This window comes from Candidatus Flexicrinis affinis (genome assembly GCA_016716525.1).
Classification (GTDB): domain Bacteria; phylum Chloroflexota; class Anaerolineae; order Aggregatilineales; family Phototrophicaceae; genus Flexicrinis; species Flexicrinis affinis.
The window spans coordinates 230,685-346,027 of sequence record JADJWE010000001.1; the positions used below are offsets into that span (position 1 = coordinate 230,685).

The 115,343-nt window shown below is 62.7% G+C and carries 99 protein-coding genes and 2 pseudogenes (2 of these 101 cut by a window edge); 29 read left to right on the forward strand and 72 right to left on the reverse strand.

Features of this window, described 5'->3' with window-relative positions; genetic code table 11:
- The 3 genes and pseudogenes from IPM16_00915 to IPM16_00925 all read right to left on the reverse strand — a co-directional run.
- Nucleotides 1-1,441, reverse strand: a pseudogene (locus IPM16_00915) (molybdopterin-dependent oxidoreductase) (it extends 734 nt beyond the left edge of the window).
- Complete coding sequence (locus IPM16_00920) at nucleotides 1,434-1,754, reverse strand: hypothetical protein (protein MBK9121670.1); 321 nt, start codon at nucleotides 1,752-1,754, stop codon at nucleotides 1,434-1,436. The pseudogene IPM16_00915 and the gene IPM16_00920 overlap by 8 nt, the downstream one beginning before the upstream one ends.
- 32 nt (nucleotides 1,755-1,786) lie before the next feature.
- Nucleotides 1,787-2,422, reverse strand: a complete 636-nt coding sequence (locus IPM16_00925; protein ID MBK9121671.1) for a hypothetical protein — start codon at nucleotides 2,420-2,422, stop codon at nucleotides 1,787-1,789.
- Between the two features lie 327 nt (nucleotides 2,423-2,749).
- Between IPM16_00925 and IPM16_00930 the strand changes: the two genes are divergently transcribed.
- Nucleotides 2,750-3,352, forward strand: coding sequence for a molybdenum cofactor guanylyltransferase (locus tag IPM16_00930; GenBank protein ID MBK9121672.1), 603 nt, complete (start codon nucleotides 2,750-2,752; stop codon nucleotides 3,350-3,352).
- On the opposite strand, the pseudogene IPM16_00935 reads toward IPM16_00930, so the two are convergent.
- Nucleotides 3,315-3,819 (reverse strand): annotated as a pseudogene (locus IPM16_00935) (TraR/DksA C4-type zinc finger protein). The gene IPM16_00930 and the pseudogene IPM16_00935 sit on opposite strands and share 38 nt — an antisense overlap.
- 123 nt (nucleotides 3,820-3,942) lie before the next feature.
- Between IPM16_00935 and IPM16_00940 the strand changes: the two are divergent.
- Entirely contained in the window at nucleotides 3,943-4,974 is a 1,032-nt protein-coding gene (locus IPM16_00940; protein ID MBK9121673.1) for an alcohol dehydrogenase catalytic domain-containing protein, read from the forward strand.
- 12 nt (nucleotides 4,975-4,986) lie between these two features.
- Here the strand turns inward: IPM16_00940 and IPM16_00945 are convergent, their stop codons facing one another.
- The 20 genes from IPM16_00945 to IPM16_01040 all read right to left on the reverse strand — a co-directional run bounded on the left by IPM16_00945 (nucleotide 4,987) and on the right by IPM16_01040 (nucleotide 32,825).
- Nucleotides 4,987-8,163 carry an alpha-mannosidase gene (locus tag IPM16_00945; GenBank protein MBK9121674.1) on the reverse strand — a complete coding sequence of 1,059 codons (3,177 nt, stop codon included), beginning with the start codon at nucleotides 8,161-8,163 and terminating at the stop codon, nucleotides 4,987-4,989.
- A gap of 186 nt (nucleotides 8,164-8,349) precedes the next feature.
- Nucleotides 8,350-10,554, reverse strand: coding sequence for a hypothetical protein (locus IPM16_00950; GenBank protein ID MBK9121675.1), 2,205 nt, complete (start codon nucleotides 10,552-10,554; stop codon nucleotides 8,350-8,352).
- A gap of 6 nt (nucleotides 10,555-10,560) precedes the next feature.
- Nucleotides 10,561-11,442, reverse strand: coding sequence for an ABC transporter permease (locus tag IPM16_00955; protein ID MBK9121676.1), 882 nt, complete (start codon nucleotides 11,440-11,442; stop codon nucleotides 10,561-10,563).
- A gap of 42 nt (nucleotides 11,443-11,484) precedes the next feature.
- Nucleotides 11,485-12,432 carry an ABC transporter permease gene (locus tag IPM16_00960; GenBank protein ID MBK9121677.1) on the reverse strand — a complete coding sequence of 316 codons (948 nt, stop codon included), beginning with the start codon at nucleotides 12,430-12,432 and terminating at the stop codon, nucleotides 11,485-11,487.
- Nucleotides 12,433-12,536: 104 nt separating this feature from the next.
- Nucleotides 12,537-14,054 carry an ABC transporter substrate-binding protein gene (locus IPM16_00965; GenBank protein MBK9121678.1) on the reverse strand — a complete coding sequence of 506 codons (1,518 nt, stop codon included), beginning with the start codon at nucleotides 14,052-14,054 and terminating at the stop codon, nucleotides 12,537-12,539.
- A gap of 380 nt (nucleotides 14,055-14,434) precedes the next feature.
- A complete protein-coding gene (locus IPM16_00970) occupies nucleotides 14,435-16,441 on the reverse strand; it encodes a DUF5054 domain-containing protein (protein MBK9121679.1) in 2,007 nt (668 codons plus the stop codon).
- A gap of 12 nt (nucleotides 16,442-16,453) precedes the next feature.
- Nucleotides 16,454-17,848: a PHP domain-containing protein gene (locus IPM16_00975; GenBank protein MBK9121680.1), complete on the reverse strand. Its 1,395-nt coding sequence runs from the start codon at nucleotides 17,846-17,848 to the stop codon at nucleotides 16,454-16,456.
- Nucleotides 17,845-18,927 carry an ABC transporter ATP-binding protein gene (locus IPM16_00980; GenBank protein MBK9121681.1) on the reverse strand — a complete coding sequence of 361 codons (1,083 nt, stop codon included), beginning with the start codon at nucleotides 18,925-18,927 and terminating at the stop codon, nucleotides 17,845-17,847. Before IPM16_00980 ends, IPM16_00975 begins: the two co-directional genes overlap by 4 nt.
- Before the next feature lie 12 nt (nucleotides 18,928-18,939).
- Nucleotides 18,940-19,764 carry a carbohydrate ABC transporter permease gene (locus IPM16_00985; protein ID MBK9121682.1) on the reverse strand — a complete coding sequence of 275 codons (825 nt, stop codon included), beginning with the start codon at nucleotides 19,762-19,764 and terminating at the stop codon, nucleotides 18,940-18,942.
- Nucleotides 19,761-20,663, reverse strand: coding sequence for a sugar ABC transporter permease (locus tag IPM16_00990; GenBank protein MBK9121683.1), 903 nt, complete (start codon nucleotides 20,661-20,663; stop codon nucleotides 19,761-19,763). The genes IPM16_00985 and IPM16_00990 overlap by 4 nt, the downstream gene beginning before the upstream one ends.
- 104 nt (nucleotides 20,664-20,767) lie before the next feature.
- Nucleotides 20,768-22,129, reverse strand: coding sequence for an extracellular solute-binding protein (locus tag IPM16_00995; GenBank protein ID MBK9121684.1), 1,362 nt, complete (start codon nucleotides 22,127-22,129; stop codon nucleotides 20,768-20,770).
- A gap of 49 nt (nucleotides 22,130-22,178) precedes the next feature.
- Nucleotides 22,179-23,270 carry a GntR family transcriptional regulator gene (locus IPM16_01000; GenBank protein ID MBK9121685.1) on the reverse strand — a complete coding sequence of 364 codons (1,092 nt, stop codon included), beginning with the start codon at nucleotides 23,268-23,270 and terminating at the stop codon, nucleotides 22,179-22,181.
- A 160-nt stretch (nucleotides 23,271-23,430) separates the two neighbouring features.
- Complete coding sequence (locus tag IPM16_01005; protein MBK9121686.1) at nucleotides 23,431-24,555, reverse strand: Gfo/Idh/MocA family oxidoreductase; 1,125 nt, start codon at nucleotides 24,553-24,555, stop codon at nucleotides 23,431-23,433.
- Between the two features lie 101 nt (nucleotides 24,556-24,656).
- Nucleotides 24,657-26,090 carry a hypothetical protein gene (locus IPM16_01010; protein ID MBK9121687.1) on the reverse strand — a complete coding sequence of 478 codons (1,434 nt, stop codon included), beginning with the start codon at nucleotides 26,088-26,090 and terminating at the stop codon, nucleotides 24,657-24,659.
- Nucleotides 26,087-27,496 carry a glucuronate isomerase gene (gene uxaC / locus IPM16_01015; protein ID MBK9121688.1) on the reverse strand — a complete coding sequence of 470 codons (1,410 nt, stop codon included), beginning with the start codon at nucleotides 27,494-27,496 and terminating at the stop codon, nucleotides 26,087-26,089. The genes IPM16_01010 and uxaC overlap by 4 nt, the downstream gene beginning before the upstream one ends.
- Nucleotides 27,496-28,842, reverse strand: coding sequence for a Gfo/Idh/MocA family oxidoreductase (locus IPM16_01020; GenBank protein ID MBK9121689.1), 1,347 nt, complete (start codon nucleotides 28,840-28,842; stop codon nucleotides 27,496-27,498). The genes uxaC and IPM16_01020 overlap by 1 nt, the downstream gene beginning before the upstream one ends.
- A gap of 10 nt (nucleotides 28,843-28,852) precedes the next feature.
- Entirely contained in the window at nucleotides 28,853-29,521 is a 669-nt protein-coding gene (locus tag IPM16_01025) for a YesL family protein (protein ID MBK9121690.1), read from the reverse strand.
- Nucleotides 29,522-29,525: 4 nt separating this feature from the next.
- Entirely contained in the window at nucleotides 29,526-30,407 is an 882-nt protein-coding gene (locus tag IPM16_01030) for a carbohydrate ABC transporter permease (protein ID MBK9121691.1), read from the reverse strand.
- Between the two features lie 7 nt (nucleotides 30,408-30,414).
- Nucleotides 30,415-31,398: a sugar ABC transporter permease gene (locus IPM16_01035; protein ID MBK9121692.1), complete on the reverse strand. Its 984-nt coding sequence runs from the start codon at nucleotides 31,396-31,398 to the stop codon at nucleotides 30,415-30,417.
- Nucleotides 31,399-31,526: 128 nt separating this feature from the next.
- Nucleotides 31,527-32,825: an extracellular solute-binding protein gene (locus tag IPM16_01040; protein MBK9121693.1), complete on the reverse strand. Its 1,299-nt coding sequence runs from the start codon at nucleotides 32,823-32,825 to the stop codon at nucleotides 31,527-31,529.
- A 201-nt stretch (nucleotides 32,826-33,026) separates the two neighbouring features.
- On the opposite strand from IPM16_01040, the gene IPM16_01045 reads away from it, so the two are divergent.
- From IPM16_01045 to IPM16_01065, 5 genes are read left to right on the forward strand one after another with little or no spacing between them, the layout of a single operon-like run.
- Entirely contained in the window at nucleotides 33,027-34,088 is a 1,062-nt protein-coding gene (locus IPM16_01045) for a LacI family DNA-binding transcriptional regulator (protein ID MBK9121694.1), read from the forward strand.
- Entirely contained in the window at nucleotides 34,085-35,044 is a 960-nt protein-coding gene (locus IPM16_01050) for a dihydrodipicolinate synthase family protein (protein ID MBK9121695.1), read from the forward strand. The genes IPM16_01045 and IPM16_01050 overlap by 4 nt, the downstream gene beginning before the upstream one ends.
- Nucleotides 35,041-36,486, forward strand: a complete 1,446-nt coding sequence (locus IPM16_01055; protein MBK9121696.1) for an NADH:flavin oxidoreductase — start codon at nucleotides 35,041-35,043, stop codon at nucleotides 36,484-36,486. Before IPM16_01050 ends, IPM16_01055 begins: the two co-directional genes overlap by 4 nt.
- 39 nt (nucleotides 36,487-36,525) lie before the next feature.
- Complete coding sequence (locus IPM16_01060; protein ID MBK9121697.1) at nucleotides 36,526-37,614, forward strand: Gfo/Idh/MocA family oxidoreductase; 1,089 nt, start codon at nucleotides 36,526-36,528, stop codon at nucleotides 37,612-37,614.
- A gap of 47 nt (nucleotides 37,615-37,661) precedes the next feature.
- Entirely contained in the window at nucleotides 37,662-38,624 is a 963-nt protein-coding gene (locus IPM16_01065; protein MBK9121698.1) for a Gfo/Idh/MocA family oxidoreductase, read from the forward strand.
- 12 nt (nucleotides 38,625-38,636) lie between these two features.
- Here the strand turns inward: IPM16_01065 and IPM16_01070 are convergent, their stop codons facing one another.
- From IPM16_01070 to IPM16_01135, 14 genes are all read right to left on the reverse strand, one after another.
- A complete protein-coding gene (locus IPM16_01070) occupies nucleotides 38,637-39,404 on the reverse strand; it encodes a carbohydrate ABC transporter permease (GenBank protein ID MBK9121699.1) in 768 nt (255 codons plus the stop codon).
- Between the two features lie 131 nt (nucleotides 39,405-39,535).
- A complete protein-coding gene (locus IPM16_01075) occupies nucleotides 39,536-40,417 on the reverse strand; it encodes a sugar ABC transporter permease (GenBank protein MBK9121700.1) in 882 nt (293 codons plus the stop codon).
- 164 nt (nucleotides 40,418-40,581) lie between these two features.
- Nucleotides 40,582-41,979, reverse strand: a complete 1,398-nt coding sequence (locus IPM16_01080) for a sugar ABC transporter substrate-binding protein (protein MBK9121701.1) — start codon at nucleotides 41,977-41,979, stop codon at nucleotides 40,582-40,584.
- Between the two features lie 613 nt (nucleotides 41,980-42,592).
- The gene (locus tag IPM16_01085) at nucleotides 42,593-43,768 is read right to left on the reverse strand and encodes a hypothetical protein (protein ID MBK9121702.1); all 1,176 of its coding nucleotides are present in this window, start codon (nucleotides 43,766-43,768) and stop codon (nucleotides 42,593-42,595) included.
- A gap of 80 nt (nucleotides 43,769-43,848) precedes the next feature.
- Nucleotides 43,849-44,520, reverse strand: a complete 672-nt coding sequence (locus tag IPM16_01090) for a response regulator transcription factor (protein ID MBK9121703.1) — start codon at nucleotides 44,518-44,520, stop codon at nucleotides 43,849-43,851.
- A gap of 6 nt (nucleotides 44,521-44,526) precedes the next feature.
- The gene (locus IPM16_01095) at nucleotides 44,527-46,581 is read right to left on the reverse strand and encodes a hypothetical protein (GenBank protein ID MBK9121704.1); all 2,055 of its coding nucleotides are present in this window, start codon (nucleotides 46,579-46,581) and stop codon (nucleotides 44,527-44,529) included.
- A 135-nt stretch (nucleotides 46,582-46,716) separates the two neighbouring features.
- Nucleotides 46,717-47,730, reverse strand: coding sequence for a hypothetical protein (locus IPM16_01100; GenBank protein MBK9121705.1), 1,014 nt, complete (start codon nucleotides 47,728-47,730; stop codon nucleotides 46,717-46,719).
- The gene (locus IPM16_01105) at nucleotides 47,727-48,158 is read right to left on the reverse strand and encodes a hypothetical protein (GenBank protein MBK9121706.1); all 432 of its coding nucleotides are present in this window, start codon (nucleotides 48,156-48,158) and stop codon (nucleotides 47,727-47,729) included. Before IPM16_01105 ends, IPM16_01100 begins: the two co-directional genes overlap by 4 nt.
- Before the next feature lie 185 nt (nucleotides 48,159-48,343).
- On the reverse strand, nucleotides 48,344-49,561 hold the full coding sequence (locus IPM16_01110) for a glycoside hydrolase (GenBank protein ID MBK9121707.1): 1,218 nt from the start codon (nucleotides 49,559-49,561) through the stop codon (nucleotides 48,344-48,346).
- A gap of 79 nt (nucleotides 49,562-49,640) precedes the next feature.
- On the reverse strand, nucleotides 49,641-51,986 hold the full coding sequence (locus IPM16_01115) for a glycoside hydrolase family 3 C-terminal domain-containing protein (protein MBK9121708.1): 2,346 nt from the start codon (nucleotides 51,984-51,986) through the stop codon (nucleotides 49,641-49,643).
- A 12-nt stretch (nucleotides 51,987-51,998) separates the two neighbouring features.
- Nucleotides 51,999-52,871 carry a carbohydrate ABC transporter permease gene (locus IPM16_01120; GenBank protein ID MBK9121709.1) on the reverse strand — a complete coding sequence of 291 codons (873 nt, stop codon included), beginning with the start codon at nucleotides 52,869-52,871 and terminating at the stop codon, nucleotides 51,999-52,001.
- A 9-nt stretch (nucleotides 52,872-52,880) separates the two neighbouring features.
- Complete coding sequence (locus IPM16_01125) at nucleotides 52,881-53,840, reverse strand: sugar ABC transporter permease (protein ID MBK9121710.1); 960 nt, start codon at nucleotides 53,838-53,840, stop codon at nucleotides 52,881-52,883.
- Nucleotides 53,841-53,915: 75 nt separating this feature from the next.
- Nucleotides 53,916-55,208, reverse strand: coding sequence for an extracellular solute-binding protein (locus tag IPM16_01130; GenBank protein ID MBK9121711.1), 1,293 nt, complete (start codon nucleotides 55,206-55,208; stop codon nucleotides 53,916-53,918).
- A gap of 86 nt (nucleotides 55,209-55,294) precedes the next feature.
- Nucleotides 55,295-56,326: a LacI family DNA-binding transcriptional regulator gene (locus IPM16_01135; protein MBK9121712.1), complete on the reverse strand. Its 1,032-nt coding sequence runs from the start codon at nucleotides 56,324-56,326 to the stop codon at nucleotides 55,295-55,297.
- Nucleotides 56,327-56,546: 220 nt separating this feature from the next.
- On the opposite strand from IPM16_01135, the gene IPM16_01140 reads away from it, so the two are divergent.
- From IPM16_01140 to IPM16_01195, 12 genes are all read left to right on the forward strand, one after another.
- A complete protein-coding gene (locus IPM16_01140) occupies nucleotides 56,547-57,245 on the forward strand; it encodes a creatininase family protein (protein MBK9121713.1) in 699 nt (232 codons plus the stop codon).
- Between the two features lie 3 nt (nucleotides 57,246-57,248).
- The gene (locus IPM16_01145; protein MBK9121714.1) at nucleotides 57,249-58,004 is read left to right on the forward strand and encodes an SDR family oxidoreductase; all 756 of its coding nucleotides are present in this window, start codon (nucleotides 57,249-57,251) and stop codon (nucleotides 58,002-58,004) included.
- 208 nt (nucleotides 58,005-58,212) lie between these two features.
- Nucleotides 58,213-58,638, forward strand: a complete 426-nt coding sequence (locus IPM16_01150; protein MBK9121715.1) for a transcriptional repressor — start codon at nucleotides 58,213-58,215, stop codon at nucleotides 58,636-58,638.
- Nucleotides 58,639-58,647: 9 nt separating this feature from the next.
- Nucleotides 58,648-58,872, forward strand: coding sequence for a ferrous iron transport protein A (locus IPM16_01155; GenBank protein ID MBK9121716.1), 225 nt, complete (start codon nucleotides 58,648-58,650; stop codon nucleotides 58,870-58,872).
- 11 nt (nucleotides 58,873-58,883) lie between these two features.
- Nucleotides 58,884-59,150 (forward strand): ferrous iron transport protein A, encoded by a 267-nt coding sequence (locus tag IPM16_01160; GenBank protein MBK9121717.1) that lies wholly within the window; start codon nucleotides 58,884-58,886, stop codon nucleotides 59,148-59,150.
- A 1-nt stretch (nucleotide 59,151) separates the two neighbouring features.
- Nucleotides 59,152-61,392, forward strand: a complete 2,241-nt coding sequence (feoB, locus tag IPM16_01165) for a ferrous iron transport protein B (GenBank protein ID MBK9121718.1) — start codon at nucleotides 59,152-59,154, stop codon at nucleotides 61,390-61,392.
- A gap of 4 nt (nucleotides 61,393-61,396) precedes the next feature.
- The gene (locus IPM16_01170; GenBank protein MBK9121719.1) at nucleotides 61,397-61,699 is read left to right on the forward strand and encodes a hypothetical protein; all 303 of its coding nucleotides are present in this window, start codon (nucleotides 61,397-61,399) and stop codon (nucleotides 61,697-61,699) included.
- Between the two features lie 128 nt (nucleotides 61,700-61,827).
- A complete protein-coding gene (gene treZ / locus IPM16_01175; protein ID MBK9121720.1) occupies nucleotides 61,828-63,699 on the forward strand; it encodes a malto-oligosyltrehalose trehalohydrolase in 1,872 nt (623 codons plus the stop codon).
- A gap of 63 nt (nucleotides 63,700-63,762) precedes the next feature.
- Nucleotides 63,763-64,692 carry a substrate-binding domain-containing protein gene (locus IPM16_01180; protein ID MBK9121721.1) on the forward strand — a complete coding sequence of 310 codons (930 nt, stop codon included), beginning with the start codon at nucleotides 63,763-63,765 and terminating at the stop codon, nucleotides 64,690-64,692.
- A gap of 60 nt (nucleotides 64,693-64,752) precedes the next feature.
- Nucleotides 64,753-66,291: a sugar ABC transporter ATP-binding protein gene (locus IPM16_01185; GenBank protein ID MBK9121722.1), complete on the forward strand. Its 1,539-nt coding sequence runs from the start codon at nucleotides 64,753-64,755 to the stop codon at nucleotides 66,289-66,291.
- Nucleotides 66,281-67,285, forward strand: a complete 1,005-nt coding sequence (locus IPM16_01190; GenBank protein MBK9121723.1) for an ABC transporter permease — start codon at nucleotides 66,281-66,283, stop codon at nucleotides 67,283-67,285. The genes IPM16_01185 and IPM16_01190 overlap by 11 nt, the downstream gene beginning before the upstream one ends.
- A 19-nt stretch (nucleotides 67,286-67,304) precedes the next feature.
- Entirely contained in the window at nucleotides 67,305-68,768 is a 1,464-nt protein-coding gene (locus tag IPM16_01195) for a hypothetical protein (protein ID MBK9121724.1), read from the forward strand.
- 6 nt (nucleotides 68,769-68,774) lie between these two features.
- Here the strand turns inward: IPM16_01195 and IPM16_01200 are convergent, their stop codons facing one another.
- From IPM16_01200 to IPM16_01265, 14 genes are read right to left on the reverse strand one after another with little or no spacing between them, the layout of a single operon-like run.
- Nucleotides 68,775-70,310 carry a carboxypeptidase M32 gene (locus tag IPM16_01200; GenBank protein ID MBK9121725.1) on the reverse strand — a complete coding sequence of 512 codons (1,536 nt, stop codon included), beginning with the start codon at nucleotides 70,308-70,310 and terminating at the stop codon, nucleotides 68,775-68,777.
- A gap of 26 nt (nucleotides 70,311-70,336) precedes the next feature.
- Nucleotides 70,337-71,596 carry an MFS transporter gene (locus IPM16_01205; GenBank protein ID MBK9121726.1) on the reverse strand — a complete coding sequence of 420 codons (1,260 nt, stop codon included), beginning with the start codon at nucleotides 71,594-71,596 and terminating at the stop codon, nucleotides 70,337-70,339.
- Nucleotides 71,596-72,843, reverse strand: a complete 1,248-nt coding sequence (locus IPM16_01210) for an amidohydrolase family protein (protein MBK9121727.1) — start codon at nucleotides 72,841-72,843, stop codon at nucleotides 71,596-71,598. The genes IPM16_01205 and IPM16_01210 overlap by 1 nt, the downstream gene beginning before the upstream one ends.
- A 41-nt stretch (nucleotides 72,844-72,884) precedes the next feature.
- Nucleotides 72,885-74,036: an aminopeptidase P family protein gene (locus tag IPM16_01215; protein MBK9121728.1), complete on the reverse strand. Its 1,152-nt coding sequence runs from the start codon at nucleotides 74,034-74,036 to the stop codon at nucleotides 72,885-72,887.
- Nucleotides 74,033-75,742: a peptidase M14 gene (locus tag IPM16_01220; protein ID MBK9121729.1), complete on the reverse strand. Its 1,710-nt coding sequence runs from the start codon at nucleotides 75,740-75,742 to the stop codon at nucleotides 74,033-74,035. The genes IPM16_01215 and IPM16_01220 overlap by 4 nt, the downstream gene beginning before the upstream one ends.
- 2 nt (nucleotides 75,743-75,744) lie before the next feature.
- Entirely contained in the window at nucleotides 75,745-77,148 is a 1,404-nt protein-coding gene (locus IPM16_01225; protein ID MBK9121730.1) for an amidohydrolase family protein, read from the reverse strand.
- Nucleotides 77,145-78,308 (reverse strand): M20 family metallopeptidase, encoded by a 1,164-nt coding sequence (locus IPM16_01230; protein MBK9121731.1) that lies wholly within the window; start codon nucleotides 78,306-78,308, stop codon nucleotides 77,145-77,147. Before IPM16_01230 ends, IPM16_01225 begins: the two co-directional genes overlap by 4 nt.
- Nucleotides 78,309-78,318: 10 nt before the next feature.
- On the reverse strand, nucleotides 78,319-79,311 hold the full coding sequence (locus tag IPM16_01235; GenBank protein MBK9121732.1) for a succinylglutamate desuccinylase/aspartoacylase family protein: 993 nt from the start codon (nucleotides 79,309-79,311) through the stop codon (nucleotides 78,319-78,321).
- A gap of 34 nt (nucleotides 79,312-79,345) precedes the next feature.
- Complete coding sequence (locus IPM16_01240) at nucleotides 79,346-80,524, reverse strand: pyridoxal phosphate-dependent aminotransferase (GenBank protein MBK9121733.1); 1,179 nt, start codon at nucleotides 80,522-80,524, stop codon at nucleotides 79,346-79,348.
- Nucleotides 80,525-80,528: 4 nt separating this feature from the next.
- Nucleotides 80,529-81,245 carry a hypothetical protein gene (locus tag IPM16_01245; protein MBK9121734.1) on the reverse strand — a complete coding sequence of 239 codons (717 nt, stop codon included), beginning with the start codon at nucleotides 81,243-81,245 and terminating at the stop codon, nucleotides 80,529-80,531.
- Nucleotides 81,242-82,309, reverse strand: coding sequence for an Ldh family oxidoreductase (locus IPM16_01250; GenBank protein MBK9121735.1), 1,068 nt, complete (start codon nucleotides 82,307-82,309; stop codon nucleotides 81,242-81,244). The genes IPM16_01245 and IPM16_01250 overlap by 4 nt, the downstream gene beginning before the upstream one ends.
- A 2-nt stretch (nucleotides 82,310-82,311) precedes the next feature.
- Nucleotides 82,312-82,779: a VOC family protein gene (locus IPM16_01255; protein ID MBK9121736.1), complete on the reverse strand. Its 468-nt coding sequence runs from the start codon at nucleotides 82,777-82,779 to the stop codon at nucleotides 82,312-82,314.
- 9 nt (nucleotides 82,780-82,788) lie between these two features.
- The gene (locus IPM16_01260; protein MBK9121737.1) at nucleotides 82,789-83,679 is read right to left on the reverse strand and encodes a DUF4438 domain-containing protein; all 891 of its coding nucleotides are present in this window, start codon (nucleotides 83,677-83,679) and stop codon (nucleotides 82,789-82,791) included.
- A complete protein-coding gene (locus IPM16_01265) occupies nucleotides 83,676-84,551 on the reverse strand; it encodes a DUF4438 domain-containing protein (protein ID MBK9121738.1) in 876 nt (291 codons plus the stop codon). The genes IPM16_01260 and IPM16_01265 overlap by 4 nt, the downstream gene beginning before the upstream one ends.
- 152 nt (nucleotides 84,552-84,703) lie before the next feature.
- Here IPM16_01265 and IPM16_01270 point away from each other — a divergent pair, with 152 nt between their 5' ends.
- The 10 genes from IPM16_01270 to IPM16_01315 all read left to right on the forward strand — a co-directional run bounded on the left by IPM16_01270 (nucleotide 84,704) and on the right by IPM16_01315 (nucleotide 95,469).
- Nucleotides 84,704-85,381: a GntR family transcriptional regulator gene (locus IPM16_01270; protein MBK9121739.1), complete on the forward strand. Its 678-nt coding sequence runs from the start codon at nucleotides 84,704-84,706 to the stop codon at nucleotides 85,379-85,381.
- Entirely contained in the window at nucleotides 85,381-86,313 is a 933-nt protein-coding gene (locus IPM16_01275; GenBank protein MBK9121740.1) for an NAD(P)-dependent oxidoreductase, read from the forward strand. Before IPM16_01270 ends, IPM16_01275 begins: the two co-directional genes overlap by 1 nt.
- Entirely contained in the window at nucleotides 86,310-87,356 is a 1,047-nt protein-coding gene (locus IPM16_01280; protein MBK9121741.1) for a Gfo/Idh/MocA family oxidoreductase, read from the forward strand. Before IPM16_01275 ends, IPM16_01280 begins: the two co-directional genes overlap by 4 nt.
- 71 nt (nucleotides 87,357-87,427) lie before the next feature.
- Nucleotides 87,428-88,999, forward strand: coding sequence for an ABC transporter substrate-binding protein (locus tag IPM16_01285; GenBank protein ID MBK9121742.1), 1,572 nt, complete (start codon nucleotides 87,428-87,430; stop codon nucleotides 88,997-88,999).
- A 66-nt stretch (nucleotides 89,000-89,065) separates the two neighbouring features.
- Nucleotides 89,066-90,043: an ABC transporter permease gene (locus IPM16_01290; GenBank protein MBK9121743.1), complete on the forward strand. Its 978-nt coding sequence runs from the start codon at nucleotides 89,066-89,068 to the stop codon at nucleotides 90,041-90,043.
- Between the two features lie 8 nt (nucleotides 90,044-90,051).
- Complete coding sequence (locus tag IPM16_01295) at nucleotides 90,052-90,981, forward strand: ABC transporter permease (protein ID MBK9121744.1); 930 nt, start codon at nucleotides 90,052-90,054, stop codon at nucleotides 90,979-90,981.
- 40 nt (nucleotides 90,982-91,021) lie between these two features.
- Nucleotides 91,022-92,407: a hypothetical protein gene (locus IPM16_01300; protein MBK9121745.1), complete on the forward strand. Its 1,386-nt coding sequence runs from the start codon at nucleotides 91,022-91,024 to the stop codon at nucleotides 92,405-92,407.
- 20 nt (nucleotides 92,408-92,427) lie between these two features.
- On the forward strand, nucleotides 92,428-93,492 hold the full coding sequence (locus IPM16_01305) for a Gfo/Idh/MocA family oxidoreductase (protein MBK9121746.1): 1,065 nt from the start codon (nucleotides 92,428-92,430) through the stop codon (nucleotides 93,490-93,492).
- 47 nt (nucleotides 93,493-93,539) lie between these two features.
- On the forward strand, nucleotides 93,540-94,718 hold the full coding sequence (locus IPM16_01310) for an aminotransferase class I/II-fold pyridoxal phosphate-dependent enzyme (protein MBK9121747.1): 1,179 nt from the start codon (nucleotides 93,540-93,542) through the stop codon (nucleotides 94,716-94,718).
- A gap of 10 nt (nucleotides 94,719-94,728) precedes the next feature.
- Nucleotides 94,729-95,469 carry an SDR family oxidoreductase gene (locus IPM16_01315; GenBank protein MBK9121748.1) on the forward strand — a complete coding sequence of 247 codons (741 nt, stop codon included), beginning with the start codon at nucleotides 94,729-94,731 and terminating at the stop codon, nucleotides 95,467-95,469.
- Here the strand turns inward: IPM16_01315 and IPM16_01320 are convergent.
- The 20 genes from IPM16_01320 to IPM16_01415 form a co-directional block, all read right to left on the reverse strand.
- Complete coding sequence (locus tag IPM16_01320) at nucleotides 95,466-96,353, reverse strand: F0F1 ATP synthase subunit gamma (GenBank protein ID MBK9121749.1); 888 nt, start codon at nucleotides 96,351-96,353, stop codon at nucleotides 95,466-95,468. The genes IPM16_01315 and IPM16_01320 overlap by 4 nt on opposite strands.
- Nucleotides 96,354-96,469: 116 nt before the next feature.
- On the reverse strand, nucleotides 96,470-96,769 hold the full coding sequence (locus IPM16_01325) for a cyclic-di-AMP receptor (GenBank protein MBK9121750.1): 300 nt from the start codon (nucleotides 96,767-96,769) through the stop codon (nucleotides 96,470-96,472).
- The gene (locus IPM16_01330) at nucleotides 96,766-98,307 is read right to left on the reverse strand and encodes a F0F1 ATP synthase subunit alpha (GenBank protein MBK9121751.1); all 1,542 of its coding nucleotides are present in this window, start codon (nucleotides 98,305-98,307) and stop codon (nucleotides 96,766-96,768) included. Before IPM16_01330 ends, IPM16_01325 begins: the two co-directional genes overlap by 4 nt.
- Before the next feature lie 101 nt (nucleotides 98,308-98,408).
- Entirely contained in the window at nucleotides 98,409-99,194 is a 786-nt protein-coding gene (locus tag IPM16_01335) for a F0F1 ATP synthase subunit delta (protein MBK9121752.1), read from the reverse strand.
- Nucleotides 99,195-99,206: 12 nt separating this feature from the next.
- Nucleotides 99,207-99,482, reverse strand: a complete 276-nt coding sequence (atpE, locus tag IPM16_01340) for an ATP synthase F0 subunit C (GenBank protein MBK9121753.1) — start codon at nucleotides 99,480-99,482, stop codon at nucleotides 99,207-99,209.
- The gene (atpB, locus tag IPM16_01345) at nucleotides 99,475-100,149 is read right to left on the reverse strand and encodes a F0F1 ATP synthase subunit A (protein MBK9121754.1); all 675 of its coding nucleotides are present in this window, start codon (nucleotides 100,147-100,149) and stop codon (nucleotides 99,475-99,477) included. The genes atpE and atpB overlap by 8 nt, the downstream gene beginning before the upstream one ends.
- Nucleotides 100,118-100,429 carry a hypothetical protein gene (locus IPM16_01350; GenBank protein ID MBK9121755.1) on the reverse strand — a complete coding sequence of 104 codons (312 nt, stop codon included), beginning with the start codon at nucleotides 100,427-100,429 and terminating at the stop codon, nucleotides 100,118-100,120. Before IPM16_01350 ends, atpB begins: the two co-directional genes overlap by 32 nt.
- Nucleotides 100,426-100,698, reverse strand: coding sequence for an AtpZ/AtpI family protein (locus IPM16_01355; protein MBK9121756.1), 273 nt, complete (start codon nucleotides 100,696-100,698; stop codon nucleotides 100,426-100,428). Before IPM16_01355 ends, IPM16_01350 begins: the two co-directional genes overlap by 4 nt.
- Nucleotides 100,695-101,042, reverse strand: coding sequence for a hypothetical protein (locus tag IPM16_01360; protein MBK9121757.1), 348 nt, complete (start codon nucleotides 101,040-101,042; stop codon nucleotides 100,695-100,697). Before IPM16_01360 ends, IPM16_01355 begins: the two co-directional genes overlap by 4 nt.
- Nucleotides 101,035-102,447, reverse strand: a complete 1,413-nt coding sequence (locus tag IPM16_01365) for a F0F1 ATP synthase subunit beta (GenBank protein ID MBK9121758.1) — start codon at nucleotides 102,445-102,447, stop codon at nucleotides 101,035-101,037. The genes IPM16_01360 and IPM16_01365 overlap by 8 nt, the downstream gene beginning before the upstream one ends.
- 151 nt (nucleotides 102,448-102,598) lie before the next feature.
- Nucleotides 102,599-103,462: an SMP-30/gluconolactonase/LRE family protein gene (locus IPM16_01370; GenBank protein ID MBK9121759.1), complete on the reverse strand. Its 864-nt coding sequence runs from the start codon at nucleotides 103,460-103,462 to the stop codon at nucleotides 102,599-102,601.
- 38 nt (nucleotides 103,463-103,500) lie between these two features.
- Nucleotides 103,501-104,349, reverse strand: a complete 849-nt coding sequence (locus IPM16_01375; protein MBK9121760.1) for a carbohydrate ABC transporter permease — start codon at nucleotides 104,347-104,349, stop codon at nucleotides 103,501-103,503.
- On the reverse strand, nucleotides 104,346-105,422 hold the full coding sequence (locus tag IPM16_01380; protein ID MBK9121761.1) for a sugar ABC transporter permease: 1,077 nt from the start codon (nucleotides 105,420-105,422) through the stop codon (nucleotides 104,346-104,348). Before IPM16_01380 ends, IPM16_01375 begins: the two co-directional genes overlap by 4 nt.
- Before the next feature lie 142 nt (nucleotides 105,423-105,564).
- Nucleotides 105,565-106,797, reverse strand: a complete 1,233-nt coding sequence (locus IPM16_01385) for a carbohydrate ABC transporter substrate-binding protein (GenBank protein MBK9121762.1) — start codon at nucleotides 106,795-106,797, stop codon at nucleotides 105,565-105,567.
- Nucleotides 106,798-107,035: 238 nt separating this feature from the next.
- Nucleotides 107,036-108,346 carry a mandelate racemase/muconate lactonizing enzyme family protein gene (locus IPM16_01390; protein ID MBK9121763.1) on the reverse strand — a complete coding sequence of 437 codons (1,311 nt, stop codon included), beginning with the start codon at nucleotides 108,344-108,346 and terminating at the stop codon, nucleotides 107,036-107,038.
- 17 nt (nucleotides 108,347-108,363) lie between these two features.
- Nucleotides 108,364-109,350, reverse strand: a complete 987-nt coding sequence (locus IPM16_01395; GenBank protein MBK9121764.1) for a mannonate dehydratase — start codon at nucleotides 109,348-109,350, stop codon at nucleotides 108,364-108,366.
- Nucleotides 109,347-110,375, reverse strand: a complete 1,029-nt coding sequence (locus IPM16_01400; GenBank protein ID MBK9121765.1) for an NAD(P)-dependent oxidoreductase — start codon at nucleotides 110,373-110,375, stop codon at nucleotides 109,347-109,349. The genes IPM16_01395 and IPM16_01400 overlap by 4 nt, the downstream gene beginning before the upstream one ends.
- A 19-nt stretch (nucleotides 110,376-110,394) precedes the next feature.
- On the reverse strand, nucleotides 110,395-112,848 hold the full coding sequence (locus IPM16_01405; protein ID MBK9121766.1) for a glycoside hydrolase family 2 protein: 2,454 nt from the start codon (nucleotides 112,846-112,848) through the stop codon (nucleotides 110,395-110,397).
- A 106-nt stretch (nucleotides 112,849-112,954) separates the two neighbouring features.
- Nucleotides 112,955-113,554 (reverse strand): hypothetical protein, encoded by a 600-nt coding sequence (locus tag IPM16_01410; GenBank protein ID MBK9121767.1) that lies wholly within the window; start codon nucleotides 113,552-113,554, stop codon nucleotides 112,955-112,957.
- Nucleotides 113,555-113,688: 134 nt separating this feature from the next.
- A protein-coding gene (locus IPM16_01415) for a PD40 domain-containing protein (protein ID MBK9121768.1) crosses the window boundary here: on the reverse strand, nucleotides 113,689-115,343 show its end. 6,637 nt of this gene lie beyond the right edge of the window; 1,655 of the gene's 8,292 nt are visible here — the last part of the coding sequence; its start codon lies beyond the right edge, outside the window; it ends in the stop codon at nucleotides 113,689-113,691.

Here is a 115,343-nt window from a genome sequence, read left to right on the forward strand (position 1 = left end):
GTAGCGCTCGAGTACGACGACTCAGGCAGCACTACGTCGGAGTACCACGCCGTATCATTGAGCGAGATATCGACAGTCGCGATGAACTCCATGCGCGATATGGCTTCCAGCGTCTTGCCGCGATCCGGCAGCGACATCACCGGGTTCTGGCGCGAGACGAACCACCCGCGCGCCTGATATGGCTGTCCCGTCAAGATGTTGTCGCGCAGTTCCTGGAACACACCGATCTTGAGCGGTACGACCGGGTACTTGTACGGCACGCCGTCGAGCCGCAGCGCAGACATGCGCGGATACGGCGGCTGGGGTGGACGGCCAAGCGCGCCGCTGTGCTCGCCGCTGCTCGCCTTCATGTGCACATTCCAGTTCCCAACCAGCGCATTCAGGATAGAAATGGCGCGCTGAGTCTGGAACGAGTTGACGAAGTTCGACGTGCGCCATCCGTTGTGCGCCAGCGCATGCGGGGCCGCCGCCGCGAACTCACGGGCGATCCGGCGGATGGTTTCGGCAGGGATCTCCGTAATTGGCGCGGCCCATTCGGGTGTAAACGACTCGACCTCTGCCGCCAGTTCGCTGAAACCGATCGTGTGGTCGGCGACGAACTGCGCATCGTATGCGCCGTCCGCGATGATGCAATTGAGCACGGCGAGATGGAAGGCGAGATCGGTTCCCGGCTTGATCGGCAGCCATTCGGCGGCCTTCGCCGCCGTCTTGGTGAAGCGCGGGTCGAGGTACACGACCTTTGCCCCGCGCGCGATCGCATCGCTCAGTTCGCCGGTCTCCGAGGTCGACACCGCCTCGAACAAGTTGCGTCCTGTGAGCAGGATGTACTGCAGGTTCTCGTCGTAGATGCGCTCCGGCTCTTCCATGCCGTACGTCATCAGGTTGGCAACAATCATCGCGTTGAAGCACAGGCTGCGCTGCGTCCCGTAATTCGGCGAACAGATCCGTAGAGCAGATTTTCGAACTGCAGCTGGCTCAAGCTGTGGGTTGAGGAGAACACCATCGCCTCGGGGCCGTAGTTGCGCTTGATGTACAGCATGCGCTCGGCAACGAGGTCGAGCGCCTCGTCCCACGACGCTTCGCGGAACTGCCCTTCGCCGCGCTGGCCGGTACGGATCAACGGGGTCAGCACGCGGTCGGGGTCATAGGTCGTCATCACACCGGATTGACCGCGCACACACAGGTTACCGCGCGAATGCGGGTGATCGGGGTTGCCGTCCAACTTGACGACACGGCCGTTGCGTACCTTGGCGATCAGGCCGCAGCGCCACACGCACATCTCGCACATGCTGTGGACGAAGCCATTTCCCCGTGCATTGATCATGCCGGCCGCGCGAGCGGCCTGTGCGACGGCGGGTGGCAGCAGTTCGCCCACCGCAAGCGCGGCCGAACCGGTTGCGGCCAGCTTCAGGAACGTACGTCTCGACAGATGGCTATTCACGAGTCGGCTCCTCCGGTTGATCGGACGGGGTGCCGGAGTCGGGCGCGAGCGTGTCGATCAGATCGATTGCCTTGCGAGCCTTGCCCGGGTTGGCGAGGATGCCGGCCAACGATTTGCGGCTCGAAGCGTCGAGGTTGGTCAGTGCAGGCAGCAGTTCGACAACGTCTTCCGGGTATTCGCCGTCGGGCTTGACGAGGCGCGTGCGGCTCATGCGCTGACGCATCGTCCCAAACGCTAGCAGCGACCCACCGCCGACGACCGCGAGGCCGATCACCAACCCGGCGACAAAACTGTTTGAAGCTGCGGGAAGCACCTTGCACGATCTGCTCGTAGCGCTGCACGTAGTTAATCGCTTGCGTCGTCCACGATCAGTTGATTGACCGGAACGGGGCATTCCTCCTGCTCTTCGACGGCGGCGGGTGCGGCCGTAGGCGCAGGCGCTGCCGGTGCGGTGGTCGGTGCTGCGGTGGGCGCGGCAGCTTCTGAACCCCCGCCCCAGAATGCATCCGCGGATTCCGCGGTGGGTTGCGCTGCTTCATTGCCCCAAAACGAGTCCGCGCTGTCGTTTTCCGCGGCGGGCTGAGTGTCGGTGCCGCCGCCGGTGCTCGACGCGAGGATGGTGTTGTAAACGGCTGCGCGCGCCTCGAGGTCGGAGGCGTGGCACATCTGGCACGATGCGGCGACGTCTTCCATGGGCGGAACAAGCCCGGTATGGGCTTCTTCCTTGACCATCGACTGCTGGTTGCCCGCATGACAGATGTAGCAGAAGTCGCCAAACGCGTGCGACTCGTGCCAGCCAGTTCCATCCGCGTTGACCGGGTCTTGGCCTTGTGTCTCGTGGCAGGCCAAGCAGGATGAGGCTTGCGTGCCGCATTGGGCGCTGACGTAGAGCGACGGAGTCGCCGCCAGCAGGACGACACCGACGCATAGGCACATCAGCCCGATGGCGCCGGTCGCAACGCGAAATCGTTTGTAAACCATGAAGTGCATCTCCTAAAAAGCGAGATCAGTGAATGACGTTAGTGCATCTGATGCTCCGCTGCGCTTAGGGCGCCTGTGTGAGTCGCGACATGATTGCAGGGTATCGGACGCACTTCATCGTGTTGTTAAGTGGCGCGGGTCAAAGATCCGCCGCTTGTTTTCCCCGGCAACAAGCCACACCGCAAAGTATACGGAGGACACGCCGTCTCCATGAGTGCGGCATGTCACACGTCGCATGTGAACTGTGTCACAAACAAGGGCACGCGCGCGCTCAAGGCCGGTAGTTGCGTGCAAAATAGATACAGACGGCGCGAGAGGTAATCACGTGTGGCTTCGGTGACGATAGCGGTCTTGTGCGGCGGGCAGGCGCGGCGGATGGGCTTCGACAAGGGGTTGGCTGCGCTGCACGGCACGCCCATGATCCAGCATGTGTTGGACCGGATCCTGCCGTTGGGATACCCCGTCCTACTCGTCAGCAATGATACGACGGCCTACGGCGTGTTCGGCGTACCGGTCGTCGGCGATGTGTTGAGCCAGCGCGGGTCGCTGGTCGGCGTACACAGCGCGCTGACTCACAGCCAGACGCCGCACACGCTGTGCCTCGCGTGTGACATGCCGTTGGTGAACCCGGCGCTGCTCGGCTATCTGGTTGGCTTGACGAATACGGCCGAGCTCGTCATTCCACGGGTTGGGGGCTACCTCGAACCGCTGCACGCCGTGTACAGCCGACGCTGCCTGCCTGTGATCGAGTCGATGATCAAGCGCGGATCGATGCGAATCGGCGCTCTGGCGGAGCAGGTCGCGTCTCGTGTCGTCCATGAGGACGAATTGCGCCAATACGACCCCGAACTGCGATCGTTCGCCAACGCCAACACGCCTGCTGAACTTGATGCTATCGCACAGGAACTGGCGCGTGGTCCTCAACAATGATGTCGACGTAGGACTCACCGGCACAACTGCGGCACAGCGTTCGACCGTCCACGATGAGTTCGCGTTCGTTGAGAATCTCTTCGCCGCATGAGTCGCACGTCACGCGCACGCCGGGCCGGCTAATTGGGATGCACGTTCACGCGGTAGGCAAGTCCGGTTCGCGAGTCGACGAATGTCGCGGCGACCTTGCCAAAGTCCATCAACCGCATCGTGCGATGCCCCAGCCAGCATCCCGTCGCAACCGACACGCCATCGGCGAAACACCCGTCGGTTTCCACGAAGGTATACAGCCGCTTGTCGGACTGCGGCAGGTCGAGGTCGAGCAGGTGCGCGGCAAGCATCCCCATGCGAATACCCAGCACTTGCCGGGGGCACAGATGATTGTGCAGCGCGGTGGTCTGCTCAATGAGGGTGTCGAGGGTAGCGAGAAGCATCGCCTTGGCCTTGCTGTCAACGGACAACGACATGCCTCTCATTCTATGGGTCCTCGCATACCGGCAGAAAGTGACGATTGGCCCGGTTCGCCGTATCATCTGTCGTGAAATGGTTGCGGTTGCGCGCCGCCGTGACCAGTACCTGCAAGGAGACGCATGATGATTCACAAGACGATGCGGGCCGGATTCGTCAAAGCCCCATATCAGATCGAAGTCCGCGAGGTTGAGACGCCCACCGTGAAGGAGGACTGGGCGCTCATCAAGGTCGAGGCGTGCGGGCTGTGCGGCACCGATATGCACTTCGCCCGCACCGAAGCCAGAGCATGGCAGTCGTTCGGCCATGAGGTCGCGGGGATCGTCGCCGCGGCCGGACCGGGCGTGCACAACGTCAAGGAAGGCGATCGCGTCGTTCTCGAAAGCGGATCGTTCGACCCGTTCAGCGACCTGAGCCGCGACGGGCGCGTCGACCTCGACAACAGCGCGCCGAACATCTTCGTTCACGAGAAGACTGGCACGATGGGCTTTGCCGACTATGTACTGGCCCATAAACAGTCGCTCGTGAGCTATGACGGGCTATCGCCGGAGGTGGCCTGCCTGAGCGAACCGCTCGGTGTCGCGATCGATATGGTCTACGCGGCAGACATCCGGCTCGGCCATGAGGTGATGCTGGTTGGTCTAGGCGCTATCGGGCTGATGGCGATTCCCGTGGCGCGGATGCATGGCGCGGCGCGCCTGTATGCCGTGAATCGCTCGGGCGGACGGCGCGCCGAAGTCGCGCTGCAAGCCGGCGCACACGAGGTGCTGCTCACCGGGGATACGCCGTTTGACGCGCTGCAATTTCGCAAAGGCGGCGTCGACCGCGCGTTGGTGACCGCCGACCCGAAGCTGCTGCCAGCGGTGATGCAACACATGCGCTACGGCGGAGTCATCAGCTTCATCGGGATTAACTGGCCCGACGGCGACATCACGTTCAACGCCAACGACTTTCATTTTAAGAAGCTGCAACTGCGCGCTTCCCACGCCGCGCCAGCGCTGTACTTCCCGACCGCGCTGCAACTCCTGCGCGATCGGCACGTCGACGGCGAGCTGTTCATCTCGCATGTGCTGCCGCTTGACCAACTCGGCGAAGCGGTTCGGTTGATGCGCGACGAACGCGACACCGTCCTCAAGGTCGTCGTCAAGCCGTGATGCCGCGTGTGCCTACGCCGGAACCAGCCGCAGCGTGACGATCTGGTACGGTGTGATCGCGAACTGGACGCGACTGCCCTCCGGCGCAAGGCGTGTCTGGTCTTCTTCGAGCAGGTTACAGATCGCCGCTTCGGCAATCGTGAACCCGGCCGTGAGCGTGACGGTGCCGCGATTGCGCTGATTCTCGTACAGCCGCACGATCAACCCGTTTCCGTCCTCGGCCAGCTTGACCGTTTCGATGACGACGTTATCGGCATCGACCGACACCAACGGAGCAGTCGGCTGAGACCCCGCGCCGGATGACTCAACGCGGCGCACCAGCAGCGGCATGTTGAGGTCGTAGGCCTGCGGCACGACCTCGGCGCGCCAGTCCCCGGCATGCGGCAGTAGGCTGTAGGTCATCCGATGTTCGCCTTGGTCGGCGCTCGGGTCGGGTGACGTGGCGCTCTTCAGCAGCGTCAGCCGCATCACGTTGTGCAGGACGTCGTGCCCGTACTTGCAGTCGTTCAACAGCGCCACGCCGTAGTTGCCTTCGCTCAGGTCGATCCACTTGTGCGCGCAGCTTTCGAAGCGGGCGATGTCCCACGGCGTATTGCGATGCGTCGGACGCTGCACATTGCCCCATTGCACGTCGAACGTGGCGACCGGGCTGAGCACGTCGACCGGGAAGGCGACTTTGAGCAGCGTATGCTGCTCGTGCCAGTCGATCCACGTGTCGAAGTCGATGCGGCGGCTGTCGGCGCACAGATACACGGTCTGGACGATGGCGCTGCTGCGGTAGCGGCGCTTGATCTGCACGGCAGCGCGCAGCGGTCCGGTTTCGGAGATGGCGATGCTTTCCAACCCGTCGACCGGCTCGACGCGGTCCTCGTAGAAGATATCGACATCCCACGCGTCGAAATTGAGCGGGCGGTCCTCGAACGCCAGCAGCGCGTTGGCTTTTGCGCCGCTCGGGAGCACCTCACGATGGTTCTGCTTGTCGTATACGCGGCTGACCTCGCCTGTCGCGTCGATCTCGACGCGCAGCACGGCGTTTTCGAGCACGATCCGGTTGTGGTCCTGAACGGCGGTGGCGGCACGGCCGGCAAGCCCGTCGACCCGTCCCATGATCTCGACCAGCGGCATCACGCTGTACGGCTTGATGTCGGGAATCTCGATCAGTGTACCATCCGCGACCGCTTGCGTGGCGAGCGCGGTGCCATCCGGACCGGCAAGCGTGACGTCGGCGGCGAGCGAATCGGCCAGCAATCCGACCCGCCGCCCGCCAAACGACGTCGTATTGGCGACCAGCACGCTGGTCCCCGCCGGTACAGCCTGAGCCAATGCGCTGAGTGCCGACTCGCGCACGGACTTGCCCAAGTCGAAGATCTTCGCGTAGTCGACATCACTGTCGACGTAGACAGCATGGATCGACGAGCCAGGCAGGATGTCGTGGAACTGATTCAGGCACAGCACTTCCCACGCTTGCACCAACGATTCGCGCGGGTACGCGGCGCCGGTCGCAAGGGTCGCATACGCCGCGAGGAATTCGGCGTCATGCAGAAGCACCTCGCCTTTGCGGTTGTTGCGCTTGTTCCGGCTTTGACTGGTAAGCGTGCCACGGTGGTACTCGAGGTACAACTCGCCGTTCCAGACTGGCAGGCTGTCATCGACGGTTTGGTTCAGCCGGTCGAGGAAATCGCCGACAGTTCCGTGGCGCACGCGCGGCGCGCCGGCCAGCTCGCCCAAAAAGCCGATGTTCTCGATCATGTCGCGGGCCGGACCGCCGCCGCCGTCACCGAGGCCGAACGGCATCAGCAGCTCGTTCGTGAGTTCTTTCTGCCGGAACACGTCCCATGTCCCGAACACCTCAGCCGCGGTGACGACCCCGTTATAAGTCGTGGCGTGCGGCAGATCGCGTGATGTGCCCGGTGTGGTCAGGAAGTAGGTCAGGACGCGCGTGCCGTCCAGCCCTTGCCACCAGAACACCTGATGCGGCATGGGGTTGTACTGGTTCCAGCTCATCTTGTGGGTGACGAAGTACTCGAGGCCGGCCTGCTTGATAAGCTGCGGCAGCGCCCAACTGTAGCCGAACGTGTCCGGCAGCCACAACACCGGTGCGTCCACGTCGCCGAAATGCGTGCGGAAGTACGACCGGCCGAGCACGAACTGGCGCGCCAGCGACTCGGCGCCGATGGCGTTGCAGTCGGGCTCGACCCACGTGCCGCCCATGATCTCCCAGCGCCCTTCCGCCACACGCGCCTTGATCCGTTCGAACAGCTCCGGGTAGTGCAGTTCGGCGTAACGGTAGAGCTGCGGTTGGCTCTGCGAGAAGGTGTAGTTGGGGTATTGATCCATCAGGTGCAGCGCCGTGCTGAAGGTACGGCCCGTTTTCCGCACGGTCTGGCCGAGTGTCCACAACCACGCGACATCGATGTGGGCGTGACCGGTCGCCACCAGATCGACGTTCATCGGGCTGCCGGCCGTCGCGAGGCCCTTACGCAGCGCATCGAGGGCTGCGGGGACGCTGTCGTAAAACGCGTCGGTACCGAGCGGGTCGCGCGTGTCGAGCGTCACGAAGGCGTCGTCCAGCGCGTTGAGCAGCAGGCTGTGCACGGGGTCATTTTCGTGAAGCTGGCCCACGACCTCGAGGACGAGATAGGCGAGGGTATGCAGTTCGCGGGTCGGCAGGTCGATCTGGACGAGCGCGCACTCGCCCATGAACAGCCGGGTATAAGGCTCTTGTGCGTTGAGCGGGCCGATGCCGGTCCAGCCATGCAGTGCGACCCGATGCAGCGTGCCGTCGCGCAGCGTATTGGGCAGCGTATTGGGCAGCCGCACTTCTTCGTGTCCACGATCGCGCGCCGCAAGCGGCTTGCCATCGACGTACACCAGCGCCTCGGGATGCTCGAATTCGTGGGCATTGCCGATCGGCAGGTGCAGCGCAATCGGTGCACGTGCGTCCCAATCGCCCGGCACGCGGAACGAGGACCGCATGACGAAGTCGGTGCAGCGGGTGCCCCAGTGTGTGTTCGGCGCGATCACCTCCCAGCCCGAGTCGTCTTCGTCGATGGGAGGCGGCGCAAGCGGGCCATCAAGGGGCGTATAGCGAAACGGCGACAGCGGTTCACGTTTGCGATAGACCAGCGGAGCGATCAGCTCGATCCGCCGCGCGATTTTCTGCGCCGTCCAGTGCATTTTGTGGGTCATGCGTGTCGCTCCTCGCGTGGTCGTGTGGGTTTGTGTGTTGTTCGCAACGTCAGATGATACCGCCGCCGGTACGAGGACGCGACGACCATTTCGGGCTCGCGCCCCCGCCACAGTTTGCGCGTTAGGCGACGAACCGTGCATGCGGCAGTCGGAGTGAAGGGCCTTGACCACCGCCCGATCGATTGGTCATCGCCTGGGGTGGCGGAAGGCCAAGATCGTCAGCAGCGCAACCAGCAGATAGCACATCACGCCGATAATCAGCACGGCGCTGAACCCAGCGAGGATCGCTACCGCGACCGAACCGACCGTGCCGACTACGGTCATAACGCCATTGACGGCCCACGCCAGCGCCACCTGCCCGCGGCCGATTGCTCCACCAGCACGCAGACCAAGCGGAAACGGCATGCCCATCACCAGCCCAAGCGGCAGCAGTCCAATCACTACCGCCCCCACCCGGACGGCGACAGGAGTCGCGCGCAGACTGTCGCTCAGGGCGGGCCATACCACGATCCACAGCATCACGTAGGCCGCGACGGCCAACCCGATCCATACGACAGGCCGTTGAACCCACCGCCCCCCGATTAGACTCCCGATCCCTCCGCCGACGAGGAGCGTGGTCAGTACGGTTGTGATCGCCAGTGTCGGATGACCGAGAAACAGGCGTGTCTGCTGAATCAGTGCAATCTCGACGGCGATGAAGCCAACCCCCAGCGCGGCGAAATACAACGGTAGTCCGCGTGCGGATCGTGGCTGGAGTCGACGCTGACCGAACACCAGCGCCATTCCACCCACAACGACCACGCCGGCGAGAAGCCCGGACATGCGGGACAACTCGGATGGAAGGCCGCGGTCGAAGTGGAAGAAGAACGGGCGGTCGTCAGTCGGCGGCGAGATGTCCCGCGGCGAGCGCGCGATGATGGCATCAAAGGTTTCGGTGCCTGCTTCTACGGCATCCAGCGGCGGCTGGGCGAGTGCATCCGCCAAGTAAAGCGGGACGTAGCCCAGATCGCGCGCTAGTGCAGCCTGCACGGCCGAATCTGCGCGTGTAAATGCCGAACGCCGGACGAGCAGCAGCGGAATAGGCGGGTTGGCGCTCGGGTCAAGGAAGACGGCGGTGTGCCGGATGGCGTCGGCGTCGGAGAGTCCGTCTTCGCGCAGGGTCGCGAGGGCCGTTGAGAGCGCGCGAGTCAGCGTGATCTCGTCGTATAGCTTGAAAGCGATCACGCCGTCGTCCGTCAGGTGATCGAAGTAATCGTGAAACGCTTCGATCGTGTAGACCGTGTTCTCGGTGAGGGCATAGCCGTTCAGCTCGGCGGCAAGCGTGACCACCTGCGAAAGCGAGATCAAGTCGTACCGGCGATCCTCCCGGCGCAGCACGCTTCGTCCTTCGTCCACCAGCACGCGCACGCCGGGCGTGTCGTAGAGTCCGCCGTTGTAGGCGGCATTGTCCCGGACGAGCACGACGCTGGCCGGGTTGACTTCGACGGCGACGATGTCTTCTGCACCGCTGCGCAGCGCGAACCAGACGTCTAATCCGCCACCGGGGCCGATCGCCATTACGGAATGCGGGTTGGTAACGGCAAACGCGAAAAAGCCGATGTCGTTTCGCACGAGGTCGACATCGTCGCCCGCTGGCATCACCGAACCTGCCGCGCCGTCCACGTAGAGCTGCAGGGGAAGCGCGCCGGCAGGCCGGATGAGGTCAGTACGGGCAAATGAGTCCCACATGCTTTCAAGCGTGACCCCGCCGTTGGCGAGCGCGTCGGAAGCCGGCTTGTCCGTGGCAAGTGTCGCATAGTCGACGCGGAGCCACCCGAACGTGACGCTGCTGGCCAGCGCCGCAAATGCGATCAGGACTGCGCCTGTCTCAACAAGTGGTCGAGTGCCGCGTTGTGCATTGTAGCCGGCAACTGTCAGGACAAACGCCGCTGCCAGCGCGCCGTTGAGCGGGCCGATGGCATCCATGAGTGGGATTGCGGCTACTGCGCCAAGACCTGCGCCCAACAAGTCGGCAGTGTACAGCTGTGGGCTGTGTGCCGGATGGCTGGCGAACAGACTGATGAGCGCAAGCCCGATGAAGCCATAGGTCACGGTCGTTATTGCGACGAGCGCGGCCGTCAGCCCGGACGATGCACCGAGCGCGAACACCACTGTCGCGGTGGCTGCCGCCAGACCCGCGAGCGCCATCCACAATGGAACACGCGTTTCAACACGCAGCGCGGGCCACAGCGTGGCTGCCGCGGCGCCCAATCCGATACCGAGAACTGCCAGCGCGAGCGCGGTGAAAACGTATGGCGGATAGTAGACGGCGGAGAACAGTCGGGTGAGGCAGATCTCCAGCACTAGACCGCCACCGGACAGCAGTACGAGGCTCAAACGTCGCTGGGTCATATTGTCCTAGCGCCGCAGCCGGGGATCGAGCGCATCGCGCAGGCCATCTCCGAGGAAGTTGAAGCCCATCACGGTCAACATGATAGCAAGGCCCGGAAAGATGCCCATCCACGCCGACTGACGGAAGAAACTGCGGCCTTCTGACAACATGCGGCCCCAGCTCGCTTCGGGTGGCTGCGACCCCAGCCCAAAGAAGCTCAGTGCCGCTTCGGCAAGAATGGCGAAGGCGAGGCTGAGCGTCGTCTCGACTATGATCGGCGACAGCACGTTGGGCAGGATATGCGAAAACAGGATGCGCGACCGGCTTGCGCCCAACGCTTCGGCGGCGAGGATGAAGTCTTCGTTGCGCACGCCGAGTACTGCGCCGCGCGTAATGCGCGCGAAGATCGGGATATAGACGATGCCGATCGCGACCATCGCGTTTCCCACGCCGCGCCCCAGCGCCGCGAGAATTGCGATAGCGAGCAGAATCGCGGGGAACGAGTACAGAATATCCATCGACCGCATGATGATCTCGTCGGCCAAACGGCTGCTGTACCCGGCGATCAGGCCGAGGAACGACCCAATCGTAGCGGCAATTCCGACAGCGATGATGCCGACAACGACCGATACGCGGGCACCGTAGATAATGCGGCTGAACGTATCGCGACCGAAGTCGTCCGTGCCAAGGAAGTGCTTGGTCGAGGGCGGCGCAAAGCGTGCGCTGAAGTCCATCGTCTCAGGTGAGTAAGGCGCGATGGCCGGCCCGAAAATCGCCGTGACCATGACAATCGCCAAGATGATGGCGCCGAACACGGCAAGCCGATGGCGGATCAGCCGGCGATAGGCGTCGCGCCACAGGCTGGACGGACGCGGGCTGTCCATCTTGATGACGTCGCCGGTCTTCATTGGGGCGGAGGTTGGGGTCGTCACTGGAATCTCCGCTTCTGCTTACGCATACTCGATGCGCGGGTCGATCAAGAAATACAGCAGGTCGACCGCCAAGTTGACCGCCGCGACGAGCGCCGCCACCAGCAGCACGACGCCTTGCAACAGCGGGTAGTCGCGGTCAAGTACGGCATCCAGCGCGAGACGGCCCAACCCCGGCCAGCCAAACACGACCTCGACAATCACCACACCGCTGAACAGCACCGTAATTTGCAGGCCGATGATGGTGACGATGTTGACCAGCGCATTGGGCAGCGCGTGGCGGTTGATGACAACGCGCTCGCGCAAGCCTTTGGCGCGTGCGGTTTGGATGAAGTTGGCGTTCATGACATCCAGCATCGCACTTCGAATAAAGCGCGTGAGGATCGAGGCGCTCACGATGCCGTTGGTGACGGCGGGCAGGATGAGATGAGCGAGCCAATCGCCGAAGTCTCTGCTCATGGGTGTGTACCCATTGGGTGGCAGCCATCCCAGCGTCAGCGAGAACAGCAGCACCAGCAGGATTCCCATCCAGAACGACGGTACCGACACGCCGATTTGGCTGATGAACGACGCAATGACATCAACCCGGCTTCCGGGCTTGATTGCCGAAATAACGCCGACCGGGAACGCGATCGCCAGACCCAGCAGCAGCGACGCGCCGCCCAGCTCAAGCGTCGGCCCGAGGCGCTGGATGAGCTGTGGCCCGACGGCCTGCGACGTGATCAGGCTTGTGCCCATATCGCCTCGCATGACATTGAACAGCCAGCTCAAGTAGCGTTCCATGAACGGACGGTTCAAGCCAAGTCGTTCGCGGATGGCCTGCACACTCTCGTCGGTGGCATATGGGCCAAGCACGACGCGCGCCGGGTCGCCGGGGACGATCTGCACGATCATAAAGACGACGAACGTCACGCCCAAGATGACGATCAGCGCCAAGACTAACCGTTGAAGGATATAAGCGAAGTTCATGACAGAGTCCGGTTGAAGTGGATAGGGCGGTCAGGGGCACGGCGTGCCGCGCCCCTGACAAACGAACTATCGGATTGGCGCAGGACCAATCGAATGTTCTTCGGCTATTGATCCAGCCACGTGTTTAGCCAGAAATTGGCTCCATCGGGCCGCGTGACGTATCCCTGGACGTAGGACTTGTAGGCACGCGTGATGGAGTTGTTGTAGAAGTAGATGTACGGCGCTTCATCGACGAGGATCTTGTTCGCCTGCTCGTAGACGGCGTAGCGCTCGTCGAAGTCGCTCAGGGAACGGCCCTCGTCCACTAACGCGTCGAAATCCGGGTTGCTGTAGCCGGTGAAGTTGAACACCTCGCCCGTGCGATGCTGCAGGTAGTAGTAGTCGTTCGCGTCGGTCAGGCCGTTCCAACTGCAGATGTAGCCGTCATAGTTGCCGCTGCCTTCCAGCTCAAGCCACTCTGCCCACTCCGGCGCGTTGATGGTCGTGGTAATTCCGACCGCGGCGAGCTGCTGCTGCAGCACCTGAGCCTGACGAACGCTGTCCGGGTAGCTTGACGTGGGCAGCAGTTCCATCTCGAAGCCGTCGGGATAGCCGGCTTGCTCGAGCAGGCTGCGGGCCATATCGAGATCTTGCGTATAGGGTGCGTAATCGAAGTACCACGGGCTGCTCGGACCTGTCGGGCCTTGGACCGGCGTGCACAAACCGAACCAGCCGGCGTCGCACAACTGCTGCCGGTCGATGGCATACGCGATGGCCTGACGGACGAGCACGTCGTCAAGCGGTTCACGCAGGGTGTTGATGCCGATGTAGAAGTAGTTCAGGCCGGGCACCGAATCGACGGTGATATCCGCGCTGGCCTCGAGCGATTCGACACTCTGCGGGGCGAGGAACAGCAGCCAATCGACTTCGCCGCCGACCAATGCGGCTTCACGCGGGGCGTCCTCGGAGATGACCGTGATGTTCACCTCGTCGAGATGCGGCAGGCCTTCTTGCCAGTAATTGGGATTCTTGACCAGCGTCATGTTGGTGGTGCCTTGCACGTCGCCGATGATGAACGGACCGGTTCCAATCGGGACCACGATCTGGCCGTTTTCGCCGACGCTTTCATGCGCGACGACAGCTTGCGTGGACGCCGCCAACAAGTTCGGAAGAATCGCGTTCGGTGTCGAGGTTGTGACCGATACGGTGTAGTCGTCAATGACCGTCCACACGGCGTCGGCGCCACCAACCTGTGCGACACGGCCGGAGCCAGTCGCCGGATCGATGATGCGATCCATCGACCACTTGACGTCTTCGGCGGTCATGGCGCGACCATTGCTGAACGTGACATCTTGGCGCAGCGTAAACGTCCACGTCAGGCCGTCTTCAGACTGTACCCAAGATTCGGCCAACATCGGGCCAAGGCGCATACTGTCATCATAGGCGGTGAGGGGCTCGACCACGTTGTCGAGGATGCGCGCACTGGAAACCGTGCTAACGATGTGTGGATCCAATCCTGTCCACTCAGCGTCCCATGCTGCGCGCAGCGTACCCCCTGCTTGCGGGGCGGCATCTTGGGCAATCGCCTGTAGGGCGACCATCGCCACAAGAGCGATAATCAGGATAGTGCTAAGGCGTTTCATGGTAGGTATCTCCCTTTGGCTCACCGAAATTTCGCATCACGTGCGATGCGGCAACTCATGGTGTATGGCTCACCTCCTCAACGACTAACCCAAGATCAACGATCGATACGATGGCCCGTATACGATTGTCTTCAGCGGTGTTCCCGCAGCCCCGGCGGGCGATAGGGAAATCCCAGCAGGGACGCACTCTCGCGAAGCGTCGAACAACTTGCTGATCTTCCGAAACGGGAACATATCGACTTTTCGGCCGCACAGAGGAACAACGCAGAGTGCGTGCCACAACCGAGTGTAGCGCATATCGCAGTCGACGGCCAACCGACCGGTTAACTCCGGCGCTAGTCTGTGTGCTGTGCGTGCGACAATTACGTATGGCGGTGGTGCTACCCGCCCGGGGTATTCGATGCGGCGCGCAGCACGAACCGGAAGCGCGCGTCGTCTTCGAACCACATCGGGAAGTTGGTGCCCCACACGTTGTTATAGAGGTTGAAGTGCACGCCGCCGGCCATATCGGGCAGGCGGTTGTGAAAGTCGAGCAGCGCTGGACGCTCCGGAGCGACCAGCACCGCGTCCAGCGAGTCGATACGCGTCGTGACGCGCGGGCCGCGGTGCGTGACGGTCGTATCGAAGCCGTGGAGGGACCGGGCGCCGCCGCTGACGACGCGTGTCGGGTCGATCTCACCGCCCAACTTGTGAACCGCCCATGCGCCTTCACCGGCGTCGACCGGGATCACAGTCAACCAGAACGCTTCCGGCAGGCGGCATGCCGGCTTGTCGAACCACTGCACGTCGATCGCGACGGTTCCGTCGGGCTTGAACGCGTATTCGACCGTAAGCGCTGACGGTGCGCCGATCTGCCGGCTTTGTTCGGCAAATGACGCCTCGACAAGGACGCGTGTCGTGCCGGCGTCCTCGCGGGTCAGGATTCGCTCGGCATGTGGATGCCATCGCCCGTGCGCCTCGACGTTCAAGCCGGGTTTGGTGTTGTCCGGGTGCGCCCACACACGCACGTGCCCGTGTTCACGGTCACGGATGTACTGATGCCAGAACCGGTCGTAGTCGGCGCTGGAAAAGGTCTCGTACGTCACGAGGCCGATCGGATGGCCGGTGTCGGCCAGCGTGTGCCGCGCCGCTTTCAGGACGAGATGGTCGAGCGCGCCCGTTGATGGGTCAACGCCGATGCTCCACTGCTCGGTTTCGAACCGGCTGATCGACACCGGGCGATAGCCGGACGGGTCGGGTCGGCGCGGCTTGATCGCCTCAAGCTCGGCCTCGGCAGCGGCTTTAAGCGGCGTGCCATCGAGTGTATCGAGGGCGTCAGCAACGTACGCGCGCTGCTCTGCCCATGACGCCTCGAAATAGCGGAACATCGGATCGCCGCGCTTCTCGGGCAGCACCGGCGTCGCGTAGTTCTCGTAGTCGGGCAGGAACGTCTTGAGGTCCATACCCCATGTATGCTCGGGGATCATCAGAAGCGCTCGGTCGAACGCGCCGAGCTGCGCATCGCTTGCCGTGCCGTCCGCAATCCACCGGTCGCGCAGACGCAGCAGCGCCCGATACTGGCTGACCTTGGTCGGGTCGGTGCCGATGCCGTGGATCCACGTGTCGCCGATTTCGTCGCTGATCACTGGCAGATCGGGGGCGGCACGCAGGATGCTCTCCGCAACCGCGTCCAGCGTCGAGCCGACGAACACCGCATTCGGAAATTGACGGCGCAGATCGGCGTACGTTTCGCGCACACTGTCGGGCGTGGGCGGCCCGAGGTTGTCGCCGGTGAACACGATGGCGACCGCTTCCGTCGTTCCGGGCAGGACCATGACATCGCCGTAGACCTGCTGATACATCATCAGCACCTCTGTCGACGATGTCTCGTCGCGCCACTTGAACACAGGCGGCACGGCAGGAACCGTCGCCGCCGGATTAACGCCCACGTGGAACATCCGGACGCCGGCCTCGGCCAGCAGCGGAATCATGGCGCGGGTGTGGCCCGGCACGTCGGTCATCTTGGCGGCGATTGTACGCTTGCCGAAGCGGGCATCGAGTTCGTGCGACAGGCTCAGCCCGCGGCGGAAGAGTCGTTCGTCCATCAGCTCGGTATGGGTTGTGAACGGCGCGGCATGCCACGCGACGTGGTTATCGCGCACCGCGTTTTCCATGCGCCGCCGCTGATCGCTCGAAGCGCGCTCGAGATATTCATAGATCAGCCAAGCGCCGACGGTCCAGCGAAATGGCTCGTCCGGGTGACGCTCGCGCATGGTTTCCGCCAACGTTATCGCGTCGGGGATGAACGCGGTCATGTACCGGTCGACCACGGCGCGCGCATAGTCGGTAAACCCGACGTCAAGATGCGTCTTGAAGATGACGTGCACGAGGTCGATGTCGGTACGCATAAGCAAGGACTTCTAGAGCGGTGTTCGCTCGATATAAATCGGGTTGGTGAGCGCATGGACTTGGAGCGTGCTCGGCTTGCCTGAGACGACCTGTGCGCGCACATACGGCGTGTCGCGCACGTCAACGTCTACCTGCGTCACCCATTCTAGCCGGTCGATCGCGAACTGTTGAGTGACACCTGCCGCGCTGACGATCTGAAGCCGCGTGCCCGGCGCTCTGCGCACCGTCACAGTGACCGGCAGCGTATCGCCGTCGACGTACAAGGTGTCGCCCATCATGGCGGGGCCGGCTATCAGCACGACCTCGGGGCCATCTGGCGACTCGGTCACGTAGGCGTGACCCGCCTTCAACGCAGCGAGCAGCGCTGCCGGTGATGGGTCGCCCGGGCAGTAGATGACGGTGGTCGGGTTGGCGAGTTTGGCGCGATGCTCGCTGTGATGAAAGTGGCAGTCGCTGCCGCCGACCGCAACGTGCTTCGGGCCGGTTTGCAGCTTAGTTTCCCAATAGGCCAACGACACGTCGTTCATCAGCCGCCACGGTCCGTTCCACACCTCGATGCAGTGAAAACCAACGATGCCGGGATAGACCCATTCGGGCCCGTACGGGCGCGGATGGTTACATGAGATCAGATAACCTGCGTCGAGCGCGGCGTTCACCGCCGTTTGCATGTCGTCCTGCGAAAGCACACGGAAGTCGATCCACGGTCCAGCGCCCCAGATATTCCAGTGGCCCTTGTAAGTCGTGACTTCTAGACCGGGGATGAGCATAAGGCGGGTTTCGGCGGAGGCCAACGCGACCTGATGCGAAAGCGAGTTGTGGTCGGTGATCGCCAGAAAGTCGAGGCCGAGCGCCTCTGCCCGCGAGATCACGGTCGCTACATCACTGTCGCCGTCGCTGTGGTGCGTGTGGCAGTGCAGTTCACCTCTGTACCATCCGCTGTCCCGGCGCACATCCGGGCGAGGGGCGTTGCTGAGTGGTAGGCGCTGCGGGAACGTCGTGCCGCTGTCGAGGTCCCCGATCGTCAACAGAATAGTCACGCGGTAGGCGCATCCGTCGTCCGCGACTTTGTATGCGCCGAGGCTGATGTGCCATGTCCCCGACTGGATCGGGCCAGCCAAATAGCCGGGTGTCGACTCGTTTGCGGCGATGAAGAATGCGCTGCGGGCGCTGCCGCTCCATCCCCGGAAGCCCTCGCCCATGAACGTATGCCCACGCGGGTCGAAGATTCCGATGTCGATCGTATTGCCGCCGGTCAGGTGCGGGTCGCTGCCGATGGCGGCGGAGTACGTGTATTCGACATCGATCCGTTCGGTGTGCGGCGGCACTTCGAACGGGAGCATGGGATAGGTCAGGGTTTGGCTGGGCGTCAGCGTGCCTTCGAGAACGAGCGTCTCGTTTCGGCTCATTGCATCACCTGACCGTCCGGTCCATAGAAGAACAGGTGATCCGGTTCGAACGTCAGGTACACGTCGTGCGGTAACGGCGGCGCCTCATCCTCGAACAGCCGCACCGTGACAAGCTGGTCGCCAACCCGGACGATGACAAGCGCCTCGCCGCCAAGCGTTTGTGTGACGTACAGCGTGCCTTTGATGGCATCCGCAATCGGCTCAGTCAGAATTCGAATATGTTCTGGTCGTACCCCGAGCGTGAATTGGCTGCTTGCCGCGAACGTCTTGGGCAGGTGCAGACCGTCGACGGACACAGCCTGCGGCGAATCACCGGCCTGAATATGAATCTTGCCCCCGTCGATAGTGCAGGGGAGCAGGTTCATGGGCGGGTTGCCGATGAACGACGCCACGAACGTATTGACCGGATGGCGGTAGATGTCTAGCGGCGTGCCGGCCTGCATGATGCTGCCGTCCTTCATCACGACGATCTTGTCGGCCAATGCCATCGCTTCGGCTTGATCGTGGGTGACGTACACGGCGGTGATACCGACCTCGCGCTGCAAGTGCTTGAGAAACGCGCGCGCTTCGAGGCGCAGTTTGGCATCCAGGTTGCTCAGCGGCTCGTCGAACAGGAACACCTGCGCGCGGTGGACGACGGCACGCGCTACGGCCACACGCTGCTGCTGCCCGCCGGAGAGCTGGCCCGGTCGCCGCGCCAGCAGTTCGCCGATCTGCAAGTTGTTCGCCACCGACTCGACCTGCGATGCGAGTTCGCTGTGTGGCACGCCGCGCACCTTGAGGGGGTACCCGATGTTGTCGAGGATCGTCATGTGCGGGTAGAGCGCGTAGTCCTGAAACACCATGGCGACATCGCGCGAGCGCGGCGGCAAACCCGTTACGTCCTTGCCATCGATGTGGATGCTGCCGCTGTCCGGCGACTCAAGACCGCTGATCATACGTAGGGTCGTGGTCTTGCCGCAGCCCGACGGACCCAGCAGCGCGACGAATTCGCCGTCCGCCATCGACAGGCTGACATCGTTGACGGCGACCACTTTGCCAAACGTTTTGCGCAGGTTACGTAGTTCGATCGAAGCCATCGATTCGCTCTTTCACTGCTTGATTCCGCCGAAGAAGCGGAAGCCATAGCGCCAATTGATCAACAGGTACAGCAGAATGACCGGCAGGGTGTACAGCACGGCATAAGCCGACACCAACCGGATTTGCGGCATGCCGCTTTCGACATCGTAGAACGAGTAGAACGTCACCGAGGCGGGCAGTAGGTTAGGGCTGCGCAAGAGGATGAACGGGATCAGGAACGCCCCCCACGCATTGACCAGCACCCAGATTCCGACGACCAGCACGCCGGGCCGCATAATCGGAAACGTCACGTCACGGAAGATCTGGATTGGGGATGCCCCGGCCACCATGGCGGCTTCTTCGTACGAGCGGGGTACGCTGTCGACAAAGTCTTGCATGATGAAGATGGCCGATGGCAGCAGGCCCCCGATCATAACGATGATGACGCCGGTGTGGGTGTCGATCAGCCCGAGGTCGAAAATCAGCTTGAAGATCGGGACCATGCTGGCGGTGCCGGTAACGACCGACGAGAACAGGATCAGCACATAGGTCAGCACGTTGCGCCCGGGGATGCTCCCGCGCGACAGACCGTACGCAGCCAGTGCCGCAACCGCGCTGGTGCCGACCATCGTGCCGACGCCGATAATGACGCTGTTCTGCAGCAGGCCGCGCATCGCCAGCTGATTGCTCAGGACTTCCTCGAAATTCGCCAGCGACGGGCTTTGCGGGATCGTCACCGAAAGCGACGCCTGCGGGTTGAACGGCGCGAATACGAACCACAACAGCGGCGTGACGAAGAAGGCCGCGATCGCGACGACAAATACGGTCAGGATGATGCGTTGAATGGGCGATCTCATGCGGTCTGCCCCTGTCGATTGCGAGAGATGAACAGGTAAACGCTCGCCAATGCCAAGTTGATGATCATGACGACGACCGCGATGGCGCTGGCCTTGCCGAACTCGAAGAAGCGCAGGCCGACGTTATAGGTGTGAATGGCGATCACGTTGGACTGATATGTCGGACCGCCGCCGGTGAGCAGGAACGGCGTGAAGGTGTTAAACGTCCACAAGGTGATCAGGATCAGGTCGGTGGCGATGTAGCGGCGCAGCAGCGGCAGCATGATATCGCGGAACTTCTGCCACGGACTTGCGCCGATGACGTCGGCGGTCTCCATGTACGAGGGCGGAATTGACGCCAACGCCGACGAGAACAGCAGCATCGAGAAGGCTGTCCCGCGCCATGTGTTGAACAAGATGATGCTGAACAATGGGTAATCGAACAACCAGTCGAGCGGCCGCAGCCCCACCGCCTCCAGCATCTGATTGAGCGTGCCGTCAGGGTCGAGGTAGGCGAACCACGCGAACGCCACCACGACATCGGGGATGATCCACGCGGCAATCGCAAGCGTGTAGACCGTCTCGCGCAGCAGACCCTTGCGGTTGTTGAAGGCGACGGCGATTCCGAGACCGAGCATGGCTTGGCCGATCAATGCCGAGCCGATGACGAACTGTGCCGTCAGCCAGAGGCTGTGGCCCATCTCGCCGCGCCGCATCCAGTCTTGCGCGTCGAACAGGTCGATATAGTTCTGGAAACCGACGTTCTGCGGGTTCAGCGCGTTGGCCCCGACAAGCGTCTGGTTAGTGAAGCTCATCTGAAAGATCGAAAAGAACGGATACAGCAAGAACAAGGCGACGAACACGAGCGCAGGCGCGAGAAACAGCAGGCTCAGTTCGCGCGAGAGGATCGCTTTCTGCATCAGTCGGTTCCGTTTCGGGTCGGGCGGACGAAGACGACGGCGGGCAGCGGTACAGGCAGAGGGTGGAGCACCTGTATTGGTGCCCCACCCTTAGTCTTTACCTGTTACATGTCAAGCGGGATGCGGACGACGTTGTCCTCACCGACGATCTCGGTGACGGCCGCATCGTACGCTGCCATCGCCTCGGCCGGGGTCATTTCACCCGACACGATGCGCTCGGTCATGAGCTGGATCTGCGCGGAGACCTGATTGTATTCCGGCAGCTGCGGGCGGATGGCCGACAACGGCAGGACCTCGCTGGCGATGCGGGTCATAATCTCATCGTTGGGGACCGCGACGTCTGTGCGGGCGCGGATACGGGGCTGCAGGACCTGCAGCGCATCTACCGATTCCTTGCTGAACATGAACGTCATCAGTTCCCACGCCAGCTCGGGGTTGGCGCTGTTGGCGTTGAGCACATAACCGGTACCGCCCGATGCCGACACGAAGTCCTGTCCGCGATAACCAGCGCCGGGCTCCATGGCCGGCATCATGGCGAAGGTCACCACTTCGTCGCGGTTGGCCATCGCGTAGTTGCCGGTTTCCGGGGCCAGCGGGCCGCGCCAGAAGAAGTCGCCTTCGACCAGCATAGCGGCCTCACCCTTCGAGAACGCCTCGAAGGAAAGGTCACGGCCGTTCTGGACAAGCTGCCAACGCACTTCGCCCAGCTCTTCTTCGATGTAGATGGTCTCGAACAGTTCGAGCGTGGCAAGAATGGCCGGGCTGCTCACGATCCACTTGCCTTCGTCGAAGTCGTAGACGTGATGGCCTGCGCCGAGCAGCGCCATGATGTAGCCTTGCAGCGTCGAGGCCTCGCCCATAGCGGTGCCAGCGTTGAGCTGCAGCGGGGTCACGTCAGGCAGCGCAGCCTTGATGGCGCGCGCGGCGTCGAGCAGCTCTGCCCAGCTCGTGGGCTGCCAGTCAGCCGGCAGGCCCGCCTGCTCGAACAGGTCCATGCGGTACCAGATCACGCGGCCGTCGGTGCCGCGCGGGATGCCGAACAGCTCGCCGTCAAAGCTCATGATGGCCTGAATGCCTTCCGGCGTCACGCTCCAACCTTCCCAATCGAGCGCGGAATCGCCGACGATCTCGGTCAACGGGCTAAGCAGGCCGCCTTCGACGAACTCGGGAAGCCAGAAGCCATCAAAGGCGAGGATGTCCGCACCGGCGCCGGCGCCGAGGTCCAGCACGAGCTGCTGGCGCAGGTCTTCGCCGCTGCCGCTGAACTCGATGACGTTGACGGTGACCGGCGTACCGGCCTCAGCCATCATCGCCTCAAAGGCCGGCTTGACCGACTCGTTGAGCCATTGATATTCGACGCCGCTTGCGCCGGCGATACTGATCTCGACCGGGTCTTGGGCGTGTACTGCGCCAAACAGCGCGAACACAAAAACGAATGCGAGGAGTAGTCTCAAGTGCTTGGACACGTTCTTCCCTCCATGAAATGGGCATAGGTGAAAGCTGAAGGCGGAATCGTTACATAGCTGGTGGTGCCGTAGAACTTCGTTCGACGAGCGTGGTGGGCAGCAGTGTCAGAATCTCTCGATTGGCTTCTCCTTCCATCAGCGTGATTAAGCGTCTGGCGGCTTCAGAACCCATCAGGTGCGCGTTTTGGGCCACGGTGGTCAGCGGCGGGTTCTGATACTGCGCGATGTCCAGATCGTCGAACCCCACGACAGAGACGTCGTGCGGGTTTCGCAAACCGGCGGCAGCAATGGCCCGCTGCACCCGAACTGCCATCCAATCATTGACGGCGAAGATCGCCGTGGGCCGCGTATGCGACTTAAGTCGTTCGATCAGCGGCTCGATTTCCGCCCGGTCGGCGGTGGCGTAGGCCTCGTACGAACTCATCTCGGCGTCGCCACCGATCAGGAACGGAGGGTCGGCGTCGAGTCCTTGCAGATGCAGCGCGTCCTGATAGGCCCGGTAACGCTCCGACACCGACCACAAATCCATGTGCGGCCGGGCGACAAACAGGATGCGCCGGTGGCCGAGACCGATCAAATGGTTCATGGCCTGCAGCCCGCCGGCGTAGTTGTTGCTGCTGATGCAGGGCAGGATGACGCCGTTCAGCGGTCGATCCATCAGTACGACCGGCACTCTGATGTCGCCCGACGTGAGCATACGGTTCTGCAGCGTTCCGCGCACCGGCACCAGAATGACGCCTTGCACACCCTGCGCGACGAAGTCGGCCAGCAGTCGGTTTTCTTCGTCGAGGTCGCGGTCGGTACTGGCGAACAGCACGTTGCAGCTTGTCTTGCGAAGTACTTGTTCGGCCCCGGCAAGCAAACTCATCGCGAACGTGCCTCGGTACTCGGGAATGATGAAAGCGACAGCACTGCGCCCGTTCTGTGGCTTGACCGGCTCGGCGACGAACGTACCCTTGCCGGCGACACGGTAGATCAGCCCTTCGTCCTGCGCCGACTGCCATGCGCGCTGCAAGGTCGCCCGGCTGATGTTGAGCGCCTCGACGAATTCCCACTCTCCGGGCAGCATATCGTGCGGCTTGAGCTGGCCGGTGACAATTTTGTGCCGGAGTTCGTCAAGAAGCTGAACGTGGAGCGGCAAAGAACTGTCTTTAGAAACTCGAAAATCGACCATGTCTTAACCTGTCCGGACATGTACAGTCTAGCGCGTCCACGTTAAATTGCCAACACTTTGGCTCTAACGAGGGTTCAACGCTGGTTCAAGAGTGTGTGAAGTCTGTGCGAAGTTTATTCCAACACGCTTATTGACGCGGGACGGCGCGCAGAATCTCCTCAATGAACTGCGCGTGACGCACGGCGTCGTCGACGACGCCGGGGGCGCGCTCGCCGGTACGGATGGCGTGCGCGAACGCAAGCAGTTCATTGTGGAATGCCTCGCGATACGAGACGATGACGCGCTTTTCCCATGCCAGCTCGCCGTCCCCGCCTTGCAGCACGACCGGCGTCGGAAGATTGCGGTAATACGGGCCGGGGAACTCCAGTCGCAAACGCTGGCGATTGCCGACCAGCGCGTACGTCTCGCGGTAGTCGTTGAGATACGGCAGATTGTGCCAATTGAGCGTGCAGCGCACCGCATTCGGAAACTCGATCAGCGTACTGATCGACATGCCCTGCCGCCAGACGTCGGTGTGCAGAACGCGCACCGGCTCACCAAGCAGGCCGAACAACACGTAGATTTGATGGATAACGCTCACGGTCAGCAGGCCGAACGCCACTTGGAGCGAGACGTCGCCGGCGTGATCACCCAGCCCTTCGTCGCTGAGCAGGGCGGTCGGACCGATGGCGAGCCACTGCGCGATCCCCGCTTGCATCGCGCCCCACTCCGGCAGGTCGTAGTTGAACTGCGCAGTTTCGCCGTCACCCACGATGATCGGGTACGGCGCGCGGTTGAATTCGTCTGCGGCGTGCAGCACGGTACAGTCGACATAAGCGAGGTCGTCGAACTGCGTTAGTTCGCGCATGGCGTAGGCGAAGGCTGGATCGTGCAGCTTGTGATAGCCGACCTGCACTACCCGATCTGAGCGCGCGGCGATGGCCGCGACCTCGTGCGCTTCGCGTACGTTCCACGCCAGCGGTTTCTCGACCAGTACGTGTTTGCCGGCGTTCAGCGCGTCGATCACGCTGTCGCGGTGCGATCCGGTGTGGCAGATGACCACCGCGTCGAGTACGTCGTCGGCCAGCATGTCGCGCCACGATTGATAACGGGCCGCGACACCGTAGCGGTCACCGACAGCGTTGAGGACAGCGGGGTTGGTATCGGCGATGCTGTGCAGCGTAAGGCCGGGCGTCTCGACAAGGTGCGGCAGGTGCATGATCTGGGCGATTCCGCCGCAGCCGATTACGCCAATGCGCAGTGAATCCGTCATCGTGTCCTCCGTGGAAGCCGAAGAGCCGCAATTGATCGCGGCGCGGTCTGCAATGGAGGGACGCTAACACGCCAGCTTGGACTAGCGCAAGACTCTGCGACTCAGTGTTGAGCCAGTGGCGCGAGGTGCTTGTCGAAATGGCGCTTGATGAGGTCGGCATACGCATCATCGTGCGCGCGAACCAGCGCGTGCAGTTCCGGCCCGAACGTATCGAGCACCGACCCGAACGTGACGTGCAGCACCTGACGCGCGTCGAAGTCGTCCAACAGCGCGGGCAAGCGGTCGTCGGTGAGCGCCGACGATTCAGGCACGCGGGCGACCTCGGCCGAAACGTGATAGGTCTTGCGGTCGGCCTCATAGCGACTGCGCGCGAAATCGAGCACATGCCGGAACAGCGCCGGATCGACCTGCGCCATCAACCGCAGCGCCTCCAGATAGCTTGTGCCCGCGGTCTTGAGGTGTACCAACCCGTTCGTATAGCGCATGGCGATCGGGTAAACGCCGAATTTGTCCGAGCCGGTGTGCAGGCTGAGTTTGTAGCGGTTTCCGTAGTGGCGCATGATGGCCGCGTGGCCGGCGATGTTGCGCTCCAGTTCGGCAAGGTCGCCGATGTAGTCGACGCCTTTCTCAAATCGGCCGACGAAGCGCGGCGCAAGGCTGACGAACGGCACACCCATGCGGATCAGCTCGCCGGCGATGACGACGTGCTCGAGCAGCGAGGTGGTCGTGCCGGTTTCGTCCACGGAGACTTCCATCTCGAACGCACCGCCGGAGACGGAATCGGACACGGCCCGCGTGACCCGTGCGGCATGGACGATGGCCGCGCCGTACTTGGCGAAGGCTTTCAGAAGCGCGGCCTCATCGACAGGGCCGCCGGCAAGCGCCGCGACCCGGGCAGTCGCATAGCGTTCAACCGCTTGATCCCACGACGCGTGAAGCGCCTGCCAATCGAGGCGCACAACTTTGGCGCGCAGCGTGTCGAGGTCGTCTGTCTCCGCCGCGTCGTCGACATGGTCGCCGGGGTCAACGGTGTAGAACGTATAGCCTGCATCGGCGAACGGCATCACGTCGAGTGGCTGTTTGAGATGATCGGCGTCGGCGCCCCATGGATCGCGCCAACCGGTCTCGAAGACCGCCCACATCGCGTCATCCAACACCTGCTGCGGCGTGCGCCCGGTGCGCGCGTTCTCACGCACCGACTGCTGCGCGAAGATCGGCGCGACGCCAGTTCCGCGCACGGCCGCGACGTGGCCCGGCGTGGCTTGCCCGAGCCGGTCACCGAACCCGGCCGACGTGACGAGGCCAAGCGGTACCGGCTTAAGCCACGGCAGGCGCTCACGCAGCACCGCCGCGTTGTGCGCCGACAGCGCCATGACCGCCGGTCCCCGGCCCGGTGCCGATTCGAAGTCCGCCGCGTCTCCGTCGACGTGCAGAAAGCGTTCGTGCGTGGCGGTGTGCTTGAGCATGCTGTAGGCGGTGCCGTCATGCTCGATCTGCGATCCCGGGACGACGGTCAGTCCATGGGCGTCGTTCATACAGGGCGATCCAATCGGTAGGTGCGTTTGGCGAGGGTATAGGCAAGTTCGGTGATCATCTCGGCGGCGTCTTCGTCGTCCACAATGCCGCGCACGACGAGACCGGCAAGCCAGTTGGCACTGACCCGCCGCCATACGTCGTGGCGGGCGGGGATCGACGGGAACGCGCGCGTGTCGTCGTTGAAGCCGGCCGTGTTGTAGATGCCGGCGGTTTCGACGACCGCGTCGAAGAAGCGCTCCATCCCATTGACGCTGTCGAAGAACCACCACGGTGGGCCGAGCTTGACGGCAGGGTAGTGGCCGGCCAGCGGCGCAAGTTCGCGGCTGTAGGTCGTCTCGTCGAGGTTGAACAGCACGAGCGTCAGGCGCGGATCGCTGCCGAATGCGTCAAGCAGCGGCTGAAGGTTCTGCGTGAATTCGCTGATGATCGGGATGTCCGCGCCCATGTCGCGGCCAAACGTCTCATACAGCGCGCGGTTGTGGTTGCGGTCACTGCCGATGTGGAGCTGCATCACGAGGCCGTCCTCAACACTCATGCGCGCCATCTCGATCAGCATGTGGGCGGTGAAGGCGTCGGCGTCATGCGTATTGAGCTTTCCGGCCAGCGCGCGCTGGAAGATCGCGTTAGCCTCGTGGTCGGTGAACCGTTCGGTGTAGGCCGTGATTGCGGCGTGATCGGTGGCAGTCGCGCCCATCGACTTGAAGAACGCACGGCGGTTCTCGAGCGCGGCGATAAAGCTCGCGTAGTCCACGACATCGATGCCGGATGCGGCGCTGAGCGCGTCGATGTTCGCGCGCCACCCATCGGTGTCGAGGTTGATCACCGCATCGGGCCGAAAGGTCGGGATGACCCGGCCTTGCCATCCAGATTCGCGGATGCGGCGGTGCGCGTCGAGCGAGTCGCTGGCCGCGTCGGTCGTCGCCAGTACCTCGATGCTGAATCGTTCGAACAGCGCGCGCGGGCGGAACTCAGGCTGCGCGAGCTTTTCGGCGATGGCGTCATAAATGGTCACGGCGTTGGCGCCGTTCATCTTGTGCGAAATGCCAAAGACGTCGCGCAGCTCTTCCGAGAGCCAGATGCCGGTAGGAGTGGCGCGGAACAGGTACCAGTGGTCGCATACGGTCTGCCAGATCTTGCGGTGATCGGTCTCGACCGTGCCGCCGTCCTTGCGGGGGATGCCTAGCGACTCGAGCGCGATGCCCTGCGAGTACAGCATGCGGAAGATGTAGTGGTCGGGGATGATGAGCAGGTCGACCGGCGAGCCGAACGTATACGACTCGTCGGCCAGAATCGCCGGGTTAACATGCCCGTGCGGGCAGATCAGCGGAAGGCCGCGCACACGCTCGTAGAGCGAACGCGCGATCTCGCGCCGCGCCGGGTCGGACGAAAACAGGCGGTCGCCCATCAGTCTCCCTGCGCTTCTACCGGCGGTCTGGGCGACTTGGCGGCGCGCAGCACCGGGAACAGCTCGTCGATGTCGATCCGGCGCCCAGTCTCCATCGACAGGTTGGCGGCGATCCCGACGATGACCGCCGCGGCGCCGTCGATGTGGCTGGCTGCGCGGTGGTACGGGTCGGGCGGCGGATCGGCCATGAAGATGTCTCTGAGCATGACCGGGTCGGCGCCCCCGTGGCCGCCTTCGCCGTGCGGCACGTCGACGTCGTACGGCTCGCCGAACATCGGATACACGCGCATGCGTGTCGTTTTGAATGCGCCTTTGCTGGCCGTTGCCGCGCGCCCGTCACCCATCAGGTGATTGATGTTCTCGACGATGTCCATCTCGATCCGCCCGCGCGTGCCGGTGATGGCAACACGCAGTCCTTCCCACGGCGAGTAGGCGACCAGACAGTAGGACAGGATGGCGCCGTTGCCATAGCGCACCGACACGCTCATCGTGTCCTCGATGTCGATCGGTTCGCCGAAAACGTTGCGATCGCGCAGGTAGCCGGTCTCGGCCTCGGCGTTCAGGTACAGTCCGCGGAAGACCTCTTTCTCGTCTAGGAACAGCGCAAACGGGTCGTTGGCCGCTTCGGGTTCGCCGGTGTATCGCTTGTAGTTGTAGTGTTCGCCGCGCGCTTCGGCATTCTGCTTGCCGTAGAACAGCAGCCCGCCCATCGCGTTGACCTGCGTCGGATACGAGTCGATCCACCAGTTCACGAGGTCGAAGTGGTGGCTGGCCTTGTGGATAAGCAGGCCGCCGCTGTTCTGCTTCTCGCGGTGCCAACGGCGGAAGTAGTCTGCACCATGGCTGGTGTCCAGCAGCCATGAGAAGTCGACCGAGAGCGGCCGGCCGACCGCGCCGTCGATCACCAGCTTGCGAAACTGCGTATAGGCCGGCGCGTAGCGGTAGTTGAACGTCACGCGCAGCGAACGCCCTGTCCGCGCGATGGCGTCATAAATGGCGTTGAGCCGGCCTAAGTCGGTAGTCAGCGGCTTTTCGGTGATGACGTCCGCGCCAAGCTCCATCGCCCGCACGATGTACTGATGATGCGTGCAGTCCATCGTCGCGATGATGACCACATCGGGCTTGGTCTCCGCCATCATGCGGTCGAAATCGCGTGCGGCGTAGGTCGGACGCGGAGGGTGCTGATACTCGCGACCGATCAGATCGTTGTACCAATCCATGCGCGTCTGGCTTGGGTCGCACAGCGCGACCAGCTCGCAGCTGTCACGGTACGTTCTGCAAACCGCTTCGAAGAACATGCCGGAGCGTGATCCCGTTCCGACAATCGCGTAACGTTTGGAGCTCACGCACTACTCCTTAGTGTTTGGTGGGAAGCAGCGACTCAATTTGCTCTGCCGACAGATGGTCCTGAATGACCGGCCACGTGCCAACGCAGGCGATCCATGCGCATACTGATGCTGTCACGAGCACGATGAAGCCGCGCGGCAGAAACAACGTGACCATGACCGGAAAGACCACCGCTAGCGACCATAAGAACGATTGCAGCGGGTGGACAGCGATCAACCGCAAGGACGACAGCAGCACCTGCTTGACGCTCATGTCGTCCAGCATTACCAGCAGCGGCCACGCATACAGGTTGACCATGACCAACGCTGCCGCGGCGAACAGCGTCACACTGCGCGACAGGAACGCGATCGGATCGCCGGTCATGTCCATGTGGGCGAAGATCGACGTATTGAGCACGACCAGCCCACCCACAACAAGGTCGACGATGCCGATCAGCGTCGCTTTGAGCCAATGCGCGCGCACCCCGCCGAAGAACGCGCTGAACACGTCGGTTTGAAACCCGCGCGTGCGCGTTGACCAATAGGCGAACAGGCCGGCGGTGGCCGCAGGGATGGTCACCAGCGGGATGCACAGCAGCGCCCACAGGATGTTGACCAGCACGAAGCTGCCCCAGCGCTCGGCGTGCTCAACGAGCTCGGCACGTTCGGTACGTGGCGTGGAAACCGGCGGGTTGGACACCGTGTCACCCCTTCAGGCCGGTCGTGGCGATGCCTTCAACAAGGTAGCGCTGGAAGAATACGAAGATCAGGATGACCGGCACCAGCGAGAGCGTGAGCATGGCGAACACCGCGCCCCAGTTGTTGATACTGCCGGTATCGGTGTATGCCCGCAGCGCGACCGCGACCGTATACAGGTTCGGATTCTGCAAGTATACCAACGGCCCGAGGAAATCTTCCCACGTCCAATAGAACGAGAAGATCGCAGCGGTGACCAGCGCCGGCACGATCTGCGGAAGGATGATGCGAAAGAAGATGCCGCCCTTGCTGCTGCCGTCGATCATCGCCGCTTCGTCCAGTTCGATCGGGATGCCACGGATGAACTGCACGATCATAAAGATGAAGAACACATCGCCACCCAGCCGTGGGATCAGCAGCGGCAGAAATGTGTTGATCCAGTCCAGCTCGTTGAAGATGATGTACTGCGGGATCATCAGGATCTGGCTGGGCAGCATGAGCGTGAGCAGCATGATCGAGAACCAGATGTCGCGCCCGCGGAACTTCACACGGGCGAACCCGTACGCCACGATGGCCGAACTGACGACCGTGAACAGCGTGCCGACGCCGGCATGAATGAACGAGTTGCGGAAAAACGTCTCGAACGTGATGCCGCCGAACCCGCTCCAGCCTTCGGCGTAGTTCTCGAAGCGCAGGGTGGAGGGGATGAGCGACGTGACGTTCGTCCAGATTTCATCCAGCGGCTTGAGCGAACTGGCGACCAGCCACGCGACCGGGTACAGCATGACGATGGCCAGCGCGATGACGACCACGTAATACGTGACGGTCTGCGACAATTGTGTGCGCCTGCGCTGACGTTGATAAGTATCGAACTTCAATGCCTGCTGCATGATACGCCTAGCTCTCTTTGGTCTCGTAATACACCCAATAGCGCGAGGTGCGGAAGCTGATAAACGTGAAGAACGCAATCAGCAGCAGCAGGACCCATGCCATCGCCGCCGCATAGCCCATTTGGAAGTCGTTGAAGGCGCGCCGGTAGAGGTAGAGGGCGTAAAATAGCGTGCTGTCGAGCGGGTTGCCGGCCGTAATCACGAACGCTTGCGTGAACACGCGGAAACCCGAAATGAGCTGCATGATGAAATTGAAGAAGATGATCGGAGTGATCAGCGGCAGCGTGACCCGCAGGAACTTCTGCCACGCGGTCGCACCGTCGATCGACGCCGCCTCGTAGTATTCAGCCGGGACCTGGCGCAAGCCGGCGAGGAAGATCAGCATCGGCGAGCCGAACTGCCACACCGCCAGCAGGATCAGCGTCCAGATTGCGGTGTCCGGGTTGCCGAACCAGTTCAGGCGCTCAATGCCGACGAAACCGAGCAGTGTGTTGACTACGCCTTCGTTGACGCGCCCGTCACCGCCGAAGAGCTGCCGCCACATGACCGCGACGGCGACGCTGCCGCCGATAACCGACGGGATGTAGTATGCCGCGCGGAACCAGTACACGCCGCGCCGTTTCGTATTCAACAGCATAGCGACGGCCAGTGCGAAGATCAGGCGCAGCGGGACGGCGACGAGCACATACTTGAACGTGGCGGCCACCGACCGGCCGTAGCGGATGTCGGAGTTGAACATGCGGTCGAAGTTGGCCAGCCCGATCCACTCGCCGCCGCGCAGCAGGTGATAATCCGTAAACGCGAGATAGAGCGAAATCGCGATCGGGATCATACTGAACGCGAAGAAGCCGATCAGCCACGGCGAGATGAACATGTAGCCCACGACGTCGTTGCGCTTGAAGTCTTTGTTGCGGGCTTTCGTCTTCGCGGCGCTTAACAGCGCGTCCTGGACGCGCTCTGGGCCGGGTATTGCTGCTGCGGGTTCTGTCATCACCGTGTCCCGATAACCAACCAACAAACTCTATTTAATGCGGCGCCGCTTCCGCCTATTCTGTCACGGCCGATCTGCGGCTTTGGGTGCGGGGAGGCGCTGCCAGACGCCTCCCCGCGGAACGGATACTAGTTGCCGGACAGGATGGCCTGCGCTTCCGAACGGAAGATCGCCAAGCCGTCCTCGACAGAAAGCTGACCGTACAGGACGGGATCGTGGAACAGCGGCAGCCACACGTTGTTGCGGATGTCATTATATCCCGGCGGGTTCGGCGGGAAGATTGGGCTGACGTCAGTGGCGACGCGCTCGAGGAAGTCGAACGTCTCGACGCCGACCGGTTCAAGGTTAGGGGCCATGTATTCGCGGATCGCAGACGAGACCGGCACGCCGCGCTCTGCCGCGAGGATGTCGTTGGCTTCTTCGCTGTTGGTGAAGAAGCTGATGAAGTCGGCGGCGAGTTCCGGTGTTTCGCAGTCCGACGTAATCGAGAAGAACATCGACGGCTTCAGGTAGTTGGCAGCGCCCACGGCATCAACGGGTCGGGGCATCGGCCACAGTTTCAAGTTGGCGTCCTCGCCGCGCGCGCTGAAGATCGCGACGACCTGATTGCTCCACTGGTACTGCATCGCGGCCGCGCCGGCGACGATCGGGGAGTTTTCCGGGCCACCCGCGTATTGCGAAGCTTCTTCCAACGTCATGATCGCGCCAGCTTCCTGCAGGCGCAGCAGGCGATTGAAGTGGTCCGCGATGACCGAGTCATCCTCGTAGCCGAAGTCGGTGTTGTCTTCGCTGAATGGGTTGGTGCCCATCGACACCATCATCGCCGTCCAGATCTGGTCGTCGCCGAGTGACGGGTTGCCGTAGGCCCAACTGCCGGTCGCTTTGTGATATTGAAGCGCAATTTCTTCGAAGTCGGCCCACGTCCAGTCCGGCGCCGGGAGCTCGACACCTGCCGCTTCGAACGCGTCGACGTCGATGATGATCGACTGCGAGTTGGTGCCGAGGCTCAAGCCGTAAAGCTGGCCCTCCACGCGACCACCTTCGAGATAGACTTCATCGACATTGCTGAGGTCCAGCGCGCCGGATTCAACGAACGGATCGAGCGGCGCAAGCAAACCATTGCGCGCCCACTCGGCTAGATAAGCGTAGTCCTGCTGCATGACGCACGCCAGCTCGCCACCGGCGGCCTGCGTGTTCATCAGCGTCCAATAGTCATTGAAGTTGGCGAATTCATAGACGATATCGACACCGGGGTTCGCGGCTTCATACATTTCGACCACGGCGATCGTACGGTCGTGGCGATTCTGCGAACCCCACCAAACGAGGCGCATTACCTGCGCATCTTGCGCCAACGCCGCGCCGCCCATCACCAGAACGAGGGCAGCGAGTGTCAGCAATAGAGCGAACTTGCGACGTGAGACATACATAGTTTGAAACATCCTCTCAGTACTTGACGACCTTCTGTAGTCTGACTTGACCGGTCAAGTCAGACCTGTACTACAGATAACAAGACTCGTGCCATTTTGTCAAATATCTGACGAGTTTTTGCCACAATTCGAACGTGTGCTATGATAGGTAGCGAGCAGTCGGATCGTGTTGAACGGTCAAGTATGGTAGAGTAATTCTTGATGCCGACAAGTAACGACAAACCCCTCACCATTCGCGATATCGCACGGTTGGCCCACGTGTCGTATCAAACTGTGTCGCTTGTCATCAACGGCAAGCCCGGCGTCTCCGACAAGACGCGGCGCGAGATTATGCGCCTGATGGAAGAGCACGACTTCCGCCCGAACCGCGCCGCGCAAATGCTGACCACCCAACGCTCGAAGACGCTCGAGCTGATCGTGGTCGATGTGAACTACGGCGGCCGGTTGGCCGACTCGACCAAACAAATGGTGCGGGTCGCCAAAGAGGCCGGCTACAGCCTGCTGATTTCCGAAGCGACGGCGCAAAACCTTGAAACCGCGTTGGAGTCGGCCGGGTCGCGCATGGTCGAAGGCGTCGTGTTATACGCGCCGAGACTGCGCGTGCCGGATGAAACACTTACGGCGTGGAGCCGCGGGATTCCGGTCGTTCGGCGCGACTACGTGCCAAGCTCTCGGTTGGCGTGGGTCGGCTTCGATCAGGTTTTCGCCAGCCGAATCGCTGTGGAGCACTTGCTTGAGCTGGGCCACACGCAGATCGCGTCCGTGCCGCCAGAAGCCGACCTTCACAATGGATACTGGCGGCATATCACCATTCAACAGTCCTTGCGCGAGCATGGCCTTGAGCTGGTAGCCTATGCCGAAGGCGATTACTCGATGGGCAGCGGCTATGCCGGCGTGCAGGAGATCCTCGCGACCGGCAAACCGTTCACCGCGTTAATCGTCGGGACGGACAACATGGCGCTCGGCGCGCTGCGGGCGCTGCGCGAGGCCGGTCTGCGCGTACCTGACGACGTGTCCGTCATCAGCTTCGACAATTCCGAACTGTCGCAATACACCGAGCCGCCGCTCACGACGGTCGAATTTAAGTTCAGCAAACAGGATGAAATCGCGGTCAAATTCCTGCTTGAATTGATCGCCGATCCGACGATTGAACTGCATCACCGTGTGCTCTCGCCGACGTTGATCGAACGGGCAAGCACGCGCGCGCTGACCTCAAAACACCGATCGTCCCGTGCTAGTGCTAAGAAGGGTGAAGACTCATGAGTGTCGCTGCACTGCCGCCGATTCGTCCGCGTCGCAAAATCACGGGCATGTCGGCAATCCTGCTGCCGTTTACAGCGACGGGCGACATCGACTGGGACGCGTTTCGCGGTCACGTGCGCCGGACGGCCGATGCCGGGCTTGTCCCTGCGGTCAATATGGACACGGGCTATGTCAACCTGTTGACGCCGGCCGAGCGCCATGACGTGCTTGCGCACACGGCCGACGAAACCGCCGGCGGGCCGTTTGTCGCCGGGGCGTTCGTCGGAGATTCGCCGGGCGCATCGTGGAACCTCGACGCCTATCGCGCGCAGATCGAGCTGATCCACCAGTTCGGCGGGACGCCGGTCATCTTTCAGTCGTACGGATTGACCGGTCAAGCCGACGCGCGCATCGTGGAGTCCTATCAGCAGATCGCGCGCCACTGCCCGCGCTTCATCGCCTTCGAACTGGGGACGATGTTCGCCCCGTTCGGCAAGATCTACTCGCTTGAGGTGTATGCCGGGCTGCTGGACATTGCCGAGTGTGTCGGCGCCAAGCATTCCTCATTGAGTCGGTCGCTGGAGTGGGAGCGTATCGCACTGCGCGACCGCCAGCGCCCCGACTTCATGGTGCTGACGGGCAACGACCTCGCCATCGACATGGTGACGTACGGCAGCGACTACCTGCTCGGTCTGAGCACGTTCGCTCCGGACGTATTCGCGCAGCGCGACTCGTACTGGCTCGCCGGTGACGACTCGTTTTATGAATTGAACGACCTGCTTCAGTACCTCGGCTTCTTCGCGTTTCGCAAGCCGGTACCCGCATACAAACACAGCGCCGCCCAGTTTCTGCATCTGCGCGGTCTCATCGGCTCCGACCTCACACATCCGCTGTCACCGGTGCGCCCGGTATCGGATCGGGAGATTCTGCACGACATTTCGGAACGGCTGAATGCGCTTCGAGAGGCGGTACCATGAGCTACAAGCGGGTCGCGCAGCTCCGTACCGCCGAGCAGTTTCGTGCCCACGTCGAATCGCTCGGCGTAAACATCCCGTTGGACGACGAACTGACCGCTGGCGCGGACTCGCCGCTGGCAGCCCCGTATACGTTCGACGGTACGACCATCGGCAACCGCTTCACGGTGCTTCCGATGGAGGGGTGGGATGGCGAGCCGGATGGCCGGCCTAACGATCTGGTTCGGCGCCGATGGGGGCGGTTCGGCTTGAGCGGCGCCAAGCTGATCTTTGGCGGCGAGGCAACGGCTGTCCGCTACGATGGCCGCGCCAACCCCAACCAGCTTGTGATCAACGAGGCCACGGTCGAGTCACTTGCGGCGCTGCGCCGGCATCTAGTCGACACTCACGGCGATCGTTACGGTGAGACATCCGACCTCGTTGTCGGTTTGCAGCTCACGCATTCGGGTCGGTTTGCCCGTCCCAACGACAAGCGGCGTATGGAGCCGCAGATCCTGTACCACCATCCGCTGCTGGATCGGAAATTCAATGTCGCGGCCGGCTATCCGGTGATGCGCGATGCCGATATCGAAACGCTGATCGCGGACTTCGTCAACGCATCTGTGCTCGCCCAGCAGGCGGGTTTCGATTTCGTAGACGTCAAACACTGCCACGGGTATCTGGGGCATGAGTTTCTAAGCGCGATCGACCGCGATGGTCAGTATGGCGGAAGCTTCGAGAACCGCACGCGCTTTCTACGCGAGATCGTGGCCGGTATCCGGCAGCATGCCTCCGGACTGCGGATCGGCGTCCGCCTGAGCGCGTTCGACTGGATGCCGTTCAAGCCGGGCGACGACAAGACCGGCACTGCCGAAGACTGGACGGGACGCTACCCGTATGCGTTTGGTGGCGACGGCACCGGCACGGGCATCGACCTCAGCGAAGCGCATGACTTCTTGACCCTGCTGCGCGAGCTGGATATCCGACTGGTGTGCATTACAGCGGGCAGCCCGTACTACAATCCGCACATTCAGCGCCCGGCATTGTTCCCGCCGTCGGACGGCTATCAGCCGCCGGAAGACCCGCTCGTCGGTGTCGCCCGCCAGATCGCGGTGGTGGCGGAACTTAAACGCGCGCATCCGGACCTGTTCATCGTCGGGTCAGGCTACTCGTACCTGCAGGATTGGCTGCCGAACGTCGCGCAGTATGTCGTGCGCACAGGCATGGCCGACTCGGTCGGGGTGGGCCGTATGGTGCTGAGTTACCCCGAACTGCCGGCGGACGTGCTGGCAGGGAAACCGCTGCAGCGTAAGCTGATCTGCCGGACGTTCAGCGACTGTACGACCGCGCCGCGCAATGGCATGATCTCCGGCTGCTACCCGCTAGACCCGTTCTACAAGGCACGTCCAGAGTCGGCGCAGCTGGACGCGATCAAGCACCCGGATGCAGAAACTGCGTCAGACTAGCCGCCGACTCGGGCGGTACACACAAAGCGATGCCTCAGCATGGAACCGTACAAGCTAGCACTCATTGGAACAGGCAAGTCGGTCGGCAATCACCTTACCGCCATCCACGCGATGGGCGATCGCGTTCGACTGGTCGCCGCCGTCGACATCGATCAGGACCGGGTACGTGAGATTGCAGTCGAGAACGGCATACCAAACTGGTATACCGATGCCGAGACGATGCTCGTGCGCGAACAACCGGATATCGTGAACATCGTCACGCCGCCGGCGAGTCACAAAGACTTGTCGATTATGGCGCTGCATGCCGGTGCGTGGGTTTACTGCGAAAAGCCGCTGTGCGCCTCGATGGCGGAGTTCGATGAAATCTCAAACGCCGAGCGAGAAACCGGCCGATATGTCAGCACCGTGTTTCAGTGGCGGTTCGGTTCGGCCGGGAAGCACTTGAAACGGTTGATGGACGCCGGGTCGCTAGGCAGGCCGTTGGTCGGCGTGTGCAATACGTTGTGGTACCGCACGCAGGACTATTACAACGTGCCGTGGCGCGGCAAATGGAAGACCGAGCTAGGTGGCCCGACCATGACGCTCGGTATTCATCTCACCGATCTGTTCCTGTGGCTCATGGGCGATTGGGCGGAATTGACTGCCCTAACCGGTACGCTCGACCGCAGTATCGAGGTCGAGGATGTGGCGATGGCGGCGGTGCGATTCGAAAACGGCGCGATGGGGTCGATCGTCAACAGCGTGCTGTCGCCGCGGCAGGAGTCGTACCTGCGGATCGACTTTCAGCGCGCCACCGTCGAGACCCGCGCTTTGTATCGCTATCGCAACGAAAACTGGCGCTTCAGCTTGCCTGATGGCGTACACGACCCTGCCTTGGAAGCGCTGTGGTCATCGCTCGAGGTCGACACGCTTGGCAGTCATGACGCGCAGCTTGCCGACGTGCTCGACGCCATGGATCGCGGCACGGTCCCGCCCGTCAGCGGGGACGAGGCGCGCCGCATTCTCGAGTTTTCCGCCAGCCTGTACAAGTCGGCGATCACCGGAGCACACGTGCGGCGCGGTGAGATCACGCCCGACGACCCGTTCTATTATGCGATGAATGGCGCACCCGCAGGCGAACCGCAGTGAGCATCGCGTTTGCCGCCGTCGGCGCGGCGCATCCGCACGTCCACAACATGATCGGAATGCTGCAGCGCGCCGGGGCACGATTCGCCGCGTTCTTTGACGACGATCCGGCGATCGCCGTGCAGGTTGCTGAGCGGTATGACGGCGTCACACTTGCCGCGTCGCGCCAGCACATTCTGGACGATCCGAAGATCGCGCTGGTCGTCGGCACACCGCCGCATGACGAGCGTGCCGCCCTCGGCATCGATGCGATGCGTCACGGCAAAGACTATCTGTGCGCCAAGCCGGGCTTCACCACCCACAGCCAGCTTGAGGTGGCGGAGACCGTCGCCGCACAGTCCGGCCGACGCTATCTGGCGTACTTTGGTGAACGTCTCCAAAATCGCAGCACGGTCAAGGCATTAGAACTGGTGCAGTCTGGTCGTATCGGCCGCGTCGTGCAGACAGTCGGGTTCGGACCGCACAAGCTGGGCCAGTCGGCGCGGCCGGACTGGTTCTACCGCACAGATCGTTACGGCGGCATCCTCAACGATCTCGCGTGTCACCAGATCGACCAGTTCCTGCTGTTCACCGGAAGCCCGACCGCCGAGATTGCTGCCGCGCATATCGGCAACGTCAATATGCCCGATGTGCCGTCATTTCAAGATGTCGGCGACGTGACTCTGCGGGCGGCGGGAGCGACCGGCTACATCCGCGTCGACTGGCTGACGCCGACGGGCCTGCCGACATGGGGTGACGTGCGGCTCTTTGTGACCGGTACCGGCGGGATGATCGAACTGCGCAAGAACATCGACCTCGACGGCCGCGACGGGACCGACCATTTGCTCGTCGTCGATGCGCACGGCGTCGAGCGCATCCTGTGCGATGACGTCGATCTGCCGTTCGGGCGTCAGTTGATCGCCGACATCCTCGAACGTACCGAGACGGCGATGACGCAGACGCACTGTTTCGAGGTCTGCCGGCTTTCGCTCGACGCGCAGGCCAAGGCGCTGTGGATCGGAGCGCAGGAATAACCTCCCCGCGCCCTAGCCCTTCAGCCCGGTCATCACGATTCCACGGATGAAGTAGCGCTGCGCGAAGAAGAACAGCACGATCACCGGCAGCACCATGATCGCCGCGGCGGCCATCTGCAAGTCCCAACGCGTCGTCATCGCGCCGCGGAACTGCGCAAGGCCGATCGCAACCGTGTATGTCTCCGGCGTACGCAAGTAGACGAGCGGTCCGATCAGGTCGTTCCACGCCGCAAGGAACGTGAAGATCGACACGGTGATGAGCGCGGGGCGTGACAACGGCAGCATAATGCGCCAGTAGATCCCGAACTCGCTGCACCCGTCGATGCGCGCCGCGTCACACAGTTCTTCCGGTATCGTGCGGAAGAACTGACGCAGCAGAAACACGTTGAATGCCCCGCCGCCAAAGAACAGCGGGATGGTCAGCGGCGCGATGCTGTTGACCCATCCGAGGCGCGTGAAGATCACGAATTGTGGAACGAGCGTGACGATGTTGGGCAGCAGCAGGGTGGCGATGACGACGCCGAACCAGAAATTGCGCCCCCAGAAGCGGATACGCGCAAAGCCGTAGGCGGTCAACGATGACGACGTGACGACGGCGATTACGTTGAGCGTTGCGATGACGATACTGTTCCAAAAGTAGAGCGGGAATGGACGAAACGTCATCGCGTCGACGTAGTTCTGAAACACCGGCGGATTCGGGATCAAGTTCGGCGGATATTCGAAGATCTCTAGCTGCGACTTGAGCGAACTGCTGACCAGCCAGATGAACGGGAAGATCATCAGGATCGAGACGGCGACCAACGTGATGTAAGCGGCGATCTTGCCAATGCGGCTTTGCTTACGTCCCGGGACATAACGATCGGGCGGCAGCGATGCCTGCTGTGTACTCGCGAGTTCAACAGTGCTCATGACTAACCCTCGCCCGGCGTTTCGTAGTACACCCGGGTGCCGATGTAGCGGAACACCAGGAACGATAGGCCGATCAGAATGAAGAACAGCACCCATGACATGACCGCAGCGTAACCCATGTCGAGGCTGCGGAAGCCGGTTCGGTAGATATATAAGACAAGGAACAGCGTCGCATTGACCGGCCCGCCGTCGGTGATCAGGTACCCGGCGATGAAGACCTGAAACGAGTTGATGAAACCGATAACCAAATTGAAGAAGATCACCGGCGACATCAGCGGCAGGGTGATGTGCCGCAGTTTCGTCCAGCGCCCCGCGCCGTCAATTTCGGCGGCCTCGTAATAGATGTCGGGGATGCCTTGCAGTCCCGCGAGGAAGATGATCATCGCCCCGCCGACATTCCACAAGCTGATGATGATGATCGCCGGCAAGGCCCAGCTTGGCGATTGCAGCCACGGGATCTTCGGCCCGCCGAGACCACGGATGATGACGTTGACCAGCCCGAACTCGGTGTTGAACATCCATGCCCACAGCGCAGCGCTCGCAACGGCCGGGATAATGCTGGGCAGGTAGAAGACGGTGCGGAACACCCCGATTCCCGGCAGTTGATTGTTCAACAGCGTGGCTAAACCGAAGCTCAGCACCAGCCCGACCGGCACCGAAATCACGGTGTAGAGGACAGTCGCCTTGAGGGCCTGCGGCAGCAGCGGGTCGGTGAACAGCCGCTGCCAGTTGGAGAAGTTGACAAAGACCGGCTCGGAGATCAGATTCCAACGGTGGAACGACAGGTACAGCGCGATGAGCGCCGGGATCAGGAACCAGAAGATGAACCCGAGAATGAACGGCGAAACAAACAGATAACCGGTGACGTTGCGCCGAAATGTCATGGAGCGGGTGAATTCCGGCAGCCGAACCCCGAGAATCGTCTGTTGAGGCGTGCTATCAGACGCAGTCATGGTGTTTCCTTCTCACCACCGCAGTCGATGTGCGGGTTCGAAGTGGCACGGCAAACGTTGTACCATGCCACTTCGAACGATGGCGATTCTCAAGGTTAGCTAGTCGCCATCGCAGCGGCGAGAATCTCGTTCGCCTGACGTACGGCCTCGGGCATCACGTCGACAGCGGGCGTACCGTCTGCAACGGCTTGGACGGCAGGGTTGATGAAGTTGTTGCTGGCCTCGGTGAAGCCGGCCGGGATTCGTGCTGCCACGCCATACTTGGCAAGATACGACGACACGAATTCGCGGTAGTTGTCCGGATGGATGCCTTCGGTCAGCCACGACGCCATACCTTCTTCGGTGGTTTGGGCGGTCTGACTGGGCAGCCACAAGCCGATCTTCATGAACTGTTCGGTGTAGAACGGGGTGGCGAGGAAGCGAATCCACTGCCACGCCTCGTCCGGGTGCTGCGTCGCCGCAAGGGCTGCATGGAAGTGCGCCTGCAAATACGTCGCCGTTGTCGCCATCTTGGGCAGCGCGCCGACGCCCATTGGGACGCTCAGGGTGCTCGGATTGATCCACGAGAGCGCCCACGAGCCGTCGATGGCGATCGCCAGACGATCGGTGTTGAGCATCTGCGTGTTGTCCATACCGAGGCTGGCCATCGCACTGCTGGGCGGCGCGACATGATGGACGTGGATCAGATCGGCGAGGTTCTGAAGTGCCTGCATCGATTCGGGGCTGTCGAGGCCGCAGAGACCGTCCTCGGTGATGTACTTGCCGCCGTTCGAATAGACCGCCGCGATGTAGTAGGTGGGGTTCGGGACGAGCGGGTAGCTTACGCCCCACTGCACGATGTTGTCCGGGTCGAACCCTTCGTCGTCCGGATGCAGGCCGTTTGCGTCGAGCGTCAGCAGCTTTGCGTTGGCGACGAACGTCTCCCAGTCCCAAATCTCGTCATCACCGAAGCCCGGTGGGGTGATCCCGGCGGCTTCGAGCAGATTGGCGTTGTAGTAGATGTGCGGGGCAACCCATGTCGACCCGATGCCGTGCCACCGACCGTTGGCGTCTTCACAGCGTTGGGCTTCTTGCGGCAGGAAGTAGTCGGGCTGGCCGAGCAGTGGATCGTTCTTGAGCTGATCAGTGATGTCAAGCAAGATCCCAGCGGAACGGAATGTCTCGAAATCGCCCGACCCGATGAAGCTCGTATCCGGCGGGGTGCCGGCGGCGATATTGGCGAGGAAGACGGTCGAGAAATCGACATCCGGCGTGTGGCGCCACTCGACGACGACACCCGGGTTCTCCTCTTGGAACACTGCAATCGCAGCCAACACGCCGTCTTGTTCGGCGGTCTGGCCCCAGCCTGCGAACGATATGGTTACCGTGTCTTGGCGCTGCACCGCTGCTTCAGCGAAGGCTGTGTCGAGACGGGCAATTGTGGAGGCGAACGCTGCCCCGGTCACTCCACCCAATTTTAGAAACTGCCGGCGAGATAACGAAAGTTTCGACATTTCAATGTCTCCTTCAACATAGGCGCGTACTGCTCTGCTGTGCCGCACTGCCGTTTTCGAGGTTGTTGAGGCTCCTTTCACTCACCGAACAACTTGGGTTGAGCCACGCGCACGAAGGCGCGATCTCACCACGATTGGGGAAGGGCTAGAGTCCGTTTACGGAAGGTGTTGTGGAGACGTGAGCGTATGGCGGGGGCAGTGGACGGAAGATTGAACACGGACGATGGTGCAGCGTGCTTCACTCTTGCCCCAATCGCCAAATTGCGATCTCCGCCATCCAAGTGCATTGACGGGAAGACCGAGTCATGCTGGTTGAATCGAGGGCACGAAACAAGCACACTATCGGACGACATACGATTGCAGCAATCGCAAGGCACGGCTTCACGTCCTAAACAATAGGAATAATCTACACGACTACTTTAACTCGTTTGGGGTTCGGTTCAGTACATGCCAGATTGCCACAATAGCAGGACAAATCCGACTTTTTGGACTATCGGCCGTTTGTTTTAGGTCGGATTTGACGTGTTCCACGTGAGTGGGCTGTGGTCCGACCAGATCATGCCGGTATCCTACGTGCTGTGCACAAACGCGGATCGGGATTGTTCGCAGTGTGCTATAACCGGCCGTCCGGTACACGCCCGGATTTCATCGCGGCGATTTGCGCCGATGTGAACGGCGGATCGAACAGGTCGGATGTGTCGTGATAGCGCCTGAACATGTCGGCGATGAAGTGCATACGGTCCCGAAGGTTGGCCCAGTCGCGCGCGCCCGAACCCATGGCGCTGTCCGGCGTCGGATCGACGTCCGCAAGCAGCGCGCGCAGGTCAGGCAGGTCGATGTACGCCAGTATCGGCGGGAAATCCCCCGGCACGTCATCGCCAAGCCGGAGCCGGACACGATTCGACAGCTCGAGGGTCATCATGAGCTCAGTAATCATTAGCCGCACCTGCCGCCGGGTTTCGCGCGCCCACGCCTCCACCACCTGATCGAACAAGCTGCGACGACCGAGCAAGCGCAGGACGATCATGCGCGACCACATCCATACGCCGCGAATCGGGAACAGCCCCATAACCAGACGAAACGTAGGCGCCGGCGCGCCGACAAACGCGGCATTGAGCGCCTCGGCGATTTCAGGCTGCAGGCGAGTTTGCTCATGCAGGCCGATCTCGAGGTTGGCCAGCAGCATCAGTTCAGCGCGGGCCTTCGCATCGGATACAAAGAGCGCCGCGTAATAGTGCTTGAAGGCACGCTGCAGCAGCGCCTGTCCGTGAGGAGCGCTGCCGGGTCGCAGTTGTTCGCAGAAGGCTGCAATGCTTGCTTCGTCATGGGAGGAGTCGTTGAAGCAGGTCGCCAGAAAACGGGCAAATTCCCGGCCGATCTCCTCGAACACTTTCTTGTTGCCGCGCGCCACGGCGTCGCTCGCTTGGTCCAGTGCGGCGCGCGGATTGAACGCTTGCTGCGCGGCTTCGATGATCTCTTGCGGTGCCCGCCGCGAACCAAGCGCCTGAACGGTGGCAACGATGGTTGTGTCGGCGTCGACGCTGGACGAATGCGCCTCAAACAGGCGCGCGAAGTCCTGCTTGCGGATCGTCTGCCCGGCTTGTTTTGACGCCCATGTCGCAAAGGTGCACCAGTTCGCGTTGATGCCAGTGCGTGCGATCATCGCGCGGGCAAGTTCGTGGTAGCACTGCGTGATCTGTAAGTTACGCACGATCGGATCGGGGACCGCGGCGATCCGGTCAACGTCGTCCACGGTGGGTACAGGTGCAGATGCAGCCAGCGTTGGCATGACATATCCTGAACGTCAGGGAATACTTCCGCCGATTATGGACCGGATGCGCCGCGATCGGCAAAGCGCTTCAAGCGCGATCAGCGCGCGGATTCGTCTGGCGCGTTCTGCCCAAGACCGGCTTGACGCGCACGGAGTGCCGCTTGTGTTCGGTCTGCAACTTGCAGCTTGTTGAAGATGTTTGCCACATGGTTGCGCACGGTCTTCAGGCTGATGACCAGTTTGTCCGCGATGTCCGCGTTAGTGTCCCCTTGCGCGACCAAGCTGAGGATTTCGCGCTCGCGTTCGGTGAGTTCCGGGAAGAGTTCATCCGGAGCTTGGGGCTTGAGTCCCGCGAAGAAGTGCATGAGGCGTTGCGCAATCTCCGGACCAAACAGCGATTCGCCGTTGGCGACACTGCGGATCGCCCGCAGCATCGCGGACTGGTCGGCCCCCTTCAGGACATAGCCGCGCGCACCGGCCCGCATAGCGGCAAAGACGGATTCGTCGTCATCGAACATCGTCAGCATGATGATTCCGATGTGCGGGCTGTCGCGGAGGATGCGCCGCGTTGCTTCGATGCCATTCAGATCCGGCATCTTGATGTCCATCAGGATGACGTCGGGCTGTAAGGCCATGGCTTGCTCGACGGCCGCCTGACCGCTCGCCGCTTCGCCAACCGGCTCAATGTCCTGAATCGACATCAGCAGCGAGCGCAGTCCGTCGCGGAACAGGGTGTGATCGTCTGCGATCAGGACGCGAATCGGTTCCACTGTACGCTACTCCTCGGTATTTCCAACAGGCAGCCATGCGTCCACGCGGGTCCCGCCGCTGACCGGCGACGTCACGCTGATGCTGCCCCCTAACTCTGCGGCACGCTCGCGCATTCCAGCGATGCCTACGCCGGCAGCGGCCTCGGCGTTGATGCCGCGTCCGTCGTCACCGATCTGGACATGAAGTGTACGGCCAGCGGTATCGAGCTCAAGCATTACGGTACAGGTTCGGGCTTGTGCGTGCCGCTGAACATTGGTCAGCGCCTCGACTGCGATGCGATAGGCGGCAACCTCGGCTGCGGCCGAAAGGGCCGGCAGTGACTCAGGGAAACTCAGCGCGAATGCCGGGCCTTCGCCCTGCCGCATGCGGTCGATGTGCTGCCGCAGCGCGCCGAGTAAGCCGAGTTCATCGAGCGCGGGCGGGCGCAAGTTGTAGGCGATGCGCCGGATGTCGGCCAGCGAGTTTTGAACCTGCGCTTTGAGCTGGTCAGCGATCTGTTGCGCATGGTCGGGGTCGGTACCGACCGTATTGCGAATCGCGTCAAGTTGGAACGACATCGCCGCCAGAACCGGCCCCAGACCGTCATGGAGATCGCGGCGAAGGCGACGGCGCTCTTCTTCCCGCGCGGTGACAATTTGCTCGCGTGAGCGCTGCAGATCCTCCGTCAGGCGCACGTTAAACGCGGCGACCGCTACCTGTCGCGCGATCGTATCCAGCAGGCGCTGCTCCGATGGCGTGAAGACATCGTCGATACCGCGGGTTGCGATAACCAGATGACCAACCTGTTCGGACTGGTAGACCAGCGGGATGGTCTCCGTGGAAACATGTGGGGGTTTCGTGGCCCCGGCCGGATAGACCGCTGCCAGCGTCTCACGTCTGTCGCGGCGCAGCCGAACCGCGGCATAGGGAACGCTAAGCGTCTCGGCAATCGTGGTCACAATCGCAGGCAGGAGGTCGGGGACGGGTGCGATCGGCGACAGCCGCTCGGCAAGCTGCTGCAGGACGGCATACGGGTCGTCACGCTGCCCGAACATCAAGCGGCTGATCTGCGCCTGGATGAACTCGCGCACGGTCTGGAACGACACAGCGACAAGGCCGGCGGTGACCATCGCGGAAAGCGCTGTACTGCCCTCGAAGACGGAAGTGAGAAAGCCCACGACCAGCACGTACATCCCGCTAATGATCAGGGTCAGGAGCCCATACACCAGCGTACGGTTGATCAGCAGCGAGATATCCCACAGCTGATGGCGCAGTATGGCGATGCCGATTGAAATCACAATCAGCGTGATGCCAAGGTTGGAGAAGATGATGCTGAGTTCACTGGACGCCGGGTCAGTCGGGTTGACCGCCCATAGGATGGCACCGACGACATTGGCTAGAAAGAACAGGATTCCGCCGAAGATCAGCCAACGAAGCTGGGTGCGCTGCCGGCCCGTAGTGCGTCGGTAGCGGACGACAATCGACACAAATGAGCCGACCATTCCCGCCAAGAGCAGGGCGGCTGACGCAGTCGTGACAGTCATCAAGATCTCTTGAGCCCCGGCAAGCCCAAACGGATTTGCCGCGTTCATGCCGAATTCCGGCAGCGGATCGGGGTGCAGCGCCAAACCGAGTGTCACGCCCAGCAGCCCTAGTCCCGCGGCTACTGCGATCCACCGCCAACGGTGCGACGGCAGGCGACCGTCGGGGAAGTACAGCAGGAGCAGTGTCACCGGGATGAACGTCCCCGGCAGCCATACCCAGCGGTTGAGCCATGCGGCGAAGTCCACAATCGCCCCGGACTGGATTTCCAGTACGTACTGCGAAAAGTGCACAGATGCCCCGGCAATCAGGATCACGCCGGCATCGCTGCCCAGCGCCAGCAGCAGCCAACCGAGAATGTTGCCTGCGTGTTCGCGCGTCAGCAGCAGCCCGATCAGACCGTAAATCGTGGTCAACAGGGGAAGGAAGAACAGGTGGGTGAACGGGTTAAGCTCACCTTGGCTTGCAGCCAACGCCAGCAGGCCCATGACGAAGCCCAAGATAATGAACGCGGCAATGATGATGGTGAGCACCCACATTGCCGCACGTGTAGTCCTTCGCGGGGGGCTCGCCGCCGTTGGAAGTGAGGTACTGTGGGCCACGACGTTTTCGCCAACTCCTCGCACACGGCACGTGCTGCCGACAATCTTTACTGTAACACTCTCATGACTTGACTACAGCACGGCCATCGAAAACTGAATACGCTCCAGCGTGAACGGAAGATGCTCCCAGTGATCTCCGTAATCCGAACTGTGCCACACGTCTCCGTTGCTCAGGCCGGCATACAGCACACCGGGTGAACCGGGCACTGTCACCAGCGAATACGCCATATGGGGCAGGGGATCGGGCAGGCCGCCACCCAGCCGTTCCCAACGGCCGCTGCCACGCTTGCGGAAGATGAACGCATTCGCCTCGCCTTCGACGTGCCCGCGCGGCATCTTCTTCATTTCGGGCAAGATCATCAACGGGGCGGCCGAGGCGTACCACAGGCTCGGGTCGGCGGGATCGGCGGCGCAAGCCATCCCGTAGATGCTCCAGCCGAGACCACGCAGCGGCTGTTTCCAGCGCCTGCCGCCGTCCGAGCTGATCGCCGCGGGCCATCCGCCTCCGGCCTGATACACGTGGTCACTCGATGTGTGGTGCCAGCGCAAGCTGTGGCAGTCGCGCGATGTCCCCCACTTGTGACGGGACCACGTGAGGCCGCCATCCTCGGTGAGGAACGTCCCGCCAAGTTCGACCCCTGCGACAACCCGGTTCGGATCGACCGGAGACACCGCCAAGCCCATCACATACGGATCGCCCGGCTCGGCGGGCGTGAACCAGAACGAGCGCCGCAGCGCGCGGAAGCTCTCCCGTTCAGACCACGTCTTGCCGCCGTCGTGGGTGACGAAAAGGGCGGGCGGCTTGGTGCCTGCATAGATGACGTTGGGATCCGCGCGGCAGACGGCGAGCGACTTGACAACCTGATCGGCAAGCCCGATCGATGTCCACGTGCAGCCTCGATCGACGGACTTGAGCACGCCGCGGTCGCGGGTTGCGGCGTACACGGTATTGGCCTCGACCGGGTCATTGAGGACATACGTGATGGACGAATCCGTGAGGAGTTTCTCGACCCGCGCGCTGCTGCCCGGTGTCCATTCGGCGCGCGTGATCCCTTGTCCGGACGCGGCAATGAATGTTGTCGTCATGACGGTTCTCCGATCGCTGCACGGGTGGGTGAGCCGAAGTTGAGCCACACACGAGCCACAGCCAGTGTCGCCAGCGTGCCCAGTCCGACGTTCGCCCAGATCAGAATGTCACTGAGGGGGTACACCGTCCCGCATGGGAGCGGGCAGAGCGTGGTCATGGTCGAGACCCCGAACAGCACAACGATCAGATTGAACCCGGTCAGCAGGGCCAGACCGGCGCGTATGCCCCGTGCGCTGGCGAGCAGCGCCCATATCCAGGCTCCGTAGATGCCCAGCAGCGCGAGCGTAATCGGAAGCAAAGCTGGCATCGTGACGCCGAATTCCGGGAACACATAGCCGTAATCCAGGAACGTGCGTCCCAGGCATGAGAGCAGCGCGGCTGCACTCAGGACGATCGCCGAGCTGCGAAGTGTGAGACGAGATCTCATGGCTCAAGCCCTCCCTATGTTATCCACAGGGTAAGTCAGGAGCGATGGATTGTCATCGGCATCGGTCCCGTTGGAGGCGGGAACTTTGCCCGGTGGGCGTGGGACGCGGTGCGTGTCGTGTGGATGTACCCCGAACGCGCTGAAGCAAGCGCGTCCGGGGTGTGTGAGGCGAGGAAGATGTCAGGTTAGGCAGGCGTGTAGACGCGGAAGTTCCCGCTCAGGTGCAGCAGCGCCAGCATATACAGCAAGTTGTCGTAGTAGCGATATTGACCGAGGTTCAGCGGCGAGTCCCAGAACTCCTCGACGAACTCGAGCCGGATTGGGTCGTCGGCGGCCAGCGCGGCGACGGCGTTCATGGCGATGTGCCCCAACGAGCGATGCTGCGGCGAGGCGGGCGTCCCGTCGATTTCGAACCTGCTGTTGTAGCGGGTGATTCCGAGGTCGTAGAAAAAGCGCAGCATGCGGTTGCTTTGCTCGACCTGCCACGGATCGGCAGCGAACCAACTGTGATCGACGGCGATGTGCATGGCCGTGCGCCATGCGTCCGCATAGTAGAACTGGCCGTAGTCGCCCCACACGACCGGCTCGCCGGTGAACTCTGCGTAGTTGGGGACGAGACCGGTCTCGGGATGCGCGGTCGTGTGCCAGAACGCTCTGCTGGCGGCGGCGGCCTCGCGCCAGTAGTCCTGATCCTGATCGGCCCAGCGCGCCCACAACTCGTAGAAGTACGGTGTCTGGTACGACGGGTCGGTGAACTCGCTGACACGGCCCCAGTCCGGCACGAATACGACCAGTTTGGTCTCTTCGTCGAACATATTGGTCGCGCCCGAGGATGGGCTTTCGGTGTGCAGCATGGCGTTGAGGATGGCGTTCGCCTCGGTCTGATAATCCAGGATGCCCTCGCCGTTACCCCAGCGTGCGGCGGCAAAGAACAGCGCGGTCGCGATCCAGATTTCGCCGTCCGATGCCGGGTTACGGTCGATCATCGTACCGTCCGTACGGTTGTGCCACGAGAAGTAGCCTTTGTACTGCCCGCCTTCGTGATACATGTACGTCTTGGCCCAGCGCCACAGCCGGTCGAATTCCTCTTTCTTGTCGAGCTGCACGGCGATCATCATGCCGTACGACATGCCTTCCGAACGCACGTCGTTGTTGTTGACGTCGAGCATATAGGCCATGTCTTCGCCGACCGGGTAGTAGACTCGTTCGGTGGCGTCGTTACCATAGAACAGCGACTGGAACACCTCGTCGATGCGCGCTTGTATTTCTGCGTCAGAGATCCCGATTTCGGCCAACACGTTCGGGTACTCCCCTGTGATGAATGCTCCCTGCGGCGCAGATTCTTGGGCATGAACCGAGATAGCCAAGAACAGAACGAGAACAACAACGATGGCAACACGCATGACTCATCCTCCCAAACTGGGTTCTCACTTATGCAAATCGGGATGTTTGGTCTTCGCGGCGCCGGATTGGCGCCCGGACTCAATGCACTCTGACGGTCGTGAAGTACACCTGCTCCACGGTGGTCGAATTACCGACAATCTCGAACGATCCGCTCAGACGGATGTCTTCCGACGAACTGCCGACCTTGACGTTGATCAAACCCGGCTCGACCTGATAACGCATATCGCGGTCGTAGAACGCCAGATGGCGCACGTCGAGATCGAACGTCACCGTGCACCGTTCGCCGGGCTGAAGCTCGACACGCTTGAACCCCTTGAGCGCGATCACCGGGCGGGTGACACTGGCGACTGGATCGCCGACGTACAACTGCACGACCTCGTCGCCGGCCCGCTGGCCGCAGTTGGCGATCGTCAGGCTCACCGCGACGGTATCTGCCGCAGTGACGTGCGCCGGCGTGACCGACAGATCGCTGTACTCGAACTGTGTGTAGCTCAAGCCGTGGCCGAACGGATACAGCGGCTCGGCGCTCATGTCGACGTAGCGGCCCTGCCAGTGCGTGCGCCCACCGGAGGGCTTGTGGTTGTAGAACACCGGCACCTGACCGACGTGGCGCGGGAACGAGATCGGCAGCTTGCCGCCGGGTGTGACGTTCCCGAACAGCGCGTTGGCGACTGCCGCGCCGCCTTGCTCGGCAGGAAGCCACGCGACCAGCACCGAGGGAACGTGTTCGGCGATCCACGGAATGCTGTGCGGACGACCGTTGGTCAGCACCACGACGGTGGGCGTGCCGGTCGCATGGATGGCCTCGACCAGCGCCTGTTGTACGCCCGGCAGGTCGAGCGACGCGCGGTCGATCGACTCGCCGGTGGTGCTGCCCGGCGCTAGCCCGCTTTTGTCGCCTACGAACACAATCGCGACATCGGCGTTTTGCGCTGCCGCGACAGCCTCGCCAAAGCCGCTGGTGTCGTCGCCGAGGACGCTGCACCCGTGTGCATACACGACCTCAGTGCCTGCCGCCACGACCGACTTGATTCCGTCCAGCATGGTGACCGAGGGTGGCATGTGCGATCCCCAGTCGACGACGTCTTTCTGCGCAGGTGTCGGCGCATCCGGGCTGACGTTCGGGTTGAACATATTCTCCATGTGACCCGGGTAGTGATAGTCGCCTTGGAGCAAGCGCGCGCTGTCGGCGGTCGGCCCGATGACGGCCACCCGCGCAAGCGACTTTGAAAGCGGCAGTAGATTGCCATCGTTCTTGAGCAGGACCAACGACTGCTCGGCGATCGTGCGCGACAGCTCGATCGTCGCCGGCCGGCTGAAAATCTCCGCTACACGGCCCTCATCGACAAACGGGTTGTCGAATAGTCCCCAGCCGAATTTCGCCGTCAGCACGCGCTCGACGCAGGCGTCGACCAGTGCGATGTCGATGCGTCCACTCTCCAAACCGGCGAGCAGTGGCGCGCCATAGCCGTCGGGGGTCGGCAGTTCGATGTCCATGCCTACCTCGAGCGCCAGCTTAGCCGCTTCGGTGCGGTCGGCCGCGACGTGGTGGTAGTCGACCAACTGGGCGATGGTGAAGTAGTCGGAGACGATCAAGCCCTCGAAACCGAGCTGTCCCCGCAGGATGTCGACCAGCAGTTCCTTCGACGCACCGGCGGGGATGCCGTCCAGTTCCTGATAAGCGTTCATCACTGTCGCGATCTTGCCGCCCTTGATGGCGGCGGCGAACGGTGTGAGGAATACCTCGTGCAGTTCGCGTGCGGGGATGTGTGCGGGAGCCCAGTTCATGCCGCCTTCGCTCGCCCCATACCCGACGAAGTGCTTCGCCGTCGCGGCGATGCCGGTCTTGAGGTCGCCGCCTTGCAGCCCGCGCACATAGGCGGTACCCATTGCGCTGATGAGGAACGGATCCTCGCCGTAGGTTTCTTCCACGCGACCCCAACGGGCATCACGGGCGACATCCAGCACGGGCGCCAGTGCGTGATGCGAGCCGATTGACCGAAGCTGCTCGCGGATGGCTGTGGTCATCGCCTCGATCAATTCCGGGTTCCACGTCGCCGCTTGGCCAATCGACTGCGGGAAGGTGGTCGCGCCACGCATCAGGACTCCGGCGCAGCTCTCTTCGTGGATCATCACCGGAATGCCGAGCCGCGTGTGTTCGACGACGTAGCGCTGAATCTCGTTGGCGAGCGCGGCAACTTGCTGCGGCGGGACGAGCGCGTTTGCGCCAAGGCGCGAGATTTGGCCGACGCCGTGTTCAAGCAGTTCGGGCCGGCGTGTCGGATCGAACCGGCGCTGTTCGTCTAGCAGGGCGATGGCCCAAATCCCCCACAGCTGCGCCACCTTCTCGGCGGGGGTCATTTCCGCCATGATCAAGGCGACACGATCGGACACGCTGAGCGACGGGTCGTGATGTTTCCACATGGTAGTTAGCCCTTATCCCTTTAGCTCACCGCCAGTCAAACCCGTGACGATGTAGCGTTGGGTGAGAAGATAGAACAAAACAGCCGGGACGATCAACAGCGACACGAACGCCATGACGCGGCCCCAGTCGGTACCATACTGACCCTGAAATTGCTGGATTCCAAGAGTGAGCGGCCACTTGGCATCATCGGTAAACACCAGCAAGGGTAGGAAATATTCGTTCCACGAAACGATCGTCTGCAGCACGACGATCGCGCCAAGCGCCGGGCGGGCCAGCGGCAGCAGCACGTACCAGAAGAATCCGAGGGTGCTGCACCCGTCGATGTATGCGGCGTCCTCCAGTTCCGACGGGATCGCCCTGAAGAAACCGCGCAAGATCAACGTGCTGCCCGGTATCCCGAAGGCGACGAGCGGCAGGATCACGCCGAAGTAGTTGTCAACCAACCCGAGCTGGCGCACCTGAATGAACACCGGCAGGAAGGCAATCGTGACCGGGAAAAGCAGCCCCAACGTGAAGTAGTTGAAGATCAGCTCGCGGCCGGGGAAGATCAGGCGGCTGAACACGAATGCCAGCAGTGACGATGTCGCAACGGTTAAGCTGACGGTTCCGGCAACGATGATGGCGCTGTTGCCCAACTGCTGCCAGAACTGGCTGCTTTCAATGATGCCGACATAGTTCTCCCAACGCGGGGTTGTCGGGATGCCGAATGGCTGATCGAACAGCTCGCCTGTCGTTTTCAGCCCGCCGAGTATGGCGGTCAGCACCGGGCCGAGAATGATCAGCGCCAACGCCGTGAGGACGCCGTATTGACCGATCCGAACCATATAGCGGCGCCAATGGATAGGTGGTTTAGTTGTCGGATGTGAGTAGGCTGTGGTCGCCATGATGTCCCCCTACACCGCACCGGCATAGTCGCGCCGCATAATCGTGCGCTGATAGCCGATCGAGAAAATCAATGAGATCGTGAAGATGACGACGGCCACCGCGCTGCCGAAGCCGAGGTTGAAGCTCTTGATGCCGAAACGGTACATGTAAGTGGCCATCACCTGCGTTGCGTTGGCGGGGCCGCCGACTGTGAGAATCCAGATCAAGACGAACTGATTGAGCGATCCAAGCACGGATAGGTAGATAGTGAGTCGGATGGTCGGGCCGAGCAGGGGGAGCGTGATAAAGCGCAGCACCTGCCATTCGTTTGCACCGTCGATCCGGGCTGACTCTTCGACTTCACTGTTGATCGACTGCAGGCCCGCCATGTACAGGATCATATGCAGGCCGAAGTATTTCCACGTAATGACGGCAAACACGGCGTACAGGGCGATATCTCTGTTGGCTAACCAGCCCTGCTGTTGGAAGCCCGGCAGCACGGTCGTCAGCACCGAGTTGAGAAGCCCGCCGTCCGGATGGTAGACAAACGACCAGATGATCGCGGTAATGATTTCCGAAAAGACGTACGGCATGAAGAATATACTTCTGTAGATCATGCGCCCGGGCAGCTTGCGGCCGACCATCAGCGCCAGCATCATTGCCAGAGGAAGCTGGACCGCGAGCGACAGCACCGTGATGATGAGGCTGTTTGTAATCGAGCTGTGAAACACGGAATGCGAAAAGGCGCGCTCATAGTTGCCAAACCCGATGTAGTCCGTCAGCGGCCCGAGTCCGTTCCAGTCGTACAGGCTGAAGCGGGCGGCCTGTGCGATCGGCATGATCAAAAACAGGGTATAGATGATCGCCCCGGGAATGAGGAACAGCATGATGGTGAATAGCTGTTCGCGCGTCGTCCGCGGCCGGTCGCTCACATCCTTCTGGCCCGGTAGCGGGGTAAAGCGGAATCGTGGTCGGGTCGGTACTGTCATGTGCGTGTCCTCGCTCTTGAAGCCGTCGACAGGGCAGGGGCTGTCCGGTGACAACCCCTGCCTTGTCCTAGTTACCTACTCCAGTTCGAAGGAGGCAACATCTTCGATGGACTGGGCCGCTTCTTCCGGACTCATCGTCGCGGTGAACAGGCCCTGAACGGCATCCAGCACCTGCTGTGCAACCGCAGGCGGCAGGAACTGATCGTAGTACAGTTGATAGTACGCTGCGTTGTTGCGTGCTTCGACAATGTCCTGAAGCAGCGGATCGGTGATCGCGCTTTCGGCTTCGGTCACAGTCGGGATAAAGCCCGTGCCCAGCTCGGCAAAGCGGATCTGAACCTCGGGTGACGTCAGGTACTTCAGGAATTCGACGGCTTCGTCGGGCGCGTTGGCGCCGACCGCGATGCCATCACCGCCGCCAAGCACGTCGGTGGCATCACCAGCGCCACCCTCGACCAACGGGAACGGGAACCAGCCAAGCTCGCCTTCGGGCAGTCCTTCGCCGCTGGTGCTGTTGCCCTGCTGGACGCCGGGGGCCCACTGACCCATCAGTTCCATTGCAGCTTCGCCGTTGCCCATCAAGCCCGCCGCAGGGCCGTAACCCAAGGCGTTGAAGTCGGGTTGGAACGGCTCGAGCGCGAGCAGCTCGTTCAGGCGATTACCGGCCTCGACAAAGGCTTCGTCGGCGAACGTCCCCTCACGCGTATACGCGGCTTCGAACGCAGCCTGCCCGCCTTCGCGGATAGCCAGATAGACCCACCAGAAGTGCCCCGGCCACTTGTCAAGGCCGCCGACCGCGATGGGGATGGTGCCGGACGCCTTCAAAGTCTCGACAACGCCCAGGAATTCCGTCCACGTCGCAGGGATCGACTCGATCCCTGCCTCAGCGAACAGCCGCGTGTTGTACCAGAAGCCGACCGCGCCGAACGTGAGCGGCACGCCGTAGTACACGCCGTCCTTGCTGTACAGATTGAGCGCGGCCTGCGTCGCAAACGAGTTCTGCCACGCAGCTTCGTCAGCCGTCAGCTCGGGGGTGATGTCGCGCAGAAGGCCTGCGTCGGCATACGTCCACAGCACGCCGCCGCCCCAACTCTGGAACAGATCGGGCGGATCGCCTGCCTGCATCACGGTGGCGAGGCGCTCCTTGAAGGCTTCGTTCTCAAGGTGCGTGATCTCGATGGTGACACCGGGGTTGGCGTCCATGAACTCTTGAGCGACAGTCTCGGCCAGAGCCGTGAGTTCCGGCGGGGTGGTGAAGATCGTCCACCAATTGATGGTGACTGAATCCTGCGCGCTGACCGCCCCAACAGAGAGGAATACGAGCGCGGCGAGCAACACAGTGATCGAGAGGACTTTACGAACGTTCATAGGGTCTCCTTGTGCATTACTTGAGTCGTGCAAGCGCTTGCATAACGATCGATAAAATGTGCCGACGGCCCGCTCCTTTCTTTACTTCATCCCGGGGGTGGCGCGCAGGAATCGCGTATGACGAGTTCGGTGGATAGTGTCACACGCCGCGCAACGACAACCGGGTTTTCGAGCTGTTCCAACAACAAGCGCACAGCCATCTGCCCGATTTGGACGAGTGGCTGTCGAACGGTCGTGAGGCGGGGGAATACGAGCGACGCATGCGGTATATCGTCAAAACCGACGACCGAGATGTCGGCCGGAATGCGCAATCGGGCCTCATGGATTGCATCGAGCGCGCCGAATGCCGAGAGGTCGTTCGAGGCAAAAATCGCCGTCGGGCGCTTGGGCAAGGCGAGGAGTGCCTTCGTCGCGGTATAGCCCCCCTCCGGCAGATAATCTCCGGTGATCACCAGCGACTCGTCGTACGGGATGCGATGGTGCCTCAATGAAGCACGATATCCGTCAAGGCGCTCGATCGCGCTGTTCAGTTCCATCGTGCCTGAAATGAATCCGATTCGACTGTGGCCGAGGCCGATCAGGTAGCTTACGGCGTCGTACGCGCCTTGCCAGTTGGTCGAATCAACCGTTGTGCTCTTGTGCTCCGGGTCGATTTGGTCGATCAACACATGCGGAAAGTCGGACGATGGCAAGGCGTCGAGGTAGGTGCGCAGGTTCAGCGGCACAATCAGCAATAGGCCGTCGACCAACCCGTTAGCAATGGTCTTGACGTAGATCGCTTCTTTGCCGGCATACCGATGGGTCGTGTACAGCATCATGTCGTAGCCGGAGCGCGTCAGCTCCTGATCGACGCCGCTGACGATCTCGCTGATGTACGCGTTGTCCAAACCCGGCACGAGGATGCCAACAAAGCGGGTCTTGCCGCCGGCAAGGCTGCGCGCCTTGATGTTGGCAACATAGCCGAGTTTCTCGGCCGCGGCGAGCACCTTGGCGCGTGTGGTTTCCTTCAGGGAGCCATATCCGTTCAACACACGCGACACGGTGGAATACGAGACTCCGCTTTCCCGCGCGACGTCGAGAATGGTGATGTTGGCTTTTCGGCTTCGTTTCGAGTCCATGCGATAACAACTTGAACGTCAAGAAGGTCGGCTTCAAACAAACGGCAGGTGCCGGCGAATACTTTGCAAACGTTTGCAAGAAAATATCCAGAATGCCGCCACTTGTCAAGAAACTGGCATGCACGTTAGGGCATCGCGGGTCGGTTCGGAATGGAACATTGCGATACGGCCCGACCTTGCGTATGCTCTGCCGCGAGATGCGAGTCATGAAAGATATGCTATGCACATACGCGATTTGAACTGGATGCAATTGGCCAAATACCTGACGTCGGACGATCGCTGCGTGCTGCCGTTGGGAAGCACCGAGCAGCACGCCTACTTGAGCCTGTGCGTCGACGATATTCTTGCCGAGCGCGTCGCCGTCGAGTCGGCCGAGCCATTGGGAATCCCGGTGTTTCCGGTGCTGAACTACGGGATCACGCCGTATTTCCGCGCCTTTCCGGGTTCGATCAGCCTGCGTGTCGACACCTATCTACGCATCATCCGCGATATTCTCGACGGGCTCGCAGACCAAGGCTTCCGGCGCATCCTCATCGTCAACGGACACGGCGGCAACAGCCCGGCCTCGGGCTTTGTAGCCGAGTGGTTGGCCGACCATTCCGCTTGCCGGGTCAAGTTCCATAACTGGTGGAGCGCACCCAAGACGTACGCTAAGGTCCTCGACATCGATCCGGTGGCGTCGCACGCGTCGTGGATGGAGAATTTCCCGTGGACGCGTCTCCCCGGCGTGACGATGCCCGATGAGCAGAAGCCCGAGGTCGACATGAACCTGCTGCGGACGCTTCCGCCGTCCGGTGTGCGCGAACTGCTGGGCGACGGCAACTTCGCCGGCCTGTATCAGCGGCACGACTCCGAGATGCTGGCCATCTGGCAAGTCGCCATCGACGAGACGCGCGCACTGCTCACAGAGGGATGGTAGTCGATGAACATCGAGTTTCACGGCAAGACGGTCGTCGTTACAGGCGCAGCGCACGGCTTTGGCCGGGCCATGGCGGCCGCATTTGCCGCGCGCGGTGCGGCGATCTGGGCTTGCGACCTGCTCGAAGCCGAGCTGCAGGAGACGCTGGACATCTGCCTCACCGCCGGGGCCGAGTGCAGCGTTCGGGCGTTCGATGCGCGTGACCAAGCCGCAATCCGCCAATTCACCGACGAGGTCGGGCACGCCGACATCTTGATCAACAACGCCGGCGGCGTGCTGGGCCATGTCGGCAAACCGATCGAGCAGGTCACCTTCGCCGAGTGGCACGATATCCTCGCCGTGAACCTGAACGCGGCGTTCTGGTTCGCGCAGGGGCTCGTGCCGGGGATGAAGGCGCAGGGCTTCGGGCGTGTCGTCAACATCTCCAGCGGCGCCGGCCTGAACATCAGTTTGACCGGTATTCAAGCCTACGCCAGCGCCAAGGCCGGCGTGATCCACCTGACCCGCCAACTCGCGCACGAGCTTGGGCCGTTCGGGATCACGGTCAACAGCATCGCGCCGGGTTTCGTGCGCTCTAACCCCAATACCGAACGGCAGTGGCAGTCCTACGGCGAAGACGGGCAGAAACGGCTGATCGAGGCGATTGCCATGCGCCGGCTAGGCACGCCGGACGACATCGCCCACGGTGCGCTGTTTTTCGCCTCGGACTACGCCGGATGGATTACCGGGCAAGTGCTGGCGATCGACGGCGGCAAGTAGCGCAACCTCGGCGTCCAGATTTAACCGGGGTGAAATTCAGGTCTGCATTCGGTGCAGATTTTGTTTCGCTTCGAGAGAGATTCTTCCCTCAAACGGTTAACTGACATTACGCCTGTTATCCGTGATGAATGTCACTAGGGTCGTGTCGATACCCCCCTTACACTAGGCTTATCGCAACTGGGTTGCAGTAAGTAGATGGGGCAGGCACATGACCTTTCAGGATCGAGCGAAGGAAGCGATACGCGCCAGCGGCGGACGTATCACCGGTCAGCGCGAACTGCTGCTCGACCTGCTTGCGGGCAGCGACGACGGCATCGACGCCGACCAACTGTTCCGCCTTGCCAGCGAACGCGACCCCAATATCAGCCTCCCGACCGTTTATCGTACCTTGCACACGCTCGAAGACGCGCACGTCATCGAGTCGCGTTATGCCTCGCGCGATCACGATCGCAAGGTCTACGCGCTCGGAGTCATCGACGTGGTCAACTTTACGTGCCGCCGCTGTGGGCACGTGTATCCCGTTCAGCTCGACTCGCTGACGTGGATCAAGCACCAATTGAGCGATCAACTCGGTGCGGAGATCGCATCTGTTTGCATGTGCGCCAGTGGATTGTGTGCGGACTGCCGCGAGTAGGAATCGACGATGACTCTCGATCAATTGCAGGCCGGACAAGCCGCGACGATCCGCAAGGTCGCCGGGGAAGGCGCTGTTCGCCGCCGGCTGATGGACATGGGACTGATCAGAGGTGCCGCCATCGAGATGGTCAAGGCCGCCCCGATGGGCGACCCGGTGGACTATCTCGTGCGCGGCTACCATCTTTCACTGCGCAAGTCGGAAGCCAAGTTGGTGGAGGTTGAATTATGTTAGGTGGAGCCGCGGTGAAGAATGTGCGTGAGCCGGCCGCCGCGTTTCCGCTGACATGTGCTGCGCGTGGAGAGACAGTCGTTCTAACCGATATCTACGCCGGCGACACACTGCGCCAGCGGCTGATGGCGTTAGGGCTCAACGTGGGAATGCACGTGCGCGTGGTGCAAGGGGCGCTGACCGGGCCGGTGATCTTGGCGGTAAGGAACGATGCACGCCTCGCGATTGGGCAAGGGATGGCACAAAAGATCATGGTCAAGCCCGTCGAGGGAGAGGCATGACGTGGCCGTTGAAACGCTGAAAATCGCGCTGGCGGGTAATCCGAACGTCGGCAAGAGCACCCTATTCAACGCGCTGACCGGTTCGCGGCAGCACGTGGGCAATTGGCCCGGCAAGACGGTCGAGAAGAAGGAAGGCCGCCTGCGGCTGAGTGGTCAGGACGTGATCGTCGTCGATCTGCCCGGGACCTACAGCCTGACCGCGTATTCGATCGAAGAGATTGTCTCGCGCGACTTCATCATCGGCGAACAGCCCGGCGCTGTGGTGGCGGTTGTCGATGCGGCGAACTTGGAACGAAACCTGTATTTGGTGACGCAGCTATTCGAGCTGGACGTGCCGGTGATTATCGCGCTCAACATGAGCGACATCGCACGCGGGCGCGGCCTGACGATCGACAATGCCAAGCTGTCTGCCCGCTTAGGCGGCGCACCCGTGATCGATACGGTGGGCAACAGCGGCATCGGGGTCGATGCGTTGAAGCACGCCATCCAGCAGGTCACGACGCCGACCGCGGCGCGCCCCGTTCTCATCACGTACGACCCAACCGTGGAACGCGAGATCGCGCCGCTGGCCGATGCGATTGGCGCATTTCCTGAGCTGACGAAACAGTACCGCGCGCGCTGGCTGGCGATCAAGCTGCTCGAGGCCGACAGCGATATCACTGAGCGGCTCAGTGCCTATCCGGCACTGCTGCAACATGCCGAAGCTGCTGCGGAGCGCATCGAATCGTCCACCGGCGAAGACGCCGAGACCCTGATCACCGATGGGCGCTACGCCTTCATCAGCACGGTCATTAGCGGTGCGCTGTCACGCCCACGCGAAGCGGTCGAAACGACCTCGGACAAAATCGACCGGGTGCTGACGCACCGGTACTATGGCGTTCCCATCTTCCTGCTGCTGATGTGGATCGTCTTCCAACTGACGGCCAATGTCAGCGCGCCGTTTCTGGACTGGGTCGACGGCATCATTGCAGGCCCGATCACCCACTGGACGGCCGGCGTGTTGGGTGCGGTAGGACTGGGCGGCACGTGGTTCGCGGCACTGCTGGTCGATGGCGTCATCGCCGGGGTCGGTGGGGTGCTGGTATTCGTCCCGGTGCTGATGGCGCTGTATCTGGTGATCGGCGTGCTGGAAGACTCCGGGTATATGGCGCGCGCGGCGTTCGTGATGGATCGTCTCATGCGCGCAATCGGCTTACACGGCAAGAGCTTCCTGCCGATGCTGGTCGGCTTCGGATGCACCGTTCCTGCCGTATACTCGACGCGTACGCTGGAAAACGAAGACGACCGCAGGCTGACCGGCTTTCTGGTTACGTTCATGAGCTGCGGCGCGCGCCTTCCGGTCTATGTCGTGATCGGTGCAGCATTCTTCGGCGCGCGGTCCGGCAACCTGATCTTTGCGATGTACATGCTCGGCATCGCGGTCGCCCTACTCACCGGGTGGGCGCTCAAGCGGACGGTCTATCGCAATAAGCCGCCGCAGCCCTTTGTCATGGAGCTGCCGCCGTACCGTGCGCCGCACCTGCGGGACGTGTGGCGGCAGACGTGGGAGCGCACCAGCAGCTTTGTCCGCAAAGCCGGAACGGTCATCCTCGCGTCCTCGATCATCATCTGGATGCTGATGGCGATCCCCGCCAATTCCAGCGGGCGCTTCAACGATGTCGCGCCGGAGGACAGCGTGTTCGGCACGCTGGCCGGGGCGGTGTCGCCGGTCTTTGCCCCGGCCGGTTTCGGCCAGTGGCAGGCCGCCGGTTCGTTGATCACAGGATTGGTCGCCAAAGAGGTTGTCGTCGGGACGATGAGCCAAATCTATGTCGGCGAGGCCTCGGCGTCGAGCGACGGCGACCCAGTTCCGACGTTTGGCGAAGACTTGGCGCACATCGGCACCTCGTTTGTTGAGGCATTGGTCCTGACGGTTCAAGAAGTGGTCAACATCATCCCGCGCACGGTCAACATTATCCCCGGTATCAACATGGCCGAGGCCGACTTCCTCGGCGCAAGCGGCGAAGAAGACGACACGACGGCGCTTGAGTCGGCGCTGACGCAGGTCTTCACACCGCTGGCGGCGGTGGCCTTTACCGTATTCGTGCTGCTCTATACCCCGTGCATGACGACTGTCGCGGCGATGCGTCAAGAGTTCGGGACGCGCTTCACGCTCTATCAGATCGCCTACACGTTTGCGGTAGCGTGGTTGGCGGCGGTGATCGTGTATCAAGCCGGCACGCTGTTGGGGATCGGGGGCTAGGGCGATGGTCAGCCAGCTTCGCGAAGTCCTCAACCGCTTCGAGGATCAGTCCGTCCCGGTGTCTATCAGTCACCTTGCGCACGAGATGGGGCTCGAGGTCGGAATCGTCCGTGACATGATCGGCTACTGGGTGCGCAAAGGCAGGCTGCGCGAGGTCGGTGTGCAGACGGCGACGTGCCATACCTGCGGCGTTCATGGCGCGTGCCCTTTCGTCGTCACGCTTCCGGTGTACTACGAGGTCGTGCGCGCGGGCGACGACACATCGGTTGACGCGCCGTGCGCATGCGGGGTTGGTGGCTGCGGCTGAGCACGCCGCGGACCATGACGATCGTTGGACGGGGGCCGGGAGTGGCGCCCGTCTTTTTGCATGCGGGCGGTTGCGCGCGTTTGCTACACTCGGTTGCGTCTGCCGCCGACCACGAAAGATGCCCCGCGATGACCTCGACCCCTATCCGCGAATCGAACCTCGGCGCCGTGCTGCGGCCGGACGGAACGTGCGCGTTCACCGTGTGGGCGCCGTTTGCGCAGCACGTCGACATCGAACTCGAAGGCGACCCGCCGGTTTCGCACCCGATGCAGCGCGATCCGGACGGTTATCACACGCTGACGCTGACCGGCATCCAGCCGAGCGCACGTTACTGGGTCGTGCTGGAAGGAAAAAAGCGCCGGCCCGATCCGGCGTCACGTGCGCTGCCGGACGGCGTGCACGGTCCGTCGGCGATCGCCGCCCGCGAATTCGCATGGACGGACGAGCGCTGGCACGGGTTCCCGCTCGAGTCGTATATCATCTACGAGCTGCATGTCGGGGCGTTCACGCCTGAGGGTACATTCGACGCCGCGATCGGTCGCCTCGACGCGCTGGTGGTCGACCTCGGCGTGACAGCCATCGAGTTGATGCCGGTCGCGCAGTTCCCCGGTACGCGCAATTGGGGCTACGACGGCGTTCAGCCGTACTGCGTTCAAAACAGCTATGGCGGCGTTGACGGCCTCAAACGGCTCGTGGACGCGTGTCACGCGCGCGGCTTGGCCGTCGTGCTGGACGTCGTCTACAACCATCTGGGGCCGGAGGGAAACTACCTGAGTGACTTCGGACCCTACTTCACCGATCGCTACAAGACGCCATGGGGCAAGGCGCTCAATTTCGACGGCGCGCATGCCGACCACGTGCGCCGGTACTTCATCGAGAATGCGCTGTATTGGGTGACCGAATTTCACATCGACGCGCTCAGGCTCGACGCTACACAGGCGATGGCGGATCTGTCCGCGCATCCGGTGCTGGATGAGCTGGTCGCAGCGGTGCATCGGCAGCGCGACGCATTGAACCGGCGCATCTACCTGATGGCGGAGACCGATCGCAGCGATGATCGTCTGCTGCGCCCGTTCGATGCCGGCGGGGTGGGCATGGACGCGCAGTGGGCCGATGAGGTCCACCACGTCATCCACACACTGCTGACCGGCGAGAATCAGAGCTACTACAAGGGCTTCGGCAAATTCGCCAACCTTGCGCCGGTGATGCGGCGCGGGTTCGTATACGGCGGGCAGTACTCGCCGGTCCATGAGCGCCGGCACGGCACGTTCAGCCCGGATATTCCCGGCAAGCGATTTGTGATCTGCGCGCAGAATCACGATCACATCGGCAATCGCATGAACGGCGAACGGCTCTCGACGCTGGTGTCGTTTGAAGCGGCCAAGCTGGCGGCAGGCTTGGTGCTGCTGTCGCCGTATCTTCCACTGCTGTTCATGGGCGAGGAATACGCAGAGTCGAACCCGTTTCTGTTCTTCACCGATCACGGTGACCCGCACCTGCAGGACGCGGTGCGCGAGGGGCGCAAGCGCGAGTTCGCCGCGTTCAACTGGGAAGGCGAGCCGCCCGATCCGCAGGACGAAGCGACTTTTTCCGCTTCGAAGCTGAGATTCGAGCGACGCGGACACGGCAAGCACGCGACAATGCTGGCGTTCTACACCGAGCTGATCCGCCTGCGCAAGACGATCCCGGCGCTTCACCACTTGGAAAAGCGGCAGATGGAAGTGATCGGGTACGAGCGACACCGCGTCCTACTCATGCGCCGCTGGCATGAGGACAGCGACGTGTGCATGCTGTTCAACATCGGCCCGGATGACGTGGAGTTGACCGCACCGATTCCGGCGGGCGAGTGGTCGGTTGCGCTGGCGTCGGCCGACGCACAATGGCGCACCGACGACGATTCAGCGCCACCACCGGACGCCGCGCCAATCCGCCCGGAGTCAGACGGTCGCGTGACGATTCCGGGTCATGCGTTCGTGGTATACGTTCGCAGCGCAACTTGATGCGCGTTCCCGGTAATGCGCTACAATCTCCGCCTGACCCCGAGTTGTTTGAAGGAGACCCTCATGCTAAGGCGTTCACTCGTTATTGTTGTGCTGCTGTTCGCGATACTTGTCGGCGGTGCGGCGGCGCAAGATGCGCCCACCATCGCCGTCGTGACGCCGTATCTCGCCCAGCCGGGTACGCAGTTCATGGTCGAAGCCTTCCAGGCCGCTGCTGCTGAGAAGGGCTGGAACGTCACCGTGATCGACACCGCCGGCGATGTGCCTGCCGTCAACGCGCGCATTCAGGATGTCGTGACGCAGGGCGTCGACGCGATCGTGATTAACGTCGATCCGTCGCAGGTGCCGGCGCTAGCCGAAGCGGTCGAAGCGGGTATCCCCGTGTTCGGCATGGACGCCGGAAGCGCGCCGGAAGTGCTCGTAAACGTGACCAGCAACGGGTATGAGATGGCCGCCGTGACCGCGACCTACGTGGTCGACCGGCTGAACGGCGCGGGCCGTGTCGTGATGTTCGGCTTCAACCCGTATCCGCCGGTGCAGAAGCGCGGCGTGATCGCGGAAGCGATCTTTGGTAACACGCCGGATATCGAGGTGATCGAGTTCATCGAGCCAGACGTGACCGACGGCGGCATCGCCGACTCGCGCGCCCGGATGGAAGCGATCCTCGCGGCCAACCCGGAACCCGGCAGCATCTCGGCCGTGTGGGCAGCATGGGATCAGCCGGCGTTGGGTGCGCTGCAGGCTATCGAGGCGGCAGGCCGTGAAGGTGAAGGCATCGTCATCACCGGCATCGACGCCAACCCGCAGGCCCTTGAGGCGATCTGCGCGGGCGGTAACTTCGAGGCCAGCATCGCGCAGGACTTCACCGGCATCGGCGGCCTCGTCGCCACGCAAATCGAGCGTTATCTGGCTGGCGAGACTCTCACGCAGGCGGTCGTCTACGCCCCGACGACGCTCGTCACCGCTGCCAACGTGACCTGTTTGGCGCAGTAGAATCTTCGTCTTCCAATTGTCCGGGCAGACGACACCTTCTGCCCGGACAGGTTGTTCATCGTGAAATCGGAAAATCTGCTTACTGTTCAGCGCGCCACCAAGACCTACGGTGGCGTGCCTGCCTTGCTCAACGTCGATCTTGACCTGCGCGTCGGTGAAGTCCACGCGCTAATGGGCGAGAATGGCGCCGGGAAATCGACGCTCATCAAGATACTGGCGGGTGTCATTGCGCCGGACGCCGCCGAGATTCACGTCCGCGGCGCGCGTGCCCACATCGGCAGTCCCCAGGCGGCGTTCGACTACGGTCTACGCTTCATCCATCAGGAACTGCACGCCGTCCCGCAGCTCAGCGCCGCCGAGAACATCTTCCTCGGTCACGATTACCCGACCGCACTCGGCATCAAAGTGCGCTGGCGACGACTTTACGACATGGCGCGCGTGACGCTGGAGCGCTTGGGCATCACGCACATCGACCCGCGCGCGACGATGGCGCACCTTAGCCCCGGCGACCAGATGCTGGTCAATATCGCGCACGCGTTCGTCGGCGACGATGTCACGCGGGCCGGTGAGCGCGCGCTGATCTACGTCATGGACGAGCCGACCGCAGCCCTAACTGGCAGCGAGAGCGCGCAGCTATTCGATGTCATCGGGCGGCTTCGCGCGCGCGGCAGTGCGGTGCTTTACGTCTCGCATCGCATGGACGAGATCTTTCAGATTGCCAACCGTGTGACGGTGCTGCGGGACGGGCGCCTGGCTGGAACGCGCGACCGAGGTTCGGTGACCCCCGCGGAGATCATCGTGATGATGACCGGTCGTGAACTGACACAGGTCTTTCCTCCGCGCACCGCGCCGGTCGGTGCAGAGGCCATGCTTGATGTGCGCAGTGTGACCACCGCCTCGGTGCACGACATCTCGTTCCACGTGAAGGCCGGCGAGATCGTTGGCGTGACCGGGTTGGCCGGCTCGGGCATGGCCGACCTGCTGCGTGCATTGATCGGCGCCGACCGCCGCGTTGGCGGAGACGTGCTGCTCGATGGCGCGCCGTTGAAACGCTATTCACCCGCGCATGCTTGGGACCGGCAGGTCGCCTATGTGCCGGAGGAGCGCCGGTCGCAGGGATTGATCCTCTCGCACAGCGTGTCCAGCAACGTCACCTTGCCGCAGCTCCGGCATTTCAGCCGCGCCGGCGCACTGCTGGCGCACAGCCGCGAACGCGCGACGGCACGCCAGTTGGGCGACTCCGTACGTCTCAAGGCGCGTGGGCCGCGCCAGACCGTCCGTGAACTGAGCGGCGGCAACCAGCAGAAAGTCGTATTTGCGCGCGCGCTCGCCCGCCCGCCCCGTCTGCTCCTGCTGGGCGAGCCGACGCGCGGTGTCGATATCGGCGCAAAGCTCGACATCTACCACCTGATACGGCAGATCAGCGCACAGGGGACGGCTATTGTGTTGGCGTCGACCGATCTGCCGGAGCTGATCGGCATGACCGATCGCATCCTTATCCTGCGACATGGACAGCTTTCCGACATCGTGCCGTCTGCCGGTGAAACACCGGCGAGCCTGTTGTCCCGCTGCTATGGAGATGTTGCGCATGTCGGCTGATCGTCTCGAAAAGCCCCGTGCGTCGATCAACTGGGGTCGCTTCCTACGCTCGTTCGGTACACTGATCGGATTCCTGCTGATCGTCGCCTTTTTCTGGTCGCAGCGGCCGGCGACGTTCATGAGCGTGCGCAATCTGCTCAACATCACACAGCAGGTCAGCATCCTCGGTGTCGTCGCCTTTACGATGACGGTCGTCATGGTTGTCGGGGACTTCGACCTCAGCGTCGGCACGATGGCGAGCTTGTCAGGGATCATTGTCGGGCTGATGCTGCAGAACGATCATCCGCTGGGCACGGCGATTCTGGTCGCCTTGCTGGCCGGCGCAGCAGGCGGGATTCTCAACGGCGTGCTGATCGCCTACGTCGGGATTTTGCCGTTCGTGGCGACTCTGGCAACCTTGACGGTCTTCAGCGGCGCAGCGTCCTCGCTCAGCGGCGGGCGCACGATCTTCGGGCAGGTGTTCCCCGACGGGCTGGTCGACTTCGCCAACGGCGGTATCCCGCTGTTGACGCTGAACGAGCAGGTCGTGCGTTTGCCGCACCTGACCATCATCGCGCTGATCGTGCTGGCGATTGTCTGGTTCGTGCTGGAGCAGACCGTGTTCGGGCGCAGGCTGTACGCGATCGGCGGTAACATGGAGGCGTCGCGGTTGGCCGGCGTGCGCGTGCGCTTTCTGCGCCTGCTCACGTTCGTGGTCACGGGGCTGGGAGCGTCATTGGCAGGGGTCGTGCTGACTGGTCAATTGGCGACCGCCAATCCGACGTTGGGCGACGGGTTGATGCTCAACGCGATCGCCGCCGTGTTCCTCGGCATGACGATGAGTCAGGAAGGCGAACCACGCGTGTTGGGTACGCTCGTGGGCGTGCTGTTGATCGGCGTGCTGGCGAACGGCTTTACACAGATCGGCGTCGACACCTACGTGCAGCGCATCCTCACCGGTGTCATCATCATCGCGTCGGTTGCGTTGAGCAGTATCTCGCGGCGGCGAGGATAGATCGCTAGGGAGTCCCCCGATGAACGACACATTGTGGCTCGTACTGGATGTCGGCAGCAGTGGCGTCAAAGCCGTGCTAATGCGTGATGACGGCGCCATCGTGACGATGGCCGACGCGCCCTATTCGACGTTCAGCGCCGAGGGCGGCGTGGTCGAACAGGACGCCAACGACTGGTGGAAGGCCGCAGTCGCGGCGTGCCACGCGTTGGGGCATGACCGTGCCGAAGTCGGCGCCATCAGCGTGACCGGCCAGATGCAAGACCTCGTGATGCTCGACGCGGCGGGTACCCCTGTGCACCCGGTCATTCTGTACAGTGATACGCGCGCCAAGCAGGAAGCAGCAGAGGTTCATGCGCGGTTCGACCCGCACCGCCTCCGCGCCTTGACTGCCAACGCACAGGGTGCCGACGCGTTGTATGCCAAGCTGCTGTGGGTGCAGGTCAACGAGCCGGACGTGATGGCGCGCACGCAGGTGGTGCTGTTCGGCGGCGCGGACTACGTGTGCTACCGCCTGACCGGTGCGGCGGCCTGCGATACGACGACGGCCTCCACGACCGGCGTCTTCGATATCCGCGCGCGCCGCTGGTTCGATCAACCGCTGCTTGAGGCAATGGGGATCGAGGCGTGGGCGTCGCGGTTTCCAGCAGTTGTCCCGGGCGGGGCCGAGGCGGGCGAGGTGAGCGCGCACGCCGCTGCCGCTCTGGGGGTTCCTGCCGGCATCCCCGTATACCACGCGCCGGGCGATGCCGGCGCGACGACGCTCGGCGCGGGCAGCGGCGAGATCGGCCGGGCATACGCGTATGTCGGCACCAGCGGGTGGGTCGGCTTCAGCGCCGATGCGTCCGGCTCGCCCGACCACGGCGTGTTCACGCTGGCGCATCCGCAAGCCGGTCGCTACATGCAGGCGGCCCCGCTGCTCACGGCCGGCGGCAATTTGGATTGGGTGATGAACCTGTTCGACGCGAACGACTACACCGCGTCGATCGATGCGGCGCTGGCCGGCCCGATCACCGGCGTGACGTACCTGCCGTACCTGAACGGCGAGCGCGCGCCGTTCATCGACCCGCTGGCACGCGCGGCGTTCATCGGCATTAGCCCGAGCATCGATCGCGTCGATCTGATGCGCGCGGTGCTTGAAGGCGTTGTGTTTGGCTACCGGCACGTGCTCGACGTCCTGATGCCCGAACCGCCCGACCGGTTGGTCCTCACCGGCGGAGCGACCCGCTCTGACGCGTGGTGCCAGCTCTTCACGGATATCCTCGGCCTGCCGATCGTGCTGATTGAAGGCGCCGAGCACGCCTCCTTGCGCGGGGCGGTGCTGTCGGCGCAGGTCGCCCGCGGAACGCGCGAGAACTACACGCTGAGTCTGCCCGAGCGCCGCACCTTCGACCCGAACCGCCAGCACGCCGCCCAGTACGACCGCAAGTATGCGGTGTACCGCGCGGCGTATCCGGCGCTCAAACCGCTGTTCGAGATGGGCTAGCGTGCGTTAGCCGGCCAGCTCGTACAGGTCGGTAAACTTCTCGGTCAGGTACTTCAGGTATGGTTCAACCGTGAGGTCGCGGCCGGTCGTGCGCTGCAGCAGTTCGGTCGCGCTGAAGGCCCGGCCGTGCCGGTAGATGTTCTCGGTCAGCCAACCCAACAGCGGCGCGTAGTCGCCTTGCGCCAAGGCGTCGTCCAGACCGGGCAAATCACGGTGCGCCGCCTCAAGAAACTGCGCGGACATCACGTTGCCGACTGTATAGCCGGGGAACGACCCGAATCCGCCGCCCGACCAGTGGATGTCTTGCAGGACCCCGCGCGTGTCGTCCGGCGGGACCACGCCGAGGTACTCCTGCATCTTGGCGTTCCACAGCTCGGGCAGGTCGGCCACCTTGATGCTGCCATCCATCAGGCCGAGCTCGATCTCGACGCGCAGCATGATGTGGAGGTTGTAGGTCACTTCGTCCGCCTCGACGCGGATCAGGCTGGGCTGCACACGGTTGACGGCGCGGTACAGCAGGTCAGGGTCCGCGCCGCGCGTCTGCTCCGGGAAGACCTCGCGCATGCGGTCGAAGTGAGCCAACCAGAACGTCCGGCTGCGGCCGATCTGGTTCTCCCACAGTCGCGACTGCGACTCGTGCGCGCCGTAGCTGGTGCCGCCGACCGGGTACTTGCCGAGGAAGTCGATGGTAAGCGCGGTGCGCGTCAGGGCGAGATCGACACCCTGCTCGTAGAGGGCGTGGCCGGTTTCATGCAGCGTGCCGTAGAAGGCCATCGGGAAATACGTCTTGCTGTAACGCGTGGTGATTCGCACATCCTGCCGCGTGAACGAAATCTCGAACGGGTGCGGAGCGATGTCAAGCCGGCCGCGGTTGAGGTCATAGCCGAACCGCTGCGCCATCTCGAGGCCGAAGGCCTTCTGTTTGTCGATCGGGTACTCGTGCGTCCACAGCAGGTGCTCGGTCGTCCGGCCGCGCTCGACGATGGCACGCAGCAGGGGCAGTACGCCTTCTTTCAGGGCGTCGAACAACACGCGCAGCTTGCTGGCCGTCACGCTCGGCTCGTACTCGAACACCAGCGCGTCGAACGGATGCTCGTCATAGCCGATGGCGTCGGCCTGCTGACGGGCGAGGTCGACCTGCTGCTGCAAATACGGCGCAAACAACGCGAAGTTGTTGGTCTGCTTAGCCTCGTGCCACACTCCTTCGGACACCGGTTCGAGCGCGGCTTTCTTCTCGACCAGCGCCAGTGGAAGGCGCTGGATGATGTCGTAGTACTGCCGGGTTTGCTGCACGGCTCGCACCCGGTAGGAATCCGCGTCTTCACCGGCGACCTCGTCTTCGGCGGCGTCAAGCAGGCGCAGGGTCTTGTCGCTGATGAAGTGTTCCTGCGCGACCTTCGACAACGTCGCCAGTTGATTGCCGCGCGTGGCCGCACCTCCTCCCGGCATTTGCGTACGCGCATCCCACTTGAGGATCGAGATCGCGTTGAGGATGTCGTTCAACTCCGCGATGTGTTGTTCGAATTCGAGATAGCCGGTCATGGGATGCTCCTGTGAATACCGTGCGATCACGCGCTTTCAAACGCGTAGGGCCGGCGGCGGTGGAAGATGGCGACCACGCTCGCGCCGGTGGCGAATACGCCGACCGCGACGATCGTATAGACGACGTCGAAGCCGTGAGTCTGCTGCAGCGAGCCACTGATCAGAGTGGCAACATACCAGCCGACGTTCCACATCACCATACTCATGCTGCTGATGTTGTTATGCAGTTCGGCCGGCAGGTGGTCGAGCGTCAGCGGCTGGAACAAAGGCTGCATGCAGTTGCGGAACGAGATGGCAAAGATGAATGCGACGACGCACAACACCAGCGTGGATGACACCGCCATGATCTGGAATGACACAGCGGCGAGGCTGAGCAGAATGCCGAGCGACCACGCGCGCCCGTAACGCCGCTCCCACCACGGGTTGAGCATGGGAATGAGCGCCATGCCGAACCAGCCGATGCTGAGGATCGTGCCGACCCCGTCGTCCGGTACGCCGAACTGTGTGCGGAAGAACAGGTTGTAGAACGGAAACGTCAGGCCGCCGGTGAAGCCGAAACCCAGCATGGGCAGAGTCATCACCGTGAGCTTGCGCCACGGCACCGCCATACGCGGGGGTTCGGCCACCTGCGCGACCTTGCGCGGCTTGCGCCCGGAGCGCACGAACCAGAACGGAATTAGTCCGATCAGTATGAGAATCGCGCCGATCACGATGGTCGAGCCATAGGCGAACGGCGTCTGCGCGCTTGCCGGGTCGATCGCGGGTAGGCCCAGGCCCGTGGCGTTCACGATGATCGCCGGCAAATGCCCGCCGATGAAGCTGCCTGCGGCCATGGTCGCCATCGCAATGACGTTATGGACGGCGAAGAAGCGCGTGCGCCGGTCTGATGGCACGAGCGTGATCATCATCGGCGCGACGGCGATTTGCTGCCCGCCGTAGAACACGCCGACCATGAATTGCGCGATGAACAGCATCGTCAGCGTCGGAAAGGCGATCTGGAGCAGCATCATGGCGGCGATCCCCACCGTCGAAATGACGAGCATGCGGTGGACGCCGGTTCGGTTGGCGAGGATTCCGATCGGGATGCTGGTGAGCAACCCGGCTAAACGCGGTTGAGACTGGAGCACGCCAATCGTGGCCGGGTCATGGCCGAGGCTCACGAAATAGAAGTTCAGCACGATATCTGCGACACCGAAGTAGCCGATGTGCAGTGCCGCGCTGTAGAGCAGGAACAACCAGACTTCACGATCTCGCGGAAGGAGGCCGCGAACCCGGCTGTTGATCATTATGCTCCGACGCCGATCATCCGTTTGCCGCCGATAAAGGTCATCACCACGTGGTTCAGCGCGTCAAGGTCGTCGAGCGGGTTGCCGTCGACGACGATCACGTCCGCCGCCTTGCCGGCCTCCAACGTGCCGAGCGATTTCTCGACGCGGTTGATGCGCGCCGCCACCGAAGTCGTACTGCGCACCGCCGCGTAATTGTCGCTGACGACGCCGACCTTGACCATGAACTTCAGCTCCGGCGCGACAATCTCGTGACCGACGGCCGGGCTGCCTGCGTCGGTACCAAACCCGATCGGGACGCCGGCCTTGGCCGCGTTGACCAGCCCCGCATAGCGCGATGGGTTGGCGACCGCCTTCTTCCGTTCCTCAATCTTCCATTCGGGGATATTGAACTTGCGCGCGACCTCTTCATTGGCTTGCATAACCAATGGGGCGAACGTCGTGACGATGGGGATCTTCCTGTCGATCAGCAATTGAATCGTCTCGTCGTCCATCGAACCGCCGTGTTCGACGCAATCTACACCAAACTGCGCCACCCGCTTGATGCAGTCGTTGTAGGTCGCATGCGCGGTGATCGGCAGGCCGTTGCGGTGCGTCTCGTCAATCACGGCTTCCAGTTCGGCGTCGGTGAATTCAAGCGTGTCGTGGCAGGCCATGATCTTGATCAGGTCGGCCCCGCCGCGTACCTGTTCGCGCACAGCGCGGCGCATCTCGTCGGCGCCGCTGGCCTCACGGCAGCACCAGTAGGTGTGGCCGCCGGTCTGAATGATCGCCTCGCCGCACACCAGCAGACGCGGTCCGGGGAAAATTCCCTGCTCCACGGCCTGCTTGGCGAACAGATTGGATTTGTTCATGCCGAGGTCGCGGACGAGCGTAACGCCGGCGCGCAGATTCTTGAGCATGTTGGCCGCCGACTTGTAGGCGCTGATCTGCGGGTCGTCGTCCATCGACTGGCGGGCGAGGTCGTGCACGCCGTCCCACGCCAGATGCGCATGCGAATTCATCATGCCGGGCATGACGGTCTTGCCGGCGCAGTCGATGACATTCGCGCCGTCGGCTGCGGGCTGCTCGATCATCGGCCCGACCGCCGCGATCTTGCCGTTGGCGATGTGGACGAATCCCGGCTCGATGACCTCATCGCCGACGCACGTCAGCACGCGCGCGTTGACGAACAGGGTGTGCGTCACCGGCATATCGAACATCGAGGTGATGATTTTTTGGTAACGCCATGCAGCAGGTTCCGGCATCTCTCACATCCTTCGGGTTCTACGATGAATATGCAGTTGGGCTAAAGCGGCAGCACCCGCGCCGATGGCGGGTTGTCTGCGAGGAACCGGCTCGGAACCGCCGGTGCACTGTTGGTGATGATGAACGTGTTGATCGTCCGGTAGCCGTCGTTGCCGGGGCGGTAGATGCCGGGCTCGCATGAGAACACCATGCCGGGCCGCATCACGGTGGCGTCACCGGGCGCAAGCCACGGAGCCTCATGACCCTGCAAGCCCATGCCATGCCCGATCCGGTGCCGGATCGCTGTGCCATACCCGCGGTCCTTCAACACGGCCAATGCCGCGCGGTTCACTTCGTGGCACGGGTTGCCCGCACGCGCCGCCGCTGCTGCTGCCGCATCGCACGCTGCGGCCGCCTCAAGGCAGCGCATCCGGTCGCCTTTGGGCTCGCCGACGAGGAACGTCGCGCCGCTTTCGGCGTGATACCCGCCGACCGACGCGCCGATTCCTGCGATCAACGACTCGCCGCGCAGAGGCTTGCGATGCAGCGGCGATCCGTGCGGGAGCGCAGCGCGCTCGCCGCTGTGGACGGTACCGACGACACCCCCGCCCGACAACCGGAACACCTCGCCGACTTCGGCCTGCATCTTGGCCCGTGTCGCACCCACGCACTGGGCGAGGATGTCAAGCTCGGTGCCGCCGCCGCGGATAATGTCGGCGGCATGCGCTTTGACCTGTTCAAGGCAGTAATCGGCGTAGCGCGCGGCCTGCTCGATCAGGCGCAGCTCTTCGGGGTCCTTGATCCATCGCATCTGCTCGACCATCGGCGTCATGACGACCTCGGCCGGGATGCGTCGGAAAACGTCGACCGTCAGCGTGTCGATGCCGAGCCGCTTGGCGCCGCTCTCGCGCACCATCCACACGACCGGGTGCTCTTCGCCGGGGTACTCGAAATACGTACGGATGTCGGTGATCCAACCGGCCGACGCGTTCTCAAGCTCGAGCTGCGGCACGAGCAGCGCAGGCGCCCCCTTGGCCGGGATCAGCAGGCCGAGCGGGCGTTCGGACGGGATGTGGAAGAACCCCGACACGTAGATGACATTGTAGACGTCCAGCAGCAGCATGGCGTCGAGCTTCTCGCGCTCGAGCTGCGCTTGGATCTGGGCGACTTTACGCCGATAGAACGCCTCGCTCAAGGCTGGCGGTGTGTTCACAGAGCAACCTGCTTCCGATCGGTACCGGCGCGCTGCGCGCTTGCCGTAATACTCAGGGTTCCACCGGCCGATGCACGCACGAGCCACTCCGCCTTGCGCGACGTCTGCGACCATTGCCGCAGCCACGGGGACCACGTCGCGTTGCGCTCGTCGCGGCCCGCCAGATGGCCGAGGTCGACCGTGGCCTCGCCCATGATCAGTTCGGCGCCTGCTGGCAGCGTCAAGTCGACCTTGACGGTGCCGGCCATGTGATGCTCGAGCGCGCGTTGGGTCATGTGAGTCGGTAGATAACCGATATTCTTGACGACGGCCGACACCTTGTATAGGTCCGCGCCCAGTGGTTCTGAGGTCAGATCCGTAATTCGGACCAATGGTGTGCAGGCCGCATGCTTGAGCGTAAACAGGCAGTTGTTGTGAATCGTCTCGTGCAGGAAGCCACGTGCCGCGTCGGTGGCTGCCCACGATGCGGGCGGCGGGTTGCGGAACGTGAACATGTGCGTCCACCCACCAATTTCGACCTTGCCCAACTGCGGGTGATCGAACGGGGTCCAATTGACGAAGCCGCGTCCGCCGAGGTGTTCGTCGTTGTACGTAAGCAGCGCGATCTCGTCGTCGAGCGACCGCGCGCGCACCTGATACTTGGCCGGGTCGGCAATGCCTGCGGCCAGCTCCGGGTTCCAAAGCTCGGTCGAGAACGTGATGATGCCCATCTCGTCGTACGACCACTGCATGAGCGATCCGGTGCGCGGCTCGGACGGGTCGGGTGTGAACTCCTCGTAGACCGAGATGGTCGGATAGCCGGTGATCTCGGTCGCCATTTTGCCGATGGTCTTGTACACGGCGAGGTCGAAGCGCGGCAGCGTGCTGTCCGGCGCGACCAGCGAGGGGCGCAGGTGCAGGCCGCCATGCGTGTGGTAGCACTGCATGCCCATGATATTCGGGTGGTCGAGGATGAAGCGCGCGGTCGCCAGTGCCTCCGGTTCCGACAGCGGGTAATCTCCGGCGCCATACTGCCGCTCGCCGCTGATCCATCCGGCCGGATAGTTGCGGTTCATGTTGCCGTCGCGCGGCTTCTCGATCTCGATCGTGACGCCGTCCCACGGCCCGACGATTTCGCCCTCGCGATACAGCCGGTAGTACGGTCCCGTCCCGTTTTCGCCGGGTTTGCGCAGCACCATCAGGCGCGGATCGGCATCAGAGATGCGCCATTCGCCGGCCGGGTCCTCGACGCGCATCTGCACGATGAAACCGTCGCCGTTGATGTCCTTCTGCACCAGCCCGCGCGTCTGTTCTTCGCCGGGCAGATAGCGCCCGTTGCCGCACCAGTGGTGCGCCGTCGTCAGGCTGATCTCGGCACCATCCGGATTCACGCGCGGGATGATGTAGAACGTCAGGTTGTCGAGGAGCCACGTGACTTCCGGGTCGCTCCCGTAATGGTTAAGCAAGTACCAGATGGTGTACAGCGCGGTGTGCGAGGTGGCGACTTCCTCGGCGTGTACGTGCGCGTCGATGTAGAACGCTGGCTTCTCGGTGTGCAGTCCGGTGTCCGGGTTGCGCAGTGTCATGCACCACACATCCCTGCCGCGCCAGCTTTGACCGAGAGACTCGAGCGCCGCGAGCTTCGGGTACGCGGCGGCCAGCCCCTTGAGGTGTGCGGTCAGGTCGTCGTAAAGGAAATACTCGCTGAAGTCGATGTCGTAGCCCATGCCTAGAATCCCTTTTCGATGCGCGACGCATTCGGCCGGACGAACTGTCCCCAGCCGGGTTGCCCGGTGACCTCGCCGTCGCGGAACACGGTTCGCCCGTTGACGAGGGTGCGGCGGATCTTGCCTCGGAATGTCTTGCCTTCGTACAGCTTGTCGCAGTCGCGCGCTTTGCTGAACAGCATGTCGACGCTAATGGTCGTCGTCTGCGACGGATCGTAGATCACTAGATCCGCATCCGCGCCGACGCCGATCGCACCTTTTTGCGGATAGATTCCAAAGCGCTTCGCGCCGTTGGTGCTGATGAGCGAGACGGCTTTTTCAAGCGGTATCATGTCGTTGAGTGCCGCGTCCATCATTCCGAGTACCAGCTCCTCGACACCCGGTGCGCCGGGTGGAGTTCGCCAAATGTCGGTGCGGGCACGCTCTTTCTCCTCGACCGTAAACGGGGAATGGTCGGTGGTGACTGCCAGCAGGGTGCCATCGAACAAGCCGCCCCACAGCGCCTCCTGATCGATGTATGTGCGCAGCGGCGGGTTGATCTTGGCGTACGGGCCGACTCGCGCGAGGTCGTCTTCTGTAAAGAACAGATACTGCGGGCAGGTCTCACCGGTCGCCTGCGACCCTGCCGCCTTGAATTGGCGCAGGACGTTGAGTGCGTGCTCGGAGCTGACATGCGCGATGTGCACGTTCGCGCCGACCGCCTCATTGATCGTCAGCACCGTCGCAATGGCAAGGGCTTCTACCATCGGCGGGCGCGACTCGTTGTGCGCGGCGATATCGTTGCGCCCAGCCGCCTTGAGCCGCGCCATGTTCCATTCGAGAAGCGTGTTGTCCTCGGCGTGGATGGTGCAAACGAGGCCGGTCTCCTCGACCAGCTTGAGGGCTTGAAACAAACCATCGGTGGTGGGGAGGCACAACCCCTCGAATTCGTCGTCGCGGCCTGCCGGGGCAGCCGTCGTGAAGATCTTGAACGCGATCGCCCCTTCGGCCGCCATGCCTTGGACCTCGTCGCGGCTGAGTAGGCCCGGGGCGCCATACAGTGCGAAATTGACGTAGGCGTTCTCCTCAGCCAAGGCCTTGCGCATGAGGAAGATGTCCCGCGTGGCGCAGCACGGCTTGCTGATCGGCATTTCGAAGATGGTCGTGACACCCCCTGCGGCCGCGGCGCGCGTCTCCGTGGCAAAGTCGCCGCGGGCGGGGTAGGCCGGTGCGCGGCAGTGGAAGTGGATGTCGACCGCGCCCGGAATCACCAGCATGCCGGATGCGTCGATGCGCTCGTCTGCCTCCACCTCGGCGCCGCGCTCAAGCAGCCCCACAATCTTGCCGCCGGATATCGCGATGTCGAGCGCGTGCTGCCCGGTTTCGGTGATGACGTCCGCGCCTGCAATAACCGTCTCTGCCTTCATAAGGGTTCACCGCCGTTCAAGGTCTGTGTCATGAATCGTTTGATGATGCTGGATGTCGCTTGGAGTTCGCCGATTTCGACGTATTCGTCGAAGGCGTGAGCAACCTCGTAGCTGCCCGGCCCGAAGATGACCATTTCGCCGCGTGTGACGCCCGTCAGGTGCTTGGCGTCGCTTCCCGGCAGGTAACCGACCGGCCCCGGATCGGCGCCGAGTTCCGTTTGGACTGCATCGAGGAACGACTTGGCCAGCAGGCTGTCGACCGATGAGCTAAACCAGTTCGATACCAGAAAGTCGCCAACCGACAGTGACGCCGGCGCGGCGTTCACCCCCGCGACAACGTCCGAGAGTTCGCGCTGTACGACGGCCGGGTCCTCACCGGGGATCATGCGTCGGTCGAGGTACGCGACGCACGAATCGGGGACGGCGTTGGCCGTGCTGCCGCCCTGAATCACGCCGACGTTGCAGGTCGGCACACCGACGATCGGGTGGACGCGCTGCGACAGGTCACGGTGATACTGCTCCAACGCTAGTACCGCGCGTGCCATCGCCGCGATCGCGTTGACGCCGCGGTCCGGGTTGGTGGCGTGCACGCTTCGGCCGGTGGCGCGGACGGTGGCCCGCACCACACCCTTGTGCGCGGTGGCGACGCGGTTGTGGGTCTGCTCGCCGACGATGATGAAGTCGCACATCGGCAGATGACCGTTGTCGGCCATCCAGCGCGTGCCCAACCGCCCGCCCACCTCTTCTTCGGCGGCTGCGACCAGCACGATAGTTCCGCGCTTTGTCCCGCCGGTGCTGGCGATCTTTGCCATCGCATGCATCATGGCGGCCAGCGGGGCCTTGTCATCGACACTGCCTTTGCCGTAGATGCGCCCGTTCTCGATCACTGCCGCGTACGGATCGACATGCCAGTGTTGCGCTTCGTCGGCGGCGATCGGTACGGTGTCGATGTGCGCGTGCAGCATGATGACCGGGTCGCCGCTGCCGAGCGTGGCAATCACGTTGACCGCTTCCGGTTTGACCTCCGGAGCCGGCATCGACACGGTACAGCCGATACCACGCATCCAGTCGGCGACGTAGTTGGCGATGTCGCGGGTGTCGCCCGGCGGGTTCGGTGATGGGATTCGGATCAGGGCTTGCAGGAGCTCGATCAGCGTCATCGGCCGTGCCTCAGAACGCCCGGCTCAGTTCGCCTTGAATCTCAGCGTAGAAGCAGCACCAGTCACCGGTCTGCACGTTCGGCAGTGCGCGCAGGCCGAAGATCATGCCGTCGACGGGCGCGCGCAGTTCAGTCAAGAGGTCGCCGTACACGTCGACAATCCGCGCGATCAGGTCGCCTTGCTTCATCGGAACCTGCACTTGCAAGCGAGGTTCGGCGAGGAACAGACCGCTGACCGGAGCCAACAGCGCGTGTTGAACGCCGGTGTGCCACGTGTCGGCGTACGTCGGCGCGCCGTCGATCACCTTGTAATGACGCAGCACGTTCATAATGCCGTCGGCCAACACGCGACCGCAGCGGTCGAAATCGGCAGGAGACGTGGCTGGACGCCCGCCCAACTCGACCGTGATGCCCTGTTTGCCGGCTTCGTACATGACGGCTGGCGGGCTGCCTTTGGGCAGGAAGCTCTTGAGGATCAGCTTCCAATCCCTGCCCATCGCTTGGGCCAATTCGATCGCCTTCTCATCGGTCGTCGCGAAGATCGTCTCCGACAGATACGAGTGCGCACCGCCCGAATGAATGGAAATTTCGTAGGTCGCAACCTCGCGCAGCCACACACTGTGCTTATGCGCGAGGCGCTCGGTGAGGTAGCCGTCCGCCTTGCCCGGATAGATGCGATTGAGGTCATAACTGAAGGTGTCGAGCGGGTTGCCGCGTTGGGCCGCCTCGTACGCGGGCACGTTGAGAACCGGAACAAGAACGACGCTTCCGCGCATAGCCGCCGGGTCGAGCCGGCTGTCGACGATATGACAAGCCAGCGTGCCCTCCGGCTCGTCGCCGTGTATGACCGCATCGACCCACACGCACGGCCCGGGCTGCGCCCCGTGAATCACGATAATCGGGATATCGAGCGGTCGCCCGCCCGGCAGGTTGGTCACCGGGATGACGCCGCGGACGCGCGTTCCGGGTTCAGCGCTTGCCGTTCCGACCGTCAAGGACTGCATACGACCTGCTCGCTTTCTCTATAGATACACACGATTACGTCCGGTAGCGCATGATGATCGGCTTCATGCGCTCCAACGCTTCCTTCAGCAGTTCATCGGATTGCAGTACGCTGATGCGCAAATAGCCGCCCCAATTCTCGCCGAAACCGGTGCCGGGGAAGATCAGCACGCGGCCTTCGGCCAGCAGCAGGTACGACAACTCGGTGGCGTGGATGCCTGTAGACGAGCTGTTCGTCCATAGGAAGAACGCGCCGCGCGGATCGCTGTAGTCGAGACCCATCGCGCTCAGGCCGTCCATCATGATCTGACGGCGGCGTGCGTAGATGCGCTGGAATTCGTGAATGGCTTCGTCCGGCCCAGTGATCGCCGCCAGCGCCGCCCATTGGCTGATGCTGGCCGCGGGCCCGGTGGTGATCGCCTTGACGCGCGCCATCGCGTCGATGAAGTTCACCGGCGCGGCGACATAGCCGACCCGGAACCCGGTCATCGCATAGGCTTTGGAGAACCCGTTGAGGGTGATTGTGCGATCCTCCATGCCCGGCAGCGAGCCGATGCTGAAGTGCTTCCAGTCATCGTAGACGAACTTCTCGTAAATCTCGTCCGAGATCACGATCAGATTGTGACGCTTGGCAATCTCGGCGATCTGGCGCAGACGGTCTTCGGTGACGATGCCGCCGGTCGGGTTCATCGGCGTGATGATCAGGATGGCTTTGGTTCGCGGCGTAATCGCCGCTTCGACCGCTTCGGGCCGCAGGTTGAAGGCGTCCTCATGGTCGGTCGGGACCAGCACGAACGAGCCGCCCGCGCTTTCGATCGCCTCATCGTACGTCGTGTAGCGCGGATCGGGCACAAGCACCTCGTCGCCCGGGTCGAGCAGCGCCTGCATGATCAGGTACAGCGCCTCCTGACCGCCGGTCGTGACGATCACGTTCTCGCGCGTAATCGACAGGCCGTTCTCGCGGCGCAGTTTCGCCGCGATCGCCTCGCGCAGGTCAGGCATGCCGATGACCGGAGTCGTGGCGATGGCTTGCCGGCGTATGGCGTCCTCGACCGCCGACAGAATGTGCGCGGGTGTGGGCAAATCGGGATCGCCGCGCCCGAGCGCGATGGCGTCGGGATACTGCGCGGTCAACTCCATCAGCTTATACCGAAGTTGCGTACCGTTCGCCGCAACGGCGCGTACGTTCTCCGGGACGTTGGATTCCAAAGACATCGGACTAACCCTCGCCTTCAGTGATGCCAAGCGCGGCCCACTGCGACACACTCGTCGTGCAGATCGTCATACTCTGCTTGTAGGCGCGCAGCTTGCCAGCCATCGATGAGCCGGCCATCCAGCCAACGCGCCACCCGGGCAGGGCACTCGATAAGCTGCCGATGCTGACGACACGCGGCGCAAGCGCCTCGCGCTGAGCAGGGTGCATCGACGCGGCGCCGGATGTATCGAAGACCACCCACCATCCATTGCTGTCAGCAACTTGGGTGAGCCGGGCAATCGTTGAAAGATCGCTGGCGGCGCTCAGTACAACCACGGCGTCACCGGACACACCCGCTTCACCGGATACGACCAGCGCGCCGAGCAGCACACCCGCCGCATGCACTTCTGGCAGACCGTCCGGGCAGATGATCGTCGTGCCGGGCTTGACCAGTAGCTTGAGCGCGACGAATCGCGCTTCGGTTGCGCCGCACGTAATGGTGACGTCGCCGGCACCGTATTCGACCTCGAAGCGTTCTTTGAGGAACCGGACCGCATACTCTCGCAGGGGCAGGATGCCGGGCCGGTCGGTGTAATGGGTGTGTCCGTCAGCCATCGCTTGCACGGCGGCCTTCGCGACGCGTTCCGGCACGTCTGCGCGGACGACCGTGTCATCCGGTGCGGGCAGGTTTGCGACCCGCGCGGCAAGCGGCCTCGCCAGCGTTTGGACTGGGTTCGTCATACGACTACCTCTCGATCGAATGGGAACCCAATGCCGAGCTTGCCGGCCAGTTCCGCAAGTTGATCGAAGATCACAGCGTCCAACTGCGCGCCGTTCTTGCGGTACTCGATTTCGCGGCGGTAATCGACCTCGCCGGGGACGAGAATTTCAGTGAATCCCGGCCGCAGCTTGGCCGCCCTGATATCCGCGATAAAGCGGTCCATCCGCGCTTTGAACTCGTCCAACGGCATGAACCACGCAATGTCGATAGCGATCATCATGTGGGATACGTCTTGCTTGGCGGGGTTCGAGTAGGGCGCGAGGCCGAAGCCACCGCCACCGAGTACGCCGGTCATCACGTCGGTGAGCATCGAAAGCCCATAGCCCTTGTACTGCCCGATCCCGAGCAGCGCGCCCTTCATCGCAGCGGCCGGGTCGTCGGTTTCTTCGCCCTCCGGCGTCAGCGCCCAGTCGAGCGGCATCTTCTTGCCTTCGCGCTCGTACCACTGCATCATGCCTTTGCCGGCGGTCGTAAGGGCGATGTCGAGCACGACCGGAAAGTCGCCACCGGTCGGCGCCGCGATGCCCCATGGGTTCGTCCCGACGACGCCGGTTGCCGCACCCCATGGCGCCATCTCTGGTCCTGCATTCGTCATGGCGACGCCGATACACCCTTGCTCGACGGCCAGCCGCGCCGGCACCGCGGACGAGCCGAAATGCGTGCTGTCGCGTACGACGACTGTGCCGATGCCGCTGATCTTCGCCTTCTGAATCGCAAGCTCCATCGCCCGTTGTGCGACGGCCGATCCCATGCCGTTATGGCCGTTGACAAGCGCCAGCGCCGGTGACTCTTTGACGATTTCAAAGGGTGCGCCGGGGACGATGTACGTGTTTCGAATGCGTTCGTAATAGACCGGCAAACGGCGCACGCCTTGACCCTGACCCGGCAGGCAGCGGAGCTCGCTCTGCATCAGCCCACGCGTGCAATAGCGGGCCTCGTCCTCCGGTACGCCCATCGCGCGAAAAGCGCTGAAGGTGAACGACTCGAGCGCGTCGACTGGGACGCGCACCAACGTGATTCCCATCCCTAGATTCCCTTGATGGCCTTGTATTCCTCAAGCTGCTCGGGCGTGTACACCTGCATCAGTTCCAGCTCGATGCCGCCGGCTTCCTGCTCAAGGAAGGCGACCCAGCCCTCGGGGTGGAGATGACTTCCCGTGACCTTGCACGCGCTGCACTCCTTGAGCGTGGCGCCGTGTGCCTGCGCTTCGGCCAGCGCCGCGTCGATATCCGGCACCGCATAGCAGATGTGGTGCAGCCCCTCGTAGCCGCGCTCCTTGATCCACGCATCGAAGCGCCCGCCTTCGTCCATCGACTGACAGAGCTGATATTCGACATCACCGACGTTGAAGATTGCCACGCGGTTGCGCGACTTCGGGTAGTCGTGAATCTGTCCGTCCAGCCCGACGCCGAGGTACTGCTGGTACTGCTTCATCGCGAGCTCTGCGTCCTTGACTGCGAACGCCATATGCTTGATGTACCGACCGTCTGTCATGACACGCTCCTAATCCTTGAGCCCGAAGATATCTTTGATGTTGACACTGCCGCTGACGATCGGGTTGATCCCCCCAGCCATGCTGGTCATCAGCAAGGTGACGCCGGGGCCGTAACCGGCGCGCGGGCTGTCGCCTTGGCCGATCACGCCGATGCCGACCGCGCCGCGCAGGTAGCCGTGGTTCCAACTGCTGTCGTAGTCCGATAGCGCAACGACATCGCCCAAGCGCAACGAATCGAGGCCGGCCTCTTTCAGTGCCGCCTTGTCGGCCGTTTGGATGTGCAGCGATCCGCCCTCGCTGGTGAGGCCAGCGCCCGCGCCTAACAGGTGCGCCGGCACATGGCCGACGACCGAGACGTTTAGCTTGCCGTCCGGTCCGGTCGTCGCTTCCAAGCCGTTGAGCAGTTCCGGCGAACAGCTCTTCAGCATCACGCCGGGGTGGTCGGCCAGTTCCAGCCCGACGCCCATCGCACGGACGACGATCTTGTCGCCAATCGCCATCTTCTCGCGCACTGCCTTTTCGAAGTGAATGATGACGTGTTCGGAAAAGCGGCCCGATTTACCGGTAACGACCCCGCGCGCGCCTTTTGCCTCGCCGGTCATCACGACGGCCGTGTTGCCCACGCAGGCGAGGATGTTCAGGCCGCGGTTGCCGGTGTCGTCCTTCAGCGAGATGCTCACGCCCGGATGCACCGTATCGGCAAGCCAGCCATACGCGGAGTCCCCGACCGAGACGTTGTATACGATGCCGCCGTAAGCCGGCAGCAGGAACGGACGCCCCTCGCTGTCCAGCCGATATGGTTCGGCCGGCAGGCCGGGAAACCCCGGCGATGCGATCTGCCCCATGACGGAAACGCAAATCACTTTGTCGGCGTTGGAGCGAAGCGTTGTCGAAGTCATGCCGGGTGTCCAATCTGAAGGTAGTTGGCGATGTTCGCGCGCGGGTCGATAACCCATTCGATGACCGGTTCCGGTGCGGTCATGACCGTCAGGATGCCGGGGCCATGGCCGGTCATCACCGAGTCGCCATGGATGCACAGCCCGATCGTCACCGCACCCTTGCGGAAGCCGCGGCCATAGCGGTGATCGTGGTCGGGGATGACGACGAGATCGCCGAGCCGCATTTGGTCTATGCCGAGGTCGGCCATCAGCCTTCGATCGCCTGACATCAAGTCCTGATCGACGTACTCGGAGTTCAGTTCTGCGCCCGATCCCATGATCCGGGGAGGCAGCTCCATCGTCACCGGCACGCGAATCTTCGGCCCCGAAGGTGTGTCGATCTGTTCAAGCGGGATGGCGTTGAGCAGGGTGGGGCTGAGCTTCTTGATCTCGATCTGCGGAAAATCGGTGAACATGAGCCCGCGGCCGAGCGCCACAATCTGGATCGGGTCTCCGACACACAGCAGCTCGTTGGTCTCGGGCGCAAAATCGACAAGGATGCGCGCGTGCTCGCCGGTCACCACGCCCTCTGCGCCCTTTGCCAGCCCGCCCATGACGATCGCGCGGTTGCCCATGCACGTCAGATAATGCAGCGCGAACTCCGCGGCTGCGTCCGGGTTGGCGATCGACGAGCCCGGTTCGACGTGATCGCCGGCCCAGCCGAACGCCGGGTCTCCGACGCGTGCGTTGTACACCACGCCGGACATACCGGGCCATACGCGCCCGATTCCGCTGTTGTCCAGCGTATAGCCGGGATAGCGCAGGCTGGGTTGGGAGATATTGCCGGTCACCGCCATGGCGACCAAGTGTGATTCGTTGGTGGCGGGTCTCATCGGTGCGCAATCCTTCGCAGTTCGAGGGGATTTCTAGCGAGTTGCTTGACACCCCGGCGGGGACATGTTACTTTCTCCGCCAATTCCTGTATGTTGTCGACAATTTACAGTCGACACGGAATTATAACTTCGGGCGTAGGGTTGTCAAGCAAATGGCAGAGTTGAACCTGCAGCAGATCGAAAACAAGCCCTTGCGCGAGAAAATCGTGGACGTGCTGCGCGATATGCTTATCAGCGGCGAACTGAAGCCCGGCCAGCCGCTGGTCGAAAGCAAGATCGCCAGCCAAATGGGCGTCAGCCGCGTGCCGGTGCGCGAGGCCATTCAAGCCCTGAGTTCCGAGGGGTTGGTCGAGATTACACCCTATCGCGGGGCGGTCGTTCGCCGACTGACCCGGCGCGATATCGAGGAGTTGTACAGCCTGCGCGCGGTGCTCGAGTCGTTCGCCATCCAGCGCATCGTCGCGTGCCCCAGCGCAGACGTGGTCGATCGCCTGACGAAATGCTTCGAGGACATGCTCTCGGCTGCCCGTGCCAACGAATTGAACCGCGTCAACCAGATCGACCGCGAGTTTCACGACACGTTGATCGAACTGGCAGACCACAACCTGCTGAGCCTCACGTGGAGCAGCGTATCGATGCGCGTGCGACAGGTGATGGCGCTGCGCAATCGCCAGAACGCCGACCTTACGCAGGTCGCGTACAACCATCAGCCGATCATCGAGGCGATTGCGGCAAAGAATGAAGAGGAGGCCATCCGCCTTATCCGAATCCATGTCGCATCCAGCGGAGACCTGCTGGCCGAGATGTGGGACGACGAGGGCGAAGACTAATGAGGGAGCGGGTGCTGGTTACCGGCGCAGGCGGCTTCGTCTGCCGGTACGTCGTAGAAGCGCTGGCGGTGACGGGGATGAGAGTCATCGCCGTCGATCAATCCTTCGACAGCGATCTGGCGCAGCGTTGGAAGAGCCTCCCGATCGAGCTGTTGTCGAACGACTGCCGGTCGCTTCCGCGAGTGCCGGTGGACTATGTCGTTCACGGCGCCGCGTTGACCGCGGGGCCCGAAGAAGCGAACCAGTCGCCAATCGAAAACTACCGTGCAAACCTCGATCCGGCGCTCGACGTGCTCCAATGGGCGGCGGCCGCTGGGGCCAAGCGAACAATCGTCGTTAGTTCGTCGGCGGTGTTCCGCGGCAGCCCGGAGTCGGTCTACACCGAAGAGACGCTGCCCGTTGCGACCGGTACCTACATGGCGGCCAAGCGCGCGATCGAACTGGTCGCGCAAACGCTGCGCACAGACTACGGACAGGACGTCGTGAGTATCCGCCTTGGCAGCGTCTACGGCCCGACCGAAATCGCGCGTGAGACCCGCCCGCGCGTTAGCCGCGTGATGCGACTGCTGCACGACGCGATGTCGCAGCGCGTTCTGCGCGTCCCATCCGATGGCGATCGCATGGATTGGACGTACGCGCCCGACATCGGGCAGGCGCTTGTCGCGCTTCTGGGCGCGCCATCCCTCAATCACGACTTGTATCACGTCACATCGGGCGAGGCGCTCACCGACCTTGAGATCGCGCGCGCTGTCGCGGCCGTGTTGCCGGGCGCGGACGTGGAACTCCTAGACCCGCAGGTTCCGCCGTATCGCGGCGCGATGACCGGCACCCGGCTTGCGCACGATACCGGTTTCAATGCGTGGACATCCTTCCGCGACGGACTTGCCTCAGTGGTCATGTGGCTTCAGCAAGAAAGCGAGCGTGTCCCATGACGCTGCGCGTGATTGTCGCCGGTCTCGGCGTGCGCGGCCTGCACTGGGCCGAAGTGCTGCACCGGTCGCCGCGGTGTGAGATCGCCGCATGGGTCGATCCGAACCCGGCGGCCATCGACCGTGCTTCCAGCAAGTACGGTCAGCGCCCCGCGTATTCGAGCGCCGAGGAAGCGATCGCCGCTGTGTCGGATGCCGATGCGCTGGTGCTCGCCAATCCGCCGGTGGGCCGCGAACGCCAAGTGCGTGCGGCGGTGGAACGCGGTATGCCGATGCTGATCGAGAAGCCGTTGGCGCTGAGTGTGTCTGAAGCCGCGATCCTCACCGAAATCGGCGAGCAGGCAGGCGTCCCGATCATGGTCGGGCTGAACTTTCGCTATCTCGGGGTTACGACCGCCGTGCGAAAGATCCTCGCCGACGGGCTGGTCGGCGCGCCTTCGTTCGCGCGCTTCACCTATGAACGCTGGCGTGACGGCAACCGTCCCGACTTGAACAAGTACCCGCTGACGATGGATCAGCCCATGCTGTGGGAACAATCGATCCATCATTTCGACCTGCTGCGCTTCGTCTATCAGGCGGAGCCTGTCAGCGTGATATGTCATACGTGGAATCCCCCGTGGAGCATGTATGCCAGCGACGCGAACGTCGCTGCGTTGTTCGACTTCGGCGGCGGACTGATCGTTAACTATCAAGGCACGTGGCAGAGCGGTTGGACCGAGCCGCGCTTCGAATGGCGTACGGACTGCACCAACGGCGTGCTTAGCCAGCAGCACCAGTTCGGCGACCTCTACTGTGCGCAGAAGTTCGATGCGGCGCTCACGCCGGTCGATCTTCCACCTCACGAGCAGTGGATCACGGAGACCTCCGGACTGCTCGATGCGTTCGTGGATACTGTGGTTGATCAGAAACCACTGGAATGCAGCGCCCGCGACCACCTTCATTCACTCGCAATGGTGGAGGCCTGCATCGTGTCCAGTCGGGAGCGCCGTCTGGTGACTCTCGACGAACAGCTTGCGTCAATCGGCCTTCGAACGAAAGGAGCATGACTATCGACCACATCGCAGCGAGATTCCGACATGCCACGCCACCTGATGTATTGAGTTAGGAGACAGACCCGATGTCACGCCGCCCATTCATTGCTTTGCTCCTTGGACTGGCGCTGCTGCTGACGGCCTTGCCGCTCGGCGCCCAGACCCCGGACGAAACCACCATCGTTATCGCCCAGACCGTGGATGTCGGCGCGCTTGAGCCAGCGCTCGTCAACTCCCGTGCTGAGTCGAACATCTTCAACCACATGTTCGCCACCGTCTACGAGATTTCGGAGCAGGGGACGCTCGAGCCGCATCTGGCCAACTCCTACTCGATCTCCGAGGATGGCACCGAGTGGACGTTTACGCTCAACGAAGGTCTGACCTGCCACGACGGCGAAGCGCTCACGGCAGAAGATGTCGCCTATTCGTTCAACCGTGCGAAGGACCCGGCCAACGCCTTCACTGGCAACACCTCGGGCTTCGTGTTCCCGTCGATCGGCTTCATTGAAGCACGCGCCGACAGCGAACTGGAAGTCACCATCGTGACCGATCGCCCGCAGTCGGAAGCCGTCCGCCTCGGCCTGATCTCCGAGGTGTACGTGCACTGCATGGATTACTACTCCAGCATCTCGTTGGAAGAAGCCGCCGAGAACCCGGTTGGCTCCGGCCCCTATCGGTTCGTCGAGTGGATCCGTGACGACTACGTGCTGATCGAGAAGGTCCCGGGCTACACGCTGCGCGATCCGTTCTTCGAGAAGATCTACTGGCGCGTCATCCCTGAAGCTTCGACCCGTACCGCTGAACTGATCGCCGGCAACGTCGACGTCATCGCCAACGTCCCGCCCGATCAGGTCGACGCCATCAATAACTCCGGCACCGCGACGGTCAAGGCCGTTCAGGGCACTCGCCGTATGTATGTCGGTTACCAGTTCGGTGAGGCGTTCGCCAACGAGCCCGGCGCCGAAGCCATCGCCAAGACCGAAGTCCGCGTTGCGCTGCAGTACGCGGTCGATGTCCCGACCATCTGCACCCAACTGCTCGGCACCGAGTGCGAGCGCGCGGCCAGCATGGTCAACCCGCCCAACGGCAACCCGGCCCTCGAGCCGTATCCGTATGATCCAGCCAAGGCCGAAGAACTGCTCGATGCTGCGGGCTACCCGCGTGGCGAGAACGGCGTGCGCTTCGAGATCACGCTGCAGGGTCCGCGTGGCCGTTACCTAAACGATGCCAACGTCGTGCTGGCGATCGGTCAGTACCTGTCGGATGTCGGCGTTCAGACTAACGTTGAAATCCTCGACTGGTCGTCGGAGTACGTGCCGCGGATCCGTGAGAAGAACGTCGGTCCGCTGTTCTTCCTCGGCACTGGCGGCGCCACGTGGGCCGCGCTGTATGACATGGCCGACCTGTCCGCGCCCGATGCCGGCACGAACTACACCAACTGGAACAACGCAGAGTGGTTCGAGCTTTGGGATCAGACCGCTGGCAAGTCGCCCGAAGAAGAGCGCGAGCTCATCAACCAGATGCTCGAGATCATGTACAACGATCCGCCGTGGCTGTTCCTGTACTTCCAGCCGGACTTCTACGGTGTGAGCAACCGCCTTGAGTGGACGCCGCGTCGCGACGAGCAGATCGGCGTGCTCAGCGCTACACTCCAGTAAGCTCTATCGGTACCGACTGGGTGCGCGGGCTCACGGGTCCGCGCACCCCGTTAGCGAACAGGTCTCATGGGAACATACATCACTCGACGCTTACTGCAATCGATCATCGTCATCCTCGGTGTGACACTCTTGGCGTTCTTTTCGCTGCACCTCGGGGGCGATCCGACTTATCTGTATGTGAGCGAACGCGCATCGGAGCAAGAGATCATCGAGACACGGCAGAAGCTCGGTTTCGATCGGCCGCTGCACGAACAGTATCTGTCGTTCGTCGTCGGCCTGGCACGGCTCGACCTCGGCGACTCGCTGCGCGCCCGGAAGCCGGCACTCGACCTGGTCTTCGAGCGACTCCCGGCAACGCTTGAGCTGACCCTGTTCGCCATGATCCTATCGACACTGATCGCCCTACCCATCGGCATTATCGCGGCGATGCGGCGCGGTAGCCCGCTCGATGGCGGCATCATGCTGGTGGCCATGTTCGGTCAATCCGTGCCCGGGTTTTGGCTCGGCCTGATGCTCATCTTGTCCGTCGGGCTTGGCCTGCGATGGTTGCCGATCTCCGGCCATGTGCCGGTGCTTCAACCGCTTTTCACCGGGGATTTCGCAGCGGCGATCGGCAATGTGCCGGAGGCGATCCGCCACTTGATCATGCCCGGGCTGACGATCGGCGTGTTCTCGCTCTCGCGCAATGCGCGCCTCGTGCGATCGTCGATGCTCGAGGTGCTCTCGCAGGACTACGTCACCACAGCGCGCTCGAAGGGTTTGGCAGAACGCGTTGTCATCACACGGCATGCCCTCCGCAACGCGTTGCTGCCGGTCGTGACGCTGCTCGGTCTCGAGTTTGGGTTCCTCTTGAGCGGCGTGGTCGTCACCGAGACGGTGTTTAGCTGGCCCGGCGTCGGACGGCTGGTGTTCAACGCCATCAACCAACGTGACATCCCGCTCGTACTGGCATCCGTCGTGTCGTTTTCATTCCTGTTCATCATCCTGAATCTGATTGTCGATGTCCTGTACGTTCAACTTGACCCGCGTATCCGGCTGAAGTGAGCCCCAGCATGACCCCCGCGAATCACCCTTCAGACCCGAAACCCGAGGTCATCACGCTAAAGACCCAAGAACCGCCGATTTGGAAGCGCATGCGTGACAGCATGTTCAAAGCCAAGTGGCCAGTTATCGCCTTGATCGTGCTGCTGACCATGACGTTCTTCGCGCTGTTCGGCCCGCAGATCGCGCCGAAGGATCCCAATCGCCAGAGCCTGATGGAGCGCCTGCTGCCGCCGCTGCACACCAACGACGCCGGCGGGGTCGACTATGCCCTCGGTACGGACGGACTGGGACGCGACCTGCTGTCTCGCGTCATCTACGGTGCGCGGGTATCGCTGGCTGTCGGGTTTGCCGCCATGTTGATCGGCGGAGTGCTCGGAACAATGCTCGGGATATTCGCCGGCTACTTCGGCGGCGTGATCGACGATTTCATCATGCGCGTGGCGGATATTCAACTCGCGTTTCCCTTCATATTGTTGGCGATTCTGGTGCTGGTCGTGCTCGGGCCCGGTGTCGGCAACCTCGTGATCGTGCTTGGCGTCGGGCAGTGGGTGACCTATGCCCGCATCGCCCGTGCGCAAACACTCTCCCAGCGCGAAAAAGAGTATGTCGAGGCAGCGCGCAGCATCGGCGCGCGCGACCGCGAAATCATCCTGCGCGCCATTCTGCCCAACATCATCGCGCCGCTGATCGTCATCGCATCGTTCAACGTCGCCAGCGTGATCCTGTCCGAAGCCTCGCTGTCATTCCTCGGCCTCGGCGTACCGCCGACTGTGCCGACGTGGGGCGGCATCCTTGCCGAAAGCCGCGACGGACTGATCGGGGGATACTGGTGGATCGCCGTGTTCCCGGGCATTGCGATCATGCTGACCGTGCTGTCGCTCAACATTCTGGGCGACTGGCTGCGTGACTTCCTCGATCCACGCCTGCGCAAACGCTAACGTACGCTATTCGGCCATACCACGAAACGGAAGAGTCCTCATGCCCAACACGTTTGTCGGAATTCAGATCGGCGCGATTAGCTTCATTGACGAAGGTGTCGAAGCCGTGCTCGACCTGCTGCAAGAGCGCGCCGGGGTCAACGGGTTGTTCATCTCGGCGCTGTCGTGGAGCCGGGGCAACGCCGGCCGTGCAGCGTACGGCTTCCCCGATCACGGCGTGCAGGAGCCTGATCATCTCAAGGGCGGCGCGTTCTGGAACCCGCACCCGGCCCACTACGATGTCTATGATCCCGACAACCTTATGGCGCCCGATCCGCTGTATGACGGCTTCGACACGCTCGCGGATGTCATCCCCGCCGCCAAGCAGCGCGGCATGAAGGTTTATACCTACTACTGCGAGACGTCGAGCTCGGGCATCCGTCACATCTGGCAACCCGGTTTCCATCAATTCCTCGACCGCGACCACTGGGGCCGGACGGCGACGCGTCCGTCGCTGCTTAACCCCGGCTATCGTGCCTTGTGGCGCAGTGTCATCGACGATTGGTTCACCAATCACGACCTCGATGGCATGCTGTGGGGCATCGAGCGCCACAGCCCGCTGATGGACATCTTCCGCGCGGACAGCAGCACGGGCTTCGACGAGTACTTCGTGGCTGAAGCGCGCGCGCGCGGGATCGACGTGCAGCGCGCCATCGACGGCTACCGCAAGATCGACGCCTTCCTGCAAGGCGTGCGCAAAGGCGATCGCCCGCGTGATGGTGTGTTCGTGACGCTGCTGCGCCATCTGCTGCACGCACCAGAAGTGCTGATGTGGGAGAAGATGTGGCTGGATGCGCATCAGGCGTTCTATCACGAAGTCGCCGGCATGATTCGCTTCTCCGACCCCAAGCACGAGGTTGGACTCGGCATCTGGCAGGTGATCAATACCTACAACCCGTACCTGCGCGCGCAGTACGACCAGTCCGACTACGGCCTCTACGCCGACTTCCTCAAGCCGGTGCTCTACAACACGCCGGCGGGCGCACGCTTCGCCAACTTTGCCGACTCGTGGCAAAAGGGTGTACTGGCCGACGCATCGCCGGATGGCGCGTACAACGCGCTGGCGACGGTGCTGGGCCTCGACGACTTCATCGCTCCGCGCGACGAGGCGCCGATGGCCGGCTTCAAGCCGGAGTACGTCAAGCGTTGGACGGAAAACCTGGTCGCCGATACCGGCGGCAAGTGCAAAGTCTATCCGGGGATTGGCGTCGGCGTCGGTGACGGCGGAACCAGCAAGCCGATTACGCCGGAAGAGGTGCATGCCGCAACCCACGCCGCATTCGACGGTGGTGCCGCCGGCGTCTTGATCTCGCGCAACTACTCGGAAGCCGAGTTGAACGGGCTGGATGCCGTTGGCCGCGTGCTGCGCGAACGCGGATTGTGGTAGAGGAGAGAGAACACATGACCATACGAGCAGCCGTTATCGGCGCCAGTTTTGCTAAAGCGGCGTATTTGCCGGCACTGAAGACGATCGACGATGTCGAGATTGTCGCCATCTCGAGCGCACGCTCGTCCAGTGCGCAGGATGCCGCCAGCGCGTTCGGAATTCCGCACGCGTATGACGATTGGAAGGCGATGATCGACCGTCATCCGGTGGACTTCGTCGCGATTGCCACCCCAACGATTTACCACGCGCCGATGACATTGGCGGCGCTTGAGGCCGGCGCGCATGTGCTGTGCGAGAAGCCGATGGCGATGAACGCCGACGAGTCACGCCAGATGCTCGAAAAGGCCGATGCACTCGGCCGCGTGCATGCGATCGGACACGAACTCCGTTTCAACCCGAATCGCCGCAAGATCCGTCAGCTCATCGCGGATGGTTACATCGGCGAAGTGCGCCACGCAAACCTCGTCAACATCAGTGCGGCGTGGGGCGACCCGGCCTCGCGGCCCGCTGGTGACTGGTGGTCGCTGGACGAAATGGGCGGTGGGCGGTTAGGCGCCAACGGATCGCACCAGTTCGACCTGATCCGCTATTGGCTCGGGGACATCGGCGCATTGACCGGCCAGATCGCGACGATGGTGCCCAATCGCGTCGACAAGTCGACCGGCGAGTCGTGGGTCGCCACCGCAGACGATCAGTGCAGCTTCACCGCGGAGATGCAGAGCGGGGCGCTGGTGACGTGCTTTATGAGCGGCGCGGCGCGGCACACCGTCGGCAATCAGACGCAGATCTTCGGCAGTGAGGGGACGATCAGGCTGTTTGACGCCGACGAAAAGCTGATGGTCGCGCGTGCTGGCGAGGACTTCGTCGACATGAGCGAGGCCGATCCGAACGCCGTGCTGCCGGGTGTCAATAAAGGCATCTGGAACGTGTCGGTCGTGGGCATGATGCATGAATTGTGCGCGGCGATCCGCGAGGGCCGCCAGCCCAACACGGCCGCCACGTTCGCCGACGGCCTTGCTACTCAGATCGCGATGGACGCGGTGCGCCAATCCACGCACGAGCGCCGCTGGATTTCCGTGAGCTAACGCAGTTTCGACACACCGACATCTTCACCCGACAGGACGCCGCTGCTATGGATTACATGAAGTACTTGTCCGACCGCGCCAAAGGACTTCACGGGTCGTTGGGCCGCCAAACGTCGGTGCCGATCCCCGGCCTGATTAACCTCGGCAGCGGCACGCCCGACTTTGTCCCGCCCGACTTCGTGTTTGACGCGATGGCGAAGGCATTGAACGAGCACAAAATTCAGTACACGGCGTGGACGGGCATCCCCGAGCTGCGCGCGGCCATCGCCGAGAAGCTCAAGACGGAGAACGGCTTCGAGGTTGACCCCAACAGCGAAATCGTCGTGACGTCGGGCGCGCAGGAAGCCTTGATGGCGACCCTGATGGCGCTGCTCGACCCGGGCGACGAGGTATTGACCCCGTCCCCCAATTACGACGAATACGCCCGCGACGCGCGCGTGCTCGGTGGAACGCTGGTGCCGGTGCCGACAACGCCAGAGTCGAACTTCACCATCGATGTGGCGGAGCTCGAGGCCGCTATCACGCCCAGGACGCGCGCGTTGATCGTCGTCACGCCCAACAACCCGACCGGCACCGTGCTCCCGCGTGAGACGCTGCTCGCGATCGCCGACCTCGCCAAGCGCCGCGACCTGCTCGTGATCTCGGACGAGATCTACGAATACTACGTCTTCGATGACAACGTGCACGTCAGCATGGCGTCGCTGCCCGGCATGAAGGAACGTACGATCACCATCAACAGCTTCTCCAAGAGCTTCGCCATGACCGGCATGCGCTTGGGCTACATCGCCGCACCCGCGCCGATTATCGAAGCCATACTGCCGTTCCACCACGCCATGATGATCTGCGCCAACGTCGTGACACAGTACGGCGGGCTTGCGGTGCTTACCCATCCGCGCGATTGGTTCAAAGACGTGCTCAACGAATACGCGCGCCGGCGCAGGTTGTGGATGGAGATGCTCGACTCGGTCGGCGTACCGTACAGCGCACCGCAGGGCGCCTACTACATCTTCGTCGACATCCGCATGACTGGCCTCACCAGCGCCGAATTCGTGGCGAAAGCGCGCGAGGAGGCGCGGTTGGTGTTCCAGCCCGGCACCATTGGCGGCGGGGCGGGTGAAGGATTCATCCGCGGGGCATTCACCAAAGGCTCTCCCGAATTCGAAGAGGGGCTGGAGCGTTTCCGCAATTTCGTCGCACCGATGATTCACACGGCACAACCCGATTAGGAGATCCGCGATGAGCGAGGCTGTTGAAGGCAAGGTCGCCGTCCTGACCGGGGCGGCGCTGGGGCTGGGCTATGAAATCGCGCATGCCTACGCGCGCGCCGGGCTGAAGATCGCGTTGATGGACGTGCTGGCTGACAAGCTGCATGCACTGGCCGATGATCTGCGCGCGCAAGGGGCTGACGTTTTGCCGATCGTTGTCGACCTCGCTGACGCGTCGTCCACACAAGCCGCCATCGATCAAGCACTGGCGCACTATGGCACACCGCGTGTACTGGTTCACAATGCTGCTCTGTTGGTCGAGCGTTCGATGCTGGACATCACCTATGCGCAGTGGCGCAAGGAGACCGACATCATCCTGCAGGCCGCGTTCATCCTGTCGAAGGCGGTGTGGCAGCCGATGATCGACGCAGGCGGCGGCAGCATTGTCTACCTGTCATCGGGGTCGGGCATCAAAGGGTTCGTCAAAGAGGTCGCGTACTGCCCCGGCAAGCACGGGCAGGAGGGCTTGATGAAGGTGCTGTCTATGGAGGGCGAACCGTTCAACATCGCCGTCAATACCGTCACGCCCGGTGCGCCGATCAATACGCCGATGTCGGCCTCGCACTATCCCGAGGAACTGCGTCAAAAGTGGGTTGATCCGGCGCTGTTGACACCGGCGTTCGTGCATTTGGCAGGCATCGATGCCCACGACGTTACCGGCCAGCGCCTTAACGCATGGGAGATCTCGCGCGAGATTACCGGCGACGCCTAGCCCTTTCGCGCAGTTTGGCCGCCAACCAGCCCGGCGCTCACGGCAAGGGTCTGTACTTCGCGGGTGATCGCCTGACGGGTGACGTCCTGCATCGCCATACTTAGCTCGTCCGTAAGCCGTTCGGCGTTGCGGGTTGCCGAGTCCATCAACTGGAAACGCGTGAGGTATTCGGCGGCAGCGGATTCAAGCAGTACGTTGTGTACCGTCAGCGCAGCAAGCTGCTGAAGCACCTGCGTATACAGCGCATACGGCGATGTCTCGACGATCGGGAGGTCGGCCATATCTTGCATCTCGCTGCTGTGAAGGTCGAGCGGGACCGGAACGATCTGCTGCATCGTCCGCTGCAGGCCGCCGGAACCCGTTGCCTTGCCGTACACCATGAAGGCGGCGTCGAACGCCCCCGCTTCGTAGTCCTCCAGAACAGGCCGGACAATCTCAATCGCATCCTCGGCCGTCGGCAGGCGTGACGCCGCGAGGCGCTGGACCTCGATGTCGACCTTGCGCCGTTTGGCAGCCCGGCCGATCTGTGCGCCCAGCCCGATCAACCGTGTGTCTATTCCTCCGGCCACGTAGTCGGCGTGCATGACGAGGGCATGGTCGAGGACATCGATGCTAAAACGCCCGCACAGTCCCCGTTCGGTTCCGACCGCGATCAGCAGCACGCCGGCGAGGGCCGGCCCGGGCGGGTAAGCGGACGGCGCCGCAATCAGCGGCCGCAAGCTGAGCAGTAGACGGTGCAGCTCGCCGCGGTAACCGTCGACGAGGCGCTGATGCCGCAGAGCAGTCTGCCAGCGACCCAGCGAGATCGTACGCAGCGCATTCAGAATCGGCCGTGCGCTGCGGATGTTGGCGAGCCGTGTCTGAAGGCGTTCGATGTCTTCCATCGTGCTGTACCTAAGCTAAGTTTCCAAATTCGCGCGATCGAATCTCGGCTTAACCATGGCGCAATGAGCAGGGTACATTGGCAGTTTCTCAGCACTCATCACTTCCAACGCCCCGTCTAGACCCGGTGTGAGGCGTCGATGTCCCACACGCACACGAACGCCCCGCCTATGCGATCGCTTCCGTCGGCCGGCAGTTCCCCGTCGCTATGACCGAGTTCGCGGCGGCGCGCGCGGATCGACTCGATGGCCGCGTCGACATCGCTTTCCGGCACGACCACGAACAACGTGGTCTGAGACTCGCGCAGCCGACCGCCCCGGCTTTCCATGAGCGTCGCGGTGTAGCCCGCTTGAATCAAGGCTTCGATCACGGCGTTACTCTCGTCGCGTGGTACGATCACCATCAGCATCTTGGTCATGAGTGGCTCCGATCCGATTCGCCGATCGTCTGAGTGACGTGGGCGATCGCTTCCTGCAGGTCGCTCTCCAAGTCGCTTGTCAACTCGCCATTCAAGTCGATCTCGCGCAGGACGTGGGCGTAACTCGCTTCCAGATGTCGAATCAGGGCATGCTCGAACTGCGGGATTCGATCGACCGGCAGCGCATCGAGTAAGCCGTTCGCCGCTGGATACAACGCGACGATCTGCTCCGACAGCGCTCGGGGTTGGTGCGCGGGCTGCGTCAGCACGGCGCGCAGACGGGTCCCGCGTTCGATTTGGCGGCGGGTCGCGTCGTCGACGTCGGTGCCGAAGCGTGTGAAGTGGGCGACTTCCTCGAACTGCGCAAGATCGAGCCTGAGCTGGCCGGCGACGCTACGCATGGCCCGCGTCTGCGCCGAGCCGCCCACCCGTGAAACCGACCGGCCCGCGTCGATCGCCGGTTTGATGCCGCGGTTGAACATGGCGCTGTCGAGCACGATCTGCCCATCCGTGATCGAAATGAGGTTGGTCGAGATGTACGACGACAGGTTGCCACGCTGAATCTCGATAATGGGCAGCGCGGTCAGCGACGCCCCGCCCGATGCGTCGTTCAGTTTGCATGCACGTTCGAGCAGCCGGGCGTGCTGATAGAAGATGTCGCCGGGGTAGGCTTCGCGCCCCGGAGGCCGCCTCAGCAGCAGGCTGAGTTCGCGGTAGGCATCGGCATGTTTGCTCAGGTCGTCGTAAATAATCAGCACGTCGCGGCCTGCGTGCATCAGGTACTCCGCCATGACACAGCCCGCATACGGCGCGAGATAGCGCAGCGCCGGCGGGTCGTCCGGGCTGGAGGCGACGACTGTGGTATAACGCAGCGCCCCAGTACGGCGCAGGATGTCGATCGTCTCGACAATCGACGACTTGCGCTGCCCGACCGCCACGTACACACAGGCGACGTCAGTCTCGCGCTGAGCCAGAATCGCGTCGATCGCCAAGGTCGTTTTGCCTGTCTTGCGATCGCCCACGATCAGCTCGCGCTGGCCGCGTCCAATGGGAATCAGCGCATCGATCAGTTTGCAGCCCGTATACAGCGGCTGGTTGATCGGCGCGCGGTCGACAATGCCCGGCGCACTGCGTTCTAGCAAACGGTGTTCGGCCGGGTCGATCGGCGCGCCCTCATCGAGCTGTGCGCCCAACGGGTTGACCACGCGGCCGAGCAGTGTCGTGCCGACCGGCACCCGCAGGCGTTCGCCGGCGGCGACCACCATGTCGCCGCCGCGGATGCCTTGTTCGGAGCCGAGCAAGATGACGTCCACCTCGCCGTGATCGAGGTTGAGCACCAATCCCTGAACGCCTGTCGGAAACGCCACGATTTCGTCGGTGCGAACCTGCCGCAAGCCGGAGACTGCCGCCACGCCGCTGCCTACACTGAGGACGGTGCCCACCTCACGCAGCACAACGCGTTTTGAGAACGTCGTCAGCCGATCGCGGATTGATCGAAGCAGCGCGGGCAGGTCCGGCTCGGCCGGAGGTGCCGACATGCGTTCCGCTGCCCGCTCGCGTGCTGCCTGAACGATCGCGGTCGTGTCGAACGGCGCTACGGCAGCGGCGCCTTGCGGTGTGGTATCCCGTGGCGATTCAGTCATGCGGGCACCGTCGATTCAGACTTGAGCAGAGTCTCAATCTCGCCGCGCAGGCCGTGCAGCTTGTGCGCCGTAGAATGATCGATCACGAGATCGCCCAGCCGAACGGTTGCGCCGAGGAGGAGATCCGGCTCGACCGCCACAGTCAGTTCGACATCTCGGTCGGCGAGCGCGCTGAACGTCCGGGTGAGCTGTGCCGTCTGCTCCGGTGTCAGCGGATATGCGGTTGCCACGTCGGCGACGGGTGTCCGTTGCCCTAGCGACCGGCGCAGGTTTTCGACCTGCTGCATCTCGGTCTGGCCCAGTTTCCAGACGCGATCGACCAGCGCTTGCAGCATCTGGTCGTGGATGTCGCGCTCGGCGGTCTCGCGAATAACGTGACCGCTCACGCTGAGAATCGTGTCGAGCAGGTCGTCGTGAAACTCATCGATCATCTGCCGCCGAATACCGCGCGCGTCAAGGTGCGCCTCCGCCAAGATGCGCTCAACCTCGGTTTCCGCCTCGGCCATCAGCCGCCCGCGTTCGGCGTGAATGCGGTTAAGAGCCTCGCTCATCATGCGATCGGCGTCTTCGTCGAGGCGTTTCGTCCGTGCTTCGAGGTCCTGACGCAGCGCTGCAGCGTCATCACGCTCGCGCTGCATCTGGCTGACCAGCGCGGCCCGTTCTTTCGCGTGTGCTTCGACACGCCGCATGACGGGACGGAACAGCACATAGTACAGCAGCGCTGTTAGCGCAAGGAAGTTCAGTACTTGAAAGGCGAGTGTCGCCAGATCGATCTCCAGCATGGCACGTGCCTCCTAGCTGAAGAACCGGTCCAGCAGCGGGTTCGCGAACAGCAGAATCAGCATGACCAGCAGGACGTAAATCGCGGTCGACTCGAGCAGAGCCATCGAGATCAGCAGGGTTGTGCGAATGTCCCGCGAAGACTCGGGCTGACGAGCAATGCTTTCGAGCGCTCGTGTCACCGCGCGACCTTCGACCAGCGCAGGGATGGCCGTGCCTAATACGATACCGAGGCCGGCAACGATGATAGTCACCACGGTGATTAGGGTTTTGGCTTCGATGTCAGCCATGAGTCATCTCCTTCTCGTTACCAGATTGAGTGGGGGCGGTCGCTTCAAGTCCAGCGCCGATATAAACGGCTGCCAGCGCTGTGAAGATGTACGCTTGCAGGATGCCGGTGAAGATGCTGAAACCGGCAACTGGTATGGGTACGAACAGCGGGGCCAGCACAAACACCACGGCTACGATCAGGTCGGTGCTGAGGATATTGCCGAACAGACGCAGCGTGAGTGACAGCGTGCGCGTCAACTGCCCGATGACCTCCAGTGGGAACACGAAGATCGGCGAGGCCATGCCCTTGATGTAGCCGATCACGCCGCTGCTGCGGATGCCGAAGTAGTGCACCGAAAAGAATACGATCAACGCCAGCGCCAGCGGCGTGTTGATGTCCCGCGTGGGGGACGTCACGATCGGGATGTTGCCGATCACGTTCGATCCGGCGATGAAGATCGCCAGCGAAGCGAGCAGCGGCAGATAGCGGCCTGCCGGTCGGCCCATAACGTCTGACACCAGATCGGCGAGGAAGTCCAGCAGCATTTCCAGCGCCGTCGGTCGAAGTCGTCCGAGCGCGAGCAGGATTACGGTGACGATCACGATCATGATCCACGTCGAGATCACCGTGTCGCGAACCGGAACCCCGGCGATTTCAAAGACGACTTGCGGGAAGACGCTGTCCATGATCGTCCTCGTTGTGATGGCGGAAGGCGGTCACGCCGACTGCGACCCATCGTGTCAGGATCACGGCGGCGAACGCGATCAGTGCTGCGGTGATGCTCTGCTGCAGGGCGGCAACCAACAGCGTGGCCGTCAGCAGCAGGCGCAGCAGCATGCCCGCAAACAGCAGAACGCTCGCGCGCTCTGCCATCTCCGGATGCAAGCCGTCGACCGTCCGGTGCATCGAGTACACGCTGAACAGGCCTACGAACATGCCTCCAATGAACCAAACCCACAGGCTCATCTCCGATCCTCCTTTTCTTTGCGCTGTCGTTCGCGATCGGCGCGGTCGATCCGCTGGATGACCCGCATCAGGTTGTAGTAGCCGACCGCGACGCCGAACACGAGCAGCCCGAGTGTGAAGATGTGGCCGGTCTCGAGGGCGCGGTCGAGCACGTACCCCAACAGCACCCCGGCGAAGATCGGTACGGCAAGATTCCAACCGAGCGACGTGGCCAGAATGGCCTCGCGCCAGAGCGTCCCCCAGAATGTGTCGTCAGGGCGCGGCCTCATGGCGAGAACTCCTCTCGCATCGCAGCCCGCGCCGGATCGCTCAGGCTGGCGCGCGCCAGTCGGGATAACGCTGTACTCTCGCTGGCGTCAAGGCGCGTTCCAAGCAGGATCACGACCTCCCCATCCCGAACCGACAGGATGCCGCCATTCACCGACAGGCTGTGCGTCCCAGCGTCGTCGTCCCATTCGATTCCATAGGCGGCCAGTTCGCCCAGCAGCGGTGCATGGCGTGGCAGAATAGCGATCGCGCCGTCGGTCAACATGCAGCGCACGACCCGCGCGTCTTCGACAGCGAGGACGACTTCGGTCAGCGCGCGTACGGTGAGCCGCAAGCGATCAGCCATGTGTCTTTCCCTCCCGCATCTGCTCCGCATTGGCGACGGCTTCGTCGATCCCGCCGACCATATAGAAGGCCTGTTCCGGCAGATCGTCGTGCTTGCCGTCGGCAATCTCGCGAAAACCGCGCAGCGTCTCGTTCAGCTCGACGTAGCGCCCGGGCCGGCCTGTGAACGCCTCCGACACGAAGAACGGCTGCGTCAGAAAGCGTTGAATCCGGCGGGCGCGTCCAACCGCGACCCGATCGTCATCGGTCAGCTCCTCCATGCCGAGAATAGCGATCACATCTTGCAGCTCCTCGTAGCGGGCAAGCAGCGCCAGAACGCGCGATGCGATCTCGTAGTGCTCGCGGCCGACCCCGTCAGGCGTCAGGATGGTGCTGTTGGAGCGCAGCGAGTCGATTGCCGGGTAGAAGCCGAGGTTCGCCTGCCGGCGCGACAGCACCGTCGAAGCGTCGAGGTGAGCGAAGGTGGCGACGACCGCCGGATCGGTGATGTCGTCAGCCGGCACATATACCGCCTGAACCGACGTCACGCTGCCGCGCGAGGTCGTCGTGATGCGTTCTTGCAGCGCGCCCATTTCGCTGTCCAGCGTGGGCTGGTATCCGACGGCGCTCGGCAGGTGACCGAGCAGTGCCGAGACCTCCGCGCCGGCCTGAATGTAGCGGAAAATGTTGTCGAGGAAGAACAGCACCGGGCGCTGTTCTGCGTCACGGAAATGTTCTGCGATCGTCAACGCCGTGAGAGGCACGCGCAGGCGCGCACCCGGTGGTTCATTCATCTGGCCGAACACCAGCACGGCGTGCTCCAGCACGCCGCTGCGACGCATTTCCAGCCACAGCTCGTTGCCTTCGCGGCTGCGTTCACCCACACCGGCGAAGACCACGATGCCGCCAAGGTGCTGGATGATGTGGTGCATCAGCTCGATCATCATCATGGTCTTGCCGACGCCTGCCCCGCCAAACAGCCCGATCTTGCCCCCGCGCGGGTACGGCGTGAGCAGGTCGATGGCCTTGATGCCGGTGACGACCGCCTGCCGGTTGCTGCGCTGTGACTTGATCGGCGGCGAAGGGGCGTGGATCGACCGGCGCGTCACACCGTCCGGCACGTCCCACCCGTCGATCGGTTCGCCGACCGCGTTGAACAAGTGGCCGAGAACGGCGCGGCCAATCGGCACTTGCAGCGGGTCTCCTGTGTCGATTACGGGGAGGTCGCGCTGCAGCCCATCGGTGCTGCTCATCGCGATGGCGCGTACCGTATACGGATCGACGTGCTCCTGAACCTCGGCAACCAGTTCAGTTCCGTCATCACGCGTGATGATGAGCGCGTTGTAGATGCTTGGAAGATCGCCTGACGCGAATTCGACATCGATGACAACGCCGAATACGCGGGCGATACGCCCGGTCCGGGTCATCGGTCTTCCTTTCGGCGCTGCGTCTATAACCCATCGCGTGCTGGGTAGCGAAGCGATGAGTATGACTCTATTGTACGACGACGCTGTCCCTGCCTGAAGTTGGTAACGTCACATTACACAGGGAACAAACCTCACGTTCGGCGGCATTCGCTTATCCTGCGAACTCCGGCTCGGGCTGACCGGGTACGTCGACGCGTAGCCGGAACAAGTCGCCTGCATACGGCTGATGCGTCGTGTCGTTTTCGCCCGGAGCGGCCGTCGTAACATACATTTCGGCCAGGTCCGGCCCACCGAGGATACAACTCGTCACGCGCGCCACTGGCACCGGCACAATGCGGTCGATCGAACCGTCCGGCGCGTAGCGCGTCAGGCGCCAGCCATCCCAATGCGCGCTCCACGTATATCCCGCACTGTCGATTGTCAGCCCGTCGGGCACGCCGAGCGATTCGGGCACGTCAGCGAACACGCGGCGGTCACTGATTGCCCCGGTGGCAAGGTCGTAGTCGTAGGCGTAGATTTTGCGGGGCGGCGAGTCGGTGAACAGCATCGTCTTGCGATCGGGAGTCCATCCGATCCCATTTGAGACACTGAACCCGCGGTCCATCTCGTGAGTCGACAGATCAGGATCAAGCCGGAGCAGCGGCGCGGCGTATTCGCCGTTGGTGACGCCGCCGATCCAGAATCGCCCGGCCGGATCGACGGCTCCGTCGTTGAAGCGCATTTCAGGCTTGTCGGTAGGAAACGGCTCTGCGACGGTGTCGACACGCGCCGACGATCCATCCCAGAACGCCAGTTTGCGACGCATCGCCAGCACGAACCCGCCTGACTTGCGAATCGCGATGCAGGTTACCCAATCGTCGAACACGTGGCTGCCATGCGCGCCGGTTTCTGGATGATAAGTGTGCACGGTACCGGCGAACGCGTCGACCCAATACAGCCGCTGGTCGCGCGCGCACCACAGCGGGCCTTCGCCCAAGTGACACTTGACCGACAGGACGTGCTCAACCGTTGTCATGCGTATTGGACCTCCTGTATTGATCGCGGTGCGTCGTTCTATCCCTTCACGCTGCCGGCCAGCAGGCCGCGGATAAAGTACCGGCCAAGCAGAATGTACACGACCAGCGTCGGTAGCGCGGCCAGCAGCGCGGCGGCCATCTGCACGTTCCACTGCACGATCTGACTACCGCTCAGGTTCTGCAGCGCCACAGTCACGGTCGGTGTGCCTTGCGCGACCGTAACGCCGAATAGGAATTCGTTCCAGATCTGCGTGAACTGCCAGATGATCACGACCACGAAGCCCGGCAGCGACAGCGGCAGCACAACATACCAGTACAGCCCGAAGAAGCCGCACCCGTCGATCGCACCGGCTTCGAGCATCTCGTTGGGGACTTCGGCGTAGTAATTGCGGAACACCAGCGTGGTGATCGGCAGGCCGTACACGACGTGGACGAGGATCAACCCCGGCAGGCTGTCGTACAGGCCGATCGAGCTGAGGAATTGCACCAGCGGGATCAGGATGGCCTGATACGGGATGAACATGCCGAACAGCATCAGCGGGAACAGGATATTCGCGCCCGGAAAGCGCCACTTGCTCAACACATAGCCGTTCAGCGACCCGAGCACCGACGAGATGATCGTTGCCGGGATGACGAGCAGAAAACTGTTGGTCAGGCCGGGGGCAAGCTCTTGCAGCGCGAGTCCGTAGCTCTCTAGCGAGAAGCTTTGCGGGAGCTGCCACATCGTCGAGATGCTGACCTCGGCCGGGTTCTTAAGGCCGGTCATCAGTACCATGTACACCGGCAAGAGGAAGACCGCGGCGAAAAGGATCAACAAGCCGTAAATGGCGTATCGACCGATGGGCACGCTGCGCCGGCGGAGGGCAGGACGGGTTATCGCGGTCATGCGTTTTTCTCCTGTGAGCGCAAGCTGGTGACCAAGTACGGAATGATGACGACCGCGACCATGATCAGCATCACCATGGCGATCGCTGCGCCGCGCCCGAACTGCTGCCCGCGGAACGTCTCGAAGAACATGTTGAGGCCGGGCATGTCGATATACAGGTTGTCACCGCCGCCCAGCACGTACACGAGGTCGAAGATCTTGAGGGAAATGTGGCCGAGGATGATCATGGCGCTCAGCGTAATCGGGGCCAGCAGCGGGAATACGATGTGGCGGTAGACACCGAGTTCGGTGCACCCGTCCACGCGGGCCGCCTCACGCAGTTCTTCGCTGATCCCGCGCAACCCGGCCAGATACATGGCCATTGTGTAGCCGACCATCTGCCAACCCGCGGCCAACACGACTGCGATCAGAGCGACGTTGAAGCCCTTCACCTCGCGGTTGGGGAAGCGCACCGCGCTCGCATCGCCAAATGTGATATACACCGAAATCAGGATAGCGCCGGCGGCGATCAATGCCGCCACCGTGCTGCGCGTTCGCGACCAGCGCAGCAGCGCCCAGATCAACACAATCGCCAGAACGACATAGAGGACGATGACCGGAAGGTCTTGCCAGTTGAACTGCAGCCATTGATCTTCGCTAATGAACCAACGGAAGGTGCCTTTCGGCAGGCCAATTGCCGTCGGCAGCACGTTGATACCAGCGTCCGGGTTGAACAGCCATTTCCAAACAACGCCGGTCACCACGAACGAGAGCGCCATCGGGAACAGGAAGATGGTGCGGAAGATGCCCTCGCCGCGTATCTTTTGGTCGAGCAGGATCGCCAACAGCATCCCGATCACGAGGCATACGGCGATAAACATGGCTGTGAAAAACACGGTGTTGACGACATCCGTCCGAAAGCGCGAGTCGAGGACGCCGGTAAACAAGTCGTTGTAGTTCTTAAGCCCGATGTTGTTGGCTGGCGCACCCATCAGCCGCTGCATTGCGCTGGAGTCGGTCAGCGAGGTGGCCAGCGTCGATCCGATGAACCCGTAAACAAAGATACCGAGCAATATCAACGAGGGTAACAGCATGAAGAACGCGATGAGACGGTCGCGCCGGCTCTGACCGATCACGGCAAGCTCCTTTCGATGGCATGTGGAAAGGACAGCGTCCTGCGAGCCAAGCGGACTCGCAGGACGCTGCGATTACTTCATCGGGCCAGCAGTGTCTGAACTACTGAACCATACCGGTCTGCAGCGCCAGCACTGCGGTGTTGGCAGAAGCCGTCGCCGAGTCGCGGTCGCCTTGGAAGCCAGCGATGATGCCCGCAAAGCCGTTGCTGAACGCCGGCGGAGCGACCAGACCGTGTGCCTGCGAGCCGACGATCGCGTTCGACGTCCAGTCCGCATACGCATCTTGGAAGTACGCGTTGTACAGTTCGGCATTGTCGATCTGTGCCGTGGTGTTGGCGGGCAGCGAACCCTTGACCGGGTTAAACAGGTCCTGCGCCTCAGCCGTGCCGAGGAAGCTCAACCACGCGCGCACAGCGCCGGGGTTGGTAACGTTCTTCGGCAGACCGAAGGTGTCCGACAACATCATGAAGACGCCATCGGTGCCGGGAGCCGCGGCCCACGAGAAACCGGTGCCCGGCTCGAGCGCCAGATCGACCAGGAACAAACCAGCCGCCCAGTCACCCATGATGTTGAAGGCTGCGGCGCCCTCGGCCACGCGCTGCGAGGCATCCTGCCAGCTCAACGCGTTCATGTCGTCGTTCGCGCAATCCAGAACCTTGCCGTAGGTGTCCCACACGGCGACGGCTTCGGGGCTGGTCCAACTGGTCGAACCGTTCCACAGGCCGTTGTAGGCTTCTTCACCCAGAACACCGAGCGCGACACTTTCCCACAGATGCGCCTGCGTCCAGTTCTCACCGACGGCCAGCGGGGTGACATCCTTGGCCAGCAGGGCCGGGCAGGTCACGTCCACGAACTCGTCCCACGACGCCGGTACGGTGACGCCCCACTCTTCGAGCTTGGCGGGGACGTACCACATCACGTTCGAACGGTGGATGTTGACCGGCACGACGTAGATGTTGCCCTCTTCGTCGGTGATCAGGTCAAGCAGACCTTCCGGATACTGCTCGAGCCAGCCGTTCTCCTCATAAATGTCGTTCAGCGGTTCCATCAGGCCCGCGGCGACCCACAGCGCGTTCAGTTCTTCACCGGCGTGCACCTGGAACGTGTCGGGCGGGTTGCCACCCAACATGCGCGAGGTGAGGACGGCGCGGGCATTCACACCCGAACCACCGGCGACTGCCGAGTTGATCACGTTGATCGACGGATACAGTTCACTAAAACGCGCGATAATGGCGTTCAGGCCGGCTTCTTCACCGCCGCCCGTCCACCACGAGAAAATCTCAAGATCGCCGCTCGGCGCATCTTGTGCCACGGCGAAGCCGAACGAGGCCATCACCACGGCGATTACGAGCAACAACGACACTCTGGTCTTCATCGAAGAACGCTCCTCTACTTGGACAACTGAGCCGAGGCGCAAGCCCTCGCTCGCGTCCCGTCCCTTCAAATGTAACGCCGCGAGGGAAGCAGAGTCAAGCACTTACCCGGCCAGTTGACAGTGAAGCGAGTCGAAACAGGCGACCCGTGACATTCGGCGGTATCGCCCCTATGACATCACTGGCTCGCCGGGCGGATCAACTCCACAAGCGGTCGTGCGAGCGCTCGCCGTCCCACGCCGTCGTGGGTTCGAAGTATCCACCCTCGCGCGACTCATCTATGTGCTCGCGCAGTGCCGCCTCGTTCACGTCGCTGAGACCAAGCCCCGGCGTCTCCGGAACGGCGGCGTACCCGTCCACGATCATCGGCTTGGCGACGCCGTCGATCAAGTCGTCCCACCATGGCAGGTCGACCGAGTGGTTTTCGAGCACGAGGAAGTTCTCGGTGGCGGCCGCGCAGTGGATATTGGCGAGGAACGACACCGGCGATCCGGCGAAGTGCATCGCCATTGCCACCCCGTGATCCTGCGCCATGTCGCCGATCTTCTTGGTTTCGAGCAGGCCGCCGGACGTCGCCAAGTCGGGATGGATGACCGAGACGGCGCGCGCCTCCAGCAGCGGCTTGAAACCCTCCTTGAGGTAGATGTCCTCACCGGTGCAGATCGGCGTGTTCACCGAGCGCGACAGCCGAACGTACTGGTCGGTGAACTGCCACGGAATCATGTCCTCGTACCATGCGAGGGAGAAGCGGTCGAGCGCCTGACCGACCCGAATGCACGACTCGAGGTTGAGGTGGCCGAAGTGGTCGACCGCCAGCGGCACCTCACTTCCGATCACCTCGCGCACCTGCCGGACGTACTCGGTCAGGACCTCGACGCCGTATTCCGACAACTGGATGCCGGTGAACGGGTGCATGATCTCGCTGGTGTCAAGCATGCCGGGCGGCGCGATCAACGTGCCCGGGATGTCGCGCAGCAGGCCGATTCCCACGTCCATTTTCAGGAACCGGAAGCCGCGCTCCATGCGCTCCTTCAGCCGTTGGCCCATCTGATAGCCGTCCGGCACCGATTCGGTATCGCAGTAGCACAACACGCGATCGCGAAAGCGTCCGCCGAGCAGCTGATACGCCGGGACACCGTACGCTTTGCCGGCGAGGTCGAACAACGCCATTTCGACCCCGCACACGCCGCCGCCCTGTCGGGCATGGTGCCCGAACTGCTTGATCTTGCGGAAGATGCGGTCGATGTCGCACGGGTTTTCGCCCATGATGCGGCTCTTGAGCATCAGCGCAAACGTCGGGCTGGCCCAATCGCGCACCTCGCCATACCCGCTGATCCCCTGATTGGTGTCGATGCGCAGGATCGTTGCGTCCATCGGCAGGCCGCGCAGGTTGCAAATGCGCATGTCGGTGATGCGCAGCGCGGACGGGCGCGATCCCGTGCGGACGTTGTCTTGAATCGTTCCGGAGTCGTTCACGCTTCGTGTCCCTTCTGTTCGGCTAACCGGCATTGACAAACGCAGCAGTGCTAACGATGTTCGGTGTATACGGCTTCGCGCAGACCTTTCAAGTAGCCGATTGCGAATAGTCGCCCAATCGACGAATACCCCGCGTTCTCGTTGGAGTCGCCGGCCATGGTCGGCACGTGGTCGGGACGGCACACGCCATCAAACCCGACATCGCGGTATGCGCGCATGCACGTGGCCATATCGGTCTGGCCATCGTCGTGGAAGGTCTCTACAAAGCGCTCGGGCGTACCGCGCACGTCCCGCATATGCACGAAGAAGATCTTGTCCTGCGCACCGAAATTGCGAATTACACGGGGTAGGTCGTCGGTCATCAGCGTGAAATTGCCCTGGCACAAAGTGATCCCGTTGACACCGCTGGGGACGAGGTCGAGCAAGCGCTGGAAGTTCTCGATGCTGCGCATGATGCGCCCGAGGCCGCGAATCGGGGACAGCGGGGGATCGTCCGGGTGCATCGCCAATTTAACGCCGGACTCTTCGGCCACCGGAATGACACGGCGCAGGAAGTACTCGAGCGTCTCCCAAAGCGTATCTTCGCCAACCTCGCCGTATTCGGTGAGGGGGGCGTCCTGCATCTGCGCATGATCGTAGCCGGTGACCATTGCGCCGCCCCGAGTGGGGATCGTGGTTGAGGTCCGCATCCAGTTCATCACCGGCATCCATTCGTAACACCAAACCGGGATGCCGAGCCTGCCCATATTCCGGATCAGGTCGCACGTGGCGTCGATCTCGTCGTCGCGCCCCGGCAGGCCGAGCTTCGCCTTGTCGAGCGGGGGCCGATTCTCGATCACCGAGAGCTCGAATCCAGCGTCGTTGTATGCCGATTTGAGCCGCGCCAGCGACGAATAGCTCCACGGCAGTTCGTCCTTCGGCACATCCAGACCCCTGCTCCAATCGAATGTCCCGACCGCGTGATCGACTCCGCATTGTTTGGCCATCGTCCATAACGGCGACGGCGTCGGCGGCAGGACCTCGGCGATGTGCATCATGGCGTCTTGCTCCCGGCCAACGAGTACTGCGGTTCAAACCCAATCAATGCTCGAGCGCGGTCGATGCTGACCAGTGCTTCCGATCCCGGTACAGCACGCTTCCATGTCGTCACGTCGGGAAAGAACATCTCGACCAGCGCGTGCGAGTCGTATCCCCAGTAGTTGTGCGAGTCGTTGACGAACAACGTATGGCTGCCATCGAATTCGGCGCGTAGGGCGCACTCGACCGCCAGCGCGGCATCGCGCACGTCCATCGACGCCCAGAAGTTGAACCGATCGTAGTGGACTGCCCGCAATACCGAGTCGTCAAGACTGTCTGAGTCAGTCGGAGCTGTTGGCTGCTCGGGATACTCCATGCGCCGCCCCCGACGAAACTCTATGCTCCTCTGTACGGCAGCGTCGATACGCGATCGGCACTCGGTGACCGGCATTGCGCGCAAGGAGTCGAGCGTGCGCCACGCGGCAGTGCGGCGGTGCCAATAGTTCGTGCTTTGGGTGTAGTCAGGCTGATAGACACCCGGCAACCGCAGGGCGACGCTGCGGAGGCCGTCGCGCCGCCAGAAGTACGCGCCAATGGCCTCCGCCTGCTGCTTAGCGAACGAATAGGGGTCGGTCGTGAACGGCGGATGATCCTCGTCGATCGGAAAGTACTGCGGGCGGATGTCGACAACGCTCCAAAACGCTCCGACCGCGTTGATCGAGCTGGCCTGCACGACGCGCTGCACGCCAGATTGGGCGGCCGCCTCGAACACGTTGAACGTACCGACGGTATTGATGCGGTACAGCTCGTGGCCGTAGCCGGAGTAGGGGCTCGGCAGCGCCGCGAGGTGTACGACGGCACCGCACCCGCGCATGTGTCCAAACACGTCGTCAAACCGGGTAATGTCGCAGGCGGAATGCTCGATGCCGGCAATCTGCGGGTCGTCCGCGATATCGATACTCGTTACGTCCCATCCGCTGTCGCGCAGATGGGCGACCACGATACGCCCGATCCGACCTGCTCCGCCAGTGACTAGAACCCGCATCAACGCCCCCGGCGCGCGATCAACGATACGTGTCGACGAGCGAGCGCACGCTCAGCCGTTGGCTCGCCTCGACCACCGACATGCCATCAGGCAGATCGAACTCGATGAACGCGGGCCGCCCGGCACGCAGGTGTACAAAGTTGTCGGAGAACTTTGCCCCCGGCAGTTCCAACCATACGAACATCGCCGGAACGTCGACGTTGATCATCGCTGCGGCGCGACCCTTGTCCAGCGGCGAGATGTCGACTTGAAATACCGGGCTGGGCAGCGAGAGGTGTTTGGGTCGGCTCATCGTAAGCAGGTTATTCGATACGACGGCGTTATCCACATGCAGTTCGAGCCACACCATGACCTCGCGCGCGGGACGGATGCCTCCGACCGTTTGAACCAGCGCGTTGCTGCGCGGCGCGATCTGAACCGGGTAGGTGTTCTCCTCAAGGATGCGTCCGTTCAGGTCGGTGACCGTGCAGACGACGGTGCCGCTCACCGCTTCGTTGAGGTCGCTGGTCACATAGATTTCGACCGTGGACCGTGTCACGTCTTCGACGCCTGAGACCAGCAGCGGCGCATAGAAGTGACGCGCGATGTAGTGCAGCGCCTTCCAATTGCCTTTCCAGTCCAACGACGCCCAGCTTGGCGCCGGCCACATATCGTTATGCTGCCAGTACAACGTGCCCATCGTCACCGGCATGTTGCGCCGCCAGTGCTCGACGGCATACTTCATCGCCAGCCCCTGCAGAATTTGACTGAGCCACAACGTTGATTCGAACGAGGTTGGAAGCCGGAACCAGTCGAGCAAGTAATGAATGATCGTGCTGTTGCCGATCGCACTGCGCTGGTGGTGTTCCATCACGTAGCTGGTGACGTTGCGATCGTCCGGCAGCGTGAACTCCTCCACGGTAGCAGGTTCGGGGAACGACTGGAAACCGAACTCGCTGACGAACCGGTCAAAGCGCGTGCGATACCACTCGTAGGGTTGCTTGCCGTGCCACACGTCCCACAAGTGGGTGTCACCGCAGGTCTGGTTGCGATGATCGGCGCGATCGCCAAGCGGGCTGTGCGGGCTGCCCGGCCAATAGGCGCGCTGGGGGTCAAGTTCGCGCACGAGTGACGGCAGCAGTTCGTCGAACAAGCGGCTGTAGTCCGCCCAACTCATCGACTCCTGCCAACCGGGGCTGTCCGGCATGCCTTGTTCGATCTCGTTATTGCCGCACCACAGCGCCATACACGGGTGATGGCGCAGCCGGCGAATGTTGTCCTTCGCTTCTTCCGTCACGTTCGCCATGAACTCGGCGTCGAAGCTGGGGTAAGTGCCGCACGAGAAGATGAAGTCCTGCCACACCGTGATCCCGTATCGATCGCAGGCGTCGAAGAACGGATCGTGTTCGTAGATGCCGCCGCCCCACGCGCGAAGCATGTTCATGTTGGCGTCCGCCGCGGCTCGAACGAGCCGGTCGTAGTCGTCCGCCTGCGGCTCCCACGGGTACGGGCTGGCCGGGATCCAGTTCGCGCCCTTGGCGAAGAACGGCACGCCGTTGCAGGCGAAGTAGAACGACTCGCCGATCTCGTCGGGGTGACGTTCGAGCGTCAGCGTGCGCAGGCCGACCGAGCGCGACCACGTGTCCAGCACGTCACCACTGCGAAGCTCGACTGTGACGTCGTATAGCGGTTGATCGCCCATGCCGTTCGGCCACCACAGGTGCGGATTGTCGATCTTCAGCTCGGCCGTCGCGGTTCCGCCGGCGCTCAGATCAACCACGGCCTCCCCAACGGGTTGACCGGCGAACGAAACGAGCACGCGGGCATCGAGTGGCGCCGATCCCGTTTGTTCAGCCTTGATGTTCACGGTGAGGTCGACCGCACTGGCACGGTGCTCTTGCAGTACCTGCACGTCGCTCAACCGTGCGGTGCTGAATGCGACCAGTTCGATGTCGCGCCAGATGCCGCTGGTGACCATCTTGGGGCCCCAGTCCCAGCCGAAGTTGCACGGCTCCTTGCGAATCCATGCGGCGCTGTTGATGCGCATCGGCTCGACCCAGCCCGCCATCATGCCTTTTTCCGCGTCCATCTTGCGCGCGAAGGGCATCGGCGCGTCGAAGTCGACCCGGATCACGTTCTCACCTGCGACCAGCACTGGCTTGATGTCGAATTCCCATGTGCGGAACATGTTGTCGGCGCGGCCGATCACAGTGTCGTTGATAGTCACGGTCGCCAGCGTGTCCAGCCCGTGACAGCGCAGCAGTACACGGTCGTGGTCGAGCACGTTCGGTTCAACAACGAATGAGCAGGTGTACGACCAGTCGGTCTCGCCGATCCACATCTGGCCCTTCTCGTTGTCCCGGTAGAACGGGTTGTCCAACTCGCCAGCCGCGATCAGGTCGGTATGTACACAGCCCGGCACGGTGGCAGGATAAGTCTGCGCCTCGCCACGCTTCGAAAGCGTCCATGCGCCGTTTAAGCTTCGCACTATCACGTAGGGTTCCTTTGGTTGCTGCGCGTATCCGAGGCGACGCGCCCCTATCAAGAGTACATCACGCCGGCCGTTCCGGCATCAGCCGCGAGCTAAGTTCGAGTGCCGGTCAGTCCACCAATTCCGCAGAGACGATCCAGCCCGGGCCTTTAACACGATAGAGCGCGTAATGCCGGTCGATCTCCAGTTCCCACAGCCGGTGATCGTCTTCGGTAATCGAACTTCCGACCTCGACATCGCCGAGCATCAGGTATTCGTGTTCGCCGTCGGATTGGCGGGTCAGCACACCATCGATTCGCTCGACCTGTGCATGTGGAAGTGACACTCCCGCACCCGACACGGCGTTGCGCATGCGCTGGCGCAGGCTTGAGGCAAATTCGCGCCGGCGCATCCGCCGGTGTAGCAGGCCGCGCGCTACCGTGAAGATGACCTGCGCAAGGATGAGGCTGAGCGTGATCCACGCGGTGATGACGAGGCACGTCGCTGCGCCAAGTTCGACACCAAGCGCCGGTACGATGACGAAATACATAATCAAACTGACGAACAGGAAACCGAGGCTGATCGTTGCGGCGGCGGCACCGGCTACGGCCCAGTCCTGCTCGGCGGACAGGCGGTGAATCTGCCGCCGAGAGAGGCGACCCTCACGGTTGGCCTGCAGGTCGTCCGGAGCGAAGCCAAACGCGCTCTCCAGTTCGGATTGGTCGACCATTCGTGCCCCCTAAATGCCACGATGACCTGTGCCGCGAGTGTAACATACAGGCGCCCCGGAGTCTCAAGAATCGGCCCGGAAATTAAAAGGCCCCCCATCGATTGTCGATAGGGGGCGTTTGCGTGTTCGATGCGCTAGCGCGTACTGGCGAGTTGGTCACCCGGGCAGACGTTCAGGTTCAGCCCGTTGTTGACATCCGCCGTCGTAGCGACGTTCGATGCGAGGATCACCGGCTCTTGGCGCAGGAAGTACGTCTGACGGCCAAACTCGGTGTTTACGGCGTGACCTTCGCGGCTGGCGTTCTCTTCGCTCGGTGACGACAGCGGGTAGATATCGCTGTTGTCCTCGAACGTCATCTGAGTCGCGTCGTCCTCGACAGCCACCGGGCCATCGTCGATCGGCGACGCCTTCACCTCGAACAGGTTCGGATCGCCGTCCACGTCGGAGGTGAAGATGATCGTGTCGTCGTCGCACAGCCAGTTGGGCGCGTAGTCGGCCACCGCATTGTCAGTGACATGGCGCGTCTTGCCGGTAGCGACTTCGTATACGTAGATGTCCAGATCGCCATCGACGTCTGACTGGTAAGCGATGTACCGGTCGCTCGGCGACCACACGGCGTTGGTTGCGTCGCCGTCGGTGAAGGCGACACGGCCGGTCCCGTCAAGGTTCATCATCTCGTACTTGCCATCGCCGTCGGTCGCAGTGTAGCTGCGGAACGTGATCTTGTTCGAGTTGTTGGCGAACTGCGGCTCGACATCGTTGGTCGTGCCGTCGCTAAGCTTGGTCACGATTCCGGTATCGAGGTTCATCACGTAGATTTGCCACAGGCGCACGCCGTCTTCGTTCGGGACATCGCTCTGGAATACGATGCGCGATCCGTCGAGCGACCAGTGCGCGTTGATCTCGTGGCCGATGCTGTCGGTGAGCTGGAACTCGTCGCCGCTGCGCATGTCGATGGCGTACAGATCCCAGTTGCCGTTACGGGTCGACTCGAACACCACGAAGTTGTTCGGGCCCCACACCGGGTCGACTTCGTTGGAAAGCGTGCTGTAGGTGATGCGCATGACGCTTTCCGGGCCGCCACCGCTGGTGGGCGCCAGATACAGTTCCCAGTTGCCGTCGCGGTCGCTCTGGAAGATGACCCACTTGTTGTCCGGCGACAGGCTGGGCGACGAGCTCTTGACGTCGTCGCTCAGGCCGTACGACAAGTTCTCACGCGCAGTCGTGCGCGTCACCTGATCGGCGCCGTCGAGGCGGAAGATCTCCCAGCCGCCCAGTTCGTCGGTGTGATACACCTTGAACTCCGGGCAGTTGTGGCCGCAGGTCGGGCCGGTGTCGAGCTGGCCGATGGTGGTGCTTTCGAGGTCGATCCGCGGGAACACGGTCGTTCCGTCGCACACCAAATCGGTGGTCGCTAGCGTTCCGAGATCATCCGAAACGAACGTGATTCCGCTGCTCAGGTCGGCGTCTGCCGGCGCATTGAGCGCGATCGCCTCGTTGACGGCCAGATTGAACGTCCCGCTGATCAGCACTGACTGATCGGCGCTCGCGAGGATGCTGTAGCTGATCAGGCCAGACGGCGTCGTCCCCACGTTGGTCACGACGAAGCCGGCGGGGCTGCCGCAGACACCCTCGATCGTGAGGTCGGCCGGTAGACCGATCTCGGTCTCGTCGCACGTGCCGGATGACTGCAGCGTCGCGAGGAATCCGCCTTCGGAGGACAGCGAGTAGGTGCCGAACGGATTCAGGCCGTTGAGCGTGATCCCTATCGACTCGCCCGCGTCGAGCT

What these genes read in the sequence shown, in the direction of transcription:
- IPM16_00925 (MBK9121671.1), bottom strand. Translation starts at nt 2,422, where the DNA reads ATGGTTTACAAACGATTTCGCGTTGCGACCGGCGCCATCGGGCTGATG.
- IPM16_00940 (MBK9121673.1), top strand. Translation starts at nt 3,943, where the DNA reads ATGATGATTCACAAGACGATGCGGGCCGGATTCGTCAAAGCCCCATAT.
- IPM16_00945 (MBK9121674.1), bottom strand. Translation starts at nt 8,163, where the DNA reads ATGACCCACAAAATGCACTGGACGGCGCAGAAAATCGCGCGGCGGATC.
- IPM16_00950 (MBK9121675.1), bottom strand. Translation starts at nt 10,554, where the DNA reads ATGACCCAGCGACGTTTGAGCCTCGTACTGCTGTCCGGTGGCGGTCTA.
- IPM16_00955 (MBK9121676.1), bottom strand. Translation starts at nt 11,442, where the DNA reads ATGAAGACCGGCGACGTCATCAAGATGGACAGCCCGCGTCCGTCCAGC.
- IPM16_00960 (MBK9121677.1), bottom strand. Translation starts at nt 12,432, where the DNA reads ATGAACTTCGCTTATATCCTTCAACGGTTAGTCTTGGCGCTGATCGTC.
- IPM16_00965 (MBK9121678.1), bottom strand. Translation starts at nt 14,054, where the DNA reads ATGAAACGCCTTAGCACTATCCTGATTATCGCTCTTGTGGCGATGGTC.
- IPM16_00970 (MBK9121679.1), bottom strand. Translation starts at nt 16,441, where the DNA reads ATGCGTACCGACATCGACCTCGTGCACGTCATCTTCAAGACGCATCTT.
- IPM16_00975 (MBK9121680.1), bottom strand. Translation starts at nt 17,848, where the DNA reads ATGAGCCGAAACGAGACGCTCGTTCTCGAAGGCACGCTGACGCCCAGC.
- IPM16_00980 (MBK9121681.1), bottom strand. Translation starts at nt 18,927, where the DNA reads ATGGCTTCGATCGAACTACGTAACCTGCGCAAAACGTTTGGCAAAGTG.
- IPM16_00985 (MBK9121682.1), bottom strand. Translation starts at nt 19,764, where the DNA reads ATGAGATCGCCCATTCAACGCATCATCCTGACCGTATTTGTCGTCGCG.
- IPM16_00990 (MBK9121683.1), bottom strand. Translation starts at nt 20,663, where the DNA reads ATGCAGAAAGCGATCCTCTCGCGCGAACTGAGCCTGCTGTTTCTCGCG.
- IPM16_01005 (MBK9121686.1), bottom strand. Translation starts at nt 24,555, where the DNA reads ATGACGGATTCACTGCGCATTGGCGTAATCGGCTGCGGCGGAATCGCC.
- IPM16_01010 (MBK9121687.1), bottom strand. Translation starts at nt 26,090, where the DNA reads ATGAACGACGCCCATGGACTGACCGTCGTCCCGGGATCGCAGATCGAG.
- uxaC (MBK9121688.1), bottom strand. Translation starts at nt 27,496, where the DNA reads ATGGGCGACCGCCTGTTTTCGTCCGACCCGGCGCGGCGCGAGATCGCG.
- IPM16_01030 (MBK9121691.1), bottom strand. Translation starts at nt 30,407, where the DNA reads ATGCAGCAGGCATTGAAGTTCGATACTTATCAACGTCAGCGCAGGCGC.
- IPM16_01035 (MBK9121692.1), bottom strand. Translation starts at nt 31,398, where the DNA reads ATGACAGAACCCGCAGCAGCAATACCCGGCCCAGAGCGCGTCCAGGAC.
- IPM16_01040 (MBK9121693.1), bottom strand. Translation starts at nt 32,825, where the DNA reads ATGTATGTCTCACGTCGCAAGTTCGCTCTATTGCTGACACTCGCTGCC.
- IPM16_01045 (MBK9121694.1), top strand. Translation starts at nt 33,027, where the DNA reads ATGCCGACAAGTAACGACAAACCCCTCACCATTCGCGATATCGCACGG.
- IPM16_01050 (MBK9121695.1), top strand. Translation starts at nt 34,085, where the DNA reads ATGAGTGTCGCTGCACTGCCGCCGATTCGTCCGCGTCGCAAAATCACG.
- IPM16_01055 (MBK9121696.1), top strand. Translation starts at nt 35,041, where the DNA reads ATGAGCTACAAGCGGGTCGCGCAGCTCCGTACCGCCGAGCAGTTTCGT.
- IPM16_01060 (MBK9121697.1), top strand. Translation starts at nt 36,526, where the DNA reads ATGGAACCGTACAAGCTAGCACTCATTGGAACAGGCAAGTCGGTCGGC.
- IPM16_01065 (MBK9121698.1), top strand. Translation starts at nt 37,662, where the DNA reads ATGATCGGAATGCTGCAGCGCGCCGGGGCACGATTCGCCGCGTTCTTT.
- IPM16_01070 (MBK9121699.1), bottom strand. Translation starts at nt 39,404, where the DNA reads ATGATCTTCCCGTTCATCTGGCTGGTCAGCAGTTCGCTCAAGTCGCAG.
- IPM16_01075 (MBK9121700.1), bottom strand. Translation starts at nt 40,417, where the DNA reads ATGACATTTCGGCGCAACGTCACCGGTTATCTGTTTGTTTCGCCGTTC.
- IPM16_01080 (MBK9121701.1), bottom strand. Translation starts at nt 41,979, where the DNA reads ATGTCGAAACTTTCGTTATCTCGCCGGCAGTTTCTAAAATTGGGTGGA.
- IPM16_01085 (MBK9121702.1), bottom strand. Translation starts at nt 43,768, where the DNA reads ATGCCAACGCTGGCTGCATCTGCACCTGTACCCACCGTGGACGACGTT.
- IPM16_01095 (MBK9121704.1), bottom strand. Translation starts at nt 46,581, where the DNA reads ATGTGGGTGCTCACCATCATCATTGCCGCGTTCATTATCTTGGGCTTC.
- IPM16_01100 (MBK9121705.1), bottom strand. Translation starts at nt 47,730, where the DNA reads ATGACGACAACATTCATTGCCGCGTCCGGACAAGGGATCACGCGCGCC.
- IPM16_01105 (MBK9121706.1), bottom strand. Translation starts at nt 48,158, where the DNA reads ATGAGATCTCGTCTCACACTTCGCAGCTCGGCGATCGTCCTGAGTGCA.
- IPM16_01110 (MBK9121707.1), bottom strand. Translation starts at nt 49,561, where the DNA reads ATGCGTGTTGCCATCGTTGTTGTTCTCGTTCTGTTCTTGGCTATCTCG.
- IPM16_01115 (MBK9121708.1), bottom strand. Translation starts at nt 51,986, where the DNA reads ATGTGGAAACATCACGACCCGTCGCTCAGCGTGTCCGATCGTGTCGCC.
- IPM16_01120 (MBK9121709.1), bottom strand. Translation starts at nt 52,871, where the DNA reads ATGGCGACCACAGCCTACTCACATCCGACAACTAAACCACCTATCCAT.
- IPM16_01125 (MBK9121710.1), bottom strand. Translation starts at nt 53,840, where the DNA reads ATGACAGTACCGACCCGACCACGATTCCGCTTTACCCCGCTACCGGGC.
- IPM16_01130 (MBK9121711.1), bottom strand. Translation starts at nt 55,208, where the DNA reads ATGAACGTTCGTAAAGTCCTCTCGATCACTGTGTTGCTCGCCGCGCTC.
- IPM16_01135 (MBK9121712.1), bottom strand. Translation starts at nt 56,326, where the DNA reads ATGGACTCGAAACGAAGCCGAAAAGCCAACATCACCATTCTCGACGTC.
- IPM16_01140 (MBK9121713.1), top strand. Translation starts at nt 56,547, where the DNA reads ATGCACATACGCGATTTGAACTGGATGCAATTGGCCAAATACCTGACG.
- IPM16_01145 (MBK9121714.1), top strand. Translation starts at nt 57,249, where the DNA reads ATGAACATCGAGTTTCACGGCAAGACGGTCGTCGTTACAGGCGCAGCG.
- IPM16_01150 (MBK9121715.1), top strand. Translation starts at nt 58,213, where the DNA reads ATGACCTTTCAGGATCGAGCGAAGGAAGCGATACGCGCCAGCGGCGGA.
- IPM16_01155 (MBK9121716.1), top strand. Translation starts at nt 58,648, where the DNA reads ATGACTCTCGATCAATTGCAGGCCGGACAAGCCGCGACGATCCGCAAG.
- IPM16_01170 (MBK9121719.1), top strand. Translation starts at nt 61,397, where the DNA reads ATGGTCAGCCAGCTTCGCGAAGTCCTCAACCGCTTCGAGGATCAGTCC.
- treZ (MBK9121720.1), top strand. Translation starts at nt 61,828, where the DNA reads ATGACCTCGACCCCTATCCGCGAATCGAACCTCGGCGCCGTGCTGCGG.
- IPM16_01180 (MBK9121721.1), top strand. Translation starts at nt 63,763, where the DNA reads ATGCTAAGGCGTTCACTCGTTATTGTTGTGCTGCTGTTCGCGATACTT.
- IPM16_01190 (MBK9121723.1), top strand. Translation starts at nt 66,281, where the DNA reads ATGTCGGCTGATCGTCTCGAAAAGCCCCGTGCGTCGATCAACTGGGGT.
- IPM16_01195 (MBK9121724.1), top strand. Translation starts at nt 67,305, where the DNA reads ATGAACGACACATTGTGGCTCGTACTGGATGTCGGCAGCAGTGGCGTC.
- IPM16_01200 (MBK9121725.1), bottom strand. Translation starts at nt 70,310, where the DNA reads ATGACCGGCTATCTCGAATTCGAACAACACATCGCGGAGTTGAACGAC.
- IPM16_01205 (MBK9121726.1), bottom strand. Translation starts at nt 71,596, where the DNA reads ATGATCAACAGCCGGGTTCGCGGCCTCCTTCCGCGAGATCGTGAAGTC.
- IPM16_01210 (MBK9121727.1), bottom strand. Translation starts at nt 72,843, where the DNA reads ATGCCGGAACCTGCTGCATGGCGTTACCAAAAAATCATCACCTCGATG.
- IPM16_01220 (MBK9121729.1), bottom strand. Translation starts at nt 75,742, where the DNA reads ATGGGCTACGACATCGACTTCAGCGAGTATTTCCTTTACGACGACCTG.
- IPM16_01225 (MBK9121730.1), bottom strand. Translation starts at nt 77,148, where the DNA reads ATGAAGGCAGAGACGGTTATTGCAGGCGCGGACGTCATCACCGAAACC.
- IPM16_01230 (MBK9121731.1), bottom strand. Translation starts at nt 78,308, where the DNA reads ATGACGCTGATCGAGCTCCTGCAAGCCCTGATCCGAATCCCATCACCG.
- IPM16_01235 (MBK9121732.1), bottom strand. Translation starts at nt 79,311, where the DNA reads ATGCAGTCCTTGACGGTCGGAACGGCAAGCGCTGAACCCGGAACGCGC.
- IPM16_01240 (MBK9121733.1), bottom strand. Translation starts at nt 80,524, where the DNA reads ATGTCTTTGGAATCCAACGTCCCGGAGAACGTACGCGCCGTTGCGGCG.
- IPM16_01245 (MBK9121734.1), bottom strand. Translation starts at nt 81,245, where the DNA reads ATGACGAACCCAGTCCAAACGCTGGCGAGGCCGCTTGCCGCGCGGGTC.
- IPM16_01250 (MBK9121735.1), bottom strand. Translation starts at nt 82,309, where the DNA reads ATGGGAATCACGTTGGTGCGCGTCCCAGTCGACGCGCTCGAGTCGTTC.
- IPM16_01255 (MBK9121736.1), bottom strand. Translation starts at nt 82,779, where the DNA reads ATGACAGACGGTCGGTACATCAAGCATATGGCGTTCGCAGTCAAGGAC.
- IPM16_01260 (MBK9121737.1), bottom strand. Translation starts at nt 83,679, where the DNA reads ATGACTTCGACAACGCTTCGCTCCAACGCCGACAAAGTGATTTGCGTT.
- IPM16_01265 (MBK9121738.1), bottom strand. Translation starts at nt 84,551, where the DNA reads ATGAGACCCGCCACCAACGAATCACACTTGGTCGCCATGGCGGTGACC.
- IPM16_01270 (MBK9121739.1), top strand. Translation starts at nt 84,704, where the DNA reads ATGGCAGAGTTGAACCTGCAGCAGATCGAAAACAAGCCCTTGCGCGAG.
- IPM16_01275 (MBK9121740.1), top strand. Translation starts at nt 85,381, where the DNA reads ATGAGGGAGCGGGTGCTGGTTACCGGCGCAGGCGGCTTCGTCTGCCGG.
- IPM16_01280 (MBK9121741.1), top strand. Translation starts at nt 86,310, where the DNA reads ATGACGCTGCGCGTGATTGTCGCCGGTCTCGGCGTGCGCGGCCTGCAC.
- IPM16_01285 (MBK9121742.1), top strand. Translation starts at nt 87,428, where the DNA reads ATGTCACGCCGCCCATTCATTGCTTTGCTCCTTGGACTGGCGCTGCTG.
- IPM16_01290 (MBK9121743.1), top strand. Translation starts at nt 89,066, where the DNA reads ATGGGAACATACATCACTCGACGCTTACTGCAATCGATCATCGTCATC.
- IPM16_01295 (MBK9121744.1), top strand. Translation starts at nt 90,052, where the DNA reads ATGACCCCCGCGAATCACCCTTCAGACCCGAAACCCGAGGTCATCACG.
- IPM16_01300 (MBK9121745.1), top strand. Translation starts at nt 91,022, where the DNA reads ATGCCCAACACGTTTGTCGGAATTCAGATCGGCGCGATTAGCTTCATT.
- IPM16_01310 (MBK9121747.1), top strand. Translation starts at nt 93,540, where the DNA reads ATGGATTACATGAAGTACTTGTCCGACCGCGCCAAAGGACTTCACGGG.
- IPM16_01315 (MBK9121748.1), top strand. Translation starts at nt 94,729, where the DNA reads ATGAGCGAGGCTGTTGAAGGCAAGGTCGCCGTCCTGACCGGGGCGGCG.
- IPM16_01320 (MBK9121749.1), bottom strand. Translation starts at nt 96,353, where the DNA reads ATGGAAGACATCGAACGCCTTCAGACACGGCTCGCCAACATCCGCAGC.
- IPM16_01325 (MBK9121750.1), bottom strand. Translation starts at nt 96,769, where the DNA reads ATGACCAAGATGCTGATGGTGATCGTACCACGCGACGAGAGTAACGCC.
- IPM16_01330 (MBK9121751.1), bottom strand. Translation starts at nt 98,307, where the DNA reads ATGTCGGCACCTCCGGCCGAGCCGGACCTGCCCGCGCTGCTTCGATCA.
- IPM16_01335 (MBK9121752.1), bottom strand. Translation starts at nt 99,194, where the DNA reads ATGCTGGAGATCGATCTGGCGACACTCGCCTTTCAAGTACTGAACTTC.
- atpE (MBK9121753.1), bottom strand. Translation starts at nt 99,482, where the DNA reads ATGGCTGACATCGAAGCCAAAACCCTAATCACCGTGGTGACTATCATC.
- atpB (MBK9121754.1), bottom strand. Translation starts at nt 100,149, where the DNA reads ATGGACAGCGTCTTCCCGCAAGTCGTCTTTGAAATCGCCGGGGTTCCG.
- IPM16_01350 (MBK9121755.1), bottom strand. Translation starts at nt 100,429, where the DNA reads ATGAGCCTGTGGGTTTGGTTCATTGGAGGCATGTTCGTAGGCCTGTTC.
- IPM16_01355 (MBK9121756.1), bottom strand. Translation starts at nt 100,698, where the DNA reads ATGAGGCCGCGCCCTGACGACACATTCTGGGGGACGCTCTGGCGCGAG.
- IPM16_01360 (MBK9121757.1), bottom strand. Translation starts at nt 101,042, where the DNA reads ATGGCTGATCGCTTGCGGCTCACCGTACGCGCGCTGACCGAAGTCGTC.
- IPM16_01365 (MBK9121758.1), bottom strand. Translation starts at nt 102,447, where the DNA reads ATGACCCGGACCGGGCGTATCGCCCGCGTATTCGGCGTTGTCATCGAT.
- IPM16_01370 (MBK9121759.1), bottom strand. Translation starts at nt 103,462, where the DNA reads ATGACAACGGTTGAGCACGTCCTGTCGGTCAAGTGTCACTTGGGCGAA.
- IPM16_01375 (MBK9121760.1), bottom strand. Translation starts at nt 104,349, where the DNA reads ATGACCGCGATAACCCGTCCTGCCCTCCGCCGGCGCAGCGTGCCCATC.
- IPM16_01380 (MBK9121761.1), bottom strand. Translation starts at nt 105,422, where the DNA reads ATGCTGTTACCCTCGTTGATATTGCTCGGTATCTTTGTTTACGGGTTC.
- IPM16_01385 (MBK9121762.1), bottom strand. Translation starts at nt 106,797, where the DNA reads ATGGCCTCGTTCGGCTTCGCCGTGGCACAAGATGCGCCGAGCGGCGAT.
- IPM16_01390 (MBK9121763.1), bottom strand. Translation starts at nt 108,346, where the DNA reads ATGCCGGTTAGCCGAACAGAAGGGACACGAAGCGTGAACGACTCCGGA.
- IPM16_01395 (MBK9121764.1), bottom strand. Translation starts at nt 109,350, where the DNA reads ATGATGCACATCGCCGAGGTCCTGCCGCCGACGCCGTCGCCGTTATGG.
- IPM16_01400 (MBK9121765.1), bottom strand. Translation starts at nt 110,375, where the DNA reads ATGCGGGTTCTAGTCACTGGCGGAGCAGGTCGGATCGGGCGTATCGTG.
- IPM16_01410 (MBK9121767.1), bottom strand. Translation starts at nt 113,554, where the DNA reads ATGGTCGACCAATCCGAACTGGAGAGCGCGTTTGGCTTCGCTCCGGAC.